Source organism: Rhodanobacter thiooxydans (assembly GCF_021545845.1).
GTDB lineage: Bacteria > Pseudomonadota > Gammaproteobacteria > Xanthomonadales > Rhodanobacteraceae > Rhodanobacter.
The window spans coordinates 2,330,054-2,444,363 of record NZ_CP088923.1 but is presented as its reverse complement, the minus strand read 5'-3'; the positions used below and the strand labels follow the sequence as shown (position 1 = coordinate 2,444,363).

Below are 114,310 nucleotides of genomic sequence, written 5' to 3'. Positions count from 1 at the left end.
CCACGCAAGTGCGTGGCAAACCGGTGTCCAGTCTCACCCGCGAGGATGTGATCGCGTATGAGGCGTTTCTCGCCCAGCCACCGGCGACCTGGTGCGATGCCGGTCTCGCCCGCCGGGGTGAGCATCGACGACTGTTCGTCGGGCCGTTGGCCGAGCGCAGTCGCCGCCAGGCGCTGGGCATCCTCGCCGGACTGTTCAACTACCTCGTGCGCGCCGGCTATCTCGCCGGCAGCCCGTTTGTGCTGCAGCGACGACGGGCGCGCCGCGGCACCCGACGCACGATCGAACGCTATCTGGACCGTGCTCTCTGGGAAGAGGTGCTGCGCGTCGTCGACGATTGGCCCCAGGACACAGCGCGGGAACGGCAACGCCACGAACGCGCTCGCTGGGTGCTTCGTTTTCTCTATGAGACTGCGCTGCGGGCTGCCGAAGCGGCGGCCGCCGGCGAAGGTGATTTCCAACATCTTCGGGGACGGTGGTGGCTGCATACCGTGGGGAAAGGTGGCGTCGAAGGCACCATTCCCCTGGGCGATGGCCTCATGGACGACTTCGCACGCTATCGGCGCTTCCACGGACTGCCCGCGTTGCCTTCGGGCGACGGCAACATCCCGGCCATTCTGGGCATCGCCGGACGTCCGTCCCCGCTGACGCCCACGGCGGTCTATCAGGTCGTCAAGGACACCTTCCGACGCGTGGCCGAGACACTGCAGCGGCAGGATGAGGTCAAGGCCACACGAGTGCGCCGCGCATCGACGCATTGGTTGCGGCATACGGCCGCCACGCACCAGGCCGAGGACGGCACACCCATCCATCACATTCAGCAGAACCTCCGCCACAGTTCCATTGGCACGACGTCGATCTACGTTCATGCGGAAGAAGATGCGCGCCATGCCAGTACCACCAAACCACGCATCGCGACCTCGGTGCCTCACGGAGATGTGCCATGACTGACCCCGACGATCGCTTTGGCATGCCGGCGAGCGCATTCCAGGCTGCCCGGGAAAGCCATGGTTTGGATAGCCCGGTTTTTTGGATGGGTATGTACGTACCCACCCGCCAGGAGGTGGCGACATTGCCGGCCACCCAGCTCCTGCCGATCGTGATCGACTGGATGTGGGAAAGTCCGTCGGAGTTGATCCCGAATAACGATCAGATTGCGCAACTGTGCACCATCCTTCGGGCACGACCTGACGCCACCGAGTCCGAGATACGCGAACTGATCGTGGCCTGCGAGGATTATTTGAAGGTGTAACCCCATGGCCTGCAGCAAAGTGGATCATCGGCCAGAATTTCAACGTCCGTACACACGATTGGGCGCACGCTCCCACTGTTGCGTCTGGCAACGCATCGTTGGGACGGCTATATGACCATTTCACGCAAATCATTACTTTCGATGCTTGGCGCCTTGGCGCTCGCATCGGCCCTCAGTGGTGTCGCCTTGGCCCAGGACAGCACGCCCACGAGCGGCATGGACAAGATGGGTGCGATGCACTCGGACATGAAGGGTATGCACCACAACATGATGGGCATGCACATGATGCCGGCGACCGTGACGGCAGCGGATGCGAAGACCGGTGTGGTCGAGGTGACGACCGAAGGCATGACCCTGAAGGTGCATTTCCCACCGTCCGCCATGGCCGGCCTGAAAGCCGGCGACAAAATCACCTTGCATATGGGTTTCAGCAAGCCGTGAATCCCCTTGAACCCACCTCCAGAGTTGAGAGGGCCAGATCGCCCGAGTAAGCTCACTCTATGAGATTCTCGTTGCGTCAGCTTGCGCGTTCTCGTCGCCTCCGGGCGATGAGCGTGTTGGCGTGGCTGATGCTCGTGATCCAATCCGTGGCAGCCGCTCCCATGAGCATGCCGATGGCATCGCATGCTCAGGCCGAGCATACGATGGTCGCCGCGGCCGCAGCACACGGCATGCATTGCCATCACGCGGCCACGTCCACAGCCGCTGATTCCTGCTGCCATCACTCGGCGGACTGCTGCAACGGTGCGGTTGGCCAGTGCGCCTGTGCCGCGATGTGTGCCACGGCGCTTCTGTCGAGGGCGGCATTGATGCCGGCTTCGATGGCATTGACGGCAACCTACGCGATGCCCTCAGGCATAACGGCCCCTTCGGGGACGAACGCGCCACCGCTCCGACCGCCGGCGGTCTGACTCTCCCATCGTTTCGATGAGCATGGCTCACGACGGTCGCGTGTCGACCCTCGTAGCCATCGGCTGTGATCGGCATCGCCACGAGGATGCCGCCTGCCTTGGAGAGGCCCATGAAAATCCTTCCCCCGTCCGCGATGGACTGGTCGCGGCGTCGTTTCGTCCAGGGTGTCGCCTTCGGCGGCACCGTCGCTGCCCTCGGTCTGCTGCGCCCGTCAAAAGCCTGGGCGCTGAACACTGCGGGGCAACCTGCCATCCTCAGCGGCACCGACTTTGCGCTCGACATCGCCGAAACGCCGGTGAACTACACCGGGCGCCCGCGCTTGGCCACCACCGTCAATGGCAGCGTCCCTGGGCCAACCCTGCGCTGGAAGGAAGGCACCACGGTCACGCTGCGCGTCACCAATCGTTTGCGCGTGCCCACGTCGATCCACTGGCACGGCATCATCTTGCCGTTCCAGGAGGATGGCGTGCCGGGCATCAGCTTCCCCGGCATCGCGCCGGGCGAAACCTTCACCTACCGTTTCCCGGTGCGCCAGAGCGGCACCTACTGGTACCACTCGCACTCGGGATTCCAGGAACAGACCGGACTGTACGGCTCGCTGGTGATCGATCCGGCCGGGTCGGAGCGACACCCCACCGCGCGCGATTACGTGGTGATGCTCAACGACTGGACGGATCAGAACCCCGAGCACATCCTCGCCACGCTGAAACGCCAGAGCGATTACTACAACTTCGCGCAACCCACCGCGCCCGAGTTCTTCCGCGACGTGCGTGAACAGGGTCTGCGACAGGCGCTGGCCGAACGCAAGATGTGGAATCAGATGCGCATGAACTCCACCGATCTCAGCGACGTCTCAGGCTACACCTATACCTACCTGATGAACGGCGCCGCCCCGGCCGGCAACTGGACCGGTCTGTTCAAGCCCGGCGAGAAGGTCCGGCTGCGCTTCATCAACGGTTCGTCGATGACGATCTTCGACGTGCGCATTCCGGGCCTGAAGCTGACGGTGATCTCCGCCGACGGCCAAGATGTGGCACCGGTGCCGGTCGACGAGTTCCGCATTTCGGTGGCCGAAACCTACGACGTGATCGTCGAGCCGCAGGAAGACCGGGCGTTCACGATCTTCGCCCAGTCCATCGACCGCACCGGTTACGCGTGCGGCACGCTGGCGCCAAGGCCCGGCATGCAGGCGGTGGTGCCGGCGATGGATCCGCGCATGCCTGTGAGCATGGTGGACATGATGGGGGCGATGGCCCAGGGCGGCGGACACGGCGGCATGTCCGGGATGGCGGGCATGGCCGGGATGCAGGATATGCCCGGCATGGACATGAGCGGCATGGCAACAGCTGCCGCACCGGTGGTGCATCACGCCCGCACCGAATACCACAACCCGGGCGTCGACATGCACGTGGACATGCCACGCACCAACCTCGATGACCCGGGTACCGGCCTGCGCGACAACGGCCGACGCGTGCTCACCTATGCCGACCTGCACACGATTGGCGGCTCCATCGACCCGCGCGAACCGAGCCGCGAGATCGAGCTGCACCTCACCGGCAACATGGAGCGCTACATGTGGTCGTTCGACGGCGTGAAGTTCTCCGACGCCAAGCCGGTCCATTTCCGCAGCGGCGAGCGGCTACGCCTGGTGCTGGTCAACGACACCATGATGAACCACCCGATCCACTTGCACGGTATGTGGAGCGAGCTGGAGAACCCGGACGGGCAGTTCCAGGTGCGCAAGCACACCATCAACGTGCAGCCAGCTCAGCGCATCGCCTACGGCGTGAGCGCGGACAACCTGGGCCGCTGGGCCTACCACTGCCACATGCTGTATCACATGGAAGCGGGCATGTTCCGTGAGGTGGTGGTGTCATGACGATCAACCGTTGCATCCGCCCATTGCGTGCACATCGGTCACTGTTACTGGCCGCTCTCCTGCTGGCGTTGCCATTGGTGGCCACCGCGCAGAGCGCACCAGCGTTCAGCAGCACGTCGCCGATGGATATGAGTTCCATGTCAGGCATGAATCACGGCAGCATGCCCGGCATGACCATGCCGGCTCCCGCGAGCAGCACGCTGAAACCCGCGACGAAAGCGCCCGCCAAGAAAGCCAAGAAGAAACTCCGCGCTGCACAGCCAACTCCAGCCTCCCACACCATGCAAGACATGAAGGGTATGGATCACGGTGCGATGCAGGGCATGCCGATGCCCGCCAAGCCGGCTTCGTCGGCGGCACCCACCGGTGACATGTCGGGTATGGATCACGCCTCGATGCCCGGCATGAGTCCGGAGGGCATGAAGGGGATGGACCACGCTGGCATGGTCGGCATGGATCACGGCGCGATGCCCCCAAAGGCACAGGGTGGCATGGCCGGTATGGGCGCGATGCCCGGCATGACGATGGGCCCGATGCAAGGCGGCAGTCCACCACCGAACGCGCGCAGCCCGGACTATTCCGACGGCGTCGGCTACGGCCCCATGCTGGGTATGCACATGCTCGACGACGCATCGCAAGGCATGCTGCTGATCGACCAACTGGAAGTGTTCCACGGCCGTGACGCGAACGGCCAGGTCTGGGAGGCCGAAGGCTGGTACGGTAACGACGAGAACAAGCTGTGGATCCGCACGGAAGGCGAACGCAGTCGCGGCAAGCTCGACGATGGTGATCTGGAAGCGTTCTGGAACCACGCCATCGCTACCTACTGGAGCACCCAACTGGGTGCTCGCCAAGACATAGGCGCAGGTCCGAAGCGGACGTGGGCCGCGTTCGGCGTGCAAGGCCTGGCGCCGTACTGGTTCGAGCTGGAAGCGACCGGCTACGTCGGCACCAACGGCCGCACGGCCGCGCGCCTACGGGCCGAATACGAGCTGCTATTCACCCAGCGATTGATCCTGCAGCCCGAGGCCGAGGTCAATCTGTACGGCAAGGACGATCCGCAACGACGCATCGGCAGTGGCGTATCCGACGTGCAGTTCGGCCTGCGCCTGCGCTACGAGTTCCATCGTCAATTCGCGCCGTACATTGGCGTGAACTGGGTTCGCCGCATCGGCACCACGGCCGACTATGCGCGGCAGGATCATCAACCCGTACTCGACCGGCAGATCGTGGCCGGCGTCCGCATCTGGTTCTGAGGGACACCCATGAAAAAACACACTGCGCACGTCATCACGGTCGCCGTCACCTTGGGCGTGTTGGCCATCGGCGCCGGCGCGTTCGTCTATTCCGGCCTGTACAACATCGGCGCGGACGACCATCACACCAAGCCTGTGTTCACCGTGCTGCAAACCCTACGCGACCGCTCGATCCACTTGCGTTCGGACGATCTGACCGTGCCGAACCTCGACGATCCGCAACTGATCCTGAAAGGTGCCGGCCAGTACGCGGCGATGTGCACCGGCTGCCACCTTTCGCCGGGGGTGAACGACTCCGAGTTGCGGACCGGCATGTACCCGCAGCCGCCCAATCTCTCCAAGGTGCACGTCGATCCGAAGGATGCCTTCTGGGTGATCAAGCACGGCATCAAGATGAGCGCGATGCCCGCCTGGGGCAAGGCGGGCCACGACGATCCGACGATCTGGAGCATGGTGGCCTTCCTTGAAAAACTGCCTGGCATGACGCCCGCCGAATACAAGGCGATTGTGGCCAAGGCGCCGCCGGACGAGGACATGGACATGGATGAAGGTGGCGCCCACAGTCACGAAGACGGCGACGCGCATGCCCACGGTGAGGCGGCCATGAAGGATATGGACATGTCCGGCCAGGATGCGACTTCCGCACCGACGCCTGCAACGGCCCGCTCGGTCGGTGCGAAGCCGACCGGCGACGGGCACGCGCATCCGTAACGGACTTCGCATGGCACGCACCCGATTCATGCCACGCAGACCGCGCCCATGGCGATTGCGTGAGCTTCGTCGCGCCCGCCTGACACGCGGGCTGCTGCTGGTCGGTGCGCTGTTCATGCTGGGTCTGCAGACGGCCTTGGCGGCGTACGCCTGCACGATGCCGCCGACCCTGATGGGGCCGGTCATGGCGATGGGCATGGTTGCAGGAGATGCCGCCATGCGCGGCACCTGCCCGGAGATGCAACACGCGGCGAGCGACCACGTTCTGTGCGCCCAGCACTGCGCGGCGCAGGCATCCGTACCCAGCGACACGCGGCCCATGACCGTGCCTCCCACTTTGTTTGCGATGTTGCCGCCCGCCTTGCCGCTCGTCGTTCCGCCAACGCCGGCGACCTCCGTTCCCGAGCGCTACTACCGGCTGCGTGCGCCGCCGCCACCGGTCACCCTGTTGTTCTGCTCCCTGTTGATCTAGCGCCTCCCGGCCATCGCCGAGGTGCCGTCGTGCCTGCGTGGCGCGACGCCTGATCGATTACGGGAGTGAACCCTCATGCTATTTTCCTGTTTGGCCCGGCGCCGTTGCGCGTGGGCGCTGCTTATCATCCTGGGCGGATCGGTGACTGTTGCCGCGGCGCAAACCGCCAGTGCGCCACCCCTGACGCTCGACGCCGCCGTGCGGCAGGGCGTGATCCATACGCCACTGCTCACCGCGCGCAACGCCGATCTCGATGCGACGCGCGAGGAGTCCGTGCGCGCGGGCCGCTTGCCCGACCCGTCGCTGACCTTCGGCGTCTCCAATTTTCCGGTCACCGACCCGGGCGCCTTCAGCCTGCGCTCGGACACGATGACCATGCGCACGATCGGCGTGATGCAAACGATCCCCTCGCGTGCAGCACGGACGGCCGAACGGTCGCTCGCGGCCGCGCAGGTCGACGCTGCCGAGGCCGAGCGCACCGCTACAACACAAGATGTGCGTGAGCGCATCGCCGATGCCTGGATCGGCGTATGGGCGGCCACACAACAGCGCACGCTGCTGGATGCCTTGCGTGACGAAAGCACCCTCGCCGTACAGGTCGCCAAAGCGCGGCTGCGCGGCGGCACCGGCAGTGCCGCGGACGTGCTGGCGGCACAGGCCCAGGCGCTGACGCTGGCCAACCGGATCGAGGCGGCCGACGCGGAGTTGCAGGCGGCGCGTGCCTCCTTGCAGCGCTGGCTGGGCGACGCGCCGACGGCGCTGGCGGACGCCCCGGACTTCGACCAGTTGCCGGTCGCGCCGGATCAACTCGAACAGCACACCGATCGGCAGGCGCCAATGCAGGCGTGGCAGGCGCGCGAGCAGGTGGCCGATGCCGCACTGGCGCAGGCGCGCGCCTCGAAGCATCCGGACTGGAGCGTGGACGTGACCTACGGCCGCCGCGCGCCGTATCTGTCGGACATGGTGATGGTGCAGATGGGTGTGAGCCTGCCGCTGTTCACCCGCAACCGGCAAGACCGCGCCATCAGCGCGAAGCAGGCGCAACGCGATGCGGTCGAGTCGGCGCACGAGGATGCCCGCCGTGCGCAACGCGAAACCGTCGCGCGCGACGTCGCCGCCTGGCAGGGCTGGGGGCGGCAGATCGCACGCGATCGCACGGCGCTGCTGCCGCTGGCCCGCGATCGCAGCCGGGTGGCGCTGGCCGCCTACCGCGGCGGCGGCACGCTGCAACCGTGGCTCGATGCGCGCCGCGACGAGATCGCGCTGCGCCTCGACTACGCCGATGCGCTGGCAGCTCGCGCCCGCGCCTGGGCCGCCTTGGCCTACCTGTTGCCCGAATCCACTTCGTCTTCGGAGAACCTGCCATGAAACGGATCGGTATCGTGATCGGTGCGCTGGCGGGTGCCGCCGTGCTGCTGGCTTTGGGGTATGTCGGTGGGCGCCATGTCGGCGCCACGTCGACGCCGGCCAGCGCGTCCGCGGGCGCGCAACGCAAGGTGCTGTACTGGTACGACACGATGGTGCCCGAGCAGCACTTCGACCACCCCGGCGTGTCGCCGATGGGCATGCCAATGGTGCCCAAGTACGCGGATGACAGCAGCATCGACAAGAACGTGGTGCACATCGACCCGGCCACCGTGCAGAACCTGGGCGTGCGCACCGCGCCCGTGGTGCGCCGGGTATTGGCAAACCAGCTCCAGGTGCCGGGTACTGTGAGTTGGAACCTGCGTGATGCCGTTACCGTGAGTGCGCGCGTCGACGCGACGGTGGAGCAGCTCGACGTGCGCGCGCCCTATACCACCGTCAAGGCCGGGCAACCGTTGGTTGAACTGCTGGCACCGCAATGGAGCAGTGCGATCTCGGAGTACCGAGCATTGCAGCATGCACACTCGGCCGACGCGCAGGCGTTGCGCGCAGCCGCGCGGCAGCGACTGCAAGTGCTGGGCCTGACCGCGCAGGACATCGCTTCGGAACGGGGTGGCCACATCACCCTGCACGCGCCGAAGGGCGGCGTGGTCACGACGCTGGACGTGCGCGAAGGCCAGCAAGTCGGCGCCGGGCAGACGCTGATGACGCTCAACGGCCTGTCCACGGTGTGGGTGGAGGCGGCGCTGCCGCAGGCCGCGGCGGGGACGGTGCGCACCGGCACGCCGGTGACCGTGCGTGCGACAGCGCTGCCCGGCCAGGTGTTTCGTGGACAGGTGGAAGCCCTGTTGCCCGACCTCGACCCGATGACCCGCACCCAGCGTGCGCGCATCGTGCTGCCCAATCCGGATCACGCGCTGAGTCCGGGTCAGTTCGTCACGGTGGAGCTGCAACCGCCACCGGCCCGGCCCGAGCTGGTGGTGCCCGATGGCGCCGTGATCGCCACCGGCAGCGACACACCACGGGTGATCGTGGCCGAGGGCAACGGACAGTTCCGGCCGGTGGCGGTGCGCCTCGGCCGTTCGGCCGGTGGCGACACAGAGATTCTCGCGGGGCTTTCCAGCGATGAGCGCGTGGTGGTGTCTGGCCAGTTCCTGATCGACTCGGAGGCGAGCCTGTCTGGCGCGTTGCAACGCCTGCAGAGCAGCGAACCGGCGCATACGGCGAGTAGCGCTATGCCGGGTATGCCCATGCCGGAGCAGCGGCCATGATCGCCGCGCTGATCCGCGTTTCGATCCGGTATCGCGTGTTCGTGCTGCTGGCCGCGCTGGCGCTGGCGGCGGTCGGTGTGTTCTCGGCGTGGCATACGTCCATCGACGCGCTACCCGATCTCTCCGACACCCAGGTCATCATCCGCACCAGCTACCCCGGCCAGTCGCCGCAAGTGGTGGAGGATCAGGTGACCTATCCGCTGGCCACCACCATGCTGTCGGTGCCCGGCGCGACCACGGTGCGCGCGTATTCGTTCTTCGGCGACTCCTACGTGGATGTGTTGTTCAGCGACAGCACCGACCTCTACTGGGCACGCTCACGCGTGCTGGAATATTTGAGCCAGGCGCGCGATCGACTGCCGGCCGGCGTCAATCCCGCACTGGGTCCGGATGCCACCGGGCTGGGCTGGATCTACGAATACGCGCTGGTCGACCGCACCGGTCGACACGACATCGGCCAGCTCACCGCGCTGCAAAACTGGAACCTGCGCTTCCAGCTGAAAACCGTGCCGGGTGTCGCCGAGGTGGCCACCCTGGGCGGCATGGACCGCGCCTGGCAGATCGTGCCCGATCCGCAGGCGCTGGCCGCGCGCGGCCTCACCGTGGCGCAGCTCGTTGATGCCGTGCGCGCCGCCAACGGCGCCAACGGCGGCTCGGTGATCGAGCAGGGTGAGGCCGAGCTGATGGTGCGCAGCGAGGGCTATCTCAAGACCCGCGCCGACTTCGAGAACGTGCCGATCGTCGCCAACGCGAACGGCGTGCCGGTGCGGCTGCGCGACGTGGCGACGGTGCGCCGCGGTCCGACCTTCCGGCGCGGCCTCGCCGAACTGGACGGCCAGGGCGAAGTGGTCGGCGGCATCATCGTGATGCGCTCGGGTCAGAACGCCAAGGCCACCATCGCGGCGGTGAAGGCGCGTCTGGCGCAGTTGCAACGCAGCCTGCCGCCGGGCGTCGAGATCGTGCCCACCTACGACCGCTCCCAGCTGATCGACGCCACCGTGGAGAACGTCTGGCGAAAGTTGCTGGAGGAGTTTCTCGTCGTCACGCTGGTCTGCGCGCTGTTCCTCGGTCACCTGCGCTCGGCGCTGGTCGCCGTGATCACGTTGCCATTGGGCGTGTTGACCGCCTTCATCGTGATGAACCTGCAGGGCGTCACCGCGAACCTGATGTCGCTGGGCGGCATCGCGATCGCGATCGGTGCAATGGTCGATGCGGCGATCGTGATGATCGAGAACACCCACAAGCACCTGGAGCATTGGCGCGACGCGCACGATGGGCAAGAACCACAGGGCGCCGCCCGCTGGGCGCTGATCGCCGAGGCCACCGTGGAAGTGGGTCCGGCGCTGTTCGTGAGCCTGCTGATCATCGCGCTGTCGTTCGTGCCGGTGTTCGCGCTGCAAGGCCAGGAGGGCAAGCTGTTCAAGCCGCTGGCGTTTACCAAGACCTACGCGATGGCGGCGGCCGCGGGGCTGGCGGTGACCCTGGTGCCGGTGCTGATGGGCTACCTGGTACGCGGACACCTGCGTGCCGAGCACGCCAATCCGATCAATCGCGGCCTGATCGCGCTGTACCGGCCGATCCTCGACGTGGTGCTGCGTTTTCCGAAGGCCACGCTGGGGCTGGCCGCCTTGGTGCTGCTCACCGCACTGGTGCCGCTCAGCCAGCTCGGCAGCGAGTTCATGCCCGCGATGGACGAAGGCACGCTGCTGTACATGCCCACCGCACTGCCCGGGTTGTCAGCCGGCAAGGCCGCGCAGTTGCTGCAGCTGACCGACCGCATGCTCAAGACCGTGCCGGAAGTCGCGCACGTGTTCGGCAAGGCGGGACGCGCCGACACCGCCACCGATCCGGCGCCGCTGGAGATGTTCGAGACCACCATCACGTTCAAGCCGAAGAGCGAGTGGCGCCCCGGCATGACGATGGACAAGATCAAGGCCGCGCTGAACCAGGCCGTGCATGTGCCGGGTCTGACGAACCTGTTCGTGCCGCCGATCCGCAACCGCATCGACATGCTCTCCACCGGCATCAAGAGCCCGATCGGCATCAAGGTGCTGGGCACCGACCTGACCACGCTGCAGACGGTCGCCGATCGCATCGAAGCAGTCGCCAAGACCGTGCCCGGGGTCAGCTCGGCCGTGGCCGAGCGTCCGACCAGCGGTCGCTATGTCGACGTGCATATCCGCCGCGACGAGGCGGCACGCTATGGACTCACGCAGGAAGCCGTGCAGCAGCTGATCGCCACGGTGGTCGGCGGCGATCCGGTTGGCCAGAGCATCGAAGGACGCGAGCGTTTTCCGATCGTGGTGCGCTACCCGCGGGTGGACCGCGATTCGGTGCAGGCACTGCGGCAGCTGCCGATCGTGGCTGCGAACGGCGCCCAGCTCACGTTGAGCCAGGTCGCCGACATCACCGTTGCGGCGGGGCCGTCGATGCTGAAGAGCGAGGACGGCCAGCTGGCGACCTACGTCTACATCGACACGGCCAGCAGCAACCTCGGCGGCGTGGTCGCCCGGCTGCAGCGCGCGGTGGCCCGGCAGGTCACGCTGCCGCCCGGCGTCACGCTGGACTGGTCGGGGCAGTTCCAGTACCTCGCCAGCGCGGCGCAACGACTCAAGCTGGTGGTGCCGGTGGCATTGCTGATCATCTTCGGGCTGATCTATGCGGTGTTCCGGCGGACCAGTGAGGCGGCGCTCATCATGGCCAACGTGCCGCTGGCGCTGGTCGGCGGCCTGTGGCTGATCTGGCTGCTCGGCCATTCGGTATCAGTAGCCACGGTGATCGGCTTCATCGCGCTGGCCGGCGTCGCCGCCGAGTTCGGCGTGGTGATGCTGCTGTACCTGCGTCACGCCTGGGATCGGCAGCTCGCGCTCGATCCGCAGGCCGGTGTCGACGCGCTCGACGAAGCGATCCGCCAAGGCGCCGCGCAGCGCGTGCGGCCGCTGGCGATGACCGTGGCGGTGATCATCGCTGGCCTGCTGCCGATCTTGCTCGGCCACGGCGCCGGCTCGGAAGTCATGCAGCGCATCGCCGCACCGATGATCGGCGGCATGGTCACCGCGACGCTGCTGACCATGCTGGTGCTGCCGGCGGCGTTCCGTCTGCTGATGCGGTACCGACTTCGCAAAGCAGCGCAGTCCATCCCGACGTTTCATCCACCCCAGGAGATTCAACCATGAAGAAGTACGTTTTCACCCTCGCATGCGCCAGCGCGCTGGCCTTGGCCTCGACCGCCGCGTTCGCCCAACAGATGGACCCGAACATGCCCGGCATGGCCGACATGCAAGCGGCGAAGCCCACCCAGGCGCAGGGCGTAGGCATCGTCAAGGCCATCGACACCGCCAAAGGCACGATCACCCTTCAGCACCAAGCCATTTCCGCCATCGGCTGGCCGGCGATGACCATGACCTTCAAGGTCGACCCGCCGGCGCTACTGCAAAAGGTGAAGGTGGGCGAGCAGGTGCGGTTCACCCTGCATCCGGGCGGCATGGCCAGCACGGTGACAGCGATCAGCCCGGCAGGTTGATCGGGAACCGCCGCCAACCGGCGCTTGCCTCCGGCAGGGGCCGACCGGCGGGGGTGGCAGTGCGGCCACGTGCATCGTGAGGTTTGTGGCCGCACCTGTCCACGGTAGTCCGATGATTTTGGAGTACAACGATGAAATCGCATGCTGCGTATCTCTCCACCGCCCTGCTATTCACGGGCTTGACCATCGGCACGATCGCGCACGCGACCAATACTTACGCCGACGGCTGGATTGGTCATGTTAACGGACGGCAGCTGGACATCTGCTACCGGGTTACGCCACTGTCCGCCGTCGGCACGCGGCTGCAGGTCATGCGGGTGGCTTACGTGATTCCCAGCAAAGGCGTGCCCATTGAACACTTCGCCTTGAGCGGGCAAGCCACCGTTACGTCGATCACGGACGCGCATTGCGTGCGGGCCGAACTGATCCAGGGCACGGCGCAGTGGGCAGATCACGCGCGGCCCATGCCCTGAACGGGTGCGACGACGAGCCCGCCAAGGCGGCATGCTCCGCGACGGCCAGGCGGCCAAGTGAAATTGTCTAACAGCGCGACTGTCGTTTAGGATCGAAGCATGCATCGGTCCGTGCCATCACTGCTGACTCGCCTGCGCCGCCACCGCGGTCTGTGGGTGTTGGCCGTGGCGGTGCTGCTGATCAAGCTGGTCAGCGGGTCGATCTGCGTGGCCGATGGGGCCGGGATGCGATTCGCTTCGGCGACCGCGGCTGCCCCGACCACCCTGGTGGCGGATACCGCCGTCAGCCCGACAGCGGCTGACGATGCAAACAGCTGTCTCCTGGGCGAAGGAAGCGGCTGTCATTGCGCTTGTGCGCATTCGGTGACGTTGCCGGCCAGTGCACCGCTTCCCATCGCCCGGATGGAGGCGCACTTCGCGCCGCTCACCTTCCATTCGGGGGTCACGCCGGCCACCACCGGCTCACTGTTGCGACCTCCGATCGCCTGAAACCGCTCCGTTACGCGACGCCACCGCCTGTGCGGTGCATCGCTTCGTGACCGTTTTCAGGAGATCGCTTCATGTCTGTTTTTCGTTCGGTGCCGATCGGCGCCGTGTGTCTGTTGTACGCGGCGATACTCAGTGCCGCACCCGTCACCCATCCGTCCTCACCGGTAGCTCCCCTGCCGACAGCGTTGGCGTCATCACCGTTGCAGGCGGCGGTGCGTCGTATCTGGCAAGCCAGCCCCGAGGTGCAGGCCGCGCGGGCCGATCTTGACGCGGCCCAAGCCCGTGCACGTGCCGCCGCGCAGCCGCTGTACAACCCCTCTCTGTCACTCGATGCGGAGAACGCCGACGTCAATCGGCGTACGGCTGGCATCAGTCTGCCATTGGACCTGTCCGGCAAGCGTCGTGCCCGGGCCAGTCAGGGCGAGGCCGACCTGCGCGCCGCCGAGGCGGCCTATAACCTGGTGCGGCGTGACGTCGCCGCCCGCTGGCTGAAAGCCTGGTCGACGGCCGCGCTCGCGGCCCGACAGAGTGAGCTGGGCCAGCATCGCCTCACGCTGATGCAGCGCTTCGATGACTTGGCCGCGCAGCGGCTGAAGGTCGGCGACATCAGTAGTCCCGAACGCGATCTGGCCGGCTTGGCCTTGGGCGAGGCGCAGGTGCAACAAGCCACGCTCGCGAGCAACGAAGCGGCGGCCCGTGCCGCGTTGCTGGCCATCAGTGGCGATCAAGGGGCCGCGCTTCCGCCGTTGCCCAAGGGTATGTCACCGGCGGCGGGCAGTCTTACGCCGTTGCCCGTCGATGAACTGCCCGAACTGCGACAGGCCCGTGCCCAGCAAGCGAGTGCCGAGGCCGGAGTGCAGGTTGCCCGCCGGGCACGCATTCCCGATCCCACGCTCAGCCTGACCGGTGGGCAGGTACGCAGCGGGCCGCGCACCGATCAGGTGATTGGCCTGAGCGTGTCGATTCCCTTGCCGGTGCTCAATACCGGCCGTGCCGAAGTCGATGCCGCCCGCGCGGAAGCCGATGCAGCCGCGGCCGGCGTGCGTTCGCGTCAGTTTGTGCTGCGTGCCGGATTGCAGGAAGCACAAGCCCGCTACGCCGCCTTGCGCAGTGCGACCGAAGCCTTTCGCAGCGGCCGGGCCGCTGCCTTCGAGGATCGCACCGCGCTATTAGAGAAGCTCTGGCGTGCCGGCGAGATCAGCACCTCCGATTACCTCGTACAGCTCAAGCAGAGCCTGGACACCGCCTTGTCCGGCCAGGAACTGGAAAGCCAAACCTGGCAGACCTGGTTCGACTACCTCACCGCTGCGGGCCGTCTGACCGACTGGCTCGACGGCCGCACTCAGGACGGCCCCACTCAGGAAATCTCCCGATGAATGTCTCTTTTTTGAAACGCAGCCTTTTCTGCATGGTGCTGCTGGCTGCGCTGGGCGGCCCCGTCATGGCGCAGGAACCCGCACCGGCCAATCCGCTGGCGCTCGACGCCAAGGCGATCAAGGACGCCGGGATTGTGCTCGACAAGGCCGCTCCGCGTGCCTTGACCGATGAACTGAAGGCCCCCGGCGAAGTGAAGGCCGATGCGTATTCCACCGTGCTGGTGTCGCCGCGCGTGGAATCGCAGGTGCTGGCCCGCAAGGCCAAGCTCGGCGACGTGGTGAAGGCCGGTGCGCCGCTGGTGGTGCTTTCCAGTGTGCAGGTGGCCGAGACACAAGGCGCGTTGATCGTGGCCGAGCAGGACTGGCAGCGGATCGCGTCGCTGGGGCCGCAGGCGGTCTCGGCACGGCGCTACAACGAAGCGAAGGTGCAGCGTGACCAGGCGCGTGCCAAGTTGCGCGCCTACGGGCTGTCCGACGGTCAGATCGGTGGCCTGCTGCGCAAGGGTTCGGCCGGTGCCGATGGCAGCTTCGAGCTGCTCGCGCCCGCCGCCGGTCGCGTCACCACCGACGAGTTTCTGGTCGGCGAGCGGGTGGAACCCGGCCGCACGCTGTTCACCCTGGTCAAGGAAGATTCGGTCTGGGTCGTCGCCCAGATGGCGCCGGCCGATGCCGAACGGGTCAAGCCGGACGCCGACGCCCGCATCCTCGTGCATGACACCACGATCCCCGGCAAGGTCGTGCAGCGCTCGCATCAGACCGACGAGCGCACGCGCACGGTGCCGGTGCGCATCGAAGTCGACAACCGTGAGGATCTGTTGCATCCGGGCGAACTGGTCGAAGCGCGCATCGCCGCCGGCAGCGCCGTGCCGAAGCTGGCCGTTCCCGCCGAAGCGATCGTGCTGCTGCAAAACCAGCCGACCGTGTTCCTCGCCAAAGGCAACGGTCAGTTCGAGCCGGCGCCGGTCATGGTCGGCGACACGCGGGATGGCTGGACGGTGATCACGCAAGGCCTCAAAGCCGGCGACACCTACGTGCGCAAGGGCGCCTTCGCCTTGAAGGCCCGCTTGTTGCGCTCGCAGCTGGGAGAAGAATGATGCTGGAACGTCTGGTTGAATTCTCCCTGCGCTACAAGGCGCTGGTGCTGATCGCCTTCGTGGTGATCGGCTTCCTCGGTTTCCAGGCGGTGCGTCAGCTGCCCATCGACGCGTTTCCCGATGTCACACCGGTGCAGGTCAATGTCTACACCGAGGCATCGGGGCTGGCGGCGGAGGATGTCGAACAACTCCTCACCACGCCGGTGGAATCGGCGCTCGCCGGCCTGCCCAAAGTGGAGCAGATCCGCTCGGTGAGCTTGTTCGGGCTGTCCTATGTGTCGGTCTACTTCGACGACAGCATGGACATCTACTTCGCTCGCCAGCTGGTCAACGAACGGTTGCAGCAGGTGGGCGATCGCTTGCCGGCCGGCTACGGCAAACCGGAGATGGGACCGAACACCTCCGGTCTCGGCCAGGTGTTCTGGTACACCGTCGAACGCGCCGACAGCACCTTGAAAGGCGCCACGGCCGGTACGGCACCGAACGACATGGATCTGCGCACACTGCAGGACTGGACCATCCGTTTGATCCTGCGCACCGCACCGGGTGTCGATGACGTCAGCTCATGGGGCGGCCAGGAAAAGCAGTTCCAGGTGCGCATCGACCCGATGAAACTGATCGCGCACAAGCTTGGCTTCAAAGAGGTGATCGAGGCGCTGCAGGCCAACAACGCGCAAGTCGGCGGCAACTTCGTCGATGTCGGCCGCGAGCAGTACCTGGTACGTGGACTGGGCCTGATCCAGAACGCGAAGGATCTGGGCAACATCGTGCTCAAGACCGAAGACGGCACGCCGGTCTACGTGCGTGACGTGGCCACCATCACCGAGGCGGGTGCGCCCCGCACCGGTGCCGTGACGCGCGATGGCAAGGAAGTGGTGATGGGCCAAGCGCTGGCTCGCATTGGCGAGAACGCCAAGAGCGTGGTCGATGCGGTCAAGGCCAAGCTCGACACAGTGAAGCAATCCTTGCCGCCGGGCGTGGTCGTAAAACCGGTGTACGAGCGCACTGAACTGGTCAACGCGGCGGTGGGCACCGCGGTGCGTGCGCTGGTGGAAGGTTCGATCCTGGTGGCACTGGTGCTGTTCCTGTTCCTGGGTGAGTTTCGCAGCGCGCTGGTGGTCGTCGTGGCGTTGCCGTTGGCGATGCTGATCGCCTTCATCTGCATGAATCAGGTCGGCCTGTCGGCCAACCTGATGTCGCTGGCGGGCCTGGCGATCGGTATCGGCATGATGGTGGACGGCGCCGTGGTGATGGTGGAAAACGCCTACCGCATCATGGCCGAGCGCAAGGCGCATGGCGGCCCAGTGGATCGCACGTCGGCTGTGCTGGCGGCCGCCCGCGAGGTGGCCAACCCGATGACGTTCGCGATCGGGATCATCATCGTGGTGTTCCTTCCGCTGTTCAGCCTGCAAGGGCTGGAAGGCAAGATGTTCAAGCCGATGGCGTTCAATATCAGCTTCGCGATGGCCGGTTCGCTGATTCTCGCCTTGACGCTGATCCCGGTGCTCGCCGCGCTGGTGTTGAAACCCAAGGAAGAAAAGGACACCTGGCTGGTGGCGTTCCTGAAACGCCACTACGCCACGGTGCTCGCCTGGGCGCTGGCGCGCCGCAAGCTAGTGCTGGGCATCGCCGCCGGAGCCTTGGTCGGCAGCCTCGCGCTGTTCCCGTTCCTCGGCAAGGAGTTCATGCCTAACCTGAAGGAAGGCGCCATCATGTGGCGCATTACCTCGATTCCGTCGGCATCGCTGGACGAATCGATCGCCATCTCCAAGCAAGTGTCGACACTGGTCAAACAAAAGTTTCCGGAAGTGGAAACCACGCTGGCGATGATCGGTCGCGCCGAAAAAGGCGAAACGGCGGATGTGAACTACATGGAGGTGTACACGCCGCTGAAACCGAAGGATCAATGGCGCAAGGGCGAGACGCTGGAAAGCATCGAGGAAGCGATGCAGAAGGAACTGTCGGCGGCGCTGCCCACCGCGGTGGTGAGCTACACGCAGCCGATCCAGATGCGCATCGAGGAACTGATCTCGGGTGTGCGCGCCACGCTGGCACTGAAGATCTATGGCGATGACCTGGGCGAACTTGATCGCTTGAGCAGTCGCATCAAGAACGTGTTGGCCGGGGTGCCTGGCGTCGCCGATCTCGCGCTGGAGGCGAACATCGGCAAGCCGCAGATCCGCATCAAGGTGGATCGCGATGCGCTGGCCCGTTACGGCTTGAACGCCGACGACGTGCTCACCGTGGTGAAGAACGGCATCGGCGGCGAGCCGGTGACGACCTTACTCGACGGCGTGAAACGCTTCGACATCGCCGTGCGGCTGGACGATGCGGACAAGGCCTCGTTGCCGGCGATCAAGCGCATTCCGATCCGCACGCCCAGCGGCGCACTGGTGCAGCTGTCGCAGGTGGCTGAGGTCAGCGATGCGGAAGGCTACTCGTTCATTCGTCGAGAACAACTGCAGCGCTATGCGGTGATCCAGATGGATGTTCGCGGTCGTGACATCGACGGCTTCGTCAAGGAAGCCAATGCGGCCATCGCGCAACAGGTGAAGTTGCCGACTGGCTATTACAGCGAATGGGGCGGCGCGTTCGAGAACCAGCAGCGGGCGTTGAAGCGATTGTCGCTGATCGTGCCGGCGACGATTTTCTTCATCTTTGTCTTGCTCTACACCGCGTTCAACTCGGTGAAGCACGCCACGCTGATCTTGGCCAACGTGCCGTTTGCCACCATCGGCGGCATCGTCGGCTTGGCGATCACCGGGCAATACCTGTCGGTACCCTCGGCCATCGGCTTCATCGCGGTGTTCGGCGTGGCGATGTTGAACGGCATCGTGCTGGTGAGTTTCTTGAACGAACAACGTGAGAAAGGCTTGCCTGTGCGCGAGGCAGTGATCCGCGGTACGGCCCTGCGCATGCGCCCGGTGATGATGACCGCGAGCGTAGCGATCCTGGGCCTGGTGCCGATGCTGCTCTCCAGTGGCGTGGGTGCGGAAACCCAGCGCCCGCTCGCCACCGTGGTGGTCGGTGGTCTGATCACCTCGACCTTGCTGACGCTGGTGCTGCTGCCGGTGCTCTACGACTGGATCGAAGAACGCGCCGCCCGGCGCCTCGCCAAGGAGAAGACCCCATGAAAGAAGTGAAGGCCTTCATCCATCGTGGCCGCGTGGTCGACGTCATCCATGCGCTGGAAGAAGCGGGGTTTCGTTACCTGTCGGTGAGCGACGTCAAAGGTCTGCTGACCGCGCTCAACGGCCAGGAACAGGTCTATTCGATGGAACTGGGCGAACGGGTGACCCGGCAGATCAAGCTCGAAGTGTTCTGTGAGGACGATCAGGCCGAACGGGCGGTGCAGTTGATCCGCCTGCACGGGCGCACCGGTCAGAGTGTGGCCGGCTGGGTCTACCAGAGCACGGTGGATCGGGCGTGGCCCATCGACGGTCAAGGGGCTGAATGAAGAAGACGGGCGGGTCACTCCCGCCCGTCCTTCCCGATGTCATGTCATAACACTTTGGCGCTCACGTAGAGTGGCCGCCGCACTGGAGACTCCTATGGGCACAACCAAGCCCCACGAACATGACCATCATCACGACCATAGCCATGGCGTGGCACCGGATGCGGACAAGAAGTACCTGACCATCGCGCTGTTGCTGCTGCTCGGCTTCATGGCGGTCGAGGTGGTGGTCGGCATCCTGGCCAAGTCGTTGGCCCTGATTTCCGATGCCGGGCACATGCTCACCGATGTGGGCTCGATCGGACTGGCGCTTGTCGCGATGCGTCTGGCCAGCCGCCCGGCCAGTGGCAGCTACACGTTCGGACTCAAGCGGGTCGAAATCCTGAGCGCCCAGGCGAACGGGCTGACGCTGTTGTTGCTGTCGGTCTGGTTCATCGTCGAGGCGATCCGCCGGCTGATCGACCCGCCGGTGGTGGAAGGTCTGCTGGTCACGGTGATCGCGGTGGTCGGTATTGGCGTCAACCTGCTCGCCGTGTGGGCGATGAGCAAGGCCAACCGGCAAAGCCTCAACGTGGAAGGCAGCTTCCAGCACATCCTCACCGATCTCTACGCCTTCATCGCCACTGCCATTGCCGGTGCCATCATCTGGTGGACGGGTTGGAATCGCGTGGACTCCCTTGCCGCACTGGTCGTCGCCGGATTGATGCTGAAAGCCGGTATCGGACTGGTGCGCGACTCGGGCCGCATCTTCCTGGAAGCGGCACCACGCGGTCTGGACCCAGTATCCATTGCCGAGGCGATCCGTGCCATGCCGGCGGTGACTCGGCTGGACGATCTGCACGTGTGGGAAGTGACCTCGGGCATGCCGGCACTGTCGGGCCACATCTACGTGAATCACGACATCGACTGCCACGATGTGCGCCGAGAGATCGAAGCGATGCTGCATGATCGTTTCGCCATCACGCACACCACCTTGCAAACCGATCACGCGACCACGGACGAATCGGCCCGCGCGACAGGCTGCACGTTCACCTCACCCGGCGCAGCGCACTAGACCCTCGCTTCGCAGCGGGGCGAAACCTTATCCCTGAGATGGCAATGGCGCGATGGCTGATGTCACGGACCGGCGAAACCACAGCCAGCCACTGAGCATGGCCAGTCCGCCCATCCCGAGGGCTCCCAGCATATCGCCGGGGTAGTGCACGCCCAAGTAGATCCGTGCCCAGGCCATCGGCAGGCCGAGCAGTGCGATCCCGATGCCCCAAGGCCGGCTGCATTGATTCAGCAACAGTATGCCGGCCACCACCCATTGCACAGTCAGATGGTCGCTGGGAAAGCTGCCGGTCGCCGCATGAGACACCCATGCTTGACCGACTCCAGCGACAAAGGGACGTGCGCGATCCCAAACCAAGCCGATGATCAGGTTCGCGAGCAATGCTGCAGCGGCGGCACCCGATGCTTTCAGGGCGATCAAGCGCATCGACTGGCGAGGAACCATCAGCATCCACCCAAGAAGGAGAGCTGTCAGGATCAACGGTCCATCGGCCAGGACGCGCGCCACATGAAGCATCGCTGGCGACGGTGGCACCGGCGAATGAATGGCGTTGAACAGTCGAAGGTCAACGGCGTAAACCATCGAGCCAAATCCCGAGATCGGCGACGTCATGGCTTGCCGTTCGGTGCAATGGCGGCGATCCGTGCGTCCTTCGCTTCGCGCAGAATGCCCAACGCCTCCTTCAGCACGTAGCAGGCGATGGCCGTACCGATCACCAGATCAGGCACGGCGCTGTGCAGAAGAAGCACCAGCACACCGGACACGATCACCGCCAGATTGGCGATGACGTCGGCCCGCGTGCATATCCAGATGGCGCGCAGATGCACTTCACCGTGACGAAATCGCGCCAAGAGCCTCAGCACCGTGGCATTCACGATCAAGGAAACGAAGGCAACGCTCATCATCCATAGGCCTTCCGGGTGGCTACCGGTCACCAGACGCCAGAGCACCCCCACCAGTACGCCGACGCCAAGAACCACCAGCAAGGTTCCATTCCAGTGCGCGGCCGACGCCTTGAAATAGGCGCTGCGTGTCCACGCCAGCAAGGCGATGCCGTAGGCGCAGGCATCGCCCAGCATATCCAGCGAATCAGCGACCAGGCCCATCGATTGGGCGATCAGGCCGGCCACGACACCGACCACGAACATGGTGGCATTGAGACCGAGCGCGATGCGCAGGATGCGGCGTTCCGCCTCGCTGGCGGCTTCGGCGTGGCAACCGCAGTCGCTCATGCGCGATCCTCTTCCGGGCGTGTAGTGGTGGATGCGGGCAATGCGTCGGGAGCGCTACGGCCACGAAGCATATTGAACATGAAACCCGCACTCAGCATCAGGACCACGGCGATTTGTGCGAGCAGCGTCTGCCAGGTCGGATAGATGCCGAGCAGTTCAATGTGCGGCACCGGGGCGACCGTCACCGACACCCAGCCAGCTTCCTGCAACGCGGCGATGCCCTTACCCGCGAGAACGACGGCCAGCACGGCGATCAGGATCGAACTCGCCGCGAAGAACTTGCCGATGGGCAGACGCCGACTGGTGCGCAGCAGGAGCCAGGCGATCAGTCCCAAGGTCACCGCGCCGGCCGCAATGCCGCCCAGCAGCCAGACTTCCTGGCCGTCGTTCCAGAGCGCGGCGTAGAACAGGATCGTCTCGAACACTTCCCGATACACCGAAATGAAGGCGAGGCCGAACAGGAACCACGCCGAACGTCGGTCGAGTGCCGCGGCCATCTTTTCCTTCAGGTAGGCCTGCCAGCGTCCACCAATACTCTTTTGGTGCATCCACAAGCCGACACTGAGCAGCACCACGGCGGCGAACAGCGAAGACAGGCCCTCGGTTAGTTCGCGACCGGCGCCACTGATCGAGATGGCATAGCTGGCCAGTGCCCAGGTGATCCCGCCGGCCACCAAGGCAAGAATCCAGCCGGCATGCACGTAACGCACTTCCACGCGTCGATCTGCCTTGCGCAGGAAGGCCAGCAAGGCGACGACCACCAGCAAGGCTTCCAGACCCTCGCGAACCAGAATCGTGAAGGCGCCGAGGAACGTGGCGGCCGGATCGCCCGCCGCATCCGCCGTGACCTCCTGCGCCTGCGCAAGCAGGACATCCACGGCGTGGGCCTGCTGGGTCACCGCCGGCAGCGCGGCCTTGCCCGACACCGCTGTGCGATAGGCGCCCATGGCCGTTTCGATGCGGGCGCGTAGCGCGCCATCGCGTGCGTTGAGCTGGGGTTCGATGGGTTCGACGCCATCGAGATAGGCCGACAATGCCAGTTGTGTGGCTTCCTTGGCGTCGCCGGCACGATAGGCCGCCAGGCTTGCAGCAAGTCGCCCCCGCGCAAGCGGAAGCCCCGTCAACGCCTGTTGCATCGCCTGCGGATGCGCACGCAGGTAACCGATGATCGCGCGGGCATGTTCGGCACCCAGTGCAGGAGCCAGTTGCGACACGCGTGCTTGCGACAACTCCTTCAGGTCCGCGATCTGCGCACGCGCGGCCGTATCGTGCTGCCAGAGGGTCGCACCGGTCGTGGCTTCGCGGGTATAGGCTAGCGACCCCACGTAGTACGCGAGTGCCCATCGCTCGTCCGACGACAGCCGGGACGAGTAACTGGCCATCGGCGTTCCCTCGACACCGTGGCTGATCACTTCGTACAGGGACAGCGGGCTGCGCTGGTCCGCACGCGCCTGGTCAGTGAAGTCCACCGGTCGCGGATTGAGCTGCAGCCCCACGGGACCATCGCCATGCCCGGTGGCGCCGTGACACATGGCGCACTGGTTCTGGTACAGCGTTGCGCCCTGCGTCAGATCGGGCGCTTGGGCCGGCGCGGTGGGTATCGGGTACGCCTTCAGCAAGGCATCGGCCAGGGCATGTGCCTCGATCGCCACCTGCGCTGGCGAGGCCTTCGCATCCACTGAAGCGATGAGCTGGTCGGCCTGGGACAACAACGCGGGTGTACCGGGCGTCGGCGGCAACGCCTGAAGGCGGCGATGCACGGTGGCTGTGAACTCCCGCATCTCGGCGTATTCAGACGCGCTGAGCACCGCTCCGTTCTTGACCGCGCCGGCGTAATCCGTGGCCAGATAGTCGATCATCTGCCATGTCTGCGGCACGGTTGAACTGACGTCTTGAGCATGCGCCCGCGGGAGTGGGAGTGCCCAAAGCAGAAGGGCGGCCACGGAGAGGTTGCGCAATATGCTGCGAATACGAGTCGTTATCATTCATGTATCGTACTCGACCTTGGCGAAACCGCCAATGCAATGCCTCCCGGCAGAACCCAAGAAACATGGTTGAAGGCGATCCCACCTCGCCAGCTCCAAGGCGTGATGGGCGAAAGGCTTGATTTTCAGTGATGGAACCTTCTACCCAACTCTCCGCAGAAGGAAACCTTGATGCCGGTCAGCTACGTTACCGAGGGACAACGCGACAATTACGGCCGGTACAACGGCAACCCGTCCAGCGACGAACTGGCACGCTACTTCCATCTCGACGATGCAGATCGCACCTACATCGCGCGCAAGCGCGGTCATGCGAATCGTTTGGGCATCGCATTGCAGCTGACGACGCTGCGCTACTTGGGAACATTTCTGGACGATCCGCTGGATCTCCCTGCGCTGGTGTTATCCACCGTTGCCAGGCAGCTGGATATTACGGACACGGATCCCTCCCTCGACGACTACCGGACAGGTGAACTCCGGTGGGATCATCAGCGCGATATCTGTCGTCAATACGGCTTCGTCGAAATCACCGAACCGCCTATCGGCTTTCGATTGGGTCGCTGGCTGTACGCACTCTGCTGGACGGGAACGGAGCGGCCCAGCGTCCTGTTCGAGCGAGCCATGACATGGCTGTTGACGCACAAGGTACTGCTTCCCGGGCGCAGCACACTCGAACGATTTGTCGCTCGCGTGAAAGCCCGCGTCGAAGAGCATCTTTGGCGGCGTCTGGGAACCCGTCTCTTGGACAGGCAGCGCGAACGCCTCGAACAGTTGTTGATCGTGCCAGCCGGCAGCCGCTACTCGCTGCTGGATCAGCTGCGATCGGGCCCCACGCGCGTCAGCGGACCGGCACTCATTCAAACGCTGATGCGACTACGGGAGGTTCGTGAGCTCGGCATCGACCTGCCCAGGGTGTCACACCTTCCGGCCAGTCGCGTCATGGCACTGGCTCGCTTTGCGGGAGCCGCCAAAGCCAGCGCCGTGAGCCGCTTGCCCGACGTTCGCCGCCTTGCCACTCTCGTAGCGTTTGTGCATTGCCTGGAAGCCACCGCGCATGATGACGCCGTCGAAGTTCTTGAAATGCTGCTGCGGGATGTTTTTTCCACAGCGCGCAAGGAGGATCGGAAAACACGCTTGCGCACGCTGAAAGACCTGGATCGTGCGGCCACGCTGCTGGCCGATGCTTGCCAAGTGGTGCTGGACAGCACGCTCCCGGACAAGAAACTACGCAAAGCCTTGTTCGCCAAGGTGCCGCGCGACGTCCTCGCCCAGGCGCTCCAGGAAGTGAGCAACCTGGTACGACCGCCCGACGACGTGTTTTACAGCGAGCTGAGCGAACGCTATCGGCGCATCCGGCGCTTTCTCCCCTTTGTGCTGGAGAATCTGCGTTTCGGCGCGAGTCCCGCAGGCGAGGCTGTGGTCGCCGCCTATGAATGGCTTCGCTCGCATCCCGGGCGATTCAAGGCCGACGACGACGTCCCGCGTGATGTCATTCGCAAACGCTGGCAGCGCTACGCGATTCGCGACGACGACAGCATCGATCATCGGGCCTACACTTTCTGCGTGCTCGACGAATTGCATACGTCGTTACGCCGGCGCGACGTGTTCGTCGCCCCCAGTTGGAAGTATGCCGACCCGCGCGCAGGGCTGTTGAGCGGCAACGAATGGGAGACTGCGCGCCCCATCATCTGCCGCACGCTCAGCTTGTCTCCAACGCCCTCGTCGGCACTCGTCGCGATCACCAAAGAACTCGATGAGACCTACCGCGCGGTAGCGTCCCGACTTCCGGACAATCCTGCGGTGCGGTTCGAAGGCGAGAACGACCTGGTCGTCAGCTCCCTCGACAAGCTCGAAGAACCAGCGTCTTTGCTGGCCTTGCGCGCTGCGGTTAATGAGCGTTTGCCACGCGTGGACATTGAAGAGGTATTGCTGGAGATTGCGGCCCGTACCGGTTTCACCGATGCCTTCACCCATCTCACCGAGCGGTCTGCTCGTGCTGCGGAGCTTCCGATCAGCCTCTGTGCCGTATTGCTGGCTGAGGCGAGCAACACGGGCTTCGAACCCCTCGTTCGTGCCGACATCGCTGCACTGAAACGATCGCGTCTGTCGTGGGTCGACCAGAATTACCTCCGCAACGACACCCTGGTTGCGGCCAATGCCATCCTGGTGGCGGCTCAGAACCGGTCGATTCTGGCCCATCAGTGGGGTGGTGGCGACGTGGCGTCAGCCGACGGGATGCGTTTCGTCGTGCCCGTGCGCACTGTGCATGCGGCCGCCAATCCGAAGTATTTCGGTCGGGAACGCGGCGTGACCTGGTACAACCTGATCTCCGACCAGTTCAGCGGTCTCAACCACATCACCGTGCCGGGCACGCTGCGCGACAGCTTGATCTTGCTGGGCGTGGTGCTCGAACAGCCCACCGAATTGCAGCCGACGCAGATCATGACCGACACCGGCGCATACAGCGACGTGGTGTTCGGGTTGTTCAGGCTGCTGGGGTACCGGTTCTGTCCCCGATTGGCGGACGTCGGCGGCACGCGATTCTGGCGCATCGATCCCGAGGCCGACTACGGCGACCTCAATGCCGTTGCCCGCCAGCGGGTGAAACTGCCATTGATCGAGGAGCAGTGGGACGACATCCTGCGGCTGGTGGGCTCGCTGAAACTGGGTCGTGTACCAGCCAACGGCATCATGCGAACCTTGCAGATCGGCGACCGTCCAACCCGTCTGGCCCAGGCCTTGGCTGAGTTCGGACGGATTGAAAAAACCCTGCACACACTGACCTATATTGACGATGAGGCGAAGCGGCGTAGCACGTTGACCCAACTCAACCGTGGCGAGGGGCGTCACAGTGTGGCGCGCGCCATTTTTCACGGAAAACGCGGCGAACTCCGGCAACGCTATCAGGAGGGTCAGGAGGACCAGCTGGGCGCGCTGGGCCTGGTGCTCAACATCGTCGTCTTGTGGAACACCATCTACATGGAGGCGGCACTGGATCAGTTGCGTCAAGACGGTTTTCCCGTACGGGATGAGGACGTCGCACGGCTGTCGCCGCTCAGCCATGACCACATCAACATGCACGGCCGATATTCCTTTGCCGTGCCCGAGGCAGTGGCCCGCGGAGAACTACGCCCGCTACGAGATCCCAACGATAGGGAAGGCGATTGAGAGGATGAGTGCCCCCGGAGGGGTGTTTGGCTATCTATATGGTTTCTATGGATAAATAGACCTTATCCCGGTTTTTCGTTCCATTGCTCCCCAAACCCCTGTAACGGCGGTGGTCACGCGTATCCGCCATGGCGATGCCCTGCGCATCCGGGCCATCGACCTGGAGGGGCGCGTCGAGGAAGTCTCGGTGGATGCGTTGCCGCAGTACATCGCCGAGAGCGGAAATGCCGGCAACCATCGGCGGCTGCGGGAAGTCACCATCGAAGTGGCCGCCGACGTGCTGCACAGCGGCGTGGTGCTCACCGATACGCCCGGACTCGGTTCGCTGCATGCCAAGGCGTCTGCTCATGCGCTTACCTATCTGCCCCAGTGCGACCTCGGCATCATAACCATTGATGCGTCGGCCACTCTTTCGTTGCAGGACGTGGATCTCGCACGTGCCTTGCAGCAGGCCCATGCTTCGTGCCTCGTGCTGCTGACCAAATCCGATACCGTGTCAGCCGACGCACTGGAACAGCAGCGGAGCTACATCGAGCGTTCGTTATCGGAGGTCTTGCAGGAACCCGTGACCGTGGCTGAAGTCAGTGTGGCGCCCTCGCACAGCGTTTCGTTGCACCGCTGGCGGGATACTGAACTGCAGACGACGTTGGCCGCGTGCGCGGCGCAGAGCAATGAGCGCGCACAGCAGCGTCTCGGCCATCTGGCGCGGCGTGTCAGCATGATGCTTGAGCAGGCGTTGAACGAACCGTCGGCGGATACTTCACCCCAGGCTCAACAAGGCTCCGGTGCGGCACTCGACGCGTTATCGGGAGCCGAAGCCACCTTGCGTAACTTGTGCAGTGACCTTGGTTATCGTGGGGCGGACGTCGTACTCAAGGATGCCGTGCATGTGCTTATGGCAGACGCTCCGGAGGTGCCCCATCACCTCGGCACATTGGCCGGGCAACTGGCGGACGAGGTGGTGCGCGATATCGTCACCCAGTTGCAGCGCGTGGGTAAGGATCTCGACGATGAGCGGCTGTCGGCCATGTTGCGTGGCGCACCCCCGTTTGTCCTTCCACCCTCGGACATGCCGCACCGCTACTTGCTGCGCGGCCCGCGGGCCTGGCGACAGTACCGGCTACAACGGTACCTGCGGCAAGATTGGCAGGCACCACTTCAACATGCGTTCCTGGCTTACGCCCAGGAACTCAAGGACTGGTTGGCCCACGTCTGCCAGCAACTGCGACAATCGTTGGGCAGCGGTGTGCTTGCGACGCAGGGTTCTCATGCGGGCGAAGCCGCGATGCGTACCGATTTGGAACGCATCCGTGCGTTGCTCGCCGGCACGCACCCAACACCACCTTCCGTGCCGTCCCCTCGCGTCGAAGGTAAGGGCTGCTGACGTATGGGAAGGCGTCCCCACGTTTCGCGATCAGTCCATGCCGAACGAACCGAACTCGGCAGGAAGCTTCGCCCAGAACAACGGAAAGTCATCCTCCTGGATAGCCTTGAGCAAGGCGTCGGCCTCGGCTTCATCCAGAATGAATTCGATGATCAGGATCTGGTATCCCGACAGCGTATGCATGCGTTGCTCATTCATGGTGCCGTGTCGGCCATAGCCATCGGCCGCCTTGAACACGGTGCCCCCGTGAATGCCCTGTTTCCTGGCCAGCGCCAGCACCTGTTCATAGGTAAAAAATCCACCACGATGCATCGCGGTTTCATGCAGGTAGAAACGCAGTGAACAACCCTTCATGGGAGCCTCCCCGGCGCTCGTCGTACTGCCCTGACGAAGCCGCCAGCGTGTTGCCGCAAACGCATGCTTCCTTGCTGATGGGCCAGAACCGCTGCGCATCGTGCAGCACCCATGCCAAGTTCCAATCTTCGATACCGTTCGCGGCCGGTAGACGGGCAGGTCTGGCGAAGGCGGACACAAAAAAATGCCTACCTCCGGAAACCCGGACGGGTAGGCATCATCAGCCTTGCGGCAATTCGGGGAGAATGCCATCTCCTCGCGACGATTTCAGTTGCGTTCGTTATCGACCATCAGGGGTGTATTCCTTGCGAAATAGCGGTGGCTAACGCGCGATTACTTCACAGTGTCCGTGCTGGCGACGATGCCGAACTCGGCCGGGAATTTCGCCCAGAACAAGGGGGCACCGTCTTGCTGGACGATCTTGAGCATGGTGGTGGTTTCCGCATCGCCCAGGATGAATTCCACCAGCACGGTATTGTCGCCGGCAAGCTCGAAGAAATGCTGTTCGTGCATCACACCGTGGCGTCCATAACCGGCAATGGCCTTGAAGGCGGAACCGCCATGAATACCTTGCTTCTTGGCCTGCTCAAGCAACCATTCGTACATTCGTACAGGAGCATGCCCCGGTGCTTCTGGTTCTCGTGCATGTAGAAACGAAGCGAGCAGCCGTTCATAGAACCTCCGCGGAATTCGTTTTAACGGGTTCGAGGGTTGCATCCATCGCGACTGGTCGGGACTGACGCAGCCACGCGCCTGCACCGTCGGAGCAGGAGCGGTATCTAGCGAAACTTCGGGATTCAATATTCATCGTCGTCACCCGTGGCGATACATAGCGGGTTTGACGGAGGAGGGACGCAACCTACCTCCGGAAACCGGACAGGTAGGCATCATCAGCCTTGCGGCGGTTCCAGGAGAATGCCATCTCCAGCTCAGACGTTAGCCGTACACGGCAGGGGAAAGCAAGCTCGCAGACCGATGAGACCGCCGCCCCATCCTTGAATGACGTGGTGTATCGTGAAAGCGCATGGGCGATGGAGTTCGCCTACGATCGCCTCTAGGGCTGATGACTCCTGCAGTGACTCGAAATCTCCGGATCAGGAGTCGAGTGATGATCTGCATCCCGTGTCTAGGCTGGGTTTTTCCCGCCACGCGCGTTGGTTGGTGCGGTCCGGCTTTGCGTCGCCGTGGTAGGCGACCACGACAGTCTATTTCTGCCCGCACTGCTTTGCCGAAATCGAGCAGGCGCTACCGATCTGCCCGCGCTGCGGTGTCGACATCGCGCAGTGGTGTTGCCGTCCATACGATACGCGCCTGGTGCACGCTTTGGGGCATCCGCTGGCCGATGTGCGGATGATGGCCATCGAGGCGCTCGGACGCCGCGGTGATCCGGCGGCGGCCCTGCCATTGGCGCGATGCGCGCTTGCGCACCCCGTGGATGTGACGCAGGGCCTGGCGATTGTCAGGGCAGTGGCCAAGTTGCGGCGCGACGAATCATGGAACGACGCCGTTCGATTGCTCCACGACCATCCGGTGCGGGCTGTTGCGCGCACGGCTAGGGAACTTCATACCCCGAAGCATGCCGCCACGACCCTTGTGCCAGGTTCCCCGGATCGGGAGGCCGAGGTGCAAGCATCCATCGATGATCTTGCAAATCGCGTGGACGCGACCGAGCGCATCATGGCGCTGGGTGAGCACGCGATTGCACCGCTGCGTCGCTATCTGCGTGAAGGCGCGCAGGTAATCCCACACGGGCGTCTGTTTGCCATCTCCATGCTCGCACGTCTGCGGTCGCCGATGGCTCGTGAGGGCTTGAGGGACGTCTTGCACGACATCCCATGGCGGCGGCTTCCGTCGAGTCGGCGCGAGGCTGAGTATCAGGTCAAGGATGTCGCCATTCGCCACCTGATCACGCGTGACTACCCTGAACGATGCGTCGACGCTATCTACGCGGCCAACGTGGAGCGCCTGCCATCGGCCGTGGCTGCGGCCGGCCGACTTGGACTTTCGTCGCTGGCTCCTGTACTCGTCGACATGCTGAGAGACGATGTGCTGGAGCGAGCCGCGGCCGATTCCCTCGAAAGCCTTGAAGAATATGGCCGGGCCGCCTTGCTGCAGGCATTGCCGGCGCTGTTCGAAGAGGCTGGGTCGCGAGTACACAGTCGGCTTGCCGCCATACGCGCCTTGCTTGTTCTGCGGCGAATGCACGCACGTTTGCCGCCTTGGGTGCTACGCCGTGCGCTTGCAGACGGCCATCCGGCGATTCGTGCAGCCGCTGCACTTTTCGACGACACGCAGGACAACATACGTCGGGCCGAACTGATCCGCGGTGCACTGAGTGACTGCGTAGCTCTGGCGGTCCTGTGCCGTGAACGGCTCGCCCATCGCGACTCCGGATTTGCCGATGCCGCGCGAGAGGCGCTTCATCGCAACGCCGAACCGGACATCTATGGAAACTTGCATCCCTTGCCAAGGGATGCCATCCGCTGGTTGACCATGGCAGAGGTTGGAGCAGGGTCCGTATGAGTCGGTCAGGGTGGAGCTTCGTCGTGCGATAAAACGGATCAGGACTCCGCTTCGATCGCGCTGCGATGTTCGTCCCGAGCTGCCCGCCAGACCTCGCGGGCGGCGTCGGCATTCATCGCCATGATGCCAAGACCGACGATCAGATCGGGCCACGCCGACGGAGAAAAAACCGTCACGAGGCCGGCGGCGATGATGGCGATGTTGGCCAAGACGTCGTTGCGCGCCGAGAGAAAAGCCGCCCGTGTCAGGCTTCCTCGATGGGCTCGGTAACGTGCAAGCATCAACGCGCAGGAGAGGTTGATAACGAGCGCGCCCAGCGCCGTGATCGACAGCGGTATCGGTGCCGGTGGAAGCGGCGCGTGGAATTTGTTCCATGCCGCCCAGAGCGTGGCGAGCGCAGGGATGAGCAGGATGGCCGCCAGCCCCATGCCGACGCGTGCGCGGGCTTTGAGCGACCACGCAAAGGCGGTCCAGATCAGCAGGTTGACCGATGCGTCCTCCAGGAAATCCACACTGTCGGCAAACAGCGAGACGGACCCAATGCGAAGGGCCACGACAAATTCAATGCCAAAGTAGCCGAGGTTGAGCAACGCCACGAGGAGCACCGTGCGTCGCAGGAGAGCATGGTCGCTGGCCTCGTCAAACGGTTGGCTCATGGCGCTGCCCGGACTTCACATCCAAAAAATGCAAGGACGCGGATACCTTGCTTGAGCAGCCCATGAATACCGGTCGCTGTGGAGCATTCGATGGATAGCTCGGTCCACGAGTCCGGCCATTACTTCCGGGTCTTCTGCGTCAATACGCTGCCGGCGAGCGACTTCGTGGTCGCGCTCGTGCGGCCATCGTTGAGCACTTTGGCGGCGGTCTTCGCGGTCGACGGCGAGGACTGTTTGCCCGTGTGGGCCTGGGCCAGCGCGCTGCCCGCCAACGACTTGGCAACCCTGCTGGCCCCGGGGTCGCGCAAGACCGTCGAAGCGGCTTTTGTCACCGTAGGGCCGGTCTTTTCGTTCTTTGCCATGCGTCTTCTCCTGGTGGAATGAGGACCTGATCGCTAAAACAACCTGTGCTACGTACGTCCGGCAGTCGTGCTGGGTACTTCATCCGTTCGACTAGGCCACTTTCTTGACGGCCTGCTGCAACTCCATCACGTCCAGAGTGAAGTCGAGCGGGACCTGGATCGGCACGGTGGGGCAACGCTTGTCGTTGTAGACGTCCACGTCCGTCGCCAGTTGCACGCAGTCGCCAACGATTTGCAGGCGGCGCTGGGCGAACGATTTGACGAAGTGGGTGTGGGGCGCGTTTGGATCGTCAAGATCCGCCCATAGCGATAGCGTCTGGGTGCCCCGTTTCTGAGTCGCGGCATGTTTGGCGCGATAGCGGCGCCCGAGGCGATCGACTCGGTATTCCTCGCGAAAGACTTGGGCGATGTCAGTGGCGATCGCGTCGATGACGGTCTTGACGCTGGGCTTGTGAAGGCCGTTGCGAAAAGCCCATTCGGCGACCGCGTGCGGATCGAGCAACGCATCGGATCCGACCTCGGCCTTGTAGCGCTCGACGTACTCTTTGACGGCATTCGTATAACCAGACATGTTCCGCTCCTCTAAACCGTGTGAACCATACCCCAGCCATCGGTCAGCGCCGACGACGTCACCGCTTGCCGCACCTTGACCTGAAACTTGCGAAACAGGTCGTAGCGTCCGAGTCGCCGCTGCAATTGGCCGACCACCAGGCCGGGGTGCACGTCGAGGCGCTGCGCAAATAGCACGACGCGTTCTGCGGCGAAAAATGGCGCCACGCGGGCCACAAATCCGGTCATCTCGTCCTGCGCCACGCAAAATTCAGCAGCTTCGGTGTTCGCCACCACTTCCTCGTCATTGATCTGGTCGGCCGCGGTCCCTTCCATGTCTTGGTCCAGGATGTATCCGCGTTCCCGACCATGGCGGCGCAGCACGTGCTCCAGCTCATGGCGCAGCACGAACCAGAAGTTGTCGATGCGATCCAGGCGCAACGACAGCGCCACCACGGGCTGCACGTCGGTGAGCCAGAAGCAGGCGCCGTCGATCTTGGAGCCCGGAATGGGCTCCACAATCACAAAGCGTACGCCGCACTCGGCGAGCACCCGAGCGACATGCCGAGTTTCTTCGGGGGCGGACAAGAGCGCCGACAGACGCGGCAGGGCCTGCCGCAAGCCGGCTTCGGTGTAGGGGGCGATCACGAGCTCCGACGCAATGCGGCGAGCCCGGCACAGCCAGGCCAGCTGCAACATGCTGGGCAGATCGTGGACCTCGGTTTTCTTGGCGGCGTGGCAGAACGGAATCTCATCCTCCAGGCTGTTCACGTCGAAGAACGTGAGAAACTGCTGTTCAAGCACCTCGATGCTCTTGGTGGCCTCGATCCAGCCGCGCTTGATCATCTCGCGTACCGGAAACCGCTCGTAGAGCTTGGCGCGCCGAGCAATCAGGCCGTCGGTAGAGCGGACCTTGGACAGCTGATACTGGCTTTCCAGATTCATCCACAACTCCGGGCCGGTGCCCAGCGAGTCGCCCAACTGGATGGCCGTTTCCGGAGTAATCGCCTTCTTGCCGGCGATCAGCTCATTGATCAGCCGCACCGGACGGCCGATGATCTCGGCCAGCTCGGTCTGCGACCAACCGCGAGCTTCCAGTTCTTCGCGGAGAAACTCACCCGGCGGGAAGATTTCAGCAACAGTGTTCATGGGGTCATCCTCGGGAAAGGTTAGTGATAATCGATGATGGAAATGATCACGACCGTTCTACCGTCCTCGTCTTGCCGCACGCGCAAGAGCAGCCGCCATTGATCGTTCAATCGCATCGAACATTGACCGTCCCGGTCTCCTTTCAGTTTTTCGTAATGCAGGGACTTCATGGCATAAAAGGCGCGCTCGTCGACCGACGCACGGATGAGTTGCATCCGTTTTCGGAACGCCTTGACGATGGCGGCCTCGTAGCCGGCCGTAAATCCCGGGTCCGCCTCAAGCCTCTTGAGCGAGGCGTCTTCGAAATCCACATCCATGATGTTGAGCCTAGCGCCCCTTCATTTTTGTGTCAATGACCTTACCACACTAAGTGTAATAGCAGTCATTTCATGTCACCGCAGTATGTGACGAGCAGGCAAGGCCGCGATCCAGAAAAGTAGTGCCGTAGGCCGATGAACCGTCACTGGGGCGCCTGAATTGTGCAGCAGGCTGCTGCACAATTGCCCGAGAATGAACTACTAGGCAACTGAAATGTTCCTACAAACGGTAACTTAGAAGCCGAATTGCCGATTTTTGGATGAATTCCTGCCGACTCTCCACCTGTCGTCGAACCGGCATTGACCTCATTTTTTTGCCAGCAGATCGGTGGCACGGCTGCTGAGCAGCGCCCCCGCCTGAAAATACCCCATCACTGTGCCCACACTGCGGTGCTCGGTCATCGCCATCACCTCACCCAGCGGCACGCCCTGACGGCCGGCTTCCGTCACAAAGCCTGAGCGCAGGCTGTGCGCCGCCCAATCGCCCGGCAGCTCTGCGAGCGTCGCGCGCCGCTGGACAATACGGGCCACCTGATCCGGCGTGAGCGCGGCGCCGGCGCGACCGTTGCGGTATACCCGGCGGAAGAGAGCGCCCTCGGTGAGCTGCACGGCCTCGATCCAGGCCTCTAGGGCGAGCACCACCTCGCCGCGCAGGGGCTTCTCCCGACGCCCGCCGGTGGCATTGGTTTTGGTATGACCCAAGGCGTAGGTCCACGTGGTGGGACCCAGCCGGCGAATGTCATCGATCTGGATCCCCACCACTTCGGAGCGGCGCCGACCACCGCCGCTCCAGGCCAGCAGGAGTAGGGCGCGATCCCGCAGGCCGCGGACGCCATCCGTACAGGTGGCCAACATCGCTTGCAGCGGTTCAGCCACCAACGCGGTCTTCTTGCGCACCGTCACGCCGCGCTTGGCTTGGGCGCGGCGCGCCTTGGCCATCAAGGTTTTGATCCGATGATCGTCGCCGGGCGGTTCCCAGTCGTGCAGGCGATGCCACTTGGCCAGCACCGCGAGCCGGTGCGCCACCGTGGCATACGCCAGCGCTCCGAGCTTCGCTTTGGCCCCGAGCGCCACGAGCCGCGCATCGAGGGCCGCCGGCAGTTCGTGCTGCAGTCCGTGGGCCGCTTTGCGTTCGAGGTGGTCGACGATGAACTGGCTGGCCACGGCGACCGACACCGGCGTGTCGCCCAATACCTGGCCGTAACGCAACGCATACCAAGCCGCCCAGTAGCGCAGGGCGCTGGCGTAGCTGCGCGCGGTGTTGGCCGGCGTGCCATCAGCGACGAATTCCTGGGCCGCGCGGGCGCCGGCGGCGTCCAACAGCGCCGGATCCAGGACCGGTACGCTAGCGAGCGGTCGCAGCTCATGTAGTATATTCATTACGTTGGCCGTAGTAAAATTGCGCTATCAGGCAGATAAGGTACGATAACCGTTCCCTTATCGTACCTTAATTATGGAGGGCAGGGTATGGCGATCGGGGTTCCGGAAACTGAGGTTATTGCCGCGGCCGATCGGGTCTTGGCCCGTGGCGAACGCCCCACCGTCGAGCGCGTGCGGTCCGAATTGGGGCGCGGTAGTCCGGCCCGCGTCGGCCAGTTGTTGGAAACCTGGTGGGAAGCGTTGGCGCAACGGATGGCAGGCGAAGCACGTTTACCCGAGTTACCGCCCGAGGTCGCCGCCGCGTTCCGGGCGGTGTGGGTGAGCGCCAGCGAGCACGCTACCGCTGGCGCTCAGGCCGCACTTGCTCAAGAGCAGAATGCCCTCCTGGCCGCCCAAACGTCCCTCACGCAAGAACGCAAGATCTGGGAAATTGCGATCGCGGAAGCGCAGGTACTGGCGCAGAGCGCGGGCCAGGCCCGTGAGGTCGCCGAAACGCGACTGACGGACGTCCAACGTCTCGTCGAGCAGCAGACCACCCAATTAAATGAGTTAAACCGGCAACGCGACGGGCTGCAACAGCGCGCCGATCAACTCGCCGAAGCGTTGGAGACGCACAAAAGCACGGTGAATGCTGAGCGTGAAGCCCAATCGCAGCATCTGCGGGCCGTCGAAGATCGGGCGCACGCGGAAATCGATCGGGCGCGGGAAGAAACCAAGACGCTCCAAGCAACGCTGCGGCAGAAGGAACGGGAAACCTCGGCTATCGCCTCCCGGTTGGAAACAGCCATGGCTTCGGCGCGTGCCGCAGACCACTTGGCCACCGAACATGGGGCCCGCGCTAGCACCCTAGAACAGCAACTGGCACGGATGGACGGTCTCCCCGCAGCATTGCTCGCGGCTCAGCAGGCGCTGCAGGCGGCGACCCTGCGTGAAGCGGCGCTACACACTAAATTGGAGAGCCTCAAGTTGAAGCCGTCGCGCACTAGAAAGAAGTCACCTGATCCGTCTGGATCCCGGTAGCCGATGGTCATCCAGCAGGAATTAGCACGCTTTCGCTCCTCTTGCTAATTTTAGCAAGGTTCAGCTAATTCTTTAAAAACAATCGCTTGTGGAAGTGAGCGCTCCAAGCAAAGCCGGCAATATTGAACATTGAAAAACGCACTTTACATTTTTGGGGGTTGGGCAAAATTAGCCTTAGAGCCAAGAGCACGACGCAAAGCCACCGATCAGCGGTGTACTTCGTGGACCTGATCGTGCGCCAGGGGATGACGCTGGAGGCGGCCCTACAGCAGGCCCAGCAGGATGCCCAGGCCCGCACGGCACTGGGATGGGATCAGGTGGCACTGGATCGTGCGGCCGCGGCAGGACTCGCCCATGGGGCTTTCGAGGATTCGGAAGAGGAAACACCGGCGGTGATCGAGGAGTTCTACGCCGCGCAGGGTTCAGAGACGCCCGCAACGGGCGTGGCCGCACGTCAGGCGGCGGCGAACCATGCAGAGGCTGCACCCCGCGCACCGGGCCATCGACTGAGCCTCACGGACAAGCTGCACGCCAAGGCCGAAGCGCTGGAAGCGCCTGCGTCCGCGGTGACGTGAGGAGTAACAATGCGTAGCGGCTGCGCACCACCCACCGTGGCTGCCTTGGGCAGTCACGGTGGGTGGTGCGTCGCTTTTTTTTGCGGGGAATCGCGAACAGCCTTACGATTCAGGCTTGCCGTGCCAGGAGCTTTGCTTGTGCCAAAACGATCGACAGCCGACCGCAACCGCCGCCGCGGCATCGAGGCGCGTGCCATCGCGTTGCTGGAACGCTACGACTGCCCGACGCCCTACCACACCGTCTGCACGCAGTTTCTTGGCGCTATGAGCGCAGTCGCTCCGGTGCAGCCCTTGAACGTGCTGGCCACGATCTGGGACGGCGCGTTGCCAGCGCTCCCATCCATCGACGCAGTCAATGAGTTGCTGGAGGCACTGATCAACGGGCTTTGGAATGAGCTCACCGTGCACCAGGACGAGACGCAACCGTATCGGCTGCTGTCCATGCCGCCCCGGGCAACGCGCCAGAGCCTGGGCAGCTTGGTCGAGACACGCGCGGAAGAGATCCATGGATTTTTGACGGGGCTCTTTGGTGATCAGGAGAACCTTGAGGTACCTGGACCGATGGCCGATTCACTTGACACTCTGATGGAACTGGGCGAGATCTTTTCCGGGATGCAGGCGTTGCTAGAAGATCCTGAGAAGCCCGCCAGCACCGACGACCTGGAAGGCCTGAAAGCGCACATAGCCGAGCTGACCAAGATCGCCGAGCAAGAGATCCACGCCGTCGTCATCGGGGGCCGCTTTCTTCGCGAGCAAGAGGGTGCGATGGGGGAGAAGACAGAAATCACAGAGCACTGACCAAGGCTTCGATGTCGCAACCCGTCGCGGGACGTGGATTCCCCGACGATCCATTCTCGTCTCCATACGACACCGCTTTGCCCCCTATTGGTAATTTCCCTAGGAGCCTGTCGGACTTTGATGAGACATGTGCCTCGTACGTCGATTCTGTTGCAACACGAAGACCCGAACTCTATTTGAGGCGACCCACGCCAGCCATTTTGATCAATTTTTGACCAAAATTTGGCGGTTTTCTGAAAGTCCGACAGGCTCCTAGGCTCGCATCGACCCGTCGCATCTGTTGAGACGTCTCCGTTGTTTAATAGCCCAACTCCAGGAAGGTCGGCCATGAAACCCAAAATATTCATCAGCTCACTGATCTCCAGCATGGTCCCCTTTCGCGCCGCCGCCAAAGAGGCCATCGAGCAATTGGAGTGCGAGGCCATCATGGCTGAGGACTTCGGTGCAAAGCCAACTTCTCCCCAGATCGCGTGTTTGCAAGGGGTTCGCCAGGCGGCAGCCGTGGTGCTCTTGATGGGGGAGCGTTATGGGGAGACCCAGTCCTCCGGTCTCTCCGCGACCCATGAGGAGTATCGTGACGCCCGAGAGAAGCGCCCAGTCTTTGGCTTCGTGCAGAAAGTGGCCCAGCGCGAACCGGAGCAGAGCGCATTCATCGATGAAGCGGGCAAGTGGGCCTCTGGGCTCTTCTGGCAAGAATTCTCAACGCCTGAAGACCTGCGCCGTTTGGTCACCAAACAGCTGCATGCCTGGATGGTGGCCAATGCAACGGGTCCCGTCGATGAGCAAGCCATGCTGCGGGACGCTCTGGCTTCGCTCCCTGAGGAACAGACGGGTTATTCCCAGTTCGGCCGGCGCCTGGTGATCTCCCTTGCACCGGGCCCAAAGCAAGCGATTCTTCGCCCCAGTGAAATCGATAGCGGCCAGTTGGCTGATGAGATCACCCAAGCGGCGTTGTTCGGCCCCACCAAGTTGTTTTCGACTGAGAAATCCAACATCGTGAAGGTTCAAGGTCACGCCTTGGTCCTGACGCATGACGAAGGCCAAGGCGAAGTGCGACTTGCGCCAGAAGGCACAATCAACATCAGCTTGCCACTGAACCTTGCCGGCCATGGCATGGTGGTGATTGAAGAAGATGTCATCGTCACACTTTCTAAAGCACTGCGCTACGCTACGTGGCTCTTGGACAAGGTTGATCCTACTCAGCGCCTGACCCATTGTGCGCTGGCCGCCAAGATCACAGGTGGGGACGGTGGAACGTGGCGGACGCAGAAAGAGCAGGAGGCGAGTCCTAGTACATTGACACTAAAATAACGAAACATGCTTACACTTCGCACTACTGCCCACTCAGAGCAGAGATTGGAAGAGAGGTGTCGTCATGCGTCAAACAGAGTTGCAGCTGACCGAAGAAGATCGCTTGGCCGTCGACAAGATTTGCAGCAAGGGTGTGCACTCGACGCGCGAGGTGAACCGGGCCCATGTGCTGTCGTGTCTGGATCGTGGCTTGCCGGAAGCGCAGATCATGGCGGTACTGGGGATCGGTCGCACGGCCGTATGGCGCACCCGTGCGGCGTATCTGCAAGGGGGCGTCGACCTGGCGGTGTTCGATGTGGCTCGTGCAGGTCGTCCGCGTCAATACGACACCGATGCGGAGGCGCGCGTGACGGCGCTGGCCTGTTCTGCGCCACCGGCGGGTAGGCAGCGCTGGACGATCGTTGAGCTCGAACGCGCCGCCCGCCAAGAGCCGGGGTTGAGTGGCGTGAGCCGGGAAACCGTGCGTCGCATGCTAAAAAAAACGACCTCAAACCCTGGCGCAAGATGATGTGGTGCATCGGGGTGCTGAGCGAAGAGTACCGGCAACGCATGTATGCCTTGCTTGAGCTGTATGCGCGGCCACTGTCGCGCGCCGAGCCGGTCATTTGCCTCGATGAAAAAAGCCTGCAGTTGCTCGGCCACAGTCGCGCGACGCTGCCCATGGCCGCAGGCGTTCCCGCCAAGCACGACTACGAATACACGCGCCACGGGACAGCCAACCTGTTCGTGGCGGTCGAGCCCAAGGCCGGGCACCGGATCGTCTCGGTCACTGAGCATCGTGGCAAGGTGGACTTCGTGACCTTCGTGGGTGAATTGCTCACCCAAACCTACGCCAAGGCGCGGCGTTTGCACTTGGTGCTGGACAACCTGAACACGCACTTCCGCAAGTGCTTTGATGATGTGCTCGGCACGCGCGCCGCCAAAAAGCTCCTGCGCCGCGTCGAATTCCACTACACGCCAAAACACGCCAGTTGGCTGAACATGGCGGAGATCGAAATTGGCATCCTCACGCGCCAGTGCTTGAACCGGCGCATCGAAAATCGGTCACTCCTGCGCCGCGAAGTCGCCGCTTGGCAACACGGCCGAAACACCCACAAGCGCACCATTGCATGGAAGTTCACCCGGCAAGATGCCGATCAAAAACTCGGTCGGCATTATGTTTCATAACTTGCAGGTTGATGTACTAGCTCGTTTCAGATGTTCATGGGTAAGCCGGAAGCTGTACATCTGCGCCCCGCCCATCGGCCCCGCCCCGCACTGACCCAGCAGGCTGAACAGTTGGTGGAAGATCTGGTGGCCCTACTGCGCAGGGAATGGAAGAAGGGACGGTTCTGAAATAAGTTCACCACTTTCGGATGCGGGCAACGCTGCACGTCGGGGTTTCGAAAGGTTACGAGAGAGCCTACGTCCTCTTCCGTGGCCCCTCGAAAAACACCTTCCGCAACTACTCGACATGCTGGTGGCGCCGGGTCGCGCCCAAGTCTCCGAAGGACGGTACAGCCGCGTCCGAAGCCCGTTTCTGGCGGCGCGCGAACTGCATCAACGATCAACCTGTCGCAGGAAAGCGACGACGTTTCCGGGTGACCATCCAAGCTGGTTCAAGTGAAGCTTGGTCCAAAGATTGAAAACCTGGGCCTCCTGATCGGTTGGAGCGCGACCGCCTCCACCACTCCCGCACTCAGGCGTCGACAAGCGCATGTCGAGCTCGCTGGTCTTGATGGTCACGGTCACACACACTCGCAGGTTATCCCGTCGACGACGCTCAATTTGCTGTGTGATCCAGTCGGGGCTGGCGTCCTGCAGAGAGCGCTTGTCACCCGCAATCGACACGAAGATCATGGGTCTTTCTCCAGTTTCGGAACCTCAATGATGCTTCATCCCTGTCTCATTTCACGAGACGGCGATTCTCTGCATTCGTGAGGCCGGGACGTTACGTGTCCCGACTATCAACTCATGGTCGAGGGACGTGACTCTACATTTGATGTGCAACCGGCACACGTCCGGCGGCACCATCCACGGCTGAGAGTTCACTTCGCCCCGACGCCCTCGGTTCCGAGTTACAGGAGAGTTTGGAGTTCCCCTGCCCTACCCTCGATAACCGGCCCTAATCGCATTGTTCCGCGGACAAAACTTATCGCAAATTGTGCGTCGCTCGCGGCAGCGTCTTAAGCGGTGAGACTTTGGGGTGTAAGCAGATTTTTGCAGCATTTGGAAATGATCCATCTTGTGATCCAAGTACAATGAAATGAGCTGCGCGGATCGCCTTTGGTTGCCAAACTGTCTACCAGAAATAGTTGACGGACTGACTCAGGGCGTGATTCAGCCGATCGCGCAAGCACAATATCGTGACATGGTCGGCACGGGCGTGAGTGGAATTCCGCGCAGGTTCGTGGCCATGGACAGATGCCTTCCAGACATGCGTCGCTTGGAACGTGAAAACCTGTAAGGAACGAGCTGAAGTCCACCTAGTTCATGTCAATCACACGATAGCGATAGGATCGATCAGGACACCCGAACCGCATGCACCAGGCTTTCTCGACAAACGGCACGGTGCTCATCGGTGCTGCCGTAGCGAAGCTCGAAGGCAAGCAGGCGACGCACGTGATGGCTGACATCCAGCTCGTCGGTCATGCCCATGCCACCATGCAGTTGCACCGCCTGCTGCGACACGTAGCGTGCTGCTTCCCCGATCAACACCTTGGCGCCGGAAAGTGCCTTGCGACGTGTGGCCGGGTCGGTATCCTGACTGTGGCTAATCGCCAGATAGACCATCGAGCGGGCCTGTTCAACCTGCGCCAGCATGTCGGCCATGCGATGCTGCAGAGCCTGGAAACTGCCGATCGGCACGCCGAACTGCACACGCGAGCGCGAATATTCGATGGTGGCGTTGAGCGTGCGCTCTAAGCTGCCCAGTGTCTCGGCACAGAAGATCGCCAGGCCGTAGTCGAGCACCGATTGCAATAGCGCCGCGTCACCGTCTAGGCGATCGGCGGATGGTACGCGCACCTGATCGAACACGATGTCGGCCGCGACTTGGCCGTCCACTGTGCGAAAGGTCTCCAGCCGCACGCCCGCGGCATCTGCTGGCAGTGCGAAGACGTGGACATGGCCATCGTCGTCACGCGCGGACACCAGCAGCACGTTTGCGGCCGGAGCGTGGTAGACGGCCGACTTGCGTCCCTCCAGCTGCCAGTCGTCACCGTTGCGAGTGGTCCGTGTGCTGATCGCCGCAACCTCGATGCAAGCATCAGCTTCATCGTGCGCCAGCACGGCGATGCACGAACCATCGGCTAGCCCGGGCAGCCAGCGTTTGCGTTGCGCACCCGCCCCGAGCTGGACGATGGCTCGCGTGGCCAACACGGCGCTGGACAGCAGCGGTTCGAGCAACAGGCTTTCGCCGGCCGCCTGTGCCACCAGCATGACGCCGACGGGGCCGGCACCGATGCCGCCATCCTGCTCCGGAATATCCATCGCCAGCAGGCCTAGTTCGGCCAGTGCCTGCCAGATGTCACGCGACCAGCCCGCTTGTGACGCCAAGATGCCGTTACGCTTGTCGAAGCCGTATTCGCGGGCGAGATAGCGGCGGGTGGTGTCCTGCAGCATCTGTTGTTCTTCGGTAAATGCGAAATCCATGTGCCTAGCCCCTCAATTGCAGGATCATCTGCGCGATGATGTTGCGCTGGATCTCGTTGGATCCACCGAAGATGCTCAACTTGCGCAGGTTGAGATAGGCCAGGGCAGCGCGCGGCGCGTCATCGTCGGCCGCCTCGCCTCGGCGCGGTTCGCCGGCCAGTGCACGGGCGCCCAGTGCCTCCACTTGCAGCTCGGAAATGCGCTGCCTGATCTCGGTGCCGCGGACCTTCAGCATCGAGGCCTCCGGCCCGGGAGCATGGTTCTTCTCCGCGTCGAAGATCACCCTGAGGTTGGTGATCTCCAGTGCCGTGAGCTGGAGCTCGACCTCGGTGATGCGATCGGCGAACAGCGCATCCTCGATCAGCGGCTTGCCCTTGCGCTGACAGTACACAGCCATCTCCTTCAGGCGACGCAGCTCGCGCTGCGATCCACCGATGCCGGCGATATTGGTGCGTTCGTGGCCGAGCAGAAACTTGGCATAAGTCCAGCCCTTGTTTTCTTCGCCGACGAGGTTGTCGGCCGGGATGCGTACGTTGTCGAACCAGATCTCATTGACTTCGTAGGTACCGTCCATCAATCGGGTGGGACGCACCGTGATGCCCGGCGATTTCATGTCCACCAGCACAAACGAGATGCCTCGCTGCGGCTTGCACTCGGTGTCGGTGCGCACCAGGCAGAAAATCCAGTCGGCGTACTGGCCGAGCGTGTTCCAGACCTTCTGCCCGTTCAGCACGTAGTCGTCACCCTCACGCTCGGCGCGCATGCGCAGTGAGGCGAGATCGGAGCCCGATCCGGTCTCCGAATAGCCCTGGCACCACCACGCGCTACCGTCGAGGATGCGCGGCAAGAAGCGCTGTTGCTGAGCGGAGCTGCCGAAGCGCATCAACACCGGCGCCACCATCTTCACGCCGAATGCCAGCTGCGCGGGGGCGTCGGCCAGCGCGCATTCGGTCTCGAAGATATATTGCTGCGTCTTGCTCCAGCCGGTGCCCCCAAACTCCACCGGCCACGCCGATGCACCCCATCCGCGCGCGTGCAGGATCCTCTGCCAGCACGGGATGTCGTCGTGGATGCGGCTGTGGTCGCCGCATGCCATCCGCCGACGGATGTCCTCGGGAAGCTTCTCGCTCAGGAACGCTCGCACTTCGTCGCGAAAGGCGAGTTCCGCGGGATTGAAGGTCAGGTCCATGCATACTCCACATTGCAAATAAAAGACGCCGGCGGCTCAGGTGAACAGCAATCCGGCGCAGGGAAATCACCCACCATCACACTGCCGTATAGCCGCCATCCACGGCCAGCACCTGGCCGGTGATGTGGCTGCCCGCGCCGGACGCAAACAGAAGCGCAGCACCCTTCAGATCCTGCTCGCCACCGATGCGGCGCAGCGGGGCGTTGCCAAGCAGGGCTTCCTCACCGACCTGTTCGATCAGACCTCGGGTCATCTTCGACGGAAAGAATCCCGGCGCGATCGCATTGACGGTGATGCCGTGTATGCCCCATTCGCCGGCCAGGGAGCGGGTGAAGTTGACCACCGCGGCCTTGGCGCTGTTGTAGGCGATGGTCTGCATGCTGCCGGGCGGATTGCCGCGCAACCCCGCGATCGAGGCGATGTTGATGATGCGGCCATGGCCATGGACAATCATCGAACGCTTGCCGACCTGCTGGCTGAGTAGGAACAGGCCGCGCACGTTGAGATCGAACACCTTGTCCCATGCCTCCAGCGGGTGGTCCTCGGCGGGTGCGCCCCAGCTGGTACCGGCGTTGTTCACCAGCACGTCGATGCGGCCCATCCTCGCCAGGGCGGCATCGACCAGCGCATGCACGGATTCGGGCTGGGCCACGTCGGCCACCACCCACTCGGACTCGATACCGCGCCGCTGCAGGTGCGCCTGCGCCTGCTTCAACTCGTCGGCCTTGCGCGCCGATAGAAGAATCCGCGCACCGTAGTCACCGAGCGCCTCGGCGATCTGCAGGCCGAGTCCACGCGAGCCGCCGGTGATCAACGCCGTCTGGCCATCCAAATTAAAAAGCGTGCGGGTCAAATTCGTCATGTTGCACTCCGGTTGAAAGTCATGCGGCACCCGACAACACCGAATTCACCAAGATCTCGGCCTTGCTGTAGGGTACGTAAAAGGCGACGATCGGGTCATCCTTGCCGCGCACCACCACACCCCGCGGGTTGGAGAATCCGCGGAAGCCCTCGATGTCGTGGTGACGACCCATGCCGCTCATCCCGTTGTAGCCGAAGGCGAGCGAAGGCAGCGCGCCCTGCACCGCGCAGGCATTGCCGGCACCGGTCGGTGTTTCCTGCGCCACAGCGCCAGTACCGGCGCCATGGCGAGCGCGCCCAGTGAGGTGGCAATGGACCACGCCAGGTCCTGCCTGAAATGATTGAATGTCATGTCTATCCCCTCCCGATTTGTATGGACAATGGCTGCTGCGTAATTGGCTCGCGGGAGCTGGACGGCTCTGCACAATGGACGACGCTGGCTGATTGCTGGCGACGAGAATCCGATGCTTGGCGATGTGGAACTTCCCCTTCAATCCGGTTTACCGCTGCGCGTCCGCGCGCGTCGTGATGCCTGACGCCGGCATGGCTGGCGCGACTTCCGTGCAGCCTGCAGAACGGGCTCGAACCCCGCCGGTGGCGATACAGCCCGGCGCGATCCGCGATCCCAGATCTGTTTGCGACTGCTTTCCCATGGATAGTCACGCGACTTCCTCCGCGGCTTGGGCGGCTGACGCCGGGTAATAGCGCGCCAGCATCTGCGCGACGCAGACCGGCTTGTCGCCGTGTTCCACATCGACCGTACAATTCCAGTGTGCCTGCACGCCGCCTACGACGGCATGGAGACGATCGAGACTCAGTCGCCCCCGCACGCGCTGACCGGCGAGCACCGGTGCTGGCAGGCGCACGCGATCCAGGCCGTAATTGATCGTCATGCCCACGCCGTCGATACGCACACACGAGGCGAATATCGCCGGCAGCAGCGAAAGGATCAGGTAGCCGTGCGCAATCGGCGCTTTGTAGGGAGATTCGCGTCGGGCACGCTCCGCATCGAGGTGGATCCACTGGTGATCGCCGGTGGCATCCGCAAATTTCTGGATGCACTGCTGGTCGATCGTCATCCAGTCGCTGTGCGCGACTTCGCGACCGACCCAGTCGTGCAGCGCCTCTAGGTTGTCGATGATTTGCATGGCGGTCATGTCAGGTATTCCGAAGCGTCATGAGTGGTCAAAACCAGGCGTCCTGCATATCCAGCGTGGTGCGATCCATGCTCGCCAGCAGGTTCAATTGGGCATCTACCTTTGGCAGTTCCCAGCGGAAGAAATAGTCGGCTGCGCAGCGCTTGCCCTCGTAGAAGTTGCCCGCGCTGCCGACCGCGGTGAGCGCCTGCTCCAGCCAGATCCAGGCGATCGCGATGTGACCGAACGCTTCGAGGTAGACACTGGCATTGGCGAGGGTGAGAAGGGGGTTCCCAGCTGCCCACAATTGCCGGGTGACTTCGGCCAGCCGATGCACCCGAGCCTCCAGGTTCTCCGCGTGCGTGCGCAGGGAGTCCTGCTTGCCTGCGCGGTCGATGCTGCCGGCCACGCGCGCCGAAAACAGCCGGAAAGCGGCACCGTCCTTCATTACAACCTTGCGCCCAAGCAGATCCAGCGCCTGGATGCCGTGGGTACCTTCGTGGATCGAGTTCAACCTGTTGTCGCGATAGAACTGCTCAACCTTGTACTCACGCGTATAACCGTAGCCACCGTGCACCTGGATCGCCAGGTCGTTGGCGGCCAGGCACCACTGTGAAGGCCAGCTTTTGGCGATCGGGGTCAGGATATCCAGCAGTAGGGTAAGGTTGGCCCGCTCGTTTTCGTCATCGCTGGTCGCTGCCTCGTCGAACAGCCGCGCGCAATACAGGTTGAACGCCAGCCCACCTTCCACATACGCCTTCTGTGCCAGCAGCATGCGTTTGACGTCGGCGTGTTCGATGATGCGTGTCTGCGGGCTGGAGGGATCCTTGCCCTCGGCACCGACCAGCCGGCCCTGCGGACGGTGGCGCGCGTAGTCCAGTGCATGCAGGTAGCCGGTGTAGCCCAGCGCTACTGCACCCAGGCCGACGCCAATGCGCGCCCCGTTCATCATGTGGAACATATAGGCCAAACCCTGGTGCGCCTCGCCGACCAGGTAGCCGATGGCACCAGCCCTGCCCTCGGGTGTGTGGCGCGAGCCCTCGCCGAAATTGAGCAAGGTGTTAACCGTGCCGCGGTAGCCCATCTTGTGGTTGATGCCGGCCAGTTCCACATCATTGCGTTCGCCCAGCGAGCCGTCTTCATGGACCAGAAACTTCGGGACCAGCAGCAGCGAGATGCCTTTCACGCCGGGGATCAACTTGCCGTCGGTGCCGGGGATCTTGGCCAACACCAGGTGCACGATGTTTTCCGAAAGCTCGTGGTCGCCGCCGGAGATCCACATCTTGTTGCCGGTGACGCGGTAGCGTGGGCCGAAGGGCGAGTCGCCATCGGGCTCGGCGCGCGTCGTTATGTCGGATAGCGAGGAGCCAGCCTGCGGTTCGGACAGGCACATGGTACCGAAGAAGCGCCCGGCCAGTTCAGGCTCGACGAAGGCCTTGATCTGCGCCGGGTTACCATGCGCCAGCAGCAGATTGGCGTTGCCCATGGTCAGCAGCGGATACGCACTGGTGCTGACATTGGCCGCGTACAAATAGGCCAGCGCAGCCATCTCGACCACGTGCGGAAGCTGCATGCCGCCGAGCGCATAGTCCTTGGAACCGGCCGACAAACCGGTTTCCGCGAACGCCTGGAGCGCGGGCTTCAACTCGTCGATCAGGTGGACGTGCTCACCGTCGAAGCGCGGCTCGCACTGATCGGCCTTCTGGTTATGTGGCGCAAACCGGTCTGTGGCCAGTCGCACGGCGACATCGAGCACGGCATCGAAGGTCTCGCGACTGTGATCGGCATGCCGGGGCCTGGCCGTGAGCGCAGCCACGTCCAGCCACTCATACAGCAGGAAATTGACATCGCGGCGCGAGAGTAACAAGGAGTCCATGTCGTTCTCAGCCGATCTCGAACAGGCCGGCGGCACCTTGCCCGCCGCCGATGCACATCGTCACCACGACGTACTTCACGCAGCGTCGCCGGCCTTCGATCAGCGCATGTCCGACCAGACGTGCGCCGCTGACGCCGTAGGGATGGCCGACCGCGATCGCGCCACCATCGACATTGATCCGCTCAGGCGGGATGCCGAGTGTGTCCATGCAGTACAGCACCTGTACGGCGAACGCCTCGTTCAATTCCCATAGCCCAATGTCGTCGACGTTGAGGCCTGCGCGCTTGAGCAGCTTGGGCACGGCGAACACCGGGCCGACACCCATTTCGTCTGGTTCGCAGCCGGATACTGCGAAGCCGCGGAAGATGCCAAGCGGCTGGATGCCGCGCTGTTCGGCCAGCTTCGCGTCCATCACCACCGCCGCGGAGGCGCCATCGGAAAACTGGCTGGCATTACCGGCGGTGATCACGCCACCGGGGAGTGCGGTACGAATCCTCGCCACGCCTTCATAGGTGGTGTCAGCACGAATACCTTCGTCGCTGGACAACGTCACCTCGCGCGTCATCAACTGGTGTGTGGCCGGATCGGCGACGCCAGCGAGCACACTGATCGGTACGATCTCGTCGTCGAAGCGGCCGGCGGCCGCGGCCGCAGCCGCGCGCAGCTGGCTTTCCACACCGTAGCGATCCTGCCGTTCGCGCGGGATCTTGTAGCGTTTAGCCATGGTCTCGGCGGTCTGCAGCATCGACCAGTAGATCTCCGGCTTGTGCTGCAGCAACCAGCCTTCGGTGAGCATGTGCTGGTTCAAATACGGCTGTACGCAGGAAATGCTCTCCACCCCACCGGCCACGTGGATGTCACCTTCGCCGGCGATCACGCGCTGGGCCGCCATCGCAATGGTCTGCAGCCCGGACGAACAAAAGCGGTTGACGGTGGCGCCCGGTACGGTGACCGGCAGGCCGGCGCGGATCGCGCTCTGTCGCGCAATGTTCACGCCGGTGGCGCCTTCGGGATTCGCGCAACCCATCAGCACGTCTTCGACCTCGGCCGGGTCGATGCCGGCGCGGGCGACCGCGTGCTGAACCACATGGCCGCCAAGGGTGGCGCCGTGGGTCATGTTAAGGGCGCCTTTCCAGCTCTTGGCCAGGCCGGTGCGTGCGGTGGAAACGATGACAGCTTCTTTCATGGGAATGGTTCCAGTCGATGCGTGGAATAGGGATCAGTCGTTGAACGACTTGCCGGCTTCGGCCAGAGCTACCAGCAGCGGAGCCGGCTCCCATGCCGCGCCTTCATGGCCCTTCGCATAGCGACGCATGGCGGCGAGCACGTTGTAGAGCCCAATCGTGTCGGCGTAGAACATCGGCCCCCCATGCCACAACGGAAAGCCGTAGCCGGTGAGGTAGACGATGTCGATGTCCGAGGCCTTCGAGGCGATGCCGTCCTCGAGGATGCGCGCGCCCTCGTTGACCAATGCATAGACCAGCCGCTCGACGATTTCCTCGTCGCTGATCTTGCGTCGGGTAATGCCGAGCTCCTTCGAGTGCGCTTCGACCAGCGCATTCACCTCGGCCGACGGGTAAGCCTTGCGGTCACCCGGCTTGTAGTCGTACCAACCCTTGCCGGTCTTCTGGCCGAAGCGGCCCAACTCGCAAAGCTTGTCGGCGCTCTTGCTGTAGGTCAGATCGGGCTGTTCCACTGCGCGACGCTTGCGGATCGCCCAGCCGATGTCGTTACCGGCCATGTCACCCATGCGGAATGGCCCCATCGCCATGCCGAATTTCTCCGCGGCGCGATCGACCTGTTCGGGCAGCGCGCCCTCATCGAGCAGAAAGCCAGCCTGACGGGCGTACTGCTCGATCATGCGGTTGCCGATGAAGCCATCGCACACACCGGAAACCACGGCGGTCTTGCGGATCTTCTTCGCCAGCGCCATCACCGTAGCCAGCACGTCTTTGGCCGTCTGTTTTCCACGCACCACTTCCAGCAGCTTCATCACGTTGGCCGGGCTGAAGAAGTGCATGCCGATCACGTCTTGCGGGCGCGCAGTGAAGGCGGCAATGCGATCGACATCCAACGTCGAGGTGTTGCTGGCGAGGATCGCGCCCGGCTTGGCGATCTGGTCTAGCTGCTTGAATACCGCCTCCTTGACGCCGTATTCCTCGAACACCGCCTCGATGATCAGGTCGGCATCCTTCAAGTCGTCATACGACAAGCTCGGCGTCAACAGGCCCATGCGCTGCTCGACTTGCTCAGTGGTGAGCTTGCCCTTCTTCGCACTGTTCTCGTAGTTCTTGCGGATCGTGCCGAGGCCGCGATCCAGCGCCTCCTGCTTCGTTTCCAGAATGGTCACGGGGATGCCGGCGTTGAGGAAGTTCATGCTGATGCCGCCACCCATGGTGCCGGCGCCGATCACGCCGACCTTGCCGATCTCGCGCAGCGGCACGTCCGCACCAATATCCGGCACCTTGCCGGCGGCACGTTCGCTGAAGAATGCATGCCGCAGCGACTTCGACTCCGGCGTCTGCACCAGCATCGCAAACGCTTCACGCTCAACATGGATGCCCTGCTCAAACGACTTGGTCACCGCCGCCTCGATCGCATCCAGACACTTCAGCGGCGCGGGATAATTCGCCGACACCGCGGCCACGCCGGTGCGCGCGAAGCCGAGGAAGCCTTCGGCGTTGGGGTGATCGATCTTCCAGTCACGTACCCGCGGCAGCGGCCCGCGATTGCCCGCCACTTCATTCGCCAGCGTCACCGCAGCATCCAGCGTGCCGCTCTTGACCACTTGGTCGAACAGCCGGGTTCCGCCCAACTTGCCCGCGGCCACCGGCGTGCCGGACACGATCATGTTGGCCGCCGCCTCCAGACCCACGGCGCGCGGAAAGCGCTGGGTGCCGCCGGCACCGGGCAGGATGCCGAGCTTCACTTCCGGCAGGCCGATCTGTGCCTGCTGGTCAGCCACGCGGTAATTCATGCCCAGCGCCAGTTCGAGGCCACCCCCGAGCGCCATTCCCTCGATCGCCGCCACCACCGGCTTGCTGCTGCGCTCGAACGCGGCGATCACGGTGGGCAGCGTCGGCTCCTGCAAGGCTTGTGGCGTATTGAACTCGCGGATGTCGGCACCGCCGGAAAACGCGCGCGCCCCACCGGTGACGACCACCGCCTTGACCGTCGCGTCGTCGAGCGCGCGGGCCAGCGATTCCACGAGCCCGCGCCGCGTCGCCGCATCCAGCCCGTTCACCGGCGGATTGTGCATGGTGAGGAGCGCCACACCGTCGCGCACTTCGTACTTCACTGACATGTTCGATTCCTATGCTCATGGAGTGGACGCTCTGCGGCGCCCGGGTGGGTGATGAGAGGTGACATGGCCCGCAACGTACTCATCGGTGGTCGACCCGTTGCGCAAACGTCAAGCCCAGTTCTGCCAGCGGTTTGGTATTGAGGCCCACGATGGCCGCTTGCGCGCTGCTTGCGGTACCGTCGGCGGCGCGCTTGGCGATGCCCTGCACGATCGCGGCAAGGCGAAACAGGTTGTAGGCGAGGTAGTAATTCCACGGAGCCGTCACCGGGTGGCCGATGCGCCGTTCGTAAGCGCTGATGTAGTCCGCCTCGCCTGGAATGCCCAGCGACTGCAGATCCTTTCCCTTGAGCCCCCGTCCCAACTCCGGCGTGATGTGCCAGCTCAACAGGTGATACGCGAAATCGGCCAGCGGATGGCCCAGGGTCGACAGCTCCCAGTCGATCAGCGCCAGGATGCGCGGCTCGGTGGGGTGGAAGATCGCGTTGTCGATGCGGAAGTCGCCGTGTACCAGCGACACCTGTGGGGTAGCCTCAGGCGGAATGTGCTCGGGCAACCACGCGATCAGCTGGTCCATCGCCTCGATCGGCTGGATCTCGGTGGCCCGGTACTGGCGCGTCCAGCGATTGATCTGGCGCTCGAAGTAATTGCCGGGTTTGCCATAGTCGGTCAGGCCCAGCGCCGCGATGTCCACGATGTGCAGCGCGGCGATCACCCGGTTGAGCTCGTCGTAGATCGCGCCGCGCTCGGACGGCTGCATGCCCGGCAGCGACTGATCCCAGAAGATCCGCCCCTCGACGTAGTCCATGATGTAGAACGCGCGGCCGATCACCGACTCGTCCTCGCACAGACAATGCACGCAGGCGACCGGCACCGCGCTGCCGGCGAGCGCCGATTGCACCCGGTACTCGCGCTCCACCGCATGGGCAGAAGGAAGCAACTGGGCTACCGGCGCGGGCTTGCTGCGCATCACATACTGACGGTCAGGCGTGATCAGCAGATAGGTGGGATTGGACTGGCCGCCCTTGAATCGCCTCAGCGTCAGCGGCGTACGAAAGTCGTCGATGTGCGCGACGAGATAGCGCTCCAGCGCGGCCACGTCGAACGACAGCGCCGTGTCCGTCGCAGGGTTGATCGAGTCGCTCATGCCGCCACCAAGTGCAGGCGACCGTCGTCGAGCCTGGGGACGACATTCAGTGTGTCGGTCTGGGCGGCGCAGTCGACTTCGTGCTGCAGCGCATGCGCCTTCATCATCCGGCCGATGCGCGAAGCATTCAGCACCGTCTGCGCATCGCAACCACGACGCAACAGCATCGCGGCCAGCGCGGCGTCGGTCAGCTCGTAGTTGCCGCTGCGCTCGAAGTGCCCGACCAGGTGGCCGGCACCATAGAAGTCTTCTAGATTGAAGCGATCGGCCGATCCCGAGCACACCAGCAAGACAGACGCGAGGGGATGTGCGCGCATCACGTGCGCGGCTAGGGCGGCGCCATTGAGCAGCGCACCAACATAGACGTCGGTGGCCGCGGCGGCATTCTTCAGCGCCACCGTGCCATTCGTGGTGGCGTAAACGAGGGTGGCACCCTGCCCGCGCGCATCGGCCAGTGCCAGCGGAGTCGCCGGTCCGAAACCTGGCAGGCTCCCGGCTAGGTATTCCCCGGCCATGAACGGCGCGTCCAGGTCGCCGGCAATGCACCGCGCGTCCTCGGCATCACGCGCCGGCCAGATGGAGTCGATGCCATCGGCGAAGGCATGCACGATGGTGGATGTGGCGAACAGCACGTCAAGCACGATCACCACCTTGCCCTGCAGGCGGTTGGGATCGAGATTTTCCTTCGTGAACAGGACGTGCAACTTCGGCATTGCCAGATCCCTATATTTCGTCTAATGGAACTCAGTTCTATATATTGTCTATCGTAGCGTATGTCATAGCAGCCCAGCAAGTGGCAGTGCGTAACGCTACGCTGCCACTTGCTAAGCCTTGGATGGCTGCCTAGTATGTCGAATGACTTCGGTTCTAAGTTCCTCTCTACGAAACTTATATATCTTTCGCGTTGCTGGATATCTCATGAATTTCTCATATACCCCCAAGGTGGAAGCGCTGCGCGCGAAGCTGCTGCGCTTCTTCGATGAATCGATCTATCCCAACGAGCCTGTGTACACGCAGGAGGTGCGGCGCAACCGCGACGCTGGTGACGCCTGGCGTCCGACCAACATCATCGGCGAGCTCAAACCCATGGCCCGCGAGCTGGGCCTGTGGAACCTGTTCCTGCCACAATCGCCACGCGCGCCACAGGGGTTGTCCAATCTGGAGTACGCACCGCTGTGCGAGATCATGGGGCGGGTGCCGTGGGCGGCTGAGGTTTTCAACTGTTCGGCGCCCGATACCGGCAATATGGAAACCATCGAGCGCTACGGTAGCGAGGCGAACAAGGACCGCTGGCTGGAGCCGCTACTGGCTGGCGAGATCCGCTCTGCTTTTCTGATGACCGAGCCTGCCGTGGCCTCCTCCGACGCCACCAACATTCAGTGCTCGATCCGGCAGGAGGGCGATGAGTACGTTATCAACGGCCGCAAATGGTGGTCATCAGGCGCCGGTGATCCGCGCTGCACATTGTATATCGTGATGGGTAAGACCGATCCCGAGGCGGCCATCCATCAGCAGCAGTCGATGATCCTGGTGCCGGCCGACACCCCAGGAATCGAAGTGATCCGCCCGCTGACTGTGTTCGGTTATGACAACGCGCCGCACGGACATATGGAAATCCTACTACGCGATGTGCGCGTGCCTGCCGATAACCTTCTGCTGGGCGCCGGTCGCGGCTTTGAGATTGCACAGGGCCGGCTTGGGCCGGGCCGCATCCACCACTGCATGCGCACTATCGGGGTAGCTGAGCGCGCCCTGGAATTGCTGTGTCAGCGGGTGCTGTCACGAGTAGCGTTTGGCAAGCGCCTCAGCGAGCAATCGATCTGGCATGAACGCATCGCCCAGTCGCGCTGCCTGATCGACCAGGCACGCCTGCTCACGCTGAAAGCGGCCTACATGATGGATACGGTGGGCAACAAGATGGCACGCGCCGAGATTGCGATGATCAAGGTGACGGCACCCACAATGGCCTGCCAGATCATAGACTGGGCCATCCAGGCCCACGGCGGCGCCGGGGTCTGCGATGATTTTCCGCTCGCAGCCATGTATTCCGGTATTCGCACGTTGAGGCTTGCCGACGGCCCGGATGAGGTCCACAACGGCACGATAGCAAAACTGGAACTGGCCAAATACAAGACCCGGATCGGAGCCTGAATATGCATGCCTCCTGTGGAGTGAATGATGGGTGCCCCGAAGCGGCATATCGATACATTCAACCAGATCATCGACGAGAGCCATCCGCAGTTCGTCAGCGCCGTTGCGCGCGCGTTTTCATCCTTCGCTGCTTCGAATACGGTGCCCAACGCCTGGGCAATCAGGACATATCGCGCCAGACGGGCCTACCCAAGACCACCGTGTCGCGACTAGCCTTCACCCTGGAGTGACAAGGACTGTCCGCTACCTGGACAACTGGAGAAATGCATGAAAGCCATCGTCTGTGAAACCTGGGGCCCGCCTTCCTCACTGCAACTGCGCGACTTGCCTTCGCCTGTTCCCGGTCCCAGACAAGTGCTGGTGCGAACACGGGTCGCGGCCGTCAACTTTCCTGACGCGCTGATCGTGGCGGGTAAGTACCAGGCCAAGCCGGCTTTCCCGTTTTCGCCTGGCGGCGAGTTGTCCGGCGAAATCATCGCCGTCGGTGCTGAGGTCAAACACCTCGCGATCGGCGACAAGGTGGTTGGATTGACCCAGTACGGCGCGTGGGCACAGGAAGTGGCCGTCGATGCCACGCGCGTGGTACCGCTGCCAGCCGACATCGGCGATGACGAACTGGAGCTGGCCGGCAGCTTCATGCTCACGTACGGCACCTCGCTGCACGCGCTGAAGGACCGCGCCAACGCACAATCCGGCGAAACCCTGCTGGTGCTCGGCGCAGGCGGCGGCGTTGGCTTGGCGGCGGTAGAGCTTGGCAAGCTGCTCGGCATGCGCGTGATTGCAGCGGCGTCCACCATCGAGAAGCTTGCCGCCGCCAGCGAGCACGGTGCCGACGAATGCATCAATTACAGCCACGAGGATCTGCGCGAACGCATCAAGGCACTGACCGAAGGCCGCGGCGTCGACGTGGTGTACGACCCGGTCGGCGGGAATTTCACCGAGCCGGCGCTGCGCAGCGTGAATTGGCGTGGCCGCTACCTGGTGGTGGGCTTTGCCACAGGCGACATCCCCAAAATTCCGGTTAATCTTCTGTTGCTCAAGGGCAGCGCCTTGCTTGGTGTGTTCTGGGGGGAATTCGTGCGCCGCGAACCGACATTGAACGCGAAGAACATCGGCCAGCTGATGGGCTGGCTTCACGAGCAGCGCATCCACCCGCTGATCTCCCACCGCTATTCGCTGGCGCAGGCACCGCTGGCACTGGACGCCCTGCTCGGGCGCGAGGCGATCGGCAAGCTGGTGGTGCTGCCGCAAAAGGTCGATTGAGCCGTCGTCACGTCCAACTATGCGCATCCCCAGGGAGGGGACATGCCGATGAAGAATTTTCCCCACTGGCCGCCCGGCCTGCCGCCGGACCTGGAACTGCCACAAACGTCGCTTTACTACAATCTTGAAGTGGCGGCGACGAGCTATCCCGAACGCACCGCCACCGCCATTGCCTTTACGGCAACCTCATCAGTTATGCCGAACTGAAGCGCCAAGTCGACGCGCTGGCCGGCCATCTTCGCGCGGTCTGCGGTGTAAGCCAGCGCCCTCACCAGCGCGGCGGCCCAGACCACATCGATCTCCGCCGGCAGGCCGAGTGTAAGCGGTAAATGAGCGGTGTTGTTGCCTAGCCGGCGTCGATGGCGTAAAGATCCGAGCGCAGCGGGTTCTCGGCAAAGTGCTGTTTCCACTGGGGTGCCAATCGGAGCAATACCGACTACCTCATTCGTTGCCTTGGAATACCGGTTCCTCAGATCGAGCAGGAGAACTTCATCGCTGGAAGCATGTTCTGGCTTCGCTCGGCCTGCCCGAAACCGAAGCAGCAACCTATTCGTACGCCCTTCGCAGCGGCTGACGGCGCACCCCGGGCAGCGATCGAAAACAGCCCATTTCGTACGATCGTTTACTGGCAGGTACAATGGGCAGTTTTTCCCCGGCAGGGGCGACTCACACGGTCAAGGAACCACAGATGAAGATTCTGGTCGGCTACAAGCGTGTCGTGGACTACAACGTACGCATCCAGGTGAAGCCCGACGGTAGCGGCGTCGTCACCGACGGCGTCAAGCTGTCCGCCAATCCGTTCGACGACATCGCGCTGGAAGAAGCCCTGCGCCTGCGCGAAAAGGGTGTAGCCGCGGAAGTCATCGTGGTCGGCATCGGCCCGGCCGATCTCACCGCGCATCTGCGCAATGGCCTGGCCATGGGCGCCAACCGCGCCATCCATGTGGTCACCACGGACGCCGTGCAGCCGCTCACCGCCGCACGCATCCTGCTCAAGCTGGTCGAGAAGGAACAGCCCGGGCTGGTCATCCTCGGCAAACAGGCGATCGACGACGATGCCAACCAGACCGGCCAGATGCTGGCCGCGCTGTGGGATCGCCCGCAGGCCACCTTCGCCGGCAAGGTCGAGATCGCCGACGGCAAGGCCACCGTCACGCGCGAGGTCGACGCCGGCCTGGAAGTGATTGAGGCCGAACTGCCCGCCGTGATCACCACCGACCTGCGCCTGAACGAGCCGCGCTTCATCAAGCTGCCCGACATCATGAAGGCCAAGGCCAAGCCGATCGACACGATCGAGTTCGGCACGCTCGGCGTCGAAGCGCACGACCACCTCAAGACCACCCACTACGCGGCTCCGGCCAAGCGCAGCAAGGGCGTGATGGTGAAAGACGCCGCCGAACTGGTCGCCGCGCTCAAGCAGAAAGGCCTGCTGTAAACCCTAATTTCCCTTGTAGGAGCCCACCCTGTGGGCGATGCTTTTTCTACCCACACCCAAGAGCATCGCCCACCAGGTCGGCTCCACAAAAAACGTTTCGGAGACACCCATGAGCAAGATCCTAATCATCGCCGAACACCTCGGCGGCAAACTCAACTCCGCCACCGCGCGCGCCGTGAGCGCCGCCATCGCGGTCAAGCCCCAGACTATCGACGTGGTAGTGCTGTCCGATGCCCCCGACGCGATAGCCGCTGAAGCGGCAAAGATAGAAGGCATCAGCAAGGTGCTCACCGTCGCCAAGCCCGAGAACGCGCATGCGCTGGCCGCGGTGCTCGCTCCGCAGATCGCCAAGGCCGCCGCCGGCTACAGCCACGTCTTCGCGCCCTCCACCACCTTCGGCAAGGACCTGGCACCCCGCGTCGCCGCCCTGCTCGGTGTGGCCCAAGTCAGCGACGTGATGAGCGTGGAAGCCAGTCACAGCTTCAAACGCCCGATCTACGCCGGCAACGCGATCATCACGGTCGAGGCGAATCCCGCCCACACCGTGGTCGCCACCATCCGCACCGCTTCCTGGTCCGCCGCCGCCAGCGGCAGCGGCAGCGGCAGCGCACCGATCGAGGCAATGAGCATCGACGCCACGCTGCCCACCCACACCCGCTTCGTGGCATTGCAGCAAGGCACCAGCGACCGCCCCGACCTACAGAGCGCCAGCAAGGTCGTCTCCGGCGGTCGTGGTGTCGGCTCCAAGGAAAACTTCGACATCATCTACAAATTCGCGGACAAGATCGGAGCCGCCGTGGGCGCCTCGCGCGCCGCGGTCGACGCCGGCTACTGCCCCAATGAAATGCAGGTCGGCCAGACCGGCAAGATCATCGCCCCCGAGCTGTATATGGCCATCGGTATCTCCGGCGCGATCCAGCATCTCACCGGCATCAAGGACGCGGGTACCATCGTCGCCATCAACAAGGACGGCGAGGCACCGATCTTCGAAGTGGCCGACTTCGGGTTGGTGGGGGACTTGTTCAAGATCATTCCGGAGCTGGAACAAGCGCTGGGGTGATCCACCGTCGGCTCGAAAGTGCGATCCCCGTGGCTTATACCAGTTCTTCAACGAGCTCACCGACGATACAAAAATTGACTGCGATGTTTTTCCACCAAAACATTGCCTCCGCTAACAGACAGTGGTACGCCAATGAGTGACCAAGTGTAGAGCATCCGATGCTGTCGGCGCTCTGCCGCAGCGGCTAAAACCGTGGGCGAAAAGCAGACAGCCCTGCCCGTCAGGTCGAGCAAACAGGACCGTCAGGCATGATGCCACAGGACGCCCGTTATTGACGGTCGAGCGAGGCCCACCGTCAACCGATTGAGATAGCATCTTGAAGCTCTCGGCCGTGGCCCCGGCGCTAAGCCCTTCAAACTTGCAGCATGCCGCCGTCGATAAAAAGCTCGGTGCCGACAATGAACCTGCTCTCATCAATGGCCTGGAACAAAGCGGCAGCGGCCACTTCTTCCGGGCGTCCAAGACAGCCCACGGAATTTTGGCGATCAATTCCCGGCGCACGTGCTGCGGCGTTGCGGCCATCATTTCTGTATCGACCGCTGTCCTCGGCCGTGGCCGGCCGCTCGCTGATCGACACTGCACCAACAATCCGTCCGCGGTTGTCTGACTTCAGGGTATGGTCGCCAGGCCCAGTACGACAACGTCGCCGCTTTCACACCGTGCTCAGCGCCGTACGCCGCCCGCGTCAGACCGCTGCTCCGCCACCGGCGGACATGCTCTGCCCATGACGCACCTTGCTCATCGCCATCGCTCCCATCCTCGCCGTGAAAAAGCCAGCGTGATGGGCTCATACAGCCGCGACAAGATGGCTACGGCAGACGCTTACCGCCCCGCGGCGACCTATGCCGACTTCGACGAAGCGCTGACCTTGATTCTCGACAACGATCTCTCGCAAGAGAAAATAGAAAAAGCGATCATTTGCGTGATCAAGGGGTTGGACAAACCGCTTCGCCGTGCACCAAAGGGTAAAGCGCGTGGAACATGCAACAGCGCGGCGTCACGGAAGCTGTGTGCAAGCAGTTCAGGACCGGCGTACTGCGCAATGCTCGGCCGCGCAACTCAAGGCCGCGCCCCGGCGCTGGCTGAAAAACGGCACGCCGAGCCGAGCCGCCTTTGTCGGCAACACGACTCAGGATCTGGCGGGCTTGACCAGCGTGGACTTGCAGGCGCTGGCCAGCTGATCTCCCGGTGTCGGCGCTGACGCGGGTTACAGTTCCTTCGGCGGCGTCAGATAAGCCGCGCCGGCGCCCAGCGTTTGTCGGCTTTTCCTGATTTCCATGCGGGCGATCGACTGCAGGTGCACTTCGTCCGGACCGTCGGCGTAACGCAGCGCCCGGCCCCAGGTCCAGTGGTCGGCCAGCGGCGTGTCGGGACTGATCCCCATCGCACCGAAGGTTTGCATGGCGCGGTCGCAGACGGTCGTGTGAACCGTGGGCACCAGCGCCTTGATCATCGAGATTTCCTTGCGCGCTGCCTTGGCGCCGACGTGGTCGATCATCCAGGCGGTTTTCAAGACCAGCAAGCGGGCCTGATCGATCTCGATCCGCGAACGGGCGATCCACTCGGCAACGATGCCGTGTTGATGCAGGTACTTGCCAAAAGTCTGGCGTTCCAGGGCCCGCTCGGTCATCAACTCGAGCGCCAGTTCCGCCGCACCGATCGAGCGCATGCAATGGTGAATCCGGCCCGGTCCCAGCCGTGCCTGCGCCAGCGCAAAGCCACTCCCCTCCTCGCCCAGCAAATTGGCGGCGGGCACGCGCACATTGCGGAACACGATCTCGGAGTGCCCCTCGGGCGCGTGATGGTTCATGACGTCGATGTTGCGGACGATCCGTACGCCGGCGGTGTCCGGCGGCACCAGGATCATGCTCTGCTGTCGATGGGGTTCGGCGGCCGGGTCGGTCTTGCCCATCAGGATAAAAATCCTGCAATTCGGGTGGGCTGCATTGGTGATGAACCACTTGCGACCATTGATCACATAGTCGTCGCCGTCGCGCGCAATCGAGGTCGTGATATTGGTCGCATCGGAGGATGCCACGTCCGGTTCGGTCATCGCGAAGGCCGAGCGAATCTCGCCGTCGAGCAACGGCCGCAGCCACTGCTCGCGCTGCGCCGGGCTGGCAAACATATGCAGCAATTCTATATTGCCGGTATCCGGCGCGCTGCAGTTGAACACTTCCGAGGCCCAGGCGATGCGCCCCATGATTTCGGCCAGCGGCGCGTATTCGATATTGCTCAAACCGGTTCCGGGTTCACCCTCTGCTAGATGGGGCAGGAACAGATTCCACAGCCCTTCCGATTTCGCCAGTGCCTTCAAATCTTCCATGAACGACACGGGAAAGATACCGGCATGGACTTCCTCGTTGTACTGGCGCACGCGCGGCAGGATATGTTGATCCATGAAATTTCGCACGCGGGCGCGCAGGTCTTCCACCTTCGTCGAATATCCAAAATCCATGATGCTTCCTTTATCAGGTTGGTTACCCGCCATCGTCGATGGCGGGTTTGGCTGCCGACGTTACGATGCGATCAATAGGCGGATACGCCGCCATCGACTGCGATCGCCTGGCCATTCATATCGACAGCTCGCCGGCACCACCTATCGGGTTCCGGCGCTTAGTCGGTGGTGTCCCGTGACGGCGCCACGCCCGCCGAGAGGATGACGAAGCATGGACCGGCCAACGTCCACGCTGCAAACCACTGGTGACGGTAGCCGCCGGAGTCCGATGGGCGTGCACCCGTTAGACGGTGACTCAGCAGTTTCGCTTCAGCCCGCCTCACGATAACTCTTGCGCAACGCATTCTTGTCGAGCTTGCCAACGCTGGTCTTGGCCAGAGATTCGACGACGAGGACCCGGTCCGGCACCGCGTACTTCGGGATCGTCCCCTTGCGGGCCAAATCAGCGAGGTACTGGCGAATCGCCTCCGGGTCCAGAGTCGTGCCGGCGCGGGGGACGACCAGCACCAACGGGCGCTCGCCCCATTTTTGATCCGCGATGCCAATGACTGCAGCCTCGCCGACGCCCGGACATTGCGAGGTCAAATCCTCGAGCGTCAGCGAACTGATCCACTCGCCGCCCGACTTGATCATGTCCTTGATGCGGTCACGGACTTGCAACCGACCGTGGCTGTCGATCGTGCCGATATCGCCCGAGTGCAGGTAGCCACCCTTCCACAGCTCCTCCGAATTCTCGGGCTCCTTGAAATACCCTTGCGTCAACCACGGGCTGCGGAAAACAACCTCCCCCGGCGAATGGCCATCATGCGGCTGAGGGTGCATGTCCGCGTCGACGATACGCACGTCGCACAACGGGAGCGACTGACCAGCGAGCACGCGCAACGCAGTCTGGCTGTCGATATCGCCCGCGAGTTCGATGCTGCTCAGATTCGCGCCCGTCTGGATGGGCGCGGTCTCGCTCATGCCGTAACCCGCGATGACGTCCATACCGCGCTCCAATGCCATCCGGCACAGCCCCTGCGGCATGGCCGAACCGCCAACCGACATCTTCAATCGCGACAGGTCGGTCTCCATGGAGTCCGGGTGCGTCAGCAGCATGTGCAGGATGCTCGGCACGCAGTGCGTGAGCGTCACGCCTTCATCGCGAATCATGTTCAGCAACGCCCCCGCCTCGTAACGGCCGGGATAAACCTGCTTGAGCCCAAGCAACGTCGCCACGTAGGGCATACCCCAAGCGTGGACATGGAACATGGGGGTCATCGGCATGTACACATCTTCGCGATGGATGCGCCCGTGTACGGGCGCCGTACCAAACCAGCTGGCGACGCACAGCGTATGCAGCACAAGCTGGCGATGGCTGAAATAGCAACCCTTGAGACGCCCCGTCGTGCCGCTGGTATAGAACGTGGTGGCCCGGGTGTTTTCGTCGAAATCGGGAAAGTCGTAGTCCGCGCTGGCGGCGGCCAGCAACGCCTCGTATTCGCCAACGGCGCCCAGGTCACTGACAGGCTGAGCAGCCCCATCATCGCGCATGAGGACGAACCGGACATCCTTCTCCAGCCTGTCGCGGATATCCGCCAGGAGTGGCAGGAATTCCACGTTGACCAGAATGACATCGGCGCCCGCGTGATTGAGCGTGTACAGCACCTGCTCGGGCGACAACCGGACATTTACCGTCTGCAGCACGCAACCCATCATGGGGATCGCGAAGAAGCACTCGAAGTAGCGATGGCTGTCCCAATCCATCACCGCCACGGTCATGCCAGGCTTGACGCCGATAGCGGACAAGGCGGAAGCCAGGCGACCGAGACGTGCGTAGGTTTCGTGATAACGGAAGCGACGGTGCCCGCGATAGACGATTTCCTGTTCCGGATTGTGCGCCAGGGGCGTAATCCAAAGCTGTTTGATCAGGAGTGGGAAATCGTAAGCTGAGGCGGTGCGTTCAACCGGGTTGCCGATGTCGATATACATGCTATTCAAACTCAATCTACGAGACAGTCTAATTCTACGTCGCGATACAAAGGCTGGAGCCTCCAAAAGAGCCGCGGCGGTTCAGTTCGCGTAACCGTCAACCATGCGCTTGCAGGTATTCCGGTAGTCGCTGATCAGGCGCTCACACAACGCTCCGGCGGGAACAATGTCGTCAATCTGTCCGACGCCTTGGCCAGCCGACCAGATATGGCGCCAAGCCTTGGAGCCGTTCAATTCTTCACCAAGGTCGATCCCGGTCTTGAGTTCGAGATTATCCGGATCCAGCCCCGCGCGAAGCAGCGACGGGCGCAGGAAACTTGCCGGCACACCCGAGACGGCTGGCGTGTAGACAACATCCTTGGCCGTGGAGTCGACCAGCATCTGCTTGTACTGCGGCGATGCGGAGGATTCCTCAGTGGCGATGAAACGCGTGCCGAGGTAGGCGAAATCTGCGCCCATGGCGATCGCAGCGGCGATCGACGCCCCCGAGCTGATGCACCCGGACAGGATGATGTAGCCATCGAAGAAGCGACGGATTGCCGGCACCAGCGCGAACGGACTCAGGGTGCCGGCGTGGCCACCAGCGCCGGCACAAACCGGGATCAGACCATCCACGCCAGCGGAGGCGGCCTTGTGCGCGTGTCTGAGGTTGATCACATCGTGAAAGACCAGCCCGCCGTAGCCGTGCACCGCATCGACGACTTCATGCACGGCGCCCAGTGAAGTGATCACGAGCGGCACTTTGTACTTGACGACCTGTTCCAGGTCCGCCTGCAGGCGGCTGTTGGTCTTGTGCACGATCAGGTTCACGCCGTAGGGTGCGTCGCTTTCGGTGAGTACGCGGTTGAGGCTTTGCAACCAGGAGACGAGGCCCTCGGTACTGCTCTGATTGAGCGCGGGAAAGGTTCCGACCAAACCTGCCTTGCAGGTGGCGGCGACGAGCTCCGGGTTGGAGACGAGAAACATCGGCGCGGCAATCGCGGGAATCTTGACGCGACCTTGCCACTGGCGCGGCATGCTCATTGATCATTTCCCCTTGAAGTTGGGTTTGCGCTTTTCCATGAAGGCAGTGGCACCCTCGACGAAGTCCTGCGAGTGGCCGCACTCACGCTGCAATTCACCTTCCAGCATCAACTGAGAACTCAAGTCATTCTGCGAGGCGGCGTAGATGGCCTGTTTAATACGGCAAATGGCGATAGACGGGCCATTGGCCAGTTTCTCGGCCATGGCCGTGGCAGCATCCAGCAGCGCCTCGTCGTCCAGTACCTGCCAGATCATGCCCCACGCGGCAGCCTGCTCGGCGCTGATCTTCTCGCCCAGCAAAGCCATGCCCATGGCGCGTTGCGAGCCGGTATTGCGCGCCAAAATCCAGGTACCGCCTGCGTCTGGAATCAGGCCGACGTTGACGAACGCCTGCAGAAACCTGGCCGAGCGTGCGGCGAGCGTGATGTCCGCCATCAGCGCCAGCGAACAGCCCGCACCGGCGGCGACACCGTTGACCGCACAAATGACGGGCTTCGGCATGGCGCGCATATGGCAGATGAAAGGGGCATACCACCTCTCCAAGGTCTTCTCAAAGTCGACGCGGCCCTTGGCATCGCGTGGCAGATTCTGACTGGTGGAAGGCGTCAGGTCAGCGCCCGAGCAGAAGCCTTCGCCTGCGCCGGTGAGCAAGACCGCACCAACATCGCCATCGGCTTCGGCTCTGCCCAACGCGTTATCCGCTTCCTCCAGCAAATCAGGCGTCAAAGCGTTGAGCACCTGCGGCCGGTTGAGCGTGAGCCGGGCGACCTTGTTTACCACCGTGTACTCGATGTTTCTGTAGTCCATTGCTCCTCCGAAAACCTTCGGCACGCGGGTCAGCGTTTCGCCGCCCCGATACGCATACACAATATCAACCCACGCGCACAACGCGCGGCGAACGTTGCGCGCAAACGTTCGCCGCCGTGCAACAGCCCAACCGGACACCGATGCCGCAGCCGCGTCGGAACGTTGCGCGCGGCGACCCAACCCAGCCGTCGCAGTCCGTGCGACCAGACAGCAACCATCAAACGGCAATTCCACGTACCAGCACCCGTTGCAACCCGGCACGTATCTCGTCGGTTATGGCCAGGGCCTTGCGGGCTTTGAGATCCAGCATGACTGCCACCTGCTCCGCCGTCGCCACCGCTTCTCCGGTCGCCACATCGAACATCCAATGACAGACGATGTAAGTCTTGTCGCTGAGACTCTTGATGCCACTTCGCAACGCGATGATGTCGCCGACGTGGGGCATTTGGCGGTAAACGAAGCGGTATTCCAGGGCTGCGCCACCCACGCCTCTGTGCAGGCGGTCTGCCTGACCGGTTGCAGCGAGCAGGTTGGGAAACGCGTCGGACACCACACCCATGCAGGAAGGCGTGGTCATGCATTTGTATTCGTCGCACATCGTACTTTTCACCTCGCCCAGATAGGTCAAAAACATCCCGTTCGACTCGGCTTCGGCAAGCGTCGGGGCCGGTCGCGGCTCCGTCAGAGCGAGACCGCGGGGTGCGGCGTATGGCGGCAGGTCGGCCCGAAAACTTTTTTCCACCGCGTCGCGTGCGGCGTCAGGCAGCACAAGCATGCGGCCGGTGTGTACATCCTGCAGTGCTACGTCAGTGACGAACGTCGCAGCGACTTCACCGGTACCGGTGTTTAGCATCTCCTCGTACACGCGCATGCGCCGCGAAGTCACCTCCAGTACGCCGGCGCGGATCGTCACGGGCGCACCAGGACGTTGTTCACGCAAGAATCGGATATGGTGCTGACCTACCCTCATCCGGACTTCCTGATCGTGTACACAGTCAGAACCAAGCCCCAGGCGTTGACCCAACCCGGACAATCCTTCAACGGCCATGGCTACGTAAAACTGCACATTCAGGTGCCCCATCATGTCGCAGTCCCAGCTGTTGACGCTGTTTCGGTAGACCACGGTCAAGCCTGCCACATCCCGCCTCCATCAACAAAATGATTTCGACGGGCAGCGGCGGACGCGACTGCCACGCCGGCGTCGGTAACTTGCATCCTTGAGCTGAAAGTACCGGCACACCGCCCCCAACGCCAGAAGATGGAGAAGCCGTCTTTAGCCGCTGCGCACAAGCAGGCCAGTCGACGGGGCCGTCCTGCGGCCGCAGCGGGACTCCTCCTGACTCGCACGCGCCGCATCCGCAACTGCCACCGTCCCGGCATCAGCGTTCTGCCACAGGATCAAAAGCCGTGGTCTCCACCTGGGCGGCTTGTGCCCGATCCAGAATCAATTGTTTTACTTTCTGGTGTGGAAACACATGGAAATTCCCGGCCTCCGCCGCGCGCAGCGTCATCTCCGCAATCTGCGATGCGGAAATCCGACCGTGGGCAACGGCGTAACGCAACATCTCTCCGTGCTGCCGCAGAGCCGGACTGGCCGGTATCGTTTCCGCAAGCGCCGGTGGCCGGTTGCGCTCGGCGTCGGCGATCCGTGTGGGGAAGAACGCCGGCGAAAGACAGGTGACGCCCACCTTGCCACCTGCCTTCTTGATATCGTTGGCGAGGGTCTCGGACAGCGCCACCACAGCGCACTTGCTGACGTTGTAGACGCCGCTGTCGGCCATGTTCATCCAGCCAGCCGCCGACGCCGTATTGACGATATGACCCTCGCCCTGGCGCAACATGATGGGCATGAACGTCCGGATGCCCCAGATCGCGCCAAACAGATTCACGCCCAACACCCACGTCCAATCGTCCACAGTCGATTCCCAGAGCGACCCGTGTGCGGCAACGCCCGCATTGTTGAACAACAAGTGGACCCCGCCGAAACGGTTCTCGGCAAGCGTCGCCAAAGCCTGCACCTGCTCCAGCTTGGAGACATCGGTCTGCCGCACCGCGGTCTCGACACCTGGCACTTCGGCGCGCGCAAGCTCGGCGGTACCCGCCATGCCGCCTTCGTCGACGTCGCCCAGCACCAGGCGCATGCCGCGACGCGCGCAACACAGCGCGAGTTCGCGGCCCAAGCCACTTCCGCCGCCGGTGATGACTGCCACCTTGCCACGCAATTCTTTCATCTCGATATTTCTCCACTGGCCGTGAGGCCTGCACAAGGCGGTGGCGCTAGCGATCGGCAACGCGCAGGAATTCGTTCATGTGCGCGGCTACCTCTGCAGGCGATTCCTCTTGCAGGAAATGGCCTGCCTCCACCTGGATCACCTGTAGATCCAGGAAGCACTCGTCCACGTGATTCAGGTATTCCGGAATGATGACCGGATCCTTGTTGCCATACATATACAAAGACGGCATCGGCCAGCGATGATCACGTATTGCGGCCCAGCGTCAGGCGTCATCGCGGAACGCTCGATAATAATTGGCTCCGCACGCAGGCGTCCCGGCAATACGGTAACAGCGCACGTATTCCTCGATGGCATCGGCGGGAAAGGCGCGCCCATTCCAGGCACGCAGGAAATAGCGCAACCACACTTCTTCGGCTCCCGGGATCATCACCTCAGCCAATCCCGGCGCCTGCTGAAAATGCCGGTACCAGTACTGCGACTGCCTCGCTCGCGCAGCACCCGGATCACCTCCCGGTTGCCCTCGGGATTGTCGATCACAGCGATGTTCAAAAGGATCAATCGGCGCACTCGCACCGGCATGGCCATGGCAATCTCCTGGGCGACAATGCCGCCCCAGTCGTGGCCCACCAGTTGGAAATCAAACGCACCCAGGGCGCCGAGAACCTCGACCACGTCCCGGGCAAGCTCGACCTTGAGGTAGTGCGCCAATCCCTCAGTTCGCTCGCTGTTGCCCAGCCCCTGCAGGTCGGGCGCGATGATCCGCAAACCCGGCCGAAGGTATCCCGCCAGGTGCTTCCAACAATACGAACTCTCCGGCCAGCCATGGATCATCACCAGCGGTCCTCCGGCCGCCTCGCCACCTTCACGGTAGGCGAACCGTCCACGCTGAGTATCCACGAAGTGCGGCTGGGAAATATTCATGGTCCACGTACTCCCTCGTTGTAGCGGCCCGCTTCCGGCGCTTGCACTCTCGCGCGAACTCCATACCTGGTTCGCGCGTTTGCGGACGTGTTCACGAACAGCCTGCGGCATCGGATTTATTGCGCACCGTGCAACGAAGTCAGTTCATCCGCGACACGCTGGTCGTGCTTCCGCATCAGTTCCTTCGCTTGTTTGATGGTCCACGGCCCGCGGTGGAGCGGCACTGAGAGCATGAAGAGAAGCGCGCCGACGACACAAACCCACAGCCACACCCGCCACTCGCCGTACACGGCAGTTACCGCTGTCTTGAATTGGGGAGAGCCGGTGTGCCCTTCCAACAGCGTGGTCGCGGAGGTGACGACAGCTGGAATGGCGAGGAATGAGATGAACGCGACAATACGAATGGTCCAACCCCAAATCGCGAGGCCCGTGGCCATCAGGGCCGGGTTGCGGGTCTCAATGGTCTCGGTATAGCCAGCGTAGAAACCGATGATCGCGACCCCGAACGACCCTGACATGAGCGCCGTGATGGTTGCCAGCTCACCGAAGCTCAAGGGCTTGCCCAGGTTGAACAGCAGGATCAGCTCACAGATGACGGTCAAAATGCCACCGACGATCATCCAGGGTTTGCGCAGCCCGGTCCAGTCGAACAGGAACCCGACAAGGAGCGATACCACGACGTTGGCACCCCACGCCCACGCGGCCACGGCGTTTGCCTGGCTCGCATTGAAGTGGAACGCGGTTGCATACAGGATGGGGCCAAACCCGACTAAGGTGAAATACAGCAGCAGCAACAAGGCGGACCCGAGCGCAGTACCGACAATGTCAAGCTTGAACAACTGATGGAATGGTTTGTCGAGATTGGCCTCAAACCCAACCGAAGCGCGCGCGTCGACCAAGATGCTCTCTTTCGCGCGAACCACCAACTGGTCCCGCAACTGCGGCGACAGTTCCTTCATGGCAAGCAATGCGATCACAAATGTGATCAAGCCGACGATTCCCGAAATCCGGAACTGGCTGGTCCAAGTATTCCCGAAGTGCTCCAGTGTTGCCGCCGCAACGATGCTGACAACCAGCGAGCCGGCGACCGGACCGCAGTTCCAAAGACCCATCGCCACCGCCCTTCGCGTTTGCGGGCTGAAGTCGCGCACCAGTGCCGGGGTAGCAACCAGCAACGTGCCCTCGACGAATCCAATGATGGATAGCACAACAGTCAATCCCCAACGATCGTTGGTCGCCGGTACGACAATGGCATTCAGAATTCCAACCACCAGCATGCCCCAGATGACGATGTTGACTCGGCCAAACCGGTCCGCGAAGCCGGCAGCCAGCGAGCCGAAGGCGCCGATCAGGTTGGTAATCCCGATCATGATCACCAGGAAGATGAACGACATGTGCAACTGCACGGCCAGCAGCGGTGACACGCCACCGACCGTGTACAGCTCGTAGTAAAGGACGATCGTTACGAGGATCGCGAGTGCGAGCTGTGAGTACCGCACCGAACCTTGCGGATAGCGGTAGAGTTTGCGGTCCCACAGCCAGCGTCCACGGCGCATGCCATGTGCATCCGGCCCGGGTGGTGAAGCGGACGCCGTCATGAGTGCATACCCACCGTGAATTGAGACATACCGTCAGTACCTTCCGGTTCAATCGTCGGTCGCGAGGTCGAGACCGACGGGTGCAGGCTGCAGGTCACTTGCCCTGGCGTCGATTTGAACGCCGATGGCCACCCATCGGGCAGCGTCGCCGACCTGGCAGTCCCAAGCATCACAGGTCCTCGCACAACATCAGGCGTGGACCGTAACCGTAGCCGGGGGCTTCCTCCATCCGCTCAACCAGGCCATCAGCGCCGGCAGCAACAACACTGCACCCAGCATATTGATGAAGAACATGAACGTCAGCAGCAAACCCATGTCCGACTGCAACTTGAGTGCCGAAAATATCCACGTGCCCACGCCCACGCTCATCGTGGTGGCGGTGAAGATGGCTGGCGCGCCGCGTTCCTTGAGCGCATGCAGGAAGGCATCCTGCAGCACCTTGCCTTGGCCAAGGTGATACTCCAGGCGATCGAAGATATAGATTCCGTAGTCCACCCCGACTCCGATCCCCAACGCGATCACCGACAGGGTCGAGATCTTCATGCCAATATCGAGCGTCGCCATCAACGCATTGTTGAGCAGGGCCACCAGCGCGAGCGGAATGAGAATGCACGCCACCGCGACAAACGAGCGAAACGTCAGGAGGCATATCAGCGCGATCGCGCTGAACAGCGCAACCAGCTCCATCGTGTCGGCATTGTCGACGGCTTCATTGGTTGCCGCCATGATGCCATCGTTGCCGGAGGCCAACAGGAAACTCATGTGCTCGGCGACCGGTACATACTTGGCGCTGGATTTGAACATCGTGTTCCACGCCTTGACCGCTGTGACGATACCCGCCAACGTGGTACCGCGGTGGTTGCTGGGAAACAACAGGATCTGCATCGCTGAGCAATCCGCATTCAGCAAGCCGCTGGAAGTCTCGACCTGAGACGTCGATTGAGCCAACACGTCACGATTGTGCGCGATGCTCTGCCACTTGATGTCACCCTCGTTGAAGCCTGCATTGCCAATCTTGGCTACATCGACCAGGGACATTGCACTCGCGACGCCCGGAATGCTACTCATCTTCCACTCGAACGCATCCATGGCGTCCATGATTCGATAATCGGCGCAGGCGCCGTCAATGCCATGGCTCTGCACGATGACCGACAATACGTCGACGCCAGTGCGGAAGTTGTCAGTGATCACGCGACTGTCGATGTTGTAGCGTGAATTCGCGCGTAACTCCGGTACTCCCGTACCGAGATCGCCGGTTTTCAGACCCGTGGCTCCCCACGCGCCAAGTCCGGTCAGCACCAGCGCAATGCCAATCACGACACCGCCACGCCGGCGCGTTGCAAAGCCCGACATGAATTGCCAGATTTTCTCGCTCCGGGATTCATCGCGAGTCAAGCGCCGCAGGTGATCGGGGTGAGCCGGCAAGTAGGAGAGCGCGATCGGCAACACCATCTTGTTGGTAATGATCATCAGGGTCACGCCGATGCTGGCCGTGATCGCGAGTTCCTGGACGATCTGAATCTTGATCAGCAAGATCACCAGGAAACCGAGCGCGTTGGTCAGCAGTGCCAGGACCCCCGGGATGAACAGTTGATCGAACGCTGTCCGCGAAGCCTGCAAACCACTTTCTCCGGCGATCGCGGCAGTACGCCAGGCGTTGGTCATCTGCACCGCGTGCGAAACACCGATCGCGAAGATCAGAAATGGCACCAAGAGTGAAAATGGATCGACGCCGAAACCGAACAATGGCAACACGCCGAGCAACCACAGCACCGGCAGCAGCGCGCAAAACAGCGCTATCAGTGCAAGCGCCGTGGACCGCGTGTACCACCGCAGCAGCAGCGCCGTGATCAAAAACGCGATGCCGAAAAATACAATCACCCCGCGAATGCCCGCAGCGATGTCCCCGACTTCCTTGGCAAATCCGATGATGTGAACCGTCACCCCGTCTTTGTCGCCCAATCGATCGTACTTGTCGCGTAGCTGTTCCAGGTTTTTCGCGATATTGATATCGTCAAGCTGCTTGCCGGTCTTAGGGTCGACATCCAGAAGCGACGCTGTGATCAACGCACCGTTCAGGTTGTTCGCCACCAGGTGCCCGACCAAACCCGCCTTCTCGACATTCTGGCGCACGGCAAGCAACTGTTGTGGAGTCCCCGCAAAATTTGCTGGCACCACGTTACCGCCGACGAACCCTTGTGGCGTAATCTCGATGAACCGGGTATTCGGCGTAAACAGTGACTGCACCGAAGTGCGATCGACGCCGGGGATGAAAAATACGTCGCTGGTGGCACCCTTCAACAGCTGCATGAAGCCTGGCTGGTAGATATTGCCGCGCTTCTTCATCAACGCGACGACGATGCGGTTGGCGCCACCGAAAGTATCCCTGTACTTGGTGAACGTGCGCATGTAGGAATGTTGCAACGGGATCATCTTGTTGAACCCAGGGTCCAACCGCAGATTGGTCGACGACCAGGCCAACCCCCCCGTGATCAACGCAAACAGCACCAACATCACAGGCCGGTGGTTGAACAGCAGCCACGAGAAAGCATTGACCACGTGGCGCGCAGGAGAAAGCTTTGTATCCGGCTTAGTCATCGGTGATCCCCGCCATTTGCCAAGGGCTTCACCGTTGCGGCAGGGAGCTGCAGCATGCTTGTCCCACCCACGCCAAACAACAGCAGACGCTGGTGATCCAGTACCAGTACCGCAGACAAAGTCCTGGCGCTGCTGCTGTTGACCGTGGCAAAATGCTGCCCTGCATCGTGGCTCACCAAGACCGTACCACCTGCGCCAACCAGCACTACGGTTCCAGCGCCAGTCGCCACGCCTCCCATCAGGGATGCTTGCCCGGTACCTTCCACCCGCAGCCAGTTCCGCCCTCCATCGACCGAGCGAAACACGTGACCGAGAAGCCCATACGCCAACAAACCGCCCCCCGGTACATCCAGTATCCCGAAGAAGGATCCGTCATAAGGCGTCGAGTCCACCCAGTCCTGTCCACCGTCATTCGAGGTATACAGATTGCCTGATTCCGCAGCAATCGCGAGCTGCTTCTGCCCAAACACCGTGATGTAGTTGAGGTGCCGATCGATATCCTTGCCGATGCTCCGCTGCTGCCAGCGCCGGCCGCCATCCTGCGTTACCAGTAACAATCCGTAGGCGCCGACCGCAAAGCCTTCGCGATCGTTGCGGAACAGCACATCGAACAACGGCTGCTCTTCTTTGGGCTCATAGCGCTGCTCGATCCAGGTTCTGCCTCCATCCGTGGTCGCCAGAATCAGCCCAGCGTGTCCAACTACCCAACCGTGCTGAGGGTCCGGAAAATCGACCGCAGTCAGCAGACCGCTGTGTGGCGCGTCGGCACGTCGCCAAGTTTTGCCTTCGTCATCGGAATAAATGATGTACCCGTGATCGCCGACCGCGCAAATACGCGTGCCAGCGCGGGTCGCACCGATCAACATCAGCTGTGCCAAGACGCTGGCAGGAACGAGATCCCCAGGTCGAACCACTGTCTCCGCCGGCAACTCCCGCGCCGCTTTTGAAGTGGCTGGTGGCGAGTCGGCACCCCTGGCCGCAGCGACCTGCAATAACATGCCCAAGACCAGCAACGCGGCTGTACCTGCGCGGGCGAACCGCTGGTGGAAGTTGTCCCCAATACTCGACTCTCGGCCGACACTCTCCACTGTGCTCTGCACTACAAAGTTCTCATCGAACACCGGACTGCCTCAGAGCCAGCGGTGTGAAATCGGCAGGAATGAACGGGGTCTTCACGTGGATCTTGTTGGAGTCGTTTACCAGCGAGTACGCAATATACCGACCGGCCTGCAGGTCATACATTACGTTCCCTATGGAACCCAAGGCGGGAATATCCCACTCTTGTATCGGATATTCTTCACCGACGCGCCACAAGTTACCCCGACCGTCATACGACTCGAGAGCCAGGATATTCCACGAGTCTTCATCCAGATAAAACGTCCGCTTGCCGTAAACATGCGACATCCCCTGCTTGAGCGTCGCCTGCACGACCCACACGCGATGAAGCTCGTAGCGGATATAGTTCGTATTGAGGTGCTTGGGCGTCAGCAGCTCCTTTAGAGTGACCGCATGGCTCGCCATCCGGTAGTCGTTGTACGGTACGTAGATTTCGCGTTTGCCGAGTAGTTTCCAATCGTAGCGGTCGGGCGACCCATTGAACATATTCCAGTCATCGGTGGTCCGCATCCCGTCGGAGTCCGTCCCCGGATTATCGTAGGCAACGTCTGGCGCGAGTCGCATGCGACGCTGGCCCGGATTATACGTCCACGCCTTGCGCTGCTGGATGGTCTGGTCCAGCGGTTCAAGGACCAACAGCACGTTGCCGGCCAACCGCGCTGGCCCGGTGACCGCCTCAATGAAGTAGCCAATGAGATTCTTGGCGCGATCTGCCGGCTTGATGGTCTGCGAGCCATAGTTGGTCATCAACCGATATTGAAAGTTGACCAACGAGTAGGCACCGCTACGCGTAACCGCCGCCTGTTCGTTGTTGGTCTCGTAACCCTCGCCATGATACGCAGTAAGCTGGTTCCAGATTACCTCCAGGCCGTTCTTCGGAATCGGGAACGGTACGCCGCCAGTGGTACCAATGACCCCGGAGCCATTTCCCGTCACCAATTTCGCGCGCCCGGTGGCTGCATTCGCAATGGATGCCTCGTACACACCTTGCGGGTACGCCGCAGTGCGATGCGTCAGGTAGATGATCATCTTGTAGTCCGGATACGTCTTGAACAATGCCAACTGCCCGACGGTCAGGTGATCCTTGTACTGATCAACGTTCGCCGAGGTAATCGTGAACAATGGCTTGTCGGCCGCGAACGGGTCTGGATACACGACACCGGGTTTGAAACCGGACACAACGTTCGCCGGCGTTGTGGTCAGCCCACCGGTCCACGCCGGAATCGTGCCGGCTGCGTTGCCCGCTTTCACGGCACCGTATGGAGTCAGCGTCTTGCCGGGCTCAGACGGAGCCGCGGAAGGGCTGCCGACTTGAGGTGCCGCATAGCCCAAACCTGCACAACCTACACCCAGCGCAAGCGCCATCACCGACCAGATCAATGTTTTGCCTCTCATTTTAAATCTCCTCTAGCTTGCGCGCCTAGAACGAATAGCTGATGGTGGCCGAAATGAAGTCCCGGTCTTTCAACCCGTTGGAGCCGGTATTGTAATAACTGGACTGACCAGGGGTTGGAATGGGGTCGATTCCGCTGTTGGACGTGTGGCCGCCAAGGAAATTCGTGTAAGCAATACCCGCGTGCCAATTGTTCAAATAATCGAAGTCGACGCCAAGAGTCACCGCCTTACTGCCCTGATTAAAATTGGGCCCATTGCCGGTAACATCCTGCGACCACGCCAAATTTGGCGTGACGTTGATGGAATGGAACAGATTAAGATACTGCAGCTGTGCAATTGCCCGGTAACCCCACGAAAACCTTGAGGTAAAACCCGTGGTTTGCAATGATCCTTTGGCAGTAAGGGCCGCGAGTGGTCCTGTAGGGCCGTAAAATGGCGCCAACAGGGGTAGCGTGGTGCCGCCGCCGGCAAATTTCAAATGATTTGGCAGATCCAGGTAGTCGGCGCCGAATTCGCCTAGTACCACCAGCTGGCTTGCGCCTAACCCCGGATCGGCGAGCAGCTTGGTCAGCGTAAATTGAAATTGATGCATCTTCACCCGACGATAACCGTGAATGATCGACCCACCAGGAAACGCAGCAAACTTAGGTGCAATCTCTGACGGTAACTCCATGCCGGACAGCACCAGCTCGGTTGCTGCCAGCTGAACCGGCATCCGCGGCCGATAGGTGTACTCGCCTTGTAGTGCAACGCCTAGCGGCAACGACGCGTTGAACGACGCGCCGAAGACGTTGATGCCGCCCGGATAGTCCGCGAAATAGTGTTCGGTGCCGTCATAACCCGGCACCGGAACTCCGACAACGCCCGCGATGAGGCCACTTCCCGGTGTTGCCTGATTTTGTTGCGCGACTATCGAGAGATACGGTATGTGGCTATCCAAATGCTCATAATACAGACCGAACTCCGCGTAGTTCAGCGCAGGCACGGTGTAGTGAGCCGCCAATCCGAACTGGTTCCATCCACTCGGTCGAGAGTCCGGAGCGCGGGTAATGAAGTTGTCTGAAGGAGTCGCGTTGTTAACGCCGCCGCCGGGTTCCCGCCCAAACGACAGGTACACGCGTTGCCCATAGTCGCTGAGCGCGTCCGTTTGCGAAAAGAATGCACCTTGTGGATCCAGCACCACCCGATGGAACGACGTCAACACGAAACCCGAAAGCGACAGGTTATCGGTGAGCCCCGCCGAAAAAGAGAACGCCGGGTTGGGCAAGAGCGCATCCTTGAGTTCCGAACCTGGTTGCCGCAGGCTATTCACATCGACTGCGTTGATCGCATTCAACCCGTTTTGGATGAAGGTCGATTCACCCCAGTTGATAACCTGCCTGCCCACGCGGACATTCACCAAGTGTCCGGATACGGTGAAATTGTCACTGACGAACGCGTCCAGTAATCGCGCTCGACTTATCAGAGCCGAGCGGCCTTGCGGACCGAACTTGTTCTTGTCGTGAGCAGTCTGAAAGTCGTGGAAGTAGTCGCCCCGCACGAACAATGTAAAGCTCTTGTATTTGAGTTGAAACTCCTCCCCGATCCGAGAGATCGAGTTGACCATATCGCCATTCTTGTAATTCAAGTCACCGATACCGACATTCGGGTCACGGCTGGTGCCGCCGCTGGCGATACTGATCAAACCTGGGCTCGGCCCCTGAGTACGCCACAGCGCGCCATAGCTCAAAGTAGTATCCAGGCTACCGCTAACGTCGTTGCCAAGATCGAATTTGGTGGCGCTCGCACATGGCATATAACCCGCAAACGCTAGTGCAGCGGCATATGCCGTCAATGTAAACATACGGCGACCTGCCGCAGAATTGCCTAGCAGCCTGTCGGACTTAGATGAGACATGCGCCTCGTACGTCGATTCTGTTGCAACACGAACACTCGAACTCCATTGGGGCGACCCGCGCCGACCATTTTGATCAATTTTTGACCAAAAAGGTGTCGGTTTTCTGTAAGTCCGACAGGCTGCTAGCCACGATCGTGTAGTTTTCATGTCAACTCCCCCTTTCACACGCTATATTCAATCGGAAGCAGTGGTTTCGCCGCTACACAGACACTCACCTTGCAGCGCGAAGCTGTCTCAACGTAACAAGTCAATTCAGGTTGTTCGCTATCGATCCAGGTCGCTTCATCTTCGATTCAAGAGATTAGTCATATAATAAATTGGACGAATAGCAACTACCCACGTGCCTATGTTTTGCTATCAAATCTGTATCCCATTTCCTACTGACGCTATCTGTGGCGTGTCAAGCGTCTCTTCATAACGAAAATACTAGATGACGCTTTCGAATACAAGACGTGGGTACAACGTCACCTGTAAAATTTCAACGTTTATGTAGACACCCATATGCCGTCATTTACTTTCTACCGCCACCCCACTTCCGCATGTCATTAATATGCAGAAATCCGCCGTTGCTTGATTCAGCGCAACGGAACCATTGCAGCAAGTTCGACGTAAATAATATTATTCGGTCATCCAGCCTTCATTTGAATTCGATATGCGTCCATGTGTCGTGTCGTAGTCCCGCCGCGAAATTCGAAAGACAATAGGCGTTTGAAATAGTGACCAATGCTTATCTCGTTGGTCATACCCATGCCTCCGTGCAACTGGATGGCCTGCTGCCCGATATAACGGACGGCCTGCCCCCATCAAGACCTTGGCAGCGGTCCAACACGGTGTTCCACACTTGCAGGTTGGAGTCCGCACAAGCGGATTGTGCTGTGTCAGGTACGCCGCCAGCAGCTCCGCGTCGAACGACAGCGCGTTCGGCGCCGGAGGGGGCTGTCGATGCAGTGCTCATGCCGCCATCTGCAACAGCTGGTCGCCGAGCACTTGGGTACCGCGGCGATGATGTTGCACTGGGCCACGTATTCCACTTCGCACTGCAGCTCCAGCGCATGCATGCGCCGGACCACGCGCGATGCCGGCAGCGTGCTGCGGGCATCGTTGTTGCGGTAGAGCATGGCAGCGGCCAGCGCGGCGTCGCTGCAGTGATAGCCGTCCAATCGGCTGAAGTAGGTGACTAGATGGCCGGCGCCGCAGAAGTCTTCCCGGTTGAAGCGCTCCTGCAAACCGACGCACCGCAATAATACCGGCGCATCCGGATGCGCGCGCGCCACATGGGCGACCACCGTGGCGCCATTCAACAGTGCGCCCACTATAGACATGTCTGGCTGCACTGGCGCGATGCAGGGCTGGCGTGCCGTTGGTGGTGCTGTAGACCAGCCGCCGTCCGCGCAGGCCGAGGCTGCCCAGTGCCAGCGGTGCAGCGGTGGCGAAATTTGGCAGGGCATCGGCCAGGAACTCGCCGGCCAGCACCGCGTCGGCGCAGTCCGCGCCGAGCCGCACGGCGTCGGCGTGGTCGTGCGCCGGCCACACGCTAGCCACCTCCTCGCCGAACGCGTGGACGATGGTTGAGGTGGCAAACAGGATGTCCAGGACGATCACCACCTTGTCCTGCAGGCGGGCCGGATCCAGTGCTTCCTGTTGCGGCAGTACGTGGAGCTTGGGCATGGCGTTCCATCAGGGTGTGGGAACGATTAAGTTTCGTATGGCAAAACTATATTTCTTGTTACGAGATGATGATAGCGATGCCACAAATCGAATGCAAGCGCAAACGTAAGTATATGATACATAGTCTATTATTAGTGCGTAGAACGAAAATATGAAGGAACTTTTGCGCTTGCGCAGGCTTTAGCTAGCGGACTAATATATCCATGTATAATGAAATGAGGTTTCATTTATGCGGAACAAAACTGCATCCTGATCATCTTCGGAAACGCCTTATGGATTTCTCCCACAGCCCCAAAGTCGAGGCCTTACGTGCCGACTCTCGGCGTTTCTTCGAGGACTTGATCTATCCCGCCGAGGCGCGTTACCAGCACGAGATCGAGGAGCACCGGCGCGCCGGTAACCCCTGGCAAACCAGCCAGGTGATTGAGGCGCTGAAGCCCGAGGCACAGCGGCGGGGTTTCTGGAATCCGTTCCTGCCGTACTCGGAGCGTGCGCCGCAGGGTTTGTCCAACCGGGAATACGCACCGCTGTGCGAGATCATGGGGCGGGTGCCGTGGGCGGCCCAGGTGTTCAACTGCTCGGCGCCGGACACCGGCAACATGGAAATCCTCGAGCGCTTCACCACGCCGGAGCAGCAGCTGCGCCGGCTGGATCCGCTACTGGCCGGCGAGATCCGCTCGGCGTTCCTGATGACCGAGCCGAACGTGACTTCGTCCGATGCTAGCAACATCCGCTGCTCGATCCGTCGCTACGGCGACGAGTACGTGATCGACGGAGACAAGTGGTTTTCCTCCGGCGCCGGCGATCCGCGCTGTGCGCTGTACATCGTGATGGGCCGTACCGATCCCGCCGCGAAGCCGGGCAAGCAGCAGTCCATGGTGCTAGTACCGGCCAGCACACCCGGTATCGAGGTGCTACGCGCGGTGCAGGTATTCGGCTACGACGGCGCTCTGCACGGACACATGGATATCCGCCTGCTCGGCGAGCGGGTGCCAGTGGAAAACCTGCTGCTGGGCGCCGGTCGCGGCTTCGAGATCGCACAGATGTCGACTCGGACCCGGCCGCATCCGCCATTGCATGCGCATCCTCGGCCTGGCCGAGCGCGCGCTGGAACTGCTGTGCCGGCGCGTGCAGTCGCGGGTGGCGTTCGGCAAGCCGATCAGCGATCACAGCGTGTGGCACGAGCGGATCGCCGAATCGCGTTGCCTGATCGAGTAGGCACGGCTGCTGACCCTGAAGGCCGCGGAAGGCCGCGTACATAATGGGCACAGTGGGCAACAAGATGGCGCGCGCCGAGATTGCGATGATCAAGGTGGCGACACCCACAATGGCCTGCCAGATCATAGACTGGGCCATCCAGGACCACGGCGGCGCCGGGGTCTGCGATGATTTTCCGCTCGCAGCCATGTATTCCCGTATTCGCACGTTGAGGCTTGCCGACGGGCCAGACGAGGTGCATCGTGCCACCATCGCGAAACTCGAGCTGGCGCGCTATGCGTTGCAGCCAGCCGCCACCTGAAGTGAACAAGGCAAGCACACATGGGTAATCCAAGGCGCAGCAACGATGCCTTCAGCAAGGCCGTCGATGCCGAGCATCCACAATTCGTCAGCGCGGTGGCACGAGCGTTCGCGATCCTGCGCTGCTTCGAGCACGGCGAGCATTACCTGGGCAATCAGGAGATCGCCAAACGTACCGGCCTGCCCAAGCCGACCGTGTCGCGATTCGCGTTCACGCTGTCCTCGCTCGGCTACCTGAGGTATTCGCCGGAACAGGAAAATTACGCGTTGGGCACGGGCGTGCTGGTGCTGGGCCGTGCGTTCTTGAAAGGCAACGACCTGTTGTCGATCGCCCGCCCGCTGATGCAGGAACTGGCGAAGTACACCCAATCGGCCGTGATGCTGGGTGCCGCCGACGGCTTGCGCATGGTGGTGATAGAAGTAGCGCAGGGCGATCCCACGTTCCAGATGAAACTGGAGACCGGTGAGCGTGTGCCGCATGGTTCCACCGCGCTGGGCCGGGCCGTCCTGGCCGCGCGGCCGCTGGAGGTGTTCGATGAGCGGTTGGCCGAACTCGAACGCGAGTGCGAGCCGGCGGCGTGGCCGAAGATTCGTGCCAGCATCGTGGGCGCGCGGCAGGAATACGAGAGCTACGGTTTCTGCTTCTCGCTGGGCGACTGGAATCCGGACGTCTATGCAATCGGCGTACCGATGCTCTCGGCCGACCGCACCCGCGTGCTGGCGTTCAACTGCAACGGGCGGATATCCATCATGACGCGCGAAAAGCTGATTCAGGACTTCGGCCCGAAGCTGGTAGCGCTGCGCAACACCGTCTACGAGGCCACCGAAGGCCGCTTTTGAGTTCAACATCCGAGGAGAATCGTTGCCGTGAACCTTGACCACTGGCCGCCTGGCCTGCCGCAGCGCCTGCTGCTGCCCGAGACATCGCTGTACTACAACCTGGAAGTGGCGGCCACGCGCTATCCGCAGCATCCGGCGATCGTCTATTACGACAGCACGTTGAGCTATGCCGAGCTGAAGCGACAGGTCGACGTGCTGGCCGGCTGGTTGCAGGCGCATGGCGTGGGCAAGGGCGACCGCGTGGCGCTGTATCTGCAGAACAGCCCGCAGTTCGTGATTGCGTATCACGCCGTGCTGCGTGCGGACGCAGTGGTGGTGCCGATCAATCCGATGAACCTGCGGGACGAGGTGCGCCACATCGTCGCCGACAGTGGCGCAAAGCTGGCGATCTTCGACCAGGCGCTGGCGTCGACGGTCGTGCCGCTGCTGGGCGATGGCGGTCTGCAGCATTTGCTCGCCGTCACCTATGCCGATTACCTCGACACGCCGACCGACCTGCCTCTGCCCGAGTGCGTGAGCACGGCGCGGATCGCGGTTCCCGGCGCGACGCCCTGGCGGGAGGCACTGGTTGCACGGCTGGTGCCAACGGCACACACGGCCGGCGCCGACGACATGGCGATCATCCCGTATACCTCAGGCACCACCGGCGAGCCGAAGGGCTGCGTGCACACGCATCGCAACGTGATGCAAAACGCGGTCGGCGGCGCCGAATGGTGCCGCATGGCAAAGGACGGTGTGGTGCTGGTATGTCTGCCGATGTTCCACGTCACCGGCCTGCAGACCGGGGTTAACACGCCGGTGTGGCTGGGCGCCACGATGGTGGTGATGACACGCTGGGACAAACGCTGCGCCGCGATGCTGATCGAACGCCATGGCGTCACCGCATGGACCGCGATCCCGACCATGCTGATCGATTTCCTCAACCAGCCCGATCTCGATCCGGACAAGCTGGCCTCGCTGAACCTGCTGACCGGTGGCGGCGCGGCGATGCCGAAAGCGGTGGCGGAAAAGATCCACGCGTTCTGGGGCATTCCCTATGTGGAAGGCTATGGCTTGTCCGAGACGATGGCGCCCACGCATACCAATCCGGTGCACCGGCCAAAGCCGCAGTGCCTCGGCCTGCCGATCAGCAACACCCGCGCGATCGTTGTCGATCCGCTGACCCTCGCGCCGTTGCCAGCGGGCGAGGTCGGCGAAGTGCTGGTCAACGGGCCTCAGGTATTCCAGGGCTACTGGGGCAAGCCCGAGGCCACCGCGGACGCCTTCGTCGAAGTCGACGGCGTGCGCTATTTCCGCACTGGCGATCTGGCGCGGGTGGATGAGGACGGCTATTTCTTCATGGTTGACCGGCTCAAACGGATGATCAACGCGTCCGGCTACAAGGTGTGGCCGGCCGAGGTGGAGACAATCCTGTACGGCCATCCGGCGGTGCTGGAAGCCTGCGTGATTGGCTACTGCGACGCGCACCGCGGCGAGAGCGTGAAGGCGTTCGTGGTGCTGCGCCCCGGCCAGCAGATGGACGCAACCGCGTTGATCACCTGGGCACGCGAGCACATGGCCGCGTACAAGGCGCCGCATGCGATCGAGTTTGTGCAGCAACTGCCGAAGTCCGGCACCGGCAAGGTGATGTGGCGCGCGCTCCAGGAGCACGAGCGCACCGCGACCGCTTGAGAGACTGAGAAAAAAATTGCCCGCCTACTGGGAACCTCGAATAACCGCCCTTTTGCTCGTCATTGGGGTTTTTTCGAGGTTCCCTACTGCGACCGCCGCCGGCACGGGCAACTGGCGACGCTCTCGCTACGGCGGCCTGGCTATTTCACAGCCGCTGAGTTCCGCCTTACGCAGGACCCACCTGACGGAGAGATCGACGATGGCATCGACGCAACGCCGCGGCTGGGACTGGGGTCCCTTCACGTTACGCCTACCGCTCTATCACACGCACCTGCAGTGGCCGGAGTTCCTGCAGGGCCTGCTGGTGGCTACCGCCACCGGGCTGGCGGTGGCGCCGATCCTGACCGGCTATTTCGGGCTGAGCTTCGAGCAGGCGGTGGCCTGCACCATGCTGCAAAGCTTCGTGCTGGTGTCGGCGCTGTACGTGTTCGGCGAGCCGTATGCACCGGACTGGAACACGGCTGCGCTGCTGCTGGTGATGGCCTTCGTGTTCAGTCATTACGCCGGGCCGGTCGAGCGCTTCCAGGCGATGACTGCCTTGTCGAGCGCCTTCGCGACGCTGGTCTTCGTGCTGGGCGTGAGCGGCCTGGGCAGGCGCCTGATGCAGTGGCTTCCAGCCACGCTCAAGGCAGCGATCATCTTCGGCGCGGCGATCGCCGCGTTCGAGCAGGTGTTCTTCGACGAAGCCAATCGGTTTCTGCTGCAGCAGCCCATCTCGACTGCAGTGGCCTGCGCCATGTGCCTGGTGTGCGTGTTTTCGCTGCCGCTGCAGAAGCTGCGCGCTGGTCATCGCGGCCTGGCATTGCCGGCGGCGCTGGCCTGCCTGCTGCTGGTCGGCCGCGAGCAGCAGCAGGCACCGGCGATCGCCCCGCTGGCCGAAACGGAGGCCTGATCCGCATGTACCGGAGCCACCCATGAACGCGCGCGACAACTACCGCCACTTCCTGCCGCTGGCCACGCGCTGGAAGGACAACGACATCTACGGCCACGTCAACAACGTCGAGTACTACAGCTACTTCGACACGGTCATCAATACCTGGCTGATCACGCAAGCCGGGTTGGACATCCAGCATGGCACGCTGATCGGCGTGTGCGCGGAATCGCATTGCCGCTTCCTCGGCGAGATCGCGTTCCCGGAAACCATCGAGGCCGGCCTGCGCGTGGAACACCTGGGCAACTCCAGCGTGCGCTATGGCATCGGCCTGTTTCGCCAGGGGCGCGACGTGCCGGCGGCCGAAGGCTGGTTCGTACATGTCTTCGTCGATCGCGCCGAACGCCGTCCGGTGCAGCTGCCCGCGACGATGCGCGCCGCGCTGGAGACGCTGAAGGTGGATCTGCCATGAAGGTGCGTGCGGCGGTCCTGCGCGAAATGGGCTGCGCCACGCCGTATGCGCAGTCGCGCCCGCTGGGTATCGAGACGGTGGAGCTGGCGCCGCCGGGACCAGGCGAGATCTGCGTGCGCGTGCTGGCTGCCGGCCTGTGTCATTCGGATCTGTCGGTGATCGACGGCTCGCGCCCGCGGCCGTTGCCAATAGTGTTGGGCCACGAGGCCGCCGGCGACGTGGTGACGCTGGGCCAGGGTGTGACCGACTTCGCAGTGGGCGATCGCGTGGTGTTCTCGTTCGTGCCAGTGTGCGGCCACTGCGAGCCGTGTTCGGTGGGACGCCCGGCGTTGTGCGAGCCGGGTGCGCAGGCGAACGCGGACGGCAGCCTGCTCGGTGGCGGACGGCGTTGGCACGACGCCGCGCACAAACCGCTGCTGCATCATCTGGGCGTTTCGGGATTTGCCGAGTACACGGTGACCTCGGCGCGCTCGGCCGTGCGCATCGACCGCGAGCTGCCGCCAGACATCGCCGCGCTGTTCGGTTGCGCGGTGATGACCGGCGTGGGCGCGGTGTTCAACACCGCGCGGGTGGCACCGGGCGAGAGCGTGGCGGTGTTCGGCCTCGGCGGCGTCGGACTGGCGGCGTTGCTTGGCGCGCGGGCGGCGTCGGCCTATCCGCTGATCGCGGTCGACGTGGTCGAGGAAAAGCTGGTGCTGGCGCGCGAGCTCGGCGCCGACTTCGCGATCAACGCCAAAGATCCGGACGCCGTCGCCGCGATCCGCGAACTCACCCGCGGCGGCGTGCAGCACGCGATCGAATCGGTCGGCAACGAGGAGGTGCTGGCGCAGGCCTACGCCGCCACCCGCCGCGGCGGCACCACCGTGACCGTGGGCCTGCCTGCGCCCGGACGCATGTTCAGCGTGCCCGCGGTGAGCCTGGTGGCGGAGGAGCGTACGGTGAAGGGCTCCTACATGGGCTCGGCGATTCCCCGCCGTGACATCCCGCGTTACGTGGCGCTGTATCGCCACGGCAAGTTGCCGGTCGACCGTCTGCTCTCGCATCGGCTGACACTGGATGAGATCAACCAGGGTTTCGATCGCCTGCGGCTGGGCGAGGCGATCCGTCAGGTGGTGATGTTCGCCGACTGAACAGGCGCTCAGCCGTGCAGCGAGCCACCCACCGGCAGCGCGGCGCCACGCATATGCTTGTGTTTGAAGAAGATCGCAAACAGCAACGCCACCACCAGCGAGTACAGCGCGAAGGTGGTCCAGAATGCCGTGCGAGTCCTTGCTGCCATCGGCCTCGGTGAACCAGTGATCGATGATCAGGCCGCTCAGCGAACTGCCCAGCACACCGCGCCTACGCCATGAGGGTCGGCAGGGATTCGCCCAATAGCTGGCAATCTCAATCCTAAGTGCCGTTTTCTTTGGGAAATCGGTGCAAAGACCTTGCGGTTTACGCGCCATGACGTGGGATTGAATCCTACGCTTCGGGTTGAGGGTCAGCACATGCGCACCACACAACAATTCAGCATCACTGGCGAAGCTGGTCAGTTGCTGTGGCGAAGATGGGCAGGTGGCTGGCGCTTTGCAATCGACGGAGCTGGATGGCTGCACACACTATGCCGCTAAGACGGATGACATTCGTTCCTTCATCCGACAGGTAAAGTGTTGATCCGAAAGGATGTGCACAGACTTGCACGCAAAGTCTGTGTCTTGGGGTCATCAAAGACACAAACTATGGGGCGCTAAAACGTACGGACTATGGACTTCAGTCCACAAGGTCAGTCGAGGTCTGGCGCTTGCGCGTCGCCCGGCTGAGCGCGTGCGCGGGCCAGCGTGAATTCGATGAAGGTGCTCGCCGCCAGCGTCTGGTACCGATTTGGCATGTAGAGCATGAACATCTGGGTACCAAAGATGCTCAGACGCCAGCGGTCCAGCGTGGTCACCACGTCGCCGGACAGCACGCTGTCGCGCACCACGTAGTCGGGCACCAGCCCGACACCCAAGCCGGCCAGGATCGCCTGGCGGAGAAACGGAAAGTGCTCCGAGATCAGCGTCGGCTCGAGTGTCACCTCCTGCCGTTCATCGCCGAGGTAGGCCGACATGCGCAGTTGGCGGCCGATCACGCCCGAAGTGATCAAGGGCACGCTGCGCAACTGCTCGATCTCGACCGGCAACCCCGACGACTCGGCATACGCGCGCGACGCGCAGGCCAAGTAGCGCACGCGCCCGAGTTCGCGCGCCACCAGCGTCTGCGGCGGTTCGGCCATGACACGGATCGCGATGTCGACCTCGTCGCGCAACAGGTCATCGACGCGGTTCTCGAACCGTACCTCGAGCACGATGCCGGGGTACAGTCGCTTGAAGTCGATCAGCCAGTCGCTCATCACCATCTGGCCATAGCCGCTGGGCACACTCAGTCGGATCCGGCCCGAGAGCGTGTGGCCCAACGCCGACACCGATTCGCGCGCCGCGAGCAATTCGTTCTGGATGCTGCGGCCGTGCTGGTACAGGCGCAGACCGATCTCGGTCGGCTCCACGCGCCGGGTCGTGCGCCGCACGAGCTGCATGCCGACCGAACGCTCGAGCTGGTTCAGGTGGTAGCTGACGTTGGCCCGGCTCATCTTGAGCGTGCGCGCCGCCTCACTCAGATTGCCGGCATCGAGGATTTCGACGAGCAGGGTCAGTGAGGAGAGGTTCATGCCATGTGTCCAATAATATTGAACAGTCTGTCAATCATCGCGAATATTGTCAAACATATTGCGACGCGATAAGGTGCTCGCCAACTTACAGTCGGAGAGACACCACGTGGCCGTCATACTCATCGAACGCCACGGCAAGGTGCTGGTGGCCACGATCGACAACCCGCCGGTCAATGCGCTCGCATCCGCAGTGCGGCGCGCCTTGGTCGAGGCGGTCGAGGCAGCCGAAGGCGATAGCGAGGTCGCCGCACTGCTGATCGTCGGCGCCGGCCGCGGCTTCAGTGCCGGCGCCGACATCCACGAATTCGGCCAGCCGCCGCAATCGCCGCCGCTGCCCGAGGTCTGCAACCGCATCGAAGCCTGCGCAAAGCCTGTCGTCGCCGCGATCCACGGCACTGCGCTCGGCGGCGGGCTGGAGCTCGCGCTCGCGGCCCACTACCGGCTCGCAATCGCAGGTGCCAGGTTGGGCATGCCCGAAGTGCAACTCGGCCTGCTGCCCGGTGCCGGTGGCACGCAGCGCGCGCCGCGCCTGATCGGCACGCCGGCCGCGCTGGATCTGATGCTGAGCGGCCGCGCCATCGGCGCCGACGAGGCACTCGGGCTCGGCCTGATCGACCGCATTGGTGGCGGCAGCGGCGCGCTGGCCGAGGGCTTGGCCTACGCGCTGGAGCTCGTGGCATCGGCCGCACCCGTGCGGCGCACGCGCGACGCCAGCTGCGCGCCGGCCGACCCGGCGAACCAGCGTGTCGCGATCGGTGCAGCGCGTGCCGACAGCGTCAGAAAATCACGAGGCCTGTTCTCGCCGGCGAAGATCATCGACGCCGTCGAGGCCGCGCTGGAACGGCCCTTCGACGAGGGTCTGCGCTTGGAGCGCGAGCTCTTCCTGCAATGCGTCGACAGCCCGCAGCGCCAAGGGCTTATCCATGCGTTCTTCGCCGAGCGCGAAGTGGCCAAGGTGCCGCGGACGCAAGCTGCGACGCCACGCGCCCTGAGTTCGGCGGGCGTAGTCGGCGGCGGCACGATGGGCGCCGGCATCGCGGTGGCGATGCTCGACGCCGGCCTGCCGGTGACGATGGTCGAGCGCGACGCCGAAAGCCTGGCGCGCGGCCGCGCCAACGTGCAGAAGGTCTATGACGCGCTGGTGGCCAAGGGCCGCATGAGCGCCGACGCTCGCCGCGCGCTGATGGCGCGATTGGCCGGTGCGACCGCCTACGACGCGCTGAGCCAGGTGGACATCGTGGTCGAAGCGGTGTTCGAAGACATGGCGGTGAAGAAGGCGGTGTTCGCCGAGCTCGACCGCGTCTGCAAGCCCGGGGCGGTGCTGGCCAGCAACACCTCTTACCTCGACATCGAGCAGATCGCGGCCGCCACGTCGAGGCCGCAAGACGTGCTGGGCCTGCACTTCTTCTCGCCCGCGAACATCATGAAGCTGCTGGAAATCGTGGTGCCAGCCGGGGTCGGCGCCGATGTCGTCGCCACCGGCTTCGAACTCGCCAAGCGTCTGCACAAGGTGGCGGTGCGCGCCGGCATATGCGACGGCTTCATCGGCAACCGTATCCTGGCGGTCTATCGCCTCGCAACCGACCACATGATGGAAGACGGCGCGTCGCCGTATCAGATCGACCGGGCAGTCCGCGACTTCGGCTACCCGATGGGGCCATTTCAGGTCTCCGACCTGGCCGGCGGCGACATCGGCTGGGCCACCCGCCAGCGCCGCGCCGCCGCGCGCGACCCGCGCGCACGTTACGTGCAGATCGCCGACCGGCTTTGCGAGCACGGCTGGTTCGGCCAGAAGACCGGGCGTGGCTGGTACCGCTATGCCGAGGGCGCGCGCAGCGGCAGCGAGGATCCCGAGGTGCTGGCCATCGTTGACGCCGAGCGCCGGCGCGCCGGCATCGCGCCGCGCCCGTTCGACGACGACGAGATCGTGCGCCGCTACATGGCCGCGATGGTCAATGAGGGCGCCAATGTCGTGCACGAGCGCATTGCGCAGCGCCCGCTCGACGTCGACGTGGTCTTCCTGTCGGGCTACGGTTTTCCGCGCCATCGCGGCGGCCCGATGAAGTACGCCGACATGGTGGGACTGCCCCAGGTGCTGTCCGACATCCGCGAGTTCGCAAAGCAAGACCCGCTGTTCTGGCGGCCGTCGCCGCTGCTCGTCGACCTGGTCGAGCGCGGCGCCAATTTCGACAGCCTCAACACGAAAGCCTGATCATGCGCGAAGCCGTCATCGTCTCCACCGCCCGCACGCCGCTGACCAAGGCGCACCGCGGCGAATTCAACATCACGCCGGGGCCGACGCTGGCCTCGTTCGCGGTGCGAGCCGCGATCGATCGAGCACGCATCGACCCCGCGCTGATCGAGGACATGATCCTCGGCTGCGGCTATCCCGAGGGCACGACCGGCCGCAACGTCGCGCGCCAGACCATCATCCGCGCCGGGCTGCCGATCGCGATCGGCGGCACGACGGTCAACCGCTTCTGCGCGTCGAGCCTGCAGGCGATCGCCTTTGCCGCCGGACGCATCGTCGTCGACGGCGCGCTCGCCATGATCGCCGGCGGTGTCGAGAGCATCTCACACCTCCGCACGCGCGAAGACGGCGACAGCGGCATCGACCCCTGGATCGCCGAGCACAAGCCGGCGCTGTACCTATCGATGATAGAAACGGCCGACATCGTGGCCGAGCGCTACGGCATCGGCCGTGAGGCGCAGGACCAGTTCTCCGTCGAGAGCCAGCGCAAGACCGAGGCGGCGCAGCTCGCCGGCCGCTACCGTGACGAGATCGTCCCCGTCACCACCACAATGGCAGTCAAGGACAAGGAGACCGGCATGGTCTCCAAGCGCGAGGTCACGGTCGATGCCGACACCTGCAACCGGCGCGGCACGACCTACGAATCGCTCGCGAAGCTCAAACCGGTCAACGGCCCCGACAAGTTCATCACCGCCGGCAACGCGTCGCAACTGTCAGACGGTGCGTCGGCCTGCGTGATGATGGAAGCCAAGGAGGCCGCCCGTGCCGGCGTCACGCCGCTCGGCGCGTTCCGAGGCCTCGCGATCGTCGGCTGCGAGCCCGACGAGATGGGCGTCGGTCCGGTGTTCGCCGTGCCCAAATTGCTGGCGTGCCACGGCCTGAAGGTCGATGACATCGACCTGTGGGAACTCAACGAGGCCTTCGCCTCGCAGGCCATCTATTGCCAGCAGCGGCTGGGCATCCCCGCCGAGCGGCTCAACGTCAATGGTGGCGCCATTTCCATCGGCCACCCTTTCGGCATGACCGGCGCGCGCCAGGCCGGCCACGTGCTGATCGAGGGCAAGCGGCGGGGCGCGAAGTACGCGGTCGTGACGATGTGCATTGCTGGCGGCATGGGTGCCGCCGGCCTATTCGAGATCTACTGAGCGAGGCCCCAATGGACCTGACATTCACTACCGAAGAAGGGGCGTTCCGATCCGCGGTGAGGGCCTTTCTCGCTACCGAACTGCCGGCGCGCCTGGCCGACATGGTGGCAACCGGCAAGCGCCTGACCAAGGCCGACATGCAGCAGTGGCATGCCATCCTCAACGCGCGCGGGTGGCTGGCCAACCACTGGCCCGAGGAACACGGCGGTCCGGGCTGGAGCGCGGTCGAGAAGTTTATCTTCGAGCACGAGTGCAGCCTGGCGGGCGCACCGCGCATCGTGCCGTTCGGCGTCAACATGCTGGGGCCGGTATTGATCAAGTACGGCAACGAGGCGCAGAAGCGCCGCTGGTTGCCGCGCATCCTCGACGGTTCGGACTGGTGGTGCCAGGGCTATTCGGAACCCGGCGCGGGTTCGGACCTGGCCTCGGTCAAGACGACCGCTGTCCGCGATGGTGACCACTATATCGTCAACGGCCAGAAGGCCTGGACCACGCTCGGCCAGCACGCGAACATGATCTTCTGTCTCGTTCGCACGTCCAAAGGCAGCAAGAAGCAGGAGGGCATCAGCTTCTTGTTGATCGACATGACGACGACCGGCGTCGAGGTGCGGCCGATCATCACGCTCGACGGTGAGCATGAGGTCAACGAGGTATTCTTCAACGACGTGCGCGTGCCGGTCGAGAATCTGGTCGGCGAGGAGAACAGCGGCTGGACCTACGCCAAGTACCTGCTGACCTACGAGCGCACCAATATCGCCGGCGTCGGCCTCTCGGTCGCTGCGTTGGAGCGCTTGAAGCGCATCGCCGCCACGCAGAAGAAGAATGGCTGCCCGCTCGCCGATGACCCGTTCTTCGCAGCGCGTCTGGCGAGGGTCGAGATCGAGCTCGATAACATGAAGACAACCAACCTGCGCGTCATCGCAGCCGTGGCCGGCGGCGGCGTGCCCGGCGCCGAGAGCTCGATGCTGAAGATTCGCGGCACCGAGATCCGGCAGGAGCTGTCGTCGCTGACGCGGCGCGCGATGGGCCCGTATGCGCAGCCCTTCGTGGCCGAGGCACTCGAAGAAGGCTTCGCCGGCGAGCCAGTCGGGCCGGCCGATGCGGCGAGCGCGGCGTCGCAGTACTTCAACAACCGCAAGCTGTCGATTTTCGGCGGCTCCAACGAGATTCAGCGAAACATCATTTCCAAGATGATCCTGGGGTTGTGACATGAACTTCGAACACACCGAAGACCGCCGTATGCTGGAGGATTCGCTCGGCCGCTTCGTCAAGGAGCAGTACGGCTTCGAAACACGCGACAGGATCGCTCGCTCTGCGCAGGGCTACAGCCCCGAGATGTGGCGACAGTTCGCCGACCTGGGCGTGATCGGCGCGCTGTTCACCGAGGCCAACGGCGGCTTCGGCGGCGCGGGCTTCGACATCGCCGTGGTCTTCGAGGCGCTCGGCCGCAGACTCGTCGTCGAGCCCTTCCTCGGCAGCGCGGTGCTCGCCGGCGGCGCGATCGCTACGGCGGGCAGCGAGGCGCAGCGGGTGCTGCTGGCCGAGATCATCGGCGGCACCTGCATCGCCGCGTTCGCACACAACGAGCCCGATGCGCGCTACGAACTCACGCACGCGCAAACGCGCGCTGAACGCGCCGGTGATGGCTGGGTGCTAAACGGCGCGAAGGCGGTGGTCCAGCAAGGCGAAAGCGCCGATCTCTTCGTCGTGTCGGCGCGCAGCGCGGGTGCCATCGACGACGAGGCGGGCCTGTCGTTGTTCCTGGTACCGGCCAAGGCCGTGGGCGTGTCGCTGCGCGGCTATCCCACCATCGATGGCGGGCGCGCGGCCGAAGTCGCGCTGCACGGCGTGCGGCTCGGCGCCGACGCGCTGCTCGGTGTTGCCGGCGCAGCCTTCGCGACGATCGAGAAGGTGGTCGGCACTGGCCTGCTGGCGCTGTGCGCCGAAAGCCTAGGCGCGATGGACGCGGCCAAGGAGGCTACGCTCGAACACCTGCGCACGCGCAAGCAGTTCGGTGTACCGATCGGCAGCTTCCAGGCGCTACAGCACCGCATGGCCGATCTGCTGCTCGAGATCGAGCAGGCACGCTCGGCTGTGATCAACGCCGCTGCTGCGCTCGATGCTGACCGGGTGACGCGCGAGCGCGCGCTATCGGCCGCCAAGTTCACGATCGGCCGCGCCGGCACACTGGTCGCCGAAGAAATCATCCAACTGCATGGCGCCATCGGCATGACTTGGGAATTGCCGCTCGCCCACTACGCCAAACGGCTGGTGATGATCGACCACCTGTTCGGCGACGAAGACCATCACCTCGAGCGCTACATTGCCTTGGGTCGAGGGTGAAGCGGTGACCACCAGCAATGCAACATCGGCGCACCCAGGCACCCCCCCGTTTGCCCCACCTTTCTCCCCATCGTTCCCGGTGTGCAGCATCGACGACGTGCATCGACTTGAACAAGTACCGCTGGCCGAGGCGCTGACAGTGCGCAGCACTTACGAGATCTTGCGCAACTCGGCAAATGCTTTCGCAGACAAGACGGCGTTGACCTTTCTGCGCAGTGGCGACCCAGACGACGCCCCGATCCGGTGGTCGTACGCCGTCCTGCTGGCAGGAATCCACCAGACCGCCAATCTGCTGCACACGCTCGGCGTGCAGCCCCACGACGCCGTCGCTGTGCTGCTGCCGGGGTGCCTCGAGTACCACCTCGCACTTTGGGGCGGTGAAGCGGCGGCGATTGTCCAGCCCCTGAATCCCTTGCTCGGTGACCAGAAGCTCGCCTCGCTGATGCGAACTGCCGGCGCGAAGGTGCTGATTGCCTATGGGTCGGATCGGGAATCGGAGATTTGGGCCAAGGCGATGCGCGTTCGCGATCTGGTCCCTACGCTGACCCACGTACTGCGCGTCGCCCCGCACGACGAGCTGACGGGCGCAGTAGGTGTCCTGTCTGACGGCATCTTGGACTTCAACGCGGCGCGCGCGCTCGAACCCGACGACCACCTGGTCAGCCAGCGCAACATCGCACCGACCAACATCGCTGCCTACTTCCACACCGGCGGCACCACGGGTGCGCCCAAGCTGGCCCGGCACAGTCACGGCGCCCAGGTCTTCACCGCCTGGGCAAGCGTCAAGCTGCGGGGGGAACGCGCCTCCGACGTCACCATCAACGGCTATCCTCTGTTCCATGTCGCGGGTGTCCTGCCCTCGTCGCTGGCGGCGCTGTCGGCCGGAGTCGAGACCGTGATCCCGACCCCGTCGCTGCTGCGCAATCGTGAAGTCCTGGCCAACTACTGGCGGCTGGTCGAGAAATACCGTGCCACCACGCTATCCGCGGTTCCGACGGTACTAGCGGCGCTGGCCAACGTGCCCCTGGCGGGCGCCGACATCTCGTCGCTGCGCTACTGCCGCTCCGGCGCCGCGCTGCTGCCGCCGGAACTGGCCACCCGGTTTGAGCGTTTGTTCGGCCTGCACGTGCACGAGAGCCTGGGCATGACCGAGATGGCCGGCATCTCGACGATCACGCCGCCGGGGGTCCACGGGCCGGCGAGTTGCGTCGGCTTTCCGCTGCCCTATGCACGACTGCGTATCGTCGAACTCGACGCGACGGGCGGCGCCACGGAACGCGACCTCCCGGCTGGCGAAACCGGCATGGTGTTGTTCAAGTCACCCAACCTGTTCTCGGGTTTTCTGGACCCCGAGGACAACGTCAACGCCTTCACCGCCGACGACTGGCTCATCACCGGCGATCTGGGCTGGCTCGATGGCGAGGGCCGGCTCAACCTGACGGGCCGCTCCAAGGACTTGATCATCCGCAGCGGCCACAACATCGATCCCAAGGCAATCGAGGACGCGATCGGGGCCCACCCGGCGGTGCAAATGTGCGCCGCGGTGGGGGCGCCCGACGCCTATGCCGGCGAACTGCCGGTGGTCTTTGTCACCCTGGTGCCCGGCGCGTCCGTCAGCGAGGCCGAGTTGCTGGCCTTCGCCGCGCAGCGGGTCGATGAAGCGCCGGCCAGACCGAAAACGGCCACCATCATCGACACCATGCCGGTGACCAACGTCGGCAAGATCTACAAGCCCGAGCTTCGCTTGTTGGCCGCGCAGGCCGTGGTCACAAGTCTGGTCGCCCAGGCGTGCCACGGAGTCGGCGTCGCGCAGACCCGGCGCCCGCCTGTGATGGTGACGCAGCCTCACGACATCAGCGTTATGCTCGAGCGCGATCAGCTCGGTGCACAAGCAGATGCACTGTTCGAGCACCTGCGCCTTTGCCTCGCGAGCTTACCCATCAAGACAGAAATTCGCTGGGCCTGAAGGTCGGCCCGTACGTTATCCAACCGTGAGAAAGACACCCATAAAGAACTCCTTCGTCCACCGCACCGTCCGTCGGCAGTTGTCGGCGATCGCCATGCCCTTTGGTTTGGTCGCCCAGGCGCAGACCTTGCCCACCAAGCCGATCCAGTTCATCGTGCCCTTCCCCGCCGGTGGAACCGCCGGCATGGCGCGCGCGTTGCTGGCCGAGAAAATGGGGCCTTGACTGGGCCAGATCATCATCGTCGACAACAAGGCTGGGGCGGTCGGGGCTCATGGAACCGACATGGTGGCCAAAGCGCCGCCCGACGGACACACCCTGACGGTCTCGCTCAGCACCTCGCTGCTGATCAACCAGTTTTTGTTCAAGAATCTGCCCTACAACCCGTAGCGCGACCTGGTCATGGTGTCGCAGATCGCCACCGCGCCGATCGTCCTGCTGGTACATCCCGGCGTGCCGGTCAACACCGGGCCTGAACTGTTCAAGTACATGGTGGCGAACAAGGGCAAGCTGTCTACGGCTCCTGGGGCATCGGCTCAATCCAGCACTTACACTTAGCGGGCATGAAGGACAGCAAGGTCATCGTCGCGATCAACAAGGACCCCGAGGCGCCAATCTTCACCGTCGCCGACTACGGGCTCGAGGCAGACCCTGTTCACCGCGGTGCCGGAACTCGTCAAGGCCCTCTGAACCAGACCGTGTTCAGTTCCGGGGTATCGTAGGCTACCGATAGAGGTGTTGATAATGGTGGACGGCTTGCCAGACAGTGATGTGATCGCCAAGCTGGCCTTGGACTATCCGTTCGAGGCACCCCCGGCGCGTGGACGCTCCATCGAGGTCGCCCCCGGCGTGCACTGGATCCGCATGCCGCTACCTTATGCGCTGGACCATATCAACATCTGGGCCATCGACGACAACGACGGCTGGGCCCTGGTCGACACGGGGGTGCGCACCGACGAGACCGCGCTGGTCTGGCGCGAACTGTTCGCCAACGCGCCGGACGATCGCCCGCTGACCCGGGTCTTCGTCACGCACATGCACCCCGACCATGCCGGCATGGCCGGGTGGTTGACACGCAAGTTCGGCGTGCGACTTTGGATGACACGGCTCGAGTACCTGACCTGCCGCGTGATGATCTCGGACACCGGGCGCGAGGCGCCGCCCGAAGGTGCCGATTTTTATCGCCGGGCCGGCTGGAGCGTCGCGGCGATCGAGACCTACCGGGCACGCTTCGGAAATTTTGGCAGGCATATCCATGCACTGCCCGACAGCTATCGCCGCCTGCGCGATGGCGAAGAGCTGCGAATCGGCGCACACATCTGGCACGTCGTCGTCGGCAACGGACATTCGCCGGAGCATGCCTGCCTTTACTGCCCCGAGCTCAAGCTGCTCATCTCCGGCGATCAGGTCTTGCCGCGCATCTCGTCCAACGTCTCGGTTTACCCTATCGAGCCGGACGCCGACCCGATGAGCGACTGGCTTGCCTCGCTGGACAAGCTCAAACGCGAAGTGCCTGACGACGTGCTGGTGCTGCCGGCGCACAACGACTGCTTTCGCGGGCTGCACGCACGGATTGACTCGTTGGCACGCGGGCAAGACCGTGCACTGGAGCGCTTGCGACGCGCGCTGGTGCAGCCCAAGCGCGCGGGCGATGTGTTCAGCGCACTGTTTGCCCGCGGCATCAGCGAGAGCGATGTGGCCCTGCTGAGCATGGCCACAGGCGAGAGCATCGCGTGCCTGAACTATCTGATGCACCGGGGAGAAGTCACACGCGCGATTGGCTCCGATGGGGTGGCCTGGTATACGTCCTGTTGAGCAGCGCTATGCCCGAGGCGATTGCCGCGCCGTTTTCACGGCAGAGGGTGATCAGCACCTGCTTGAAGCCCTGAGGGATACCGAAGCTCTGCTTGACTCTGGGGTGAAGAACCACATCGCTTACTTCATCGACTACGTTGTCGAACGGGTGCTTCTGATCGACATCTCAGTGCCATCTGAAGCAGAGGCGCACGGGTTCTACCCCGAAGGTGCTCCGATATTCGTCGATGAAGTCCCTCAGGACTTGAGTCGGCGGTCGAGCTCCGCCTGGGCAAAAAACGCGCTCGCCAGCTTCAGAATCTCGTTGGCCCGACGCAGCTCCTTGACCTCACGCTCGAGCTCTTTCACGCGCTGCGCTTCGGCGGTGGTCACGCCGCCGCGTACACCGGTGTCGACCTCGTGCCGCTGGACCCAGCCCAGCAACGTCTGCGGAACACAGCCGATCTTCGGCGCTATCGACTCCACCGCGGCCCACAGCGATGGATACTCTCCGCGGTGCTCCTGCACCATGCGCACCGCGCGCTCGCGGACTTCAGGGGAAAACTTCCTAGACTTGTTCATGGCTCCATTCTCTCAAGAGTTGGAGCCTCCTCAAATCCCGGGGCGGTTCAACGCAACTGAGAAAAATTCCTGTGACCAATCTGAACGATGGCGGATTCAGTAGATTGGAAAGCGCTTTTCAGTGCTGCCAGGAAAGTCATGGGATAGATAGCAGCAAGCCTCCATGCACTGCGCAGTGGTTGGATAGCGCGATGTGATCAGCCGTTTTCCTCGATCCGGATCCAATCCTCGACAAGGCACTCGATGAACGCATTGCGAGCTTTGGTGTAGCTCGCACTGGCAGGGCCCTGTCGAATTGCGATCTGATGCAGGAGTCGATGGATCCGATCCAACTGAGTGCCCTTTGCAGCCGATGCATGGAGATAGGCATCGACTCGACAAGACGTGCGGACAAGTGTTGCGATCATTGCGGTATCGTCCATAAACATCCCCAGCCGATCTTCCCACAACAGGAACCCTGATAACGCGCCCAAGGCCGTACGGGGCACCATGGGATCGCACGCGAAACGTGAGCTTACACACCAGTCTGCTACGTGAGCACCAGACATCGGGCGCGCCAGCGCAAAGCCCTGCCCCAGATCAGCGCCAAGAATTGTTGCTGCTTCGATCAGACCCGCTGTCTCCAGTCCTTCGACCACCACTTTGACACCGAGGTCGTGGCCGAGCCGGGTCAGCTGGTATATGAAGTACAGCGTCCGCAGCGGCTGCCGCGCTATCTGGGCCACCAGCGTCTGATCGATCTTGATGCGATCAAAGGAGAGGTGGCGCAAGCGGCTCAGCGAGCTGTAGGCTAAGCCAAGATCGTCCTCCGCCAATTGGATCCCTAACGCCTTAAGCGCCAGCAGGCCACTCTCAGCATCGATAGTTTCGTCCATCCACTCCGATTCGAGGAGTTCGAGAACCAACGTCCCGGATGGACAGGGGTGTTGTTCAAGAACCTCGCGGGTAATGTCCACATAGCGCCGATCAAGTAGCGCGCTCGAAGGGAGATTGACAGCGATGCCCAGCGCAAGCCCATCCGTGGCCCACTGTTGGCGCGCGGCAAGTGCTTGGGTTAGCCCCTGTTGATACAGGAACAATAGGTCGTCCGAGCCGAGCGCTGGCAGGAACCATATGGGCAGTATCAGGTGGTCATCTTCGCGGATGCGTGCTAAGGCCTCGACCTCAACCACCTTGCCCATGCGAAGATCGACTACGGGCTGGTATTGCATCACCAGATCGTCGGTTGCTAGTTTGGCGCGCCAATGGTCACGTAGGAGTAACGGAGCTGCCTGGATGCCCTCAGTTTTCGGCAGCAACCGTGTCAAAGCGAGGCCCAGCAGGCTTTGCAAGTGCAACAGGAACGTATGTTGACTTGCGGTGGAAAAGCCGCCCGTGGCTGATGAGTAAAGGGTCAATACACTCTCAGTGGTGCCCTTAGGCAGACGCACGGGAATGGCCGCATTGGATCGAATGCCCAAACCCAACGCCACCCCACGCCACACGGTCATCTCCGGATCGGTAGCGTAGTTGAACGTGCGCTGGATTCCTCCGCTTTGCCAAGCACGACCCATCGCCATGCTGCCCCCGAGACGCTGAGCCTCGGCGCGAATATCTGGATGCTCGCCACGCTCAACCGCTCGCAAACAGCCGATAAAGGCTTCACTGCCGGCCACCGCTTCAAAATGAAATCGGCCATATGCGTCTGGTCGACCGATTGCGCACCCGACGATTTCGTCGAGGGTAAGCAGCGTAGCGGCCACCCGTTGGATAAAATCGGGGTAACAATCGGCTGACCAAGCAATCGCACTGATGCGCAGCAAAACATCGTTGCGGGCGAACTGACCCGCACGCGCTCCCTGCCGCACCGATCGCACGGTTGCCTTGCCATCCACTTTTTTCATGCAGGCAGGTCGGTTTCTGGTTCAGCTGCGCCAAGAATGGGGTGCCGCCATGCGCTATCGACTTCGTGTTCGCGCAGCATCTGAATTAGGCCCCTGATGGACGGACGCACGTAAGCATCTTTCCAAGCCCGCTCGGCCAGCTCTGTGAGTCGCTTGGAAGCGGCAAGCGAGGCATTGTCAAATTGCAGCAAGCTATCGCCCGCCGTATCCGGCGTGCCTTCGATCCGAAGGTAGCGATCATCGAGAATGTGTCGAAGGATATTGTCCGTCAGCTCGCGCTGGGCGGATGCCATCGTTGCATACAAGCGTCCGTTCTTGATCCAGCCCAGCGCGCCCAAACTGCGCTTTTCGCGTGCTAACCTGCGAGGGTTGGCGACATTGGTGCCCAGACTCAGCACGTAAATATCCGACGCTGGTACGTGGCAATAATGGGTGGCCTCGTGCAAGCCGAACATGCCGGGCGAGTTGGCGAAAATCCCCGCATCCACATAGAGCTGGCCGCGCAGATCGGCCAGCGGAAAGTAGGTCGGCGCGGCCGTCGCCGCCATGGCAACTTCGGACATCAGCATGTCCGCATAATACCAATTGCGCGCACTATGCGACGTCTTGATTACCTCCAATCGACCGGTAGACGCATTGATGACAGGTATGACCAGGCGCGTCCTTGCCATGCCCAAGGTGAATTTCTCGCCAATGATCGCGTTCACTGTCTCCGCTATGGTTTCTCCGCGATAGCGAGAGCGAAACATGTAGCGAATGCTGGCCACGTACGCGAGCGGGCGGATAGCGCGCCACCGAGAACCAGGAAAGATTCGTGCGCCGTGTTCGAGAAACCCCGCTTCGATATCGCGTGCCGGCGTGCCGGCAGCAACCGCCATGGCTGCCACGGCCCCGATCGATGATCCGCAGATCAGGTCGAAGGCTTCACCGATCGGCTTGTGCAGGGCACGCTCCAGTTCCCTCAGCAACACGGCCTCATGCAGGCCGAGATAGCCGCCACCCGACAAGGCAAGAATGGTAAATGGCATAGATGCATTTCTGTGTTATCGATACAGCGTTAAAGATCAAAGCCGAAACCTACCAGACCCATGGTTTCGCCGCGATTGGGCTCATGTAGGCCGCCGTTGGAGATGTGACGAATCTGCAGACTGAAATGCTTCCATTGCCATCCGAGTGTGCTTACAAACTGATAGGCACTGCTCAGGGCCTCAGTCCGTCCACGCGTACCCGCTACTTGAAAACTGAAGAACAGTGGGCGGTACCAGTCGCCCTCGCTGCCGTAGTGCAGACGGGCACCCGCGGCGCCGATCCACACATTCTTGGTGACGCCGGGGCTCATGGTGCGATAGCGCCCAATGTCGCGGCCTCTGAGGTATCCGATCGAGACATCGGGCGACAAGGTAAACCGCGTTTCACCTAACGGGAATGAAGGGAAGACCGACTCGATGAAAAATGAATTAGTTCCATGGCTGTCCATGTAGCTGCGACCACCTTGGACTTCCAGATGGGTCTGCGCGAAGACGGAGCCAGAAAGCAACAGACAAGCAAACGCAGCGGTAGCGCAAAGTGTGATACGGGGTGAGAGCATAAAGTAACTCCTTCGATCAGCTCACCATTAGTTGGATGCTTATGAAAATGCCATCGAGGCTGGGTGAGACAGTGCACGGAACAGTCTTTTCAGGTGTTGCTTGATAGAGCAGGCGGGTAGGCTTCAAGCGGTTGCCCGAGCAGGCATGAGAACTGCGATTCAGGACTGCAAATCTCTTGTTCAAAGACTGCACTGAACCGTTGGTTTCGCTGCCATGGTCTGTCCACAAACCTCATGGCACGACAGTCACTGGTATGCGCGTGTGGGCGAATACATCAGTCGACACGGAACCGAGCAGCCAACGAGCAAGGGCTCCTCTCTCGGTGTGTCCAATCACGATGTGATCAATCGCGTACTGCTTGACCTGCCTAAGCAGCACATCACCGGGATTTCCGGGGATCATTTCAAGATCGATCAGTTTGTCGGCGTCTGGCGCGAGTTGCTTCAATTCCGCCATCAGGTCGCCCAGGCGTTGCGCCCCCACATCGGCCATCATCAGCGCGGCGGTGTCCGCGCCACCGCCCGTGATCTGCAGCACCGACACCACCCTGACGTGACCGCCCGAGCAGCGGGCCAGCTCAAGCGCGAAGAGAAAAGCGCGTTGTGCCGTTAATGAGCCATCATACCCAACAAGAATGTTCTTCATGGATTTTCCTCCGTTATTGCAAGCAGTCGAGTGAGAGCATGGAAGTCTTCATACCTCGCATCAAACGTGGAACCCATCCGAGAGTTTTCTGCCTCAATGCCCGCCGGATAGCGCATTCGCTCTTGGTGAAAACGGTGGTTTTGTCAGCCAGATCACCGGCATCAGACCCAGAAAAATCCAGCCGAGGGAATAGAACAGTTCGTTGAAACCGATCTGGTAAGATTGCTGGGTAATCATGCCGTTGATGATATCGGCGCCTGCCTGCGCATTGCCATGCCCCAGTTGATGGATCGCCGACAGGGCCAATGGGTTATAGGGATTAAGGCTTTCCGCCAGCTGGGCGTGATGCAGGACGGCACGCCGATCCCATAGGAAGGTGGTGAGCGAGGCTGCGAAGCTTCCACCCAGCGTGCGCAGGAAGGTCGCCAGCCCCGAGCCTGCGGCAATCTCGTTCTGGTCAAGATCCGATAAAAGGATCACGGTGACCGGCATGAAGAACAATGCCACGCCAAACCCCATCAGGAACTGCATCATGGCGACGTGCGTGAAGTCGACCTCCAGATAGAAACGGGAGCGCAGGAAGCAGGTCGCCCCCATCACCACGAAGGCCACGGTCGCCAACAGGCGCAAATCGAAGCGCATCGCATAGCGGCCCACCAGGAACGTCAGCAGCAGCGGGGCGATACCGAGCGGCGATGCCGCCAAACCGGCCCATGTCGCGGTATAGCCCAGGTTGCGCTGTAACCACTGCGGCAGCAGCAGGTTGATGGAGAAGTAGGCCGAAAAGGAAAGCACCAACGCCAGCGTGCCGAACTTGAAGTTATGGTGACGAAACAGCCGCAAGTCGACGATGGGGTCGCCGTCGGTCAGTTCCCAGATCAAAAAGATCGCCAGACTGATCACGGCGACAATGCAGGTGACGATGACGAACGGCGAGTTGAACCAGTCCTCGTCGTTGCCCTTGTCCAGCATGATCTGCAGGGCGCCCACGCCGATGACCAGCGTGATGAGACCGACATAGTCCATCTTCGGCCGCTCGTTCGGTGCGGGGTAACCCTTCATTTGATTGGCTACCACCATGCTGGCCAGCATGCCGATCGGCACGTTGATGAAGAAGATCCAGGACCACGAATAATTCTCGGTGATCCAGCCGCCGAGGATGGGACCGGCGATCGGTGCCACCACAGCCACCATCGAAAGCAGCGCCAGCGCCATGCCGCGCTTTTGCGGTGGATAGATGCCGATCATCAGGCTCTGCGTGATGGGATACATCGGTCCGGCCACCGCGCCCTGGATGGTTCGGAAAAGGATCAGCATGCCCATGCTGCGAGAGACGCCGCACATGAAGGACGCCAATACGAACAGCAACGTGCACCAGACAAACAGCCTCACCTGACCGAAGCGACGGGTGAGGAATCCCGTCAATGGCAATGAGATCGCCAAACTGACGGCAAAGGAAGTGATCACCCATGTGCTCTGGCTCGAACTGACGCCCAGGTTGCCGGCGATGGTGGGCAACGACACGTTGGCGATGGTGGTATCCAGCACCTGCATGAAGGTGGCCAGCGAAAGCCCCAGCGTGGCGACCACCAGGCTGGTCGGGCGAAACTGGCCGTTCGTCATGGCACGTCAGAAATCCGAGGGATCAGCGAGGAGGGATGATCCCCATTGCATAGAGGACACCCTGCGCCGCTCCCGTCGAGGCCCGCGGTCACGGCGGCTCAGCCCCCAAGGCAACTAACAAAATTGCTTGAGCCAATCATTGAACGTACCCGGATTGCGGCTGGAGTCGTTCTGATTTTTACTGTCTAATACATAGTTGTCAAGGCAAACATTGATTTTGCACGGGTGATGCCCGCCGTTACCATCTGGGCGGACGAAGGCCAACCGGGATTAAGTGATCCATGCCCCTTAAGCACGATGCGTTCTACGCATTCACCGCCGCGCTCCAGCCGACCAAGAAGGCTTGGCACTCGGTAGCCGGTTCGGTGTTGACGGCGTCTGGTCTGTCGATCTCGCTGGCGACGCCCGTCTTGCTGGTCTCGCGTATGGGCGATGGGGTGCCGCAGCACGTGTTGGCAGACCGCATCGGCGTCCATCCAGCAGCGCTCCTGCGGACGCTTGATCAAGCGCAGAGAGTGAACTTGCTGGAGCGGCGTGAGGTCGTGGGAAACCGACGCATCCGAGCAGTCCACCTCCTCCCGGAAGGGTGTCGATTGGCGCAAGTGATGGAGACGGCACTCAAGGCGCTTCGTTGCACCCTGCTCGAAGACATCCCTCGGGAAGACATCGCGACGGCGACCCGAGTTCTTCAGGCCTTCGAAAACCGTGCGAACCTGTTTGCACAGCAGGAACGCACGAATTCCAAGTGATGAAGGAAGCCTTGGAATGGTCGCTTTTGCAGTAATTGGCCCTAAATGAATCAATCACTTAGGGGGTTGCATTGGTGGTGTTTGGCTGACCGTGTGCCAAATCGACTACCGAGCTTATGAGCACAGGCGCGGGTTAATGCGGACTTGACAGGCGACGCGAGGCGTTTACTCGGTTGCGGCCAAGGTCTTGCGAAACCGCGCCAGCGAAATCATGAACAAGATCGATCCGATCACCGCCAGGCTGATCAGCTGTGGCCAAACCACGTCCAAGCCGGCCCCTCGATAGAGAATGCCCTGGGACAACATCACGAAGTGGGTGTTGGGCGCTGCCAGCATCACGAATCGGACGATTTCTGGCATGCTTTCGCGCGGGGTGCTGCCACCGGAGAGCATCTGCAGGGGCAGCAGCACCATCAGCAGCAGCATGCCGAACTGCGGCATCGAACGAGCCAGCGTGGCCAGCAAAATCCCCAACGACGTGGTGGCGAACAGATGCAGGGTCGCACCCACAAAGAACAGCGGCAGCGAGCCTTCGATGGGCACGCCCATCAGGCCGCGTACGACGACATTGAGGGCAAAGGCCGACGCGACCAGCACCACGGCCGCCATCGCCAGCACCTTTGAGGCCATGATCTCGAACGGGGCGACCGGCATCACCAGCAGGTGCTCGAGGGTGCCGTGTTCGCGCTCGCGGATCAGGGCCGCGCCGGTCAGCACGATGGACAGCATGGTGATGTTGTTAATGATCTGCATCACCCCGCCGAACCAGGACTTGTTGAGTTCAGGGTTGAAGCGCGCGCGCAGGGCCAAGTCCACGGGCGGGCTGGACACGGCATGTTCGCGGCGAGCGAACTCGTTGACCTGGTCCAGGACGATTGTCTGGATGTAGCCGCTGCCGGTGAAGGCCTGGCCCATGCGCGTGGCATCCACGCTCAGCTGGATGGCAGGGGAGCGCCGGACCAGCATGTCGCGCTGAAAGTTGGCCGGGATGTACAGGGCGAACGTATCGAGCCCGGCATCCATGCGCGCATCCATCTCGGCCGGGGTGATCCGTGTGGGCGGCATGAAATAAGGCGGACGCAGGGCATCGACGATGCGCTCGGACAGAGGCGAGCGGTCCTCGTCGATGACCGCGATGGGGGCCTTGTGCAGCGTTTCCGGCATCGCCGTGGCGGCGGTGTAGATGGAGAAACTGAATGCGTAGACGATCAACACCAGCATGATGGGGTCGCGCAGCAGGCTGCGCAGCTCCTTCAGGCCCAGGTAGACGATGTTGCGCAAGCGTTGCCGTTTCATCGCTGTTGCTTCCTGAGCAGCACGGCGGCCAGGCCGATCAGGACGGGGATGCTGATCAGCAGCGGCACGAAGGAGGCCCGTAGATCGTGGAATTCCAGCGCCTTGGAGAAGGTGCCGCGAGAGATGGTCACGAAGTGGGTCGTCGGAAAGACATTGCCGATCAAGCGCCCTGCGCCTTCGAGCGAGCTGACCGGATCGATGAGGCCGGAGAACTGCACCGCCGGCAGAATGGTGAGCAGCGACGTGCCGAACAGGGCCGCCACCTGGCTGCGCACGAAGGTGGAAATGAGCAGGCCGAGGGCAGTGGCGCTGAGCACGTAGAGCAGCGCGCCCAGCGCGAGCGCCGCGAAGCTGCCGGTGACCGGCACGTGGAACAACACCACGGCCATCAGCACCAGCAGGAGAAAACTCACCATGGCCAGCACGACGTAGGGAATCTGCTTGCCCAGCAGGAATTCGAGCCGTGTGCTCGGTGTCACGTAGAAGTTGATGATCGAGCCCATCTCCTTCTCGCGCACCACCGAGAGCGCGGCGAGAATGGCCGGGATGAGCATCAGCAGCAGCGGAATCACCGCCGGCACCATCGCCGGCAGGCTGCGCACGTCGGGGTTGTAGCGAAAGCGCGTCTCCACGGTCGCGAGCGGCGCCACGGCGGCCTCGCCGAGCGCCTCGCGCATGCGCTGGCTCACCCAGTACTGGTGGATGCCCTGCACATAGCCGCGCACCGTCTCGGCACGGGTGGGCATGGCCCCGTCGATCCAGGCGCCGACCTGCACCGGCCGGCCGCGCAGCAGATCGCGCCCGAAGCCCGGCGGAATCTCGATGGCCAGGCTGATCTCGCCGGCGCGCATGCGCCGGTCCAGATCGGCGTAGCTGGAGAGCGGCGCATGCTCCTTGAAATACCGGGAACCGGACAGGTTCAGGCTGTAATCGCGGCTGATGCTGGTCTGGTCGTGGTCGAGCACCGCATAGGAAAGGTTCTCCACATCCAGCGTGATGCCGTAACCGAGTACGAGCATCAACAGCAGGCTGCCCAGCACGGCCAGTGTCAGGCGGATCGGGTCGCGCCTGAGCTCCAGCGACTCGCGTAGCGTGAAGCTGAACAGCCGCCGCAGGCTGAAGGCTCGGCGGCTACCGCGCGCCAACCCTGCCGGCACGACGGGCGAGCTCGTCGGGGTGGTTTGCGGGGGCGGCTCCTGCAGGTAGGCAATGAAGGCATCCTCGAGCGTCGGCACGCCACGCGCCGCCACGATGGCCTGAGGCGTGTCGGTGACCAGCACGCGTCCGGCGTGCATGAGGGCGATGCGGTCGCAACGCTCGGCCTCGTTCATGAAGTGGGTGGAGATGAAGATGGTGACGCCATCGCGGCGTGAGAGCTCAATCAGCGCGCGCCAGAAGGCGTCGCGCGCTACCGGGTCTACCCCCGAGGTGGGCTCGTCGAGGATGAGTATCTCCGGGCCATGGATCATCGCCACCGCCAGCGACAGGCGCTGACGGTCCCCCAGCGGCAGCGCGTCGGGCAGCGCATCGAGGATGTCGACCAGGTCGAAACGGTTGGCCATGGCCTGCACGCGGGGTTCGAGGTCCGCCTCCGGCAGGCCGAACAGGCGCGCGTGCAGCACCAGGTTCTGGCGCAGCGTCAGCTCGCTGTAGAGCGAAAAGCTCTGGGTCATGAAGCCGACGCGACGGCGGGTGGCCAGGTCGTGGGGGGCGAGCGGCTTTCCGAACAGCAGCGCCTCGCCCTCGCTCGCGGGGAGCAGCCCGGTGAGCATCTTCATGGTGGTGGTCTTGCCGCAGCCGTTGGAACCCAGGAAGCCGAAAATCTCGCCGCGCCGGATGCGGAAATTCACCCCATCCACCGCGGTGAAGTCGCCGAAGCGCATGGTGAGCCCGCGTGCCTCGATGGCAAGCTCCGTCTCGGCGCCGGCCACCAGCGGCACGATCTCTACCGGCCGGTAGCCGGCGCGTTGCGCTTCTGGAAGCAGCGCGATGAAGGCCTGCTCCAGCGTGGAGCAGCCAGTATGCGTCAGCAGCTCGGCGGGCGTGCCGGTGGCGAGCACGCGCCCCGCGTCCATGGCCGCCAGCCAGTCGAAGCGACCGGCCTCCTCCATGTAGCCGGTAGCCACCAGGACGCTCATGCCCGGTCGCTCGGCGCAAATGCCGTCGATCAACGCCCAGAACTGGCGGCGCGACAGCGGGTCGACGCCGGTGGTGGGCTCGTCGAGGACCAGCAGCTCGGGGTCGTGGATCAGTGCACAGCACAATCCGAGCTTTTGCTTCATGCCGCCCGAGAGCTTGCCGGCCGGGCGGTCTGCAAACGGCGCGAGCCCGGTGGCGGCCAGCAGCGTGCCAATGCGCCGCGCGCGCTCGGCACGGTCATGACCGAACAGGCGGCCAAAGAAGTCCACGTTCTCCATCACGGACAGGGTCGGGTAGAGATTCTTGCCCAGTACTTGCGGCATGTAGGCAATGCGCGGGGACACACGAGCGCGAAAGCGGGCGCTGGCCATGTCGCCGCTGAGCACCTCGATGCGTCCGTCCTGAAGGGCACGCACGCCCGAAACCAGCGCGAGCAGGCTGGACTTGCCGACCCCGTCCGGGCCGATCAGGCCGGCCATCACCCCGGCGGGGATGTCGAGGTCGATGTCCCGAAGCGCCTGCGTCTTGCCGTAGCGCAGCCCGACGCCATGCAGGCGCACCACCGGTGCGGCTGGGGTTGCACCGGTGTTCATTCCGGCAGCTTCACTTGCAATTGCGGCGGCCAAGGCGCTGCGGGGTCGAGCGTGACATAGGCCATCCCAGGCAGACCGGTCTTGACCTGGGACAGGTGCTTCTCCAGCAGTTCCTGGGGAATCTGCGCCCGCACCCGGAACATCAGCTTCTCGCGCTCGACCTGGGTTTCCACCGTCTTCGGTGTGAACTGGGCCACGTCGGCGATGAAGGAGATGCGCGCCGGAATCACATACTGCGGCACCGCATCGAGCACCAATCGCGCCTCGCTGCCCAGGGCGACGCGGCCAACGGCGCGGGTGGGAAGAAAGAAGGTCATGTAGACATCATTCAGGTCCACCAGGTTGAGTACCGGCGCACCCGCGCCCACCACCTCGCCGGGACGGGCCACGATCAACTGCACGCGACCATCGCGCGGGGACTTCAGCAGGCTGTCCTCGATGTCAGTGCGGATGCGGTCTGCCTCCGCCCGCGCCGCCTCTACCGCCGACTCGCTGCCGCGGATTTGGCTACGGGCAACGGCAATCGCGGCGTCGCTGGCCGCCACCTGCGCCCGGGCAGCGGCCAGCGCGGCCGCGGCGGTATCGACCGCTTCGGTTTGGTCGTCGAGTTGCTGCTGCGAGACGAACGCCTGTCGGCGCAGATCGGCGAAACGCTGCGTGCGCTGCTGCGCGGCCGCCAGCTCGGTCTGGCGCTGCACCACCAAAGCCTGTGCGGCGGCCTTTTCGCTGTTGCGCTGGGCGAGCTGGCTGTGTGCCGTGCCCACCGCATCTTCCGCCTGACGCATGAAGGCCTCCGCCTGTCGCAGTTGCGCCTGCAGCGATGCGGTGTCCATGTGTACCAGCACCTGGCCGCGACGGACCAGTTCGCCCTCGCGCACCTTTCGACCACGGCCTGCTGCTGTTCTCCAGCGTCTCGGCCGCAGCGGCCACCTTCTGCGCCTGCATGCTGTGGATCCAGTCGGGCTGGGAGCCGGGCGCCGGGGCGGTGATCCTGGTCGCCGTCGCCAGCTGCTTCTTCGCCGCCATCGACGACCCGCGGCCGCAGCTCAACGCCTTCCTGCAATGGGTGGTGATCGGCAGTGCCTTTGCCCTGATCTACCTGTTCGCGATCCTGCCGCAGGTCCACACGTTCCTGGGCCTTGCCGCGGTGCTCGCGCTGCCGTTGCTGTGGGCCGGCGCGTTCACTGGACGCCCGCAACACACCATGACCGTGCTGCTGTTCACCGCGCAGGCGATCACCGACCTCGGTCTGGCGGAACGCTACACGGCGCACTTCGAGAGCTTCGCCGCAGGCACGCTCAGCGCGATCCTCGGCATGGTCTTCGCCATCGTGTGGACCGCGATCACCAAACCCTTCGGCACCGAACTGATCGCCCGCAGACTGGCCCGCGCGATGTGGCGCGACCTGTCCCTGCTCGGGCACAGCGCGCGCCGCGCAGACCAGGTCGATGCCGCCTCGCGGCTGGTCGACATGACCGGCCAGCTGCTGCCGCGCATGGCGCTGATCAAGGACGAGTCGCTGGCGCGTCTGGATGTCGTTCGCGACCTGCGCATCGGCCTGCGCCTGCTCGACCTGCAGACTCACCGCGATGCCTTGCCACCCTCCATCGCCGAGACAGCGGACGCGGTCGTGCGCGAGGTCGGCAGCCACTTTGACGACTGCGTCGCCGCGGGCCACCCGCTGGAACCATCGGTCGCGTTGCGCAGCCATCTGGACGCGGTGATCCAGGCCATGACCGGCCACCCCGACGCGCCCGTCCGGCACACCACACAGGCTCTGGCCGGCCTTCGCCTGGCGCTGTTCCCGATGTCCTCGACCACGCGCACACAACCACCTGCCGACGTCTTCGCCGACGCTCCCCAACCGAACCTGAGCTGACGCCCATGCCCGGAGAATTCAGCCTGTACGGCGTGTTCGTGCCGACCCTGCTGGCCTTGATGGTGCTGGCATACGTCTTCAAGTCGATGTTGCGCCTGGGGCTCGCGCGGCTCGGCTTCTATCGCATCGTGTGGCATCCCGCCCTTTTCAACAGCGCCCTGTACGTGATCGTGCTGGGCCTGCTGTTCCTGCTCGCCCAACGGATACTGTCGTGAAAAAGATATTCAAATCCCTGGGGCCGATCATGCTGACGCTGGTCGCCGTAGTGATCGCGGCCATCGTGTTGAAGCACCTGTGGCACTACTACCACGACGAGCCATGGACACGCGACGGCCATCTGCGCGCCGATGTCGTGCAGCTGGCGCCCGATGTGTCGGGACTGGTCACCGCGGTCGAGGTCGACGACAACCAGCCGGTTCATCGCGGCCAGCCGCTTTTCGAGATCGATCGGTCCCGCTACGAGCTGGCCCTGAACCAGGCCCGGACGGCGGTGGAGAAGGCCACGGCCAGCCTGCACCAGTTCCAGCGAGAGGCGCTGCGCAATCATGCGTTGAGCGACTTGGTCTCGAAGGAAATCGTGGAAGAGGGACGCTCCAAGGTCGCGGTGGCTCAGGCTGCCCTGGACGAGGCGAAGAACGCGGTGGACCTGGCGCAACTGAACCTGCAGCGCACCACGGTCTACAGCCCGGTCGACGGCTTCGTGAACGACCGCACGGTGCGCGTCGGCGACTACGTGAATACCGGTCATCCCGTGCTGTCGGTAGTCGACAGCCGCTCGTTCCACGTGGACGGCTATTTCGAGGAAACCAAGCTGTCGCGCATCCACATCGGCCAGCCGGTGAAGATCGAGGTCATGGGCGAGTCGCAGTTGCTGCACGGCCACGTACAGAGCATCGCCGCCGGCATCGAGGATCGGGACAGGACACCCGGCTCCAACCTGCTGCCAGACATCAACCCCACCTTCAACTGGGTGCGCCTCGCGCAGCGCGTGCCGGTGCGGATCACGCTCGATGGCGATCCCGGCGACATACGGCTGATCGTCGGGCGCACCGCCACGGTCACCGTATTGCCCGACAACGACGCAACCGCCCGCCCACGGCAGCCGGCCACCCCGGCAGCGCCCGCAGCAACCTACCCGGGCGTGGCGCCGACAACGGCCCGGAGCGCGCCGTGAACACGCGCCGCCTGGGCATGCTGCTGGTCGCGCTGTGCAGCCTTGCCGCCTGCAAGACCGTCGGCCCCGACTACCATCGCCCCGACAGCGCCGTGATCAACCAGCCCGACGCGCAGAAGCCGTTTGTAGACATCGTGCTGGGCACGGCAGTGGATCCAAGCCGCAGCGGACCTGACGCCTGGTGGAAACTCTACGATGATCCACTGCTCAACCAGCTGATCCGGGATGCGTTGCGCAACAACGCCGGTCTGCGCGAAGCCACCGCCAACCTAAGCCTCGCCTCGGACATCTACGACCAGGCCATCAACGCTGGCGGCGTCACCTATGGTGCCGACGCGGAGGCCTTCCGCGGCCTGATTCCCGCCGAAAGCCTGCTCATGTCCAACCAGCTTCCCGTTTCCAACATTGCCAGCGGCAAGCTCAGCGCCAGCTACGAATTCGACCTCTTCGGCAAGCTCAAGCGTGCCAGCGAAGCGGCCAAGGCAGACAGCGAGGCGGTGCAGGACGCGCTGGACATGGCGCGCATCACCGTGGTCGCGCAGGTGGCCGGCAGCTACCTCGAAAGCTGCCACGCCAACCGCGAGATCGCCATCACGCGGCAATCGCTGGCGCTGCAGCAGCTCGGCATGGACGTTGCCCAGCGGCTGTTCGACGCCGGCCGCGGCACCCGCACCGACCTGACCCGGGCCAAGGCCCAGTTCGACCTGCTGAGTGCAAGCCTGCCGCCGCTGATCGCCCAGAAGAAGACCGCCCAGTACGCGCTCGCCGCGCTGCTGGGCCACACGCCCGGCGACCTTCCGCCCGGCGTCGATGCCTGCCAGGAAGCCCCGGCGCTCAAGCAGCCCATCCCGGTGGGCAACGGCATGGTGCTGCTGCAGCGCCGACCGGACGTGCGGGCGGCGGAGCGCCGGCTGGCAGCGGCCACTGCGCGTATCGGCGTGGCGGTGGCCGATCTCTATCCCGACGTCAAACTGGGTGGATCGGTGGGTGCCTCCGGCCTGCTCGGCGACTTCGGCGAAGCGCCGACGCGATCGTGGCAGATCGGCCCGCTGATCTCATGGACCTTCCCGTCCAAAAGAGCCCATGCGCAGGTGCGCGCAACCGAAGCCGGAGCCGATGCGCAGCTGGCTGCCTTCGACCAGACCGTGCTCAACGCCCTGCGCGACACGCAAACCGCACTCACCGGCTACGCGCAACTACTGGATCGCCAGCAGGCATTGCACGAGGCCGCTGCCGAGGCGCGCGAGGCGGCATCCCAGGATCGCCAGCTGTATCGGGGCGGCCGCGCACCTTACCTGACCAGTCTCGACGCCGAACGCACGCTGGCCAACACCGAGGCGGCCGCCGCGGCCGCCGACGCGCAGGTATCGCTGGCGCAGGTCAGGCTGTTTCTCGCCCTGGGCGGGGGCTGGCAGAGCGCGCGCCAGATACCGGTCATCCCGCACGACGCAGCGCGCGCGCGGCAGGACGGGCGGGCACGCGCGAGCCACAAGCCCACGCCATAACATGCCGATACCCCGTCGGCGCCGGCGTCAGGCAAATGAACCCGAGGTGCCTTGCGCATGCCTGCGGGGCATGGCAAGCCGCGCCACCAGCAGCGATCTAGATACCGCTTGCGAAGCGCACCACCGATCCGCGACCGCGGTCACCGGCCATGGCGTGACACCGCGCCGCCCCATCCGCCGGGCACGCAGGAGCAACCGAGGATCGGCTCGTGGCTCGCTCAAAAGTGATTGATCCTCGCCTTGCGGCATTGCTGTACCCACCTGCGCGCGCTCCGCACAGGCTCGGTCGCCAGCCTGCAAGCGCACCTCGACCATGGTCTGCCAGTTGCGGGTACACAGGGGTGCCGAGTTTCGGACCCAACGACCACGACTGACGGGCCAGCTTTTCGGCGTCGCTGAAATTCTTCAGCCGCAACGCAATCTCTGCCCGATCCTGCAGCAGGTCCGATGAGTCGGGGGCAAGCTTCAAGGCCTGGTCCAGCGTGTGCGCGGCCGCGCCGTATTGGCCGGCCAACTCATCGTGTCGCGCCGCAACCTGCATTTCGGTGAACGACGGTTCGCTCAGCGGGATGACGTCGATAACGGACTTACTACGGCGCGAATCGCCGCCACCATGTCGTAGGCGCCCAGCCGCGTCGCTCGGAAACGCCATTTCGTACTGCCGGCAGGGCCAAATTCACCTTCTGACCGGGTCAGGCGGGATAATCCAACATTATCCCGCGTTACTTTTGAAGTCATCCAAGCTGAATGTTTGCTGTTGCATATTACGTAATTACATGGTATGTAACAAGTTACGTTAAACATAGGAGAGCTGGTGATGGCGCGGGCTGGCTTGTACAAGACCGAGGTCCAGAAGGCGCGCGACAGCCTGATCGCGCAAGGCAAGCACCCATCGGTGGACGCCGTCCGCGTCGCCCTTGGCAACACCGGCTCGAAAAGCACCATCCATCGCTACCTCAAGGAATTGGAAGCGGAGTCCACAACCGCGCCAACCTCGGAGGTGGTGATCAGCGATGCGCTTCGAAACTTGGTCGCGCAGCTGTCCGCGCGGCTTGCCGAGGAGGCAGACGCCCGCATCACCGACATGGCTAATTTTGCCCAACCCCCAAAAATGTAAAGTTCGTTTTTCAATGTTCAATATTGCCGGCGTTGCTTGGAGCGCTCACTTCCACAAGCGATTGTTTTTAAAGAATTAGCTGAACCTTGCTAAAATTAGCAAGAGGAGCGAAAGCGTGCTAATTCCTGCTGGATGACCATCGGCTACCGGGATCCAGACGGATCAGGTGACTTCTTTCTAGTGCGCGACGGCTTCAACTTGAGGCTCTCCAATTTAGTGTGTAGCGCCGCTTCACGCAGGGTCGCTGCCTGCAGCGCCTGCTGAGCCGCGAGCAATGCTGCGGGGAGACCGTCCATCCGTGCCAGTTGCTGTTCTAGGGTGCTAGCGCGGGCCCCATGTTCGGTGGCCAAGTGGTCTGCGGCACGCGCCGAAGCCATGGCTGTTTCCAACCGGGAGGCGATAGCCGAGGTTTCCCGTTCCTTCTGCCGCAGCGTTGCTTGGAGCGTCTTGGTTTCTTCCCGCGCCCGATCGATTTCCGCGTGCGCCCGATCTTCGACGGCCCGCAGATGCTGCGATTGGGCTTCACGCTCAGCATTCACCGTGCTTTTGTGCGTCTCCAACGCTTCGGCGAGTTGATCGGCGCGCTGTTGCAGCCCGTCGCGTTGCCGGTTTAACTCATTTAATTGGGTGGTCTGCTGCTCGACGAGACGTTGGACGTCCGTCAGTCGCGTTTCGGCGACCTCACGGGCCTGGCCCGCGCTCTGCGCCAGTACCTGCGCTTCCGCGATCGCAATTTCCCAGATCTTGCGTTCTTGCGTGAGGGACGTTTGGGCGGCCAGGAGGGCATTCTGCTCTTGAGCAAGTGCGGCCTGAGCGCCAGCGGTAGCGTGCTCGCTGGCGCTCACCCACACCGCCCGGAACGCGGCGGCGACCTCGGGCGGTAACTCGGGTAAACGTGCTTCGCCTGCCATCCGTTGCGCCAACGCTTCCCACCAGGTTTCCAACAACTGGCCGACGCGGGCCGGACTACCGCGCCCCAATTCGGACCGCACGCGCTCGACGGTGGGGCGTTCGCCACGGGCCAAGACCCGATCGGCCGCGGCAATAACCTCAGTTTCCGGAACCCCGATCGCCATACCCTGCCCTCCATAATTAAGGTACGATAAGGGAACGGTTATCGTACCTTATCTGCCTGATAGCGCAATTTTACTACGGCCAACGTAATGAATATACTACATGAGCTGCGACCGCTCGCTAGCGTACCGGTCCTGGATCCGGCGCTGTTGGACGCCGCCGGCGCCCGCGCGGCCCAGGAATTCGTCGCTGATGGCACGCCGGCCAACACCGCGCGCAGCTACGCCAGCGCCCTGCGCTACTGGGCGGCTTGGTATGCGTTGCGTTACGGCCAGGTATTGGGCGACACGCCGGTGTCGGTCGCCGTGGCCAGCCAGTTCATCGTCGACCACCTCGAACGCAAAGCGGCCCACGGACTGCAGCACGAACTGCCGGCGGCCCTCGATGCGCGGCTCGTGGCGCTCGGGGCCAAAGCGAAGCTCGGAGCGCTGGCGTATGCCACGGTGGCGCACCGGCTCGCGGTGCTGGCCAAGTGGCATCGCCTGCACGACTGGGAACCGCCCGGCGACGATCATCGGATCAAAACCTTGATGGCCAAGGCGCGCCGCGCCCAAGCCAAGCGCGGCGTGACGGTGCGCAAGAAGACCGCGTTGGTGGCTGAACCGCTGCAAGCGATGTTGGCCACCTGTACGGATGGCGTCCGCGGCCTGCGGGATCGCGCCCTACTCCTGCTGGCCTGGAGCGGCGGTGGTCGGCGCCGCTCCGAAGTGGTGGGGATCCAGATCGATGACATTCGCCGGCTGGGTCCCACCACGTGGACCTACGCCTTGGGTCATACCAAAACCAATGCCACCGGCGGGCGTCGGGAGAAGCCCCTGCGCGGCGAGG

General features: G+C 63.1%; 106 protein-coding genes, 6 pseudogenes, 3 riboswitches and 1 other annotated feature (2 of these 116 cut by a window edge). Of the genes and pseudogenes, 59 read left to right on the top strand and 53 right to left on the bottom strand.

Annotation, left to right across the window (positions count from 1 at the left end):
• The 18 genes and pseudogenes from LRK53_RS10940 to LRK53_RS10855 form a co-directional block, all read left to right on the top strand.
• Nucleotides 1-947: the 3' portion of a tyrosine-type recombinase/integrase gene (locus LRK53_RS10940; protein ID WP_231378294.1), read on the top strand. Its footprint begins 124 nt before the window's first position; the window shows 947 of its 1,071 coding nt (coding positions 125-1,071); the start codon falls outside the window, past its left edge; its stop codon occupies nucleotides 945-947.
• On the top strand, nucleotides 944-1,252 hold the full coding sequence (locus LRK53_RS10935; protein WP_027489471.1) for a hypothetical protein: 309 nt from the start codon (nucleotides 944-946) through the stop codon (nucleotides 1,250-1,252). Before LRK53_RS10940 ends, LRK53_RS10935 begins: the two co-directional genes overlap by 4 nt.
• 111 nt (nucleotides 1,253-1,363) lie before the next feature.
• A complete protein-coding gene (locus LRK53_RS10930; RefSeq protein WP_027489470.1) occupies nucleotides 1,364-1,693 on the top strand; it encodes a hypothetical protein in 330 nt (109 codons plus the stop codon).
• 580 nt (nucleotides 1,694-2,273) lie between these two features.
• Nucleotides 2,274-4,043 carry a copper resistance system multicopper oxidase gene (locus LRK53_RS10925; RefSeq protein ID WP_027489469.1) on the top strand — a complete coding sequence of 590 codons (1,770 nt, stop codon included), beginning with the start codon at nucleotides 2,274-2,276 and terminating at the stop codon, nucleotides 4,041-4,043.
• Nucleotides 4,040-5,299: a copper resistance protein B gene (locus LRK53_RS10920; protein ID WP_027489468.1), complete on the top strand. Its 1,260-nt coding sequence runs from the start codon at nucleotides 4,040-4,042 to the stop codon at nucleotides 5,297-5,299. The genes LRK53_RS10925 and LRK53_RS10920 overlap by 4 nt, the downstream gene beginning before the upstream one ends.
• A gap of 9 nt (nucleotides 5,300-5,308) precedes the next feature.
• Nucleotides 5,309-6,004, top strand: a pseudogene (locus LRK53_RS10915) (c-type cytochrome); the annotation flags it as partial.
• A gap of 16 nt (nucleotides 6,005-6,020) precedes the next feature.
• Nucleotides 6,021-6,482 (top strand): hypothetical protein, encoded by a 462-nt coding sequence (locus LRK53_RS10910; protein ID WP_027489467.1) that lies wholly within the window; start codon nucleotides 6,021-6,023, stop codon nucleotides 6,480-6,482.
• Between the two features lie 75 nt (nucleotides 6,483-6,557).
• Nucleotides 6,558-7,850: a TolC family protein gene (locus tag LRK53_RS10905; protein WP_027489466.1), complete on the top strand. Its 1,293-nt coding sequence runs from the start codon at nucleotides 6,558-6,560 to the stop codon at nucleotides 7,848-7,850.
• Complete coding sequence (locus LRK53_RS10900) at nucleotides 7,847-9,118, top strand: efflux RND transporter periplasmic adaptor subunit (RefSeq protein ID WP_027489465.1); 1,272 nt, start codon at nucleotides 7,847-7,849, stop codon at nucleotides 9,116-9,118. Before LRK53_RS10905 ends, LRK53_RS10900 begins: the two co-directional genes overlap by 4 nt.
• On the top strand, nucleotides 9,115-12,294 hold the full coding sequence (locus tag LRK53_RS10895; RefSeq protein WP_027489464.1) for an efflux RND transporter permease subunit: 3,180 nt from the start codon (nucleotides 9,115-9,117) through the stop codon (nucleotides 12,292-12,294). The genes LRK53_RS10900 and LRK53_RS10895 overlap by 4 nt, the downstream gene beginning before the upstream one ends.
• Nucleotides 12,291-12,641, top strand: coding sequence for a copper-binding protein (locus LRK53_RS10890; RefSeq protein ID WP_027489463.1), 351 nt, complete (start codon nucleotides 12,291-12,293; stop codon nucleotides 12,639-12,641). The genes LRK53_RS10895 and LRK53_RS10890 overlap by 4 nt, the downstream gene beginning before the upstream one ends.
• A gap of 131 nt (nucleotides 12,642-12,772) precedes the next feature.
• Nucleotides 12,773-13,114 carry a hypothetical protein gene (locus tag LRK53_RS10885; RefSeq protein ID WP_027489462.1) on the top strand — a complete coding sequence of 114 codons (342 nt, stop codon included), beginning with the start codon at nucleotides 12,773-12,775 and terminating at the stop codon, nucleotides 13,112-13,114.
• Between the two features lie 111 nt (nucleotides 13,115-13,225).
• A complete protein-coding gene (locus LRK53_RS10880; RefSeq protein ID WP_231378293.1) occupies nucleotides 13,226-13,603 on the top strand; it encodes a hypothetical protein in 378 nt (125 codons plus the stop codon).
• Nucleotides 13,604-13,815: 212 nt separating this feature from the next.
• Entirely contained in the window at nucleotides 13,816-14,979 is a 1,164-nt protein-coding gene (locus tag LRK53_RS10875; protein WP_027489460.1) for a TolC family protein, read from the top strand.
• Nucleotides 14,976-16,073, top strand: a complete 1,098-nt coding sequence (locus tag LRK53_RS10870; RefSeq protein WP_027489459.1) for an efflux RND transporter periplasmic adaptor subunit — start codon at nucleotides 14,976-14,978, stop codon at nucleotides 16,071-16,073. Before LRK53_RS10875 ends, LRK53_RS10870 begins: the two co-directional genes overlap by 4 nt.
• Nucleotides 16,073-19,207 (top strand): efflux RND transporter permease subunit, encoded by a 3,135-nt coding sequence (locus tag LRK53_RS10865; protein ID WP_027489458.1) that lies wholly within the window; start codon nucleotides 16,073-16,075, stop codon nucleotides 19,205-19,207. The genes LRK53_RS10870 and LRK53_RS10865 overlap by 1 nt, the downstream gene beginning before the upstream one ends.
• Entirely contained in the window at nucleotides 19,204-19,530 is a 327-nt protein-coding gene (locus tag LRK53_RS10860) for a P-II family nitrogen regulator (RefSeq protein WP_008209838.1), read from the top strand. Before LRK53_RS10865 ends, LRK53_RS10860 begins: the two co-directional genes overlap by 4 nt.
• Before the next feature lie 94 nt (nucleotides 19,531-19,624).
• Nucleotides 19,625-20,581 (top strand): cation diffusion facilitator family transporter, encoded by a 957-nt coding sequence (locus LRK53_RS10855; RefSeq protein WP_008209840.1) that lies wholly within the window; start codon nucleotides 19,625-19,627, stop codon nucleotides 20,579-20,581.
• Nucleotides 20,582-20,608: 27 nt separating this feature from the next.
• On the opposite strand, the gene LRK53_RS10850 is transcribed toward LRK53_RS10855, so the two are convergent.
• From LRK53_RS10850 to LRK53_RS10840, 3 genes are read right to left on the bottom strand one after another with little or no spacing between them, the layout of a single operon-like run.
• Nucleotides 20,609-21,193: a phosphatase PAP2 family protein gene (locus tag LRK53_RS10850; RefSeq protein ID WP_008216069.1), complete on the bottom strand. Its 585-nt coding sequence runs from the start codon at nucleotides 21,191-21,193 to the stop codon at nucleotides 20,609-20,611.
• Nucleotides 21,190-21,813, bottom strand: a complete 624-nt coding sequence (locus tag LRK53_RS10845) for a cation efflux transmembrane domain-containing protein (protein ID WP_027489457.1) — start codon at nucleotides 21,811-21,813, stop codon at nucleotides 21,190-21,192. The genes LRK53_RS10850 and LRK53_RS10845 overlap by 4 nt, the downstream gene beginning before the upstream one ends.
• Nucleotides 21,810-23,672, bottom strand: a complete 1,863-nt coding sequence (locus tag LRK53_RS10840; protein ID WP_027492554.1) for an FTR1 family protein — start codon at nucleotides 23,670-23,672, stop codon at nucleotides 21,810-21,812. The genes LRK53_RS10845 and LRK53_RS10840 overlap by 4 nt, the downstream gene beginning before the upstream one ends.
• A gap of 297 nt (nucleotides 23,673-23,969) precedes the next feature.
• On the opposite strand from LRK53_RS10840, the gene LRK53_RS10835 reads away from it, so the two are divergent.
• Both LRK53_RS10835 and LRK53_RS10830 read left to right on the top strand, forming a co-directional pair.
• The gene (locus tag LRK53_RS10835; protein WP_027489456.1) at nucleotides 23,970-26,963 is read left to right on the top strand and encodes a Tn3 family transposase; all 2,994 of its coding nucleotides are present in this window, start codon (nucleotides 23,970-23,972) and stop codon (nucleotides 26,961-26,963) included.
• Nucleotides 26,964-27,072: 109 nt separating this feature from the next.
• Nucleotides 27,073-28,347, top strand: coding sequence for a P-loop NTPase family protein (locus tag LRK53_RS10830; RefSeq protein WP_027492555.1), 1,275 nt, complete (start codon nucleotides 27,073-27,075; stop codon nucleotides 28,345-28,347).
• 30 nt (nucleotides 28,348-28,377) lie between these two features.
• Here LRK53_RS10830 and LRK53_RS10825 read toward each other — a convergent pair whose 3' ends face one another.
• Nucleotides 28,378-28,701 (bottom strand): DUF190 domain-containing protein, encoded by a 324-nt coding sequence (locus LRK53_RS10825; protein WP_027489489.1) that lies wholly within the window; start codon nucleotides 28,699-28,701, stop codon nucleotides 28,378-28,380.
• 204 nt (nucleotides 28,702-28,905) lie between these two features.
• Nucleotides 28,906-28,966, bottom strand: a riboswitch (Fluoride riboswitch).
• 68 nt (nucleotides 28,967-29,034) lie between these two features.
• Complete coding sequence (locus LRK53_RS10820) at nucleotides 29,035-29,502, bottom strand: DUF190 domain-containing protein (protein ID WP_235605945.1); 468 nt, start codon at nucleotides 29,500-29,502, stop codon at nucleotides 29,035-29,037.
• Between the two features lie 73 nt (nucleotides 29,503-29,575).
• Nucleotides 29,576-29,636, bottom strand: a riboswitch (Fluoride riboswitch).
• A gap of 83 nt (nucleotides 29,637-29,719) precedes the next feature.
• Nucleotides 29,720-29,781, top strand: a riboswitch (Fluoride riboswitch).
• A 270-nt stretch (nucleotides 29,782-30,051) separates the two neighbouring features.
• Here LRK53_RS10820 and LRK53_RS10815 point away from each other — a divergent pair.
• Nucleotides 30,052-31,224, top strand: coding sequence for a hypothetical protein (locus LRK53_RS10815; protein ID WP_196802000.1), 1,173 nt, complete (start codon nucleotides 30,052-30,054; stop codon nucleotides 31,222-31,224).
• A gap of 38 nt (nucleotides 31,225-31,262) precedes the next feature.
• Here LRK53_RS10815 and LRK53_RS10810 read toward each other — a convergent pair whose 3' ends face one another.
• On the bottom strand, nucleotides 31,263-31,880 hold the full coding sequence (locus LRK53_RS10810) for a cation efflux transmembrane domain-containing protein (protein WP_051257489.1): 618 nt from the start codon (nucleotides 31,878-31,880) through the stop codon (nucleotides 31,263-31,265).
• Nucleotides 31,881-31,970: 90 nt separating this feature from the next.
• Here LRK53_RS10810 and LRK53_RS10805 point away from each other — a divergent pair, with 90 nt between their 5' ends.
• Nucleotides 31,971-32,264, top strand: a complete 294-nt coding sequence (locus LRK53_RS10805; protein ID WP_027489493.1) for a hypothetical protein — start codon at nucleotides 31,971-31,973, stop codon at nucleotides 32,262-32,264.
• A 69-nt stretch (nucleotides 32,265-32,333) separates the two neighbouring features.
• Here LRK53_RS10805 and LRK53_RS10800 read toward each other — a convergent pair whose 3' ends face one another.
• The 4 genes from LRK53_RS10800 to LRK53_RS10785 form a co-directional block, all read right to left on the bottom strand.
• Nucleotides 32,334-32,813, bottom strand: a complete 480-nt coding sequence (locus LRK53_RS10800) for a hypothetical protein (protein ID WP_027489494.1) — start codon at nucleotides 32,811-32,813, stop codon at nucleotides 32,334-32,336.
• Nucleotides 32,814-32,824: 11 nt separating this feature from the next.
• Nucleotides 32,825-33,940, bottom strand: a complete 1,116-nt coding sequence (locus LRK53_RS10795; protein WP_027489495.1) for a HigA family addiction module antitoxin — start codon at nucleotides 33,938-33,940, stop codon at nucleotides 32,825-32,827.
• Nucleotides 33,941-33,960: 20 nt separating this feature from the next.
• Complete coding sequence (locus LRK53_RS10790) at nucleotides 33,961-34,257, bottom strand: type II toxin-antitoxin system RelE/ParE family toxin (RefSeq protein ID WP_027489496.1); 297 nt, start codon at nucleotides 34,255-34,257, stop codon at nucleotides 33,961-33,963.
• 306 nt (nucleotides 34,258-34,563) lie between these two features.
• Nucleotides 34,564-35,577: a tyrosine-type recombinase/integrase gene (locus LRK53_RS10785; RefSeq protein WP_231378296.1), complete on the bottom strand. Its 1,014-nt coding sequence runs from the start codon at nucleotides 35,575-35,577 to the stop codon at nucleotides 34,564-34,566.
• 147 nt (nucleotides 35,578-35,724) lie between these two features.
• On the opposite strand from LRK53_RS10785, the gene LRK53_RS10780 reads away from it, so the two are divergent.
• The 6 genes from LRK53_RS10780 (at nucleotide 35,725) to LRK53_RS10755 (ending at nucleotide 40,508) form a co-directional block, all read left to right on the top strand.
• Nucleotides 35,725-36,657, top strand: a complete 933-nt coding sequence (locus LRK53_RS10780) for a DNA-binding protein (RefSeq protein ID WP_027491689.1) — start codon at nucleotides 35,725-35,727, stop codon at nucleotides 36,655-36,657.
• Between the two features lie 221 nt (nucleotides 36,658-36,878).
• Nucleotides 36,879-37,232 (top strand): hypothetical protein, encoded by a 354-nt coding sequence (locus LRK53_RS10775; protein ID WP_235642064.1) that lies wholly within the window; start codon nucleotides 36,879-36,881, stop codon nucleotides 37,230-37,232.
• Between the two features lie 138 nt (nucleotides 37,233-37,370).
• A complete protein-coding gene (locus LRK53_RS10770; protein WP_185754702.1) occupies nucleotides 37,371-38,030 on the top strand; it encodes a hypothetical protein in 660 nt (219 codons plus the stop codon).
• 327 nt (nucleotides 38,031-38,357) lie between these two features.
• On the top strand, nucleotides 38,358-39,341 hold the full coding sequence (locus LRK53_RS10765) for a DUF4062 domain-containing protein (protein WP_051257640.1): 984 nt from the start codon (nucleotides 38,358-38,360) through the stop codon (nucleotides 39,339-39,341).
• A gap of 64 nt (nucleotides 39,342-39,405) precedes the next feature.
• Complete coding sequence (locus LRK53_RS10760; RefSeq protein WP_235642063.1) at nucleotides 39,406-39,849, top strand: helix-turn-helix domain-containing protein; 444 nt, start codon at nucleotides 39,406-39,408, stop codon at nucleotides 39,847-39,849.
• Nucleotides 39,850-39,863: 14 nt separating this feature from the next.
• A complete protein-coding gene (locus tag LRK53_RS10755) occupies nucleotides 39,864-40,508 on the top strand; it encodes an IS630 family transposase (protein ID WP_235642062.1) in 645 nt (214 codons plus the stop codon).
• A 372-nt stretch (nucleotides 40,509-40,880) separates the two neighbouring features.
• Here LRK53_RS10755 and LRK53_RS10750 read toward each other — a convergent pair whose 3' ends face one another.
• From LRK53_RS10750 to LRK53_RS10700, 11 genes are all read right to left on the bottom strand, one after another.
• Nucleotides 40,881-41,180, bottom strand: coding sequence for a hypothetical protein (locus LRK53_RS10750; protein ID WP_027493744.1), 300 nt, complete (start codon nucleotides 41,178-41,180; stop codon nucleotides 40,881-40,883).
• A 663-nt stretch (nucleotides 41,181-41,843) separates the two neighbouring features.
• Nucleotides 41,844-42,974, bottom strand: a complete 1,131-nt coding sequence (locus LRK53_RS10745; RefSeq protein ID WP_027493743.1) for an acyl-CoA dehydrogenase family protein — start codon at nucleotides 42,972-42,974, stop codon at nucleotides 41,844-41,846.
• Between the two features lie 4 nt (nucleotides 42,975-42,978).
• A complete protein-coding gene (locus LRK53_RS10740) occupies nucleotides 42,979-44,163 on the bottom strand; it encodes an acyl-CoA dehydrogenase family protein (RefSeq protein ID WP_235642061.1) in 1,185 nt (394 codons plus the stop codon).
• A 76-nt stretch (nucleotides 44,164-44,239) separates the two neighbouring features.
• Nucleotides 44,240-45,025: an SDR family oxidoreductase gene (locus LRK53_RS10735; protein ID WP_027493741.1), complete on the bottom strand. Its 786-nt coding sequence runs from the start codon at nucleotides 45,023-45,025 to the stop codon at nucleotides 44,240-44,242.
• Nucleotides 45,026-45,044: 19 nt separating this feature from the next.
• Nucleotides 45,045-45,290, bottom strand: a complete 246-nt coding sequence (locus tag LRK53_RS10730; RefSeq protein ID WP_027493740.1) for a hypothetical protein — start codon at nucleotides 45,288-45,290, stop codon at nucleotides 45,045-45,047.
• Between the two features lie 393 nt (nucleotides 45,291-45,683).
• The gene (locus LRK53_RS10725; protein ID WP_221174232.1) at nucleotides 45,684-46,181 is read right to left on the bottom strand and encodes a MaoC family dehydratase; all 498 of its coding nucleotides are present in this window, start codon (nucleotides 46,179-46,181) and stop codon (nucleotides 45,684-45,686) included.
• 28 nt (nucleotides 46,182-46,209) lie between these two features.
• Nucleotides 46,210-48,036, bottom strand: coding sequence for an acyl-CoA dehydrogenase (locus LRK53_RS10720; RefSeq protein WP_027493739.1), 1,827 nt, complete (start codon nucleotides 48,034-48,036; stop codon nucleotides 46,210-46,212).
• Nucleotides 48,037-48,043: 7 nt separating this feature from the next.
• Nucleotides 48,044-49,222, bottom strand: coding sequence for an acetyl-CoA C-acyltransferase (locus tag LRK53_RS10715; protein ID WP_027493738.1), 1,179 nt, complete (start codon nucleotides 49,220-49,222; stop codon nucleotides 48,044-48,046).
• A gap of 33 nt (nucleotides 49,223-49,255) precedes the next feature.
• Complete coding sequence (locus LRK53_RS10710; RefSeq protein WP_027493737.1) at nucleotides 49,256-51,340, bottom strand: 3-hydroxyacyl-CoA dehydrogenase NAD-binding domain-containing protein; 2,085 nt, start codon at nucleotides 51,338-51,340, stop codon at nucleotides 49,256-49,258.
• A gap of 79 nt (nucleotides 51,341-51,419) precedes the next feature.
• A complete protein-coding gene (locus LRK53_RS10705) occupies nucleotides 51,420-52,484 on the bottom strand; it encodes a phosphotransferase (RefSeq protein ID WP_027493736.1) in 1,065 nt (354 codons plus the stop codon).
• Nucleotides 52,481-53,197 (bottom strand): 2-phosphosulfolactate phosphatase, encoded by a 717-nt coding sequence (locus LRK53_RS10700; protein ID WP_027493735.1) that lies wholly within the window; start codon nucleotides 53,195-53,197, stop codon nucleotides 52,481-52,483. Before LRK53_RS10700 ends, LRK53_RS10705 begins: the two co-directional genes overlap by 4 nt.
• A gap of 205 nt (nucleotides 53,198-53,402) precedes the next feature.
• On the opposite strand from LRK53_RS10700, the gene LRK53_RS10695 reads away from it, so the two are divergent.
• Nucleotides 53,403-54,635, top strand: coding sequence for an acyl-CoA dehydrogenase family protein (locus tag LRK53_RS10695; protein ID WP_027493734.1), 1,233 nt, complete (start codon nucleotides 53,403-53,405; stop codon nucleotides 54,633-54,635).
• Nucleotides 54,636-54,637: 2 nt separating this feature from the next.
• Nucleotides 54,638-54,865: a helix-turn-helix domain-containing protein gene (locus LRK53_RS19460; protein ID WP_081666671.1), complete on the top strand. Its 228-nt coding sequence runs from the start codon at nucleotides 54,638-54,640 to the stop codon at nucleotides 54,863-54,865.
• Here the strand turns inward: LRK53_RS19460 and LRK53_RS19485 are convergent.
• Nucleotides 54,796-54,945, bottom strand: coding sequence for an OapA N-terminal domain-containing protein (locus tag LRK53_RS19485; RefSeq protein WP_484593361.1), 150 nt, complete (start codon nucleotides 54,943-54,945; stop codon nucleotides 54,796-54,798). The genes LRK53_RS19460 and LRK53_RS19485 overlap by 70 nt on opposite strands.
• Here LRK53_RS19485 and LRK53_RS10690 point away from each other — a divergent pair.
• The 4 genes from LRK53_RS10690 to LRK53_RS10675 all read left to right on the top strand — a co-directional run bounded on the left by LRK53_RS10690 (nucleotide 54,903) and on the right by LRK53_RS10675 (nucleotide 58,393).
• Nucleotides 54,903-55,898 (top strand): NADPH:quinone oxidoreductase family protein, encoded by a 996-nt coding sequence (locus tag LRK53_RS10690; RefSeq protein WP_027493733.1) that lies wholly within the window; start codon nucleotides 54,903-54,905, stop codon nucleotides 55,896-55,898. The two genes, LRK53_RS19485 and LRK53_RS10690, sit on opposite strands and share 43 nt — an antisense overlap.
• A gap of 42 nt (nucleotides 55,899-55,940) precedes the next feature.
• Nucleotides 55,941-56,105 (top strand): hypothetical protein, encoded by a 165-nt coding sequence (locus tag LRK53_RS10685; RefSeq protein ID WP_185754701.1) that lies wholly within the window; start codon nucleotides 55,941-55,943, stop codon nucleotides 56,103-56,105.
• Nucleotides 56,106-56,586: 481 nt separating this feature from the next.
• On the top strand, nucleotides 56,587-57,333 hold the full coding sequence (locus LRK53_RS10680; RefSeq protein ID WP_027493732.1) for an electron transfer flavoprotein subunit beta/FixA family protein: 747 nt from the start codon (nucleotides 56,587-56,589) through the stop codon (nucleotides 57,331-57,333).
• Between the two features lie 109 nt (nucleotides 57,334-57,442).
• On the top strand, nucleotides 57,443-58,393 hold the full coding sequence (locus LRK53_RS10675) for an electron transfer flavoprotein subunit alpha/FixB family protein (protein WP_235642060.1): 951 nt from the start codon (nucleotides 57,443-57,445) through the stop codon (nucleotides 58,391-58,393).
• A gap of 352 nt (nucleotides 58,394-58,745) precedes the next feature.
• Here LRK53_RS10675 and LRK53_RS19455 read toward each other — a convergent pair whose 3' ends face one another.
• Complete coding sequence (locus LRK53_RS19455; RefSeq protein ID WP_425504554.1) at nucleotides 58,746-58,883, bottom strand: SDR family oxidoreductase; 138 nt, start codon at nucleotides 58,881-58,883, stop codon at nucleotides 58,746-58,748.
• Between the two features lie 133 nt (nucleotides 58,884-59,016).
• Nucleotides 59,017-59,184: pseudogene (gene tnpA / locus LRK53_RS19450) on the bottom strand (IS66 family insertion sequence element accessory protein TnpA); the annotation flags it as partial.
• On the opposite strand from tnpA, the gene LRK53_RS10665 reads away from it, so the two are divergent.
• Nucleotides 59,118-59,594 (top strand): hypothetical protein, encoded by a 477-nt coding sequence (locus tag LRK53_RS10665; RefSeq protein WP_185754700.1) that lies wholly within the window; start codon nucleotides 59,118-59,120, stop codon nucleotides 59,592-59,594. The pseudogene tnpA and the gene LRK53_RS10665 overlap by 67 nt on opposite strands.
• Before the next feature lie 6 nt (nucleotides 59,595-59,600).
• Here LRK53_RS10665 and LRK53_RS10660 read toward each other — a convergent pair whose 3' ends face one another.
• The 16 genes and pseudogenes from LRK53_RS10660 to LRK53_RS19440 all read right to left on the bottom strand — a co-directional run.
• Nucleotides 59,601-60,851, bottom strand: coding sequence for an acyl-CoA dehydrogenase family protein (locus tag LRK53_RS10660; RefSeq protein WP_027493731.1), 1,251 nt, complete (start codon nucleotides 60,849-60,851; stop codon nucleotides 59,601-59,603).
• 309 nt (nucleotides 60,852-61,160) lie between these two features.
• Complete coding sequence (locus LRK53_RS10655) at nucleotides 61,161-62,822, bottom strand: fatty acid--CoA ligase (RefSeq protein WP_027493730.1); 1,662 nt, start codon at nucleotides 62,820-62,822, stop codon at nucleotides 61,161-61,163.
• A gap of 81 nt (nucleotides 62,823-62,903) precedes the next feature.
• Nucleotides 62,904-63,845 carry an NAD(P)H-dependent flavin oxidoreductase gene (locus LRK53_RS10650; protein WP_027493729.1) on the bottom strand — a complete coding sequence of 314 codons (942 nt, stop codon included), beginning with the start codon at nucleotides 63,843-63,845 and terminating at the stop codon, nucleotides 62,904-62,906.
• Between the two features lie 3 nt (nucleotides 63,846-63,848).
• Nucleotides 63,849-64,886: an enoyl-CoA hydratase-related protein gene (locus tag LRK53_RS10645; protein WP_235642058.1), complete on the bottom strand. Its 1,038-nt coding sequence runs from the start codon at nucleotides 64,884-64,886 to the stop codon at nucleotides 63,849-63,851.
• Nucleotides 64,870-65,775 (bottom strand): acyl-CoA thioesterase, encoded by a 906-nt coding sequence (locus LRK53_RS10640; RefSeq protein ID WP_235642659.1) that lies wholly within the window; start codon nucleotides 65,773-65,775, stop codon nucleotides 64,870-64,872. The genes LRK53_RS10645 and LRK53_RS10640 overlap by 17 nt, the downstream gene beginning before the upstream one ends.
• Nucleotides 65,776-66,031: 256 nt before the next feature.
• Entirely contained in the window at nucleotides 66,032-66,883 is an 852-nt protein-coding gene (locus LRK53_RS10635) for an SDR family NAD(P)-dependent oxidoreductase (protein ID WP_027493726.1), read from the bottom strand.
• Between the two features lie 46 nt (nucleotides 66,884-66,929).
• Nucleotides 66,930-67,115 carry an alpha/beta fold hydrolase gene (locus LRK53_RS10630; RefSeq protein ID WP_221174231.1) on the bottom strand — a complete coding sequence of 62 codons (186 nt, stop codon included), beginning with the start codon at nucleotides 67,113-67,115 and terminating at the stop codon, nucleotides 66,930-66,932.
• Nucleotides 67,116-67,312: 197 nt separating this feature from the next.
• Nucleotides 67,313-67,807, bottom strand: coding sequence for an alpha/beta fold hydrolase (locus LRK53_RS10625; protein ID WP_221174230.1), 495 nt, complete (start codon nucleotides 67,805-67,807; stop codon nucleotides 67,313-67,315).
• Nucleotides 67,808-67,923: 116 nt separating this feature from the next.
• Nucleotides 67,924-69,363: an MFS transporter gene (locus tag LRK53_RS10620; protein ID WP_051257639.1), complete on the bottom strand. Its 1,440-nt coding sequence runs from the start codon at nucleotides 69,361-69,363 to the stop codon at nucleotides 67,924-67,926.
• Nucleotides 69,364-69,594: 231 nt separating this feature from the next.
• A complete protein-coding gene (locus LRK53_RS10615) occupies nucleotides 69,595-72,003 on the bottom strand; it encodes an efflux RND transporter permease subunit (protein ID WP_051257638.1) in 2,409 nt (802 codons plus the stop codon).
• The gene (locus LRK53_RS10610) at nucleotides 72,000-73,124 is read right to left on the bottom strand and encodes a WD40/YVTN/BNR-like repeat-containing protein (RefSeq protein WP_051257637.1); all 1,125 of its coding nucleotides are present in this window, start codon (nucleotides 73,122-73,124) and stop codon (nucleotides 72,000-72,002) included. The genes LRK53_RS10615 and LRK53_RS10610 overlap by 4 nt, the downstream gene beginning before the upstream one ends.
• Nucleotides 73,114-74,514: a DUF1329 domain-containing protein gene (locus LRK53_RS10605; RefSeq protein ID WP_027493724.1), complete on the bottom strand. Its 1,401-nt coding sequence runs from the start codon at nucleotides 74,512-74,514 to the stop codon at nucleotides 73,114-73,116. Before LRK53_RS10605 ends, LRK53_RS10610 begins: the two co-directional genes overlap by 11 nt.
• Nucleotides 74,515-74,539: 25 nt before the next feature.
• Nucleotides 74,540-76,357, bottom strand: coding sequence for a DUF1302 domain-containing protein (locus LRK53_RS10600; protein WP_185754699.1), 1,818 nt, complete (start codon nucleotides 76,355-76,357; stop codon nucleotides 74,540-74,542).
• A 680-nt stretch (nucleotides 76,358-77,037) separates the two neighbouring features.
• Entirely contained in the window at nucleotides 77,038-77,154 is a 117-nt protein-coding gene (locus LRK53_RS19445) for a hypothetical protein (RefSeq protein WP_425504503.1), read from the bottom strand.
• Between the two features lie 135 nt (nucleotides 77,155-77,289).
• A complete protein-coding gene (locus LRK53_RS10595) occupies nucleotides 77,290-77,733 on the bottom strand; it encodes a 2-phosphosulfolactate phosphatase (protein ID WP_235642057.1) in 444 nt (147 codons plus the stop codon).
• Nucleotides 77,734-77,788: 55 nt separating this feature from the next.
• A pseudogene (locus LRK53_RS19440) lies at nucleotides 77,789-78,079 on the bottom strand (2-phosphosulfolactate phosphatase); the annotation flags it as partial.
• Nucleotides 78,080-78,351: 272 nt separating this feature from the next.
• Here LRK53_RS19440 and LRK53_RS19225 point away from each other — a divergent pair.
• The 7 genes from LRK53_RS19225 to LRK53_RS10560 all read left to right on the top strand — a co-directional run bounded on the left by LRK53_RS19225 (nucleotide 78,352) and on the right by LRK53_RS10560 (nucleotide 84,581).
• Nucleotides 78,352-79,341, top strand: coding sequence for an acyl-CoA dehydrogenase family protein (locus LRK53_RS19225; RefSeq protein ID WP_275113409.1), 990 nt, complete (start codon nucleotides 78,352-78,354; stop codon nucleotides 79,339-79,341).
• Nucleotides 79,342-79,349: 8 nt separating this feature from the next.
• Nucleotides 79,350-79,598: an acyl-CoA dehydrogenase family protein gene (locus LRK53_RS19220; protein WP_255324909.1), complete on the top strand. Its 249-nt coding sequence runs from the start codon at nucleotides 79,350-79,352 to the stop codon at nucleotides 79,596-79,598.
• 20 nt (nucleotides 79,599-79,618) lie between these two features.
• Nucleotides 79,619-80,437 carry an IclR family transcriptional regulator gene (locus tag LRK53_RS10580; protein WP_235642056.1) on the top strand — a complete coding sequence of 273 codons (819 nt, stop codon included), beginning with the start codon at nucleotides 79,619-79,621 and terminating at the stop codon, nucleotides 80,435-80,437.
• 27 nt (nucleotides 80,438-80,464) lie between these two features.
• Complete coding sequence (locus tag LRK53_RS10575; RefSeq protein WP_221174229.1) at nucleotides 80,465-82,108, top strand: long-chain-fatty-acid--CoA ligase; 1,644 nt, start codon at nucleotides 80,465-80,467, stop codon at nucleotides 82,106-82,108.
• A gap of 199 nt (nucleotides 82,109-82,307) precedes the next feature.
• A complete protein-coding gene (locus LRK53_RS10570) occupies nucleotides 82,308-83,000 on the top strand; it encodes a hypothetical protein (RefSeq protein WP_051257635.1) in 693 nt (230 codons plus the stop codon).
• 22 nt (nucleotides 83,001-83,022) lie between these two features.
• Nucleotides 83,023-83,451, top strand: coding sequence for an acyl-CoA thioesterase (locus LRK53_RS10565; RefSeq protein ID WP_027493718.1), 429 nt, complete (start codon nucleotides 83,023-83,025; stop codon nucleotides 83,449-83,451).
• Entirely contained in the window at nucleotides 83,448-84,581 is a 1,134-nt protein-coding gene (locus tag LRK53_RS10560) for a zinc-dependent alcohol dehydrogenase family protein (protein WP_027493717.1), read from the top strand. Before LRK53_RS10565 ends, LRK53_RS10560 begins: the two co-directional genes overlap by 4 nt.
• Nucleotides 84,582-84,589: 8 nt before the next feature.
• On the opposite strand, the gene LRK53_RS10555 is transcribed toward LRK53_RS10560, so the two are convergent.
• Both LRK53_RS10555 and LRK53_RS10550 read right to left on the bottom strand, forming a co-directional pair.
• Nucleotides 84,590-84,730: a hypothetical protein gene (locus LRK53_RS10555; protein WP_185754705.1), complete on the bottom strand. Its 141-nt coding sequence runs from the start codon at nucleotides 84,728-84,730 to the stop codon at nucleotides 84,590-84,592.
• Between the two features lie 486 nt (nucleotides 84,731-85,216).
• A complete protein-coding gene (locus tag LRK53_RS10550) occupies nucleotides 85,217-86,137 on the bottom strand; it encodes a LysR family transcriptional regulator (RefSeq protein WP_037090342.1) in 921 nt (306 codons plus the stop codon).
• A gap of 106 nt (nucleotides 86,138-86,243) precedes the next feature.
• Here LRK53_RS10550 and LRK53_RS10545 point away from each other — a divergent pair, with 106 nt between their 5' ends.
• The 10 genes and pseudogenes from LRK53_RS10545 to LRK53_RS10505 all read left to right on the top strand — a co-directional run bounded on the left by LRK53_RS10545 (nucleotide 86,244) and on the right by LRK53_RS10505 (nucleotide 95,655).
• Nucleotides 86,244-88,349 (top strand): 3-hydroxyacyl-CoA dehydrogenase NAD-binding domain-containing protein, encoded by a 2,106-nt coding sequence (locus LRK53_RS10545; protein WP_235642055.1) that lies wholly within the window; start codon nucleotides 86,244-86,246, stop codon nucleotides 88,347-88,349.
• Nucleotides 88,350-88,351: 2 nt separating this feature from the next.
• Nucleotides 88,352-89,533: an acetyl-CoA C-acyltransferase gene (locus tag LRK53_RS10540; protein ID WP_027493716.1), complete on the top strand. Its 1,182-nt coding sequence runs from the start codon at nucleotides 88,352-88,354 to the stop codon at nucleotides 89,531-89,533.
• A gap of 11 nt (nucleotides 89,534-89,544) precedes the next feature.
• On the top strand, nucleotides 89,545-90,741 hold the full coding sequence (locus LRK53_RS10535; RefSeq protein ID WP_027493715.1) for an acyl-CoA dehydrogenase family protein: 1,197 nt from the start codon (nucleotides 89,545-89,547) through the stop codon (nucleotides 90,739-90,741).
• Between the two features lies 1 nt (nucleotide 90,742).
• Entirely contained in the window at nucleotides 90,743-91,876 is a 1,134-nt protein-coding gene (locus LRK53_RS10530) for an acyl-CoA dehydrogenase family protein (RefSeq protein ID WP_027493714.1), read from the top strand.
• Nucleotides 91,877-91,880: 4 nt separating this feature from the next.
• The gene (locus tag LRK53_RS10525) at nucleotides 91,881-93,842 is read left to right on the top strand and encodes an acyl-CoA synthetase (protein ID WP_027493713.1); all 1,962 of its coding nucleotides are present in this window, start codon (nucleotides 91,881-91,883) and stop codon (nucleotides 93,840-93,842) included.
• Nucleotides 93,843-93,867: 25 nt separating this feature from the next.
• Nucleotides 93,868-94,065 (top strand): hypothetical protein, encoded by a 198-nt coding sequence (locus LRK53_RS10520; protein ID WP_051257634.1) that lies wholly within the window; start codon nucleotides 93,868-93,870, stop codon nucleotides 94,063-94,065.
• A 60-nt stretch (nucleotides 94,066-94,125) separates the two neighbouring features.
• Nucleotides 94,126-94,230, top strand: a complete 105-nt coding sequence (locus LRK53_RS19435; RefSeq protein ID WP_425504501.1) for a hypothetical protein — start codon at nucleotides 94,126-94,128, stop codon at nucleotides 94,228-94,230.
• A gap of 12 nt (nucleotides 94,231-94,242) precedes the next feature.
• Nucleotides 94,243-94,398 carry a tripartite tricarboxylate transporter substrate-binding protein gene (locus LRK53_RS19430; RefSeq protein WP_185754696.1) on the top strand — a complete coding sequence of 52 codons (156 nt, stop codon included), beginning with the start codon at nucleotides 94,243-94,245 and terminating at the stop codon, nucleotides 94,396-94,398.
• Nucleotides 94,353-94,530, top strand: a pseudogene (locus LRK53_RS10510) (electron transfer flavoprotein subunit alpha/FixB family protein); the annotation flags it as partial. The gene LRK53_RS19430 and the pseudogene LRK53_RS10510, both read left to right, overlap by 46 nt.
• Before the next feature lie 54 nt (nucleotides 94,531-94,584).
• Nucleotides 94,585-95,655 (top strand): MBL fold metallo-hydrolase, encoded by a 1,071-nt coding sequence (locus LRK53_RS10505; protein WP_051257633.1) that lies wholly within the window; start codon nucleotides 94,585-94,587, stop codon nucleotides 95,653-95,655.
• A 167-nt stretch (nucleotides 95,656-95,822) separates the two neighbouring features.
• Nucleotides 95,823-95,938: a sequence feature (AL1L pseudoknot), on the bottom strand.
• Here the strand turns inward: LRK53_RS10505 and LRK53_RS10500 are convergent.
• The 6 genes and pseudogenes from LRK53_RS10500 to LRK53_RS10475 form a co-directional block, all read right to left on the bottom strand.
• Nucleotides 95,846-96,216 (bottom strand): annotated as a pseudogene (locus tag LRK53_RS10500) (transposase); the annotation flags it as partial. It overlaps the preceding feature by 93 nt.
• A gap of 197 nt (nucleotides 96,217-96,413) precedes the next feature.
• Nucleotides 96,414-98,099, bottom strand: coding sequence for an EAL domain-containing protein (locus tag LRK53_RS10495; RefSeq protein WP_027493709.1), 1,686 nt, complete (start codon nucleotides 98,097-98,099; stop codon nucleotides 96,414-96,416).
• Nucleotides 98,096-99,127, bottom strand: coding sequence for a CBASS cGAMP-activated phospholipase (locus LRK53_RS10490; protein ID WP_015447899.1), 1,032 nt, complete (start codon nucleotides 99,125-99,127; stop codon nucleotides 98,096-98,098). Before LRK53_RS10490 ends, LRK53_RS10495 begins: the two co-directional genes overlap by 4 nt.
• Nucleotides 99,128-99,156: 29 nt before the next feature.
• Entirely contained in the window at nucleotides 99,157-99,687 is a 531-nt protein-coding gene (locus LRK53_RS10485) for an acyloxyacyl hydrolase (RefSeq protein WP_015447900.1), read from the bottom strand.
• 232 nt (nucleotides 99,688-99,919) lie between these two features.
• Nucleotides 99,920-100,333 carry a universal stress protein gene (locus LRK53_RS10480; protein ID WP_015447901.1) on the bottom strand — a complete coding sequence of 138 codons (414 nt, stop codon included), beginning with the start codon at nucleotides 100,331-100,333 and terminating at the stop codon, nucleotides 99,920-99,922.
• 93 nt (nucleotides 100,334-100,426) lie between these two features.
• Nucleotides 100,427-101,956, bottom strand: a complete 1,530-nt coding sequence (locus LRK53_RS10475; RefSeq protein ID WP_015447902.1) for a DHA2 family efflux MFS transporter permease subunit — start codon at nucleotides 101,954-101,956, stop codon at nucleotides 100,427-100,429.
• A 281-nt stretch (nucleotides 101,957-102,237) separates the two neighbouring features.
• On the opposite strand from LRK53_RS10475, the gene LRK53_RS10470 reads away from it, so the two are divergent.
• On the top strand, nucleotides 102,238-102,705 hold the full coding sequence (locus LRK53_RS10470) for a MarR family winged helix-turn-helix transcriptional regulator (protein ID WP_015447903.1): 468 nt from the start codon (nucleotides 102,238-102,240) through the stop codon (nucleotides 102,703-102,705).
• A gap of 165 nt (nucleotides 102,706-102,870) precedes the next feature.
• Here LRK53_RS10470 and LRK53_RS10465 read toward each other — a convergent pair whose 3' ends face one another.
• From LRK53_RS10465 to LRK53_RS10455, 3 genes are read right to left on the bottom strand one after another with little or no spacing between them, the layout of a single operon-like run.
• Nucleotides 102,871-104,001, bottom strand: coding sequence for an ABC transporter permease (locus tag LRK53_RS10465; RefSeq protein ID WP_015447904.1), 1,131 nt, complete (start codon nucleotides 103,999-104,001; stop codon nucleotides 102,871-102,873).
• The gene (gene rbbA, locus LRK53_RS10460; RefSeq protein WP_015447905.1) at nucleotides 103,998-106,733 is read right to left on the bottom strand and encodes a ribosome-associated ATPase/putative transporter RbbA; all 2,736 of its coding nucleotides are present in this window, start codon (nucleotides 106,731-106,733) and stop codon (nucleotides 103,998-104,000) included. The genes LRK53_RS10465 and rbbA overlap by 4 nt, the downstream gene beginning before the upstream one ends.
• On the bottom strand, nucleotides 106,730-107,566 hold the full coding sequence (locus LRK53_RS10455) for an HlyD family secretion protein (RefSeq protein ID WP_081602816.1): 837 nt from the start codon (nucleotides 107,564-107,566) through the stop codon (nucleotides 106,730-106,732). Before LRK53_RS10455 ends, rbbA begins: the two co-directional genes overlap by 4 nt.
• Here LRK53_RS10455 and LRK53_RS10450 point away from each other — a divergent pair.
• The 4 genes from LRK53_RS10450 to LRK53_RS10435 are packed head-to-tail and all read left to right on the top strand — an operon-like array spanning nucleotide 107,554 to nucleotide 111,291.
• Nucleotides 107,554-108,612: an FUSC family protein gene (locus tag LRK53_RS10450; RefSeq protein WP_081602817.1), complete on the top strand. Its 1,059-nt coding sequence runs from the start codon at nucleotides 107,554-107,556 to the stop codon at nucleotides 108,610-108,612. The genes LRK53_RS10455 and LRK53_RS10450 overlap by 13 nt on opposite strands.
• Before the next feature lie 5 nt (nucleotides 108,613-108,617).
• Nucleotides 108,618-108,827 (top strand): DUF1656 domain-containing protein, encoded by a 210-nt coding sequence (locus LRK53_RS10445; protein WP_015447907.1) that lies wholly within the window; start codon nucleotides 108,618-108,620, stop codon nucleotides 108,825-108,827.
• A complete protein-coding gene (locus LRK53_RS10440; protein WP_015447908.1) occupies nucleotides 108,824-109,786 on the top strand; it encodes an efflux RND transporter periplasmic adaptor subunit in 963 nt (320 codons plus the stop codon). Before LRK53_RS10445 ends, LRK53_RS10440 begins: the two co-directional genes overlap by 4 nt.
• A complete protein-coding gene (locus LRK53_RS10435) occupies nucleotides 109,783-111,291 on the top strand; it encodes an efflux transporter outer membrane subunit (protein ID WP_425504500.1) in 1,509 nt (502 codons plus the stop codon). Before LRK53_RS10440 ends, LRK53_RS10435 begins: the two co-directional genes overlap by 4 nt.
• Before the next feature lie 97 nt (nucleotides 111,292-111,388).
• Here the strand turns inward: LRK53_RS10435 and LRK53_RS10430 are convergent, their stop codons facing one another.
• Entirely contained in the window at nucleotides 111,389-111,943 is a 555-nt protein-coding gene (locus tag LRK53_RS10430) for a tetratricopeptide repeat protein (protein ID WP_235642054.1), read from the bottom strand.
• 165 nt (nucleotides 111,944-112,108) lie between these two features.
• Here LRK53_RS10430 and LRK53_RS10425 point away from each other — a divergent pair.
• Nucleotides 112,109-112,369: pseudogene (locus LRK53_RS10425) on the top strand (DNA-binding protein); the annotation flags it as partial.
• 182 nt (nucleotides 112,370-112,551) lie between these two features.
• Here LRK53_RS10425 and LRK53_RS10420 read toward each other — a convergent pair.
• Nucleotides 112,552-113,484: a DNA-binding protein gene (locus LRK53_RS10420; protein WP_027491689.1), complete on the bottom strand. Its 933-nt coding sequence runs from the start codon at nucleotides 113,482-113,484 to the stop codon at nucleotides 112,552-112,554.
• A 147-nt stretch (nucleotides 113,485-113,631) separates the two neighbouring features.
• Between LRK53_RS10420 and LRK53_RS10415 the strand changes: the two genes are divergently transcribed.
• Nucleotides 113,632-114,310, top strand: partial view of a tyrosine-type recombinase/integrase gene (locus tag LRK53_RS10415; RefSeq protein ID WP_231378296.1) — the 5' portion only. 335 nt of this gene lie beyond the right edge of the window; the window shows 679 of its 1,014 coding nt (coding positions 1-679); its start codon is at nucleotides 113,632-113,634; the stop codon falls past the right edge of the window.

Bases quoted from the DNA above. Each gene is read 5' to 3' on its own strand.
- LRK53_RS10935 (WP_027489471.1), top strand. From the start codon at position 944: ATGACTGACCCCGACGATCGCTTTGGCATGCCGGCGAGCGCATTCCAG.
- LRK53_RS10930 (WP_027489470.1), top strand. From the start codon at position 1,364: ATGACCATTTCACGCAAATCATTACTTTCGATGCTTGGCGCCTTGGCG.
- LRK53_RS10925 (WP_027489469.1), top strand. From the start codon at position 2,274: ATGAAAATCCTTCCCCCGTCCGCGATGGACTGGTCGCGGCGTCGTTTC.
- LRK53_RS10920 (WP_027489468.1), top strand. From the start codon at position 4,040: ATGACGATCAACCGTTGCATCCGCCCATTGCGTGCACATCGGTCACTG.
- LRK53_RS10910 (WP_027489467.1), top strand. From the start codon at position 6,021: ATGGCACGCACCCGATTCATGCCACGCAGACCGCGCCCATGGCGATTG.
- LRK53_RS10905 (WP_027489466.1), top strand. From the start codon at position 6,558: ATGCTATTTTCCTGTTTGGCCCGGCGCCGTTGCGCGTGGGCGCTGCTT.
- LRK53_RS10900 (WP_027489465.1), top strand. From the start codon at position 7,847: ATGAAACGGATCGGTATCGTGATCGGTGCGCTGGCGGGTGCCGCCGTG.
- LRK53_RS10895 (WP_027489464.1), top strand. From the start codon at position 9,115: ATGATCGCCGCGCTGATCCGCGTTTCGATCCGGTATCGCGTGTTCGTG.
- LRK53_RS10890 (WP_027489463.1), top strand. From the start codon at position 12,291: ATGAAGAAGTACGTTTTCACCCTCGCATGCGCCAGCGCGCTGGCCTTG.
- LRK53_RS10885 (WP_027489462.1), top strand. From the start codon at position 12,773: ATGAAATCGCATGCTGCGTATCTCTCCACCGCCCTGCTATTCACGGGC.
- LRK53_RS10870 (WP_027489459.1), top strand. From the start codon at position 14,976: ATGAATGTCTCTTTTTTGAAACGCAGCCTTTTCTGCATGGTGCTGCTG.
- LRK53_RS10865 (WP_027489458.1), top strand. From the start codon at position 16,073: ATGCTGGAACGTCTGGTTGAATTCTCCCTGCGCTACAAGGCGCTGGTG.
- LRK53_RS10860 (WP_008209838.1), top strand. From the start codon at position 19,204: ATGAAAGAAGTGAAGGCCTTCATCCATCGTGGCCGCGTGGTCGACGTC.
- LRK53_RS10855 (WP_008209840.1), top strand. From the start codon at position 19,625: ATGGGCACAACCAAGCCCCACGAACATGACCATCATCACGACCATAGC.
- LRK53_RS10850 (WP_008216069.1), bottom strand. From the start codon at position 21,193: ATGACGTCGCCGATCTCGGGATTTGGCTCGATGGTTTACGCCGTTGAC.
- LRK53_RS10845 (WP_027489457.1), bottom strand. From the start codon at position 21,813: ATGAGCGACTGCGGTTGCCACGCCGAAGCCGCCAGCGAGGCGGAACGC.
- LRK53_RS10840 (WP_027492554.1), bottom strand. From the start codon at position 23,672: ATGATCGACTATCTGGCCACGGATTACGCCGGCGCGGTCAAGAACGGA.
- LRK53_RS10835 (WP_027489456.1), top strand. From the start codon at position 23,970: ATGCCGGTCAGCTACGTTACCGAGGGACAACGCGACAATTACGGCCGG.
- LRK53_RS10825 (WP_027489489.1), bottom strand. From the start codon at position 28,701: ATGAAGGGTTGTTCACTGCGTTTCTACCTGCATGAAACCGCGATGCAT.
- LRK53_RS10815 (WP_196802000.1), top strand. From the start codon at position 30,052: ATGATGGCCATCGAGGCGCTCGGACGCCGCGGTGATCCGGCGGCGGCC.
- LRK53_RS10810 (WP_051257489.1), bottom strand. From the start codon at position 31,880: ATGAGCCAACCGTTTGACGAGGCCAGCGACCATGCTCTCCTGCGACGC.
- LRK53_RS10805 (WP_027489493.1), top strand. From the start codon at position 31,971: ATGGATAGCTCGGTCCACGAGTCCGGCCATTACTTCCGGGTCTTCTGC.
- LRK53_RS10800 (WP_027489494.1), bottom strand. From the start codon at position 32,813: ATGTCTGGTTATACGAATGCCGTCAAAGAGTACGTCGAGCGCTACAAG.
- LRK53_RS10795 (WP_027489495.1), bottom strand. From the start codon at position 33,940: ATGAACACTGTTGCTGAAATCTTCCCGCCGGGTGAGTTTCTCCGCGAA.
- LRK53_RS10790 (WP_027489496.1), bottom strand. From the start codon at position 34,257: ATGGATGTGGATTTCGAAGACGCCTCGCTCAAGAGGCTTGAGGCGGAC.
- LRK53_RS10780 (WP_027491689.1), top strand. From the start codon at position 35,725: ATGGCGATCGGGGTTCCGGAAACTGAGGTTATTGCCGCGGCCGATCGG.
- LRK53_RS10765 (WP_051257640.1), top strand. From the start codon at position 38,358: ATGAAACCCAAAATATTCATCAGCTCACTGATCTCCAGCATGGTCCCC.
- LRK53_RS10760 (WP_235642063.1), top strand. From the start codon at position 39,406: ATGCGTCAAACAGAGTTGCAGCTGACCGAAGAAGATCGCTTGGCCGTC.
- LRK53_RS10750 (WP_027493744.1), bottom strand. From the start codon at position 41,180: ATGATCTTCGTGTCGATTGCGGGTGACAAGCGCTCTCTGCAGGACGCC.
- LRK53_RS10745 (WP_027493743.1), bottom strand. From the start codon at position 42,974: ATGGATTTCGCATTTACCGAAGAACAACAGATGCTGCAGGACACCACC.
- LRK53_RS10740 (WP_235642061.1), bottom strand. From the start codon at position 44,163: ATGGACCTGACCTTCAATCCCGCGGAACTCGCCTTTCGCGACGAAGTG.
- LRK53_RS10735 (WP_027493741.1), bottom strand. From the start codon at position 45,025: ATGACGAATTTGACCCGCACGCTTTTTAATTTGGATGGCCAGACGGCG.
- LRK53_RS10725 (WP_221174232.1), bottom strand. From the start codon at position 46,181: ATGACCGCCATGCAAATCATCGACAACCTAGAGGCGCTGCACGACTGG.
- LRK53_RS10720 (WP_027493739.1), bottom strand. From the start codon at position 48,036: ATGGACTCCTTGTTACTCTCGCGCCGCGATGTCAATTTCCTGCTGTAT.
- LRK53_RS10715 (WP_027493738.1), bottom strand. From the start codon at position 49,222: ATGAAAGAAGCTGTCATCGTTTCCACCGCACGCACCGGCCTGGCCAAG.
- LRK53_RS10710 (WP_027493737.1), bottom strand. From the start codon at position 51,340: ATGTCAGTGAAGTACGAAGTGCGCGACGGTGTGGCGCTCCTCACCATG.
- LRK53_RS10705 (WP_027493736.1), bottom strand. From the start codon at position 52,484: ATGAGCGACTCGATCAACCCTGCGACGGACACGGCGCTGTCGTTCGAC.
- LRK53_RS10700 (WP_027493735.1), bottom strand. From the start codon at position 53,197: ATGCCGAAGTTGCACGTCCTGTTCACGAAGGAAAATCTCGATCCCAAC.
- LRK53_RS10695 (WP_027493734.1), top strand. From the start codon at position 53,403: ATGAATTTCTCATATACCCCCAAGGTGGAAGCGCTGCGCGCGAAGCTG.
- LRK53_RS19460 (WP_081666671.1), top strand. From the start codon at position 54,638: ATGCATGCCTCCTGTGGAGTGAATGATGGGTGCCCCGAAGCGGCATAT.
- LRK53_RS10690 (WP_027493733.1), top strand. From the start codon at position 54,903: ATGAAAGCCATCGTCTGTGAAACCTGGGGCCCGCCTTCCTCACTGCAA.
- LRK53_RS10685 (WP_185754701.1), top strand. From the start codon at position 55,941: ATGCCGATGAAGAATTTTCCCCACTGGCCGCCCGGCCTGCCGCCGGAC.
- LRK53_RS10680 (WP_027493732.1), top strand. From the start codon at position 56,587: ATGAAGATTCTGGTCGGCTACAAGCGTGTCGTGGACTACAACGTACGC.
- LRK53_RS10675 (WP_235642060.1), top strand. From the start codon at position 57,443: ATGAGCAAGATCCTAATCATCGCCGAACACCTCGGCGGCAAACTCAAC.
- LRK53_RS10665 (WP_185754700.1), top strand. From the start codon at position 59,118: ATGACGCACCTTGCTCATCGCCATCGCTCCCATCCTCGCCGTGAAAAA.
- LRK53_RS10660 (WP_027493731.1), bottom strand. From the start codon at position 60,851: ATGGATTTTGGATATTCGACGAAGGTGGAAGACCTGCGCGCCCGCGTG.
- LRK53_RS10655 (WP_027493730.1), bottom strand. From the start codon at position 62,822: ATGTATATCGACATCGGCAACCCGGTTGAACGCACCGCCTCAGCTTAC.
- LRK53_RS10650 (WP_027493729.1), bottom strand. From the start codon at position 63,845: ATGAGCATGCCGCGCCAGTGGCAAGGTCGCGTCAAGATTCCCGCGATT.
- LRK53_RS10635 (WP_027493726.1), bottom strand. From the start codon at position 66,883: ATGAAAGAATTGCGTGGCAAGGTGGCAGTCATCACCGGCGGCGGAAGT.
- LRK53_RS10630 (WP_221174231.1), bottom strand. From the start codon at position 67,115: ATGCCGTCTTTGTATATGTATGGCAACAAGGATCCGGTCATCATTCCG.
- LRK53_RS10625 (WP_221174230.1), bottom strand. From the start codon at position 67,807: ATGAATATTTCCCAGCCGCACTTCGTGGATACTCAGCGTGGACGGTTC.
- LRK53_RS10620 (WP_051257639.1), bottom strand. From the start codon at position 69,363: ATGCGCCGTGGACGCTGGCTGTGGGACCGCAAACTCTACCGCTATCCG.
- LRK53_RS10615 (WP_051257638.1), bottom strand. From the start codon at position 72,003: ATGACTAAGCCGGATACAAAGCTTTCTCCTGCGCGCCACGTGGTCAAT.
- LRK53_RS10605 (WP_027493724.1), bottom strand. From the start codon at position 74,514: ATGAGAGGCAAAACATTGATCTGGTCGGTGATGGCGCTTGCGCTGGGT.
- LRK53_RS10600 (WP_185754699.1), bottom strand. From the start codon at position 76,357: ATGTTTACATTGACGGCATATGCCGCTGCACTAGCGTTTGCGGGTTAT.
- LRK53_RS19445 (WP_425504503.1), bottom strand. From the start codon at position 77,154: ATGACCAACGAGATAAGCATTGGTCACTATTTCAAACGCCTATTGTCT.
- LRK53_RS10595 (WP_235642057.1), bottom strand. From the start codon at position 77,733: ATGTCTATAGTGGGCGCACTGTTGAATGGCGCCACGGTGGTCGCCCAT.
- LRK53_RS19225 (WP_275113409.1), top strand. From the start codon at position 78,352: ATGGATTTCTCCCACAGCCCCAAAGTCGAGGCCTTACGTGCCGACTCT.
- LRK53_RS10580 (WP_235642056.1), top strand. From the start codon at position 79,619: ATGGGTAATCCAAGGCGCAGCAACGATGCCTTCAGCAAGGCCGTCGAT.
- LRK53_RS10570 (WP_051257635.1), top strand. From the start codon at position 82,308: ATGGCATCGACGCAACGCCGCGGCTGGGACTGGGGTCCCTTCACGTTA.
- LRK53_RS10565 (WP_027493718.1), top strand. From the start codon at position 83,023: ATGAACGCGCGCGACAACTACCGCCACTTCCTGCCGCTGGCCACGCGC.
- LRK53_RS10560 (WP_027493717.1), top strand. From the start codon at position 83,448: ATGAAGGTGCGTGCGGCGGTCCTGCGCGAAATGGGCTGCGCCACGCCG.
- LRK53_RS10555 (WP_185754705.1), bottom strand. From the start codon at position 84,730: ATGGCAGCAAGGACTCGCACGGCATTCTGGACCACCTTCGCGCTGTAC.
- LRK53_RS10550 (WP_037090342.1), bottom strand. From the start codon at position 86,137: ATGAACCTCTCCTCACTGACCCTGCTCGTCGAAATCCTCGATGCCGGC.
- LRK53_RS10540 (WP_027493716.1), top strand. From the start codon at position 88,352: ATGCGCGAAGCCGTCATCGTCTCCACCGCCCGCACGCCGCTGACCAAG.
- LRK53_RS10535 (WP_027493715.1), top strand. From the start codon at position 89,545: ATGGACCTGACATTCACTACCGAAGAAGGGGCGTTCCGATCCGCGGTG.
- LRK53_RS10530 (WP_027493714.1), top strand. From the start codon at position 90,743: ATGAACTTCGAACACACCGAAGACCGCCGTATGCTGGAGGATTCGCTC.
- LRK53_RS19435 (WP_425504501.1), top strand. From the start codon at position 94,126: ATGGTGGCCAAAGCGCCGCCCGACGGACACACCCTGACGGTCTCGCTC.
- LRK53_RS19430 (WP_185754696.1), top strand. From the start codon at position 94,243: ATGGTGTCGCAGATCGCCACCGCGCCGATCGTCCTGCTGGTACATCCC.
- LRK53_RS10505 (WP_051257633.1), top strand. From the start codon at position 94,585: ATGGTGGACGGCTTGCCAGACAGTGATGTGATCGCCAAGCTGGCCTTG.
- LRK53_RS10495 (WP_027493709.1), bottom strand. From the start codon at position 98,099: ATGAAAAAAGTGGATGGCAAGGCAACCGTGCGATCGGTGCGGCAGGGA.
- LRK53_RS10490 (WP_015447899.1), bottom strand. From the start codon at position 99,127: ATGCCATTTACCATTCTTGCCTTGTCGGGTGGCGGCTATCTCGGCCTG.
- LRK53_RS10485 (WP_015447900.1), bottom strand. From the start codon at position 99,687: ATGCTCTCACCCCGTATCACACTTTGCGCTACCGCTGCGTTTGCTTGT.
- LRK53_RS10480 (WP_015447901.1), bottom strand. From the start codon at position 100,333: ATGAAGAACATTCTTGTTGGGTATGATGGCTCATTAACGGCACAACGC.
- LRK53_RS10475 (WP_015447902.1), bottom strand. From the start codon at position 101,956: ATGACGAACGGCCAGTTTCGCCCGACCAGCCTGGTGGTCGCCACGCTG.
- LRK53_RS10470 (WP_015447903.1), top strand. From the start codon at position 102,238: ATGCCCCTTAAGCACGATGCGTTCTACGCATTCACCGCCGCGCTCCAG.
- LRK53_RS10465 (WP_015447904.1), bottom strand. From the start codon at position 104,001: ATGAAACGGCAACGCTTGCGCAACATCGTCTACCTGGGCCTGAAGGAG.
- rbbA (WP_015447905.1), bottom strand. From the start codon at position 106,733: ATGAACACCGGTGCAACCCCAGCCGCACCGGTGGTGCGCCTGCATGGC.
- LRK53_RS10450 (WP_081602817.1), top strand. From the start codon at position 107,554: ATGCGGTGTCCATGTGTACCAGCACCTGGCCGCGACGGACCAGTTCGC.
- LRK53_RS10455 (WP_081602816.1), bottom strand. From the start codon at position 107,566: ATGGACACCGCATCGCTGCAGGCGCAACTGCGACAGGCGGAGGCCTTC.
- LRK53_RS10445 (WP_015447907.1), top strand. From the start codon at position 108,618: ATGCCCGGAGAATTCAGCCTGTACGGCGTGTTCGTGCCGACCCTGCTG.
- LRK53_RS10430 (WP_235642054.1), bottom strand. From the start codon at position 111,943: ATGGCGTTTCCGAGCGACGCGGCTGGGCGCCTACGACATGGTGGCGGC.
- LRK53_RS10420 (WP_027491689.1), bottom strand. From the start codon at position 113,484: ATGGCGATCGGGGTTCCGGAAACTGAGGTTATTGCCGCGGCCGATCGG.